Annotated in this window: 138 protein-coding genes and 3 tRNA genes (1 of these 141 running past the window's edge); 80 read left to right on the top strand and 61 right to left on the bottom strand. The window is 34.8% G+C overall.

The features are described from left to right. Positions 1-415, bottom strand: the 5' portion of a protein-coding gene (gene pckA / locus C6990_RS08115) for a phosphoenolpyruvate carboxykinase (ATP) (protein WP_182130663.1). 1,190 nt of this gene lie to the left of the window's left edge; 415 of the gene's 1,605 nt are visible here — the first part of the coding sequence; the start codon lies at positions 413-415; the stop codon falls past the left edge of the window. 148 nt (positions 416-563) lie between these two features. Between pckA and C6990_RS08110 the strand changes: the two genes are divergently transcribed. Then, positions 564-968, top strand: a complete 405-nt coding sequence (locus tag C6990_RS08110) for a 50S ribosomal protein L32e (protein ID WP_109876556.1) — start codon at positions 564-566, stop codon at positions 966-968. Beyond that, entirely contained in the window at positions 952-1,407 is a 456-nt protein-coding gene (locus C6990_RS08105) for a 50S ribosomal protein L19e (RefSeq protein WP_182130202.1), read from the top strand. The genes C6990_RS08110 and C6990_RS08105 overlap by 17 nt, the downstream gene beginning before the upstream one ends. On the opposite strand, the gene C6990_RS08100 is transcribed toward C6990_RS08105, so the two are convergent. Together C6990_RS08100 and C6990_RS08095 are read right to left on the bottom strand one after the other, a co-directional pair. Further along, positions 1,404-1,703 carry an MGMT family protein gene (locus tag C6990_RS08100; RefSeq protein WP_182130200.1) on the bottom strand — a complete coding sequence of 100 codons (300 nt, stop codon included), beginning with the start codon at positions 1,701-1,703 and terminating at the stop codon, positions 1,404-1,406. The two genes, C6990_RS08105 and C6990_RS08100, sit on opposite strands and share 4 nt — an antisense overlap. After that, a complete protein-coding gene (locus C6990_RS08095; RefSeq protein ID WP_182130197.1) occupies positions 1,700-2,476 on the bottom strand; it encodes a D-aminoacyl-tRNA deacylase in 777 nt (258 codons plus the stop codon). The genes C6990_RS08100 and C6990_RS08095 overlap by 4 nt, the downstream gene beginning before the upstream one ends. A gap of 39 nt (positions 2,477-2,515) precedes the next feature. Here C6990_RS08095 and C6990_RS08090 point away from each other — a divergent pair, with 39 nt between their 5' ends. From C6990_RS08090 to C6990_RS08065, 6 genes are all read left to right on the top strand, one after another. Next, on the top strand, positions 2,516-2,689 hold the full coding sequence (locus tag C6990_RS08090; RefSeq protein ID WP_182130196.1) for a protein translocase SEC61 complex subunit gamma: 174 nt from the start codon (positions 2,516-2,518) through the stop codon (positions 2,687-2,689). 2 nt (positions 2,690-2,691) lie between these two features. Next, entirely contained in the window at positions 2,692-3,150 is a 459-nt protein-coding gene (locus C6990_RS08085; RefSeq protein ID WP_182130194.1) for a transcription elongation factor Spt5, read from the top strand. Positions 3,151-3,185: 35 nt separating this feature from the next. Continuing rightward, the gene (locus C6990_RS08080) at positions 3,186-3,665 is read left to right on the top strand and encodes a 50S ribosomal protein L11 (protein ID WP_182130192.1); all 480 of its coding nucleotides are present in this window, start codon (positions 3,186-3,188) and stop codon (positions 3,663-3,665) included. Between the two features lie 43 nt (positions 3,666-3,708). Then, a complete protein-coding gene (locus tag C6990_RS08075; protein ID WP_182130190.1) occupies positions 3,709-4,092 on the top strand; it encodes a VOC family protein in 384 nt (127 codons plus the stop codon). A 100-nt stretch (positions 4,093-4,192) separates the two neighbouring features. Next, the gene (locus C6990_RS08070; RefSeq protein WP_182130188.1) at positions 4,193-4,432 is read left to right on the top strand and encodes a hypothetical protein; all 240 of its coding nucleotides are present in this window, start codon (positions 4,193-4,195) and stop codon (positions 4,430-4,432) included. A gap of 237 nt (positions 4,433-4,669) precedes the next feature. Next, complete coding sequence (locus tag C6990_RS08065; protein WP_182130186.1) at positions 4,670-4,852, top strand: hypothetical protein; 183 nt, start codon at positions 4,670-4,672, stop codon at positions 4,850-4,852. 46 nt (positions 4,853-4,898) lie between these two features. Here the strand turns inward: C6990_RS08065 and C6990_RS08060 are convergent, their stop codons facing one another. Both C6990_RS08060 and C6990_RS08055 read right to left on the bottom strand, forming a co-directional pair. Then, the gene (locus C6990_RS08060; RefSeq protein WP_182130184.1) at positions 4,899-6,275 is read right to left on the bottom strand and encodes a HAMP domain-containing sensor histidine kinase; all 1,377 of its coding nucleotides are present in this window, start codon (positions 6,273-6,275) and stop codon (positions 4,899-4,901) included. Position 6,276: 1 nt separating this feature from the next. Further along, positions 6,277-7,197 carry a phosphate/phosphite/phosphonate ABC transporter substrate-binding protein gene (locus C6990_RS08055; protein ID WP_182130182.1) on the bottom strand — a complete coding sequence of 307 codons (921 nt, stop codon included), beginning with the start codon at positions 7,195-7,197 and terminating at the stop codon, positions 6,277-6,279. Between the two features lie 52 nt (positions 7,198-7,249). Between C6990_RS08055 and C6990_RS08050 the strand changes: the two genes are divergently transcribed. Beyond that, the gene (locus C6990_RS08050) at positions 7,250-7,633 is read left to right on the top strand and encodes a response regulator (RefSeq protein WP_182130180.1); all 384 of its coding nucleotides are present in this window, start codon (positions 7,250-7,252) and stop codon (positions 7,631-7,633) included. 114 nt (positions 7,634-7,747) lie between these two features. Beyond that, positions 7,748-9,415: an acetolactate synthase large subunit gene (locus C6990_RS08045; protein WP_182130179.1), complete on the top strand. Its 1,668-nt coding sequence runs from the start codon at positions 7,748-7,750 to the stop codon at positions 9,413-9,415. Positions 9,416-9,670: 255 nt separating this feature from the next. On the opposite strand, the gene C6990_RS08040 is transcribed toward C6990_RS08045, so the two are convergent. The 3 genes from C6990_RS08040 to C6990_RS08030 all read right to left on the bottom strand — a co-directional run bounded on the left by C6990_RS08040 (position 9,671) and on the right by C6990_RS08030 (position 10,774). Next, the gene (locus C6990_RS08040) at positions 9,671-10,072 is read right to left on the bottom strand and encodes a hypothetical protein (RefSeq protein ID WP_255465335.1); all 402 of its coding nucleotides are present in this window, start codon (positions 10,070-10,072) and stop codon (positions 9,671-9,673) included. Then, positions 10,073-10,231 carry a hypothetical protein gene (locus C6990_RS08035; protein WP_182130178.1) on the bottom strand — a complete coding sequence of 53 codons (159 nt, stop codon included), beginning with the start codon at positions 10,229-10,231 and terminating at the stop codon, positions 10,073-10,075. It lies immediately after the preceding gene. Positions 10,232-10,336: 105 nt separating this feature from the next. Next, positions 10,337-10,774, bottom strand: coding sequence for an Lrp/AsnC family transcriptional regulator (locus C6990_RS08030; protein WP_182130176.1), 438 nt, complete (start codon positions 10,772-10,774; stop codon positions 10,337-10,339). 190 nt (positions 10,775-10,964) lie between these two features. Between C6990_RS08030 and C6990_RS08025 the strand changes: the two genes are divergently transcribed. The 4 genes from C6990_RS08025 (at position 10,965) to C6990_RS08010 (ending at position 14,594) form a co-directional block, all read left to right on the top strand. Beyond that, positions 10,965-11,627 carry a 50S ribosomal protein L1 gene (locus C6990_RS08025; RefSeq protein WP_182130174.1) on the top strand — a complete coding sequence of 221 codons (663 nt, stop codon included), beginning with the start codon at positions 10,965-10,967 and terminating at the stop codon, positions 11,625-11,627. Further along, the gene (locus tag C6990_RS08020) at positions 11,620-12,486 is read left to right on the top strand and encodes a 50S ribosomal protein L10 (RefSeq protein ID WP_182130172.1); all 867 of its coding nucleotides are present in this window, start codon (positions 11,620-11,622) and stop codon (positions 12,484-12,486) included. The genes C6990_RS08025 and C6990_RS08020 overlap by 8 nt, the downstream gene beginning before the upstream one ends. A 70-nt stretch (positions 12,487-12,556) precedes the next feature. After that, positions 12,557-14,188 carry a sensor histidine kinase gene (locus C6990_RS08015; RefSeq protein ID WP_182130170.1) on the top strand — a complete coding sequence of 544 codons (1,632 nt, stop codon included), beginning with the start codon at positions 12,557-12,559 and terminating at the stop codon, positions 14,186-14,188. 43 nt (positions 14,189-14,231) lie between these two features. Continuing rightward, the gene (locus C6990_RS08010; RefSeq protein ID WP_182130168.1) at positions 14,232-14,594 is read left to right on the top strand and encodes a response regulator; all 363 of its coding nucleotides are present in this window, start codon (positions 14,232-14,234) and stop codon (positions 14,592-14,594) included. Positions 14,595-14,598: 4 nt separating this feature from the next. Here the strand turns inward: C6990_RS08010 and C6990_RS08005 are convergent, their stop codons facing one another. Further along, positions 14,599-15,456 carry a hypothetical protein gene (locus C6990_RS08005; protein ID WP_182130166.1) on the bottom strand — a complete coding sequence of 286 codons (858 nt, stop codon included), beginning with the start codon at positions 15,454-15,456 and terminating at the stop codon, positions 14,599-14,601. A gap of 256 nt (positions 15,457-15,712) precedes the next feature. On the opposite strand from C6990_RS08005, the gene C6990_RS08000 reads away from it, so the two are divergent. The 7 genes from C6990_RS08000 (at position 15,713) to C6990_RS07970 (ending at position 19,929) form a co-directional block, all read left to right on the top strand. Further along, entirely contained in the window at positions 15,713-15,970 is a 258-nt protein-coding gene (locus C6990_RS08000; RefSeq protein ID WP_182130164.1) for a hypothetical protein, read from the top strand. Further along, entirely contained in the window at positions 15,967-16,437 is a 471-nt protein-coding gene (locus tag C6990_RS07995) for a hypothetical protein (protein ID WP_255465332.1), read from the top strand. Before C6990_RS08000 ends, C6990_RS07995 begins: the two co-directional genes overlap by 4 nt. Positions 16,438-16,550: 113 nt before the next feature. After that, positions 16,551-17,324, top strand: coding sequence for a DUF432 domain-containing protein (locus C6990_RS07990; RefSeq protein ID WP_182130162.1), 774 nt, complete (start codon positions 16,551-16,553; stop codon positions 17,322-17,324). Next, positions 17,325-18,140, top strand: a complete 816-nt coding sequence (locus C6990_RS07985) for a mechanosensitive ion channel family protein (RefSeq protein ID WP_182130160.1) — start codon at positions 17,325-17,327, stop codon at positions 18,138-18,140. Between the two features lie 116 nt (positions 18,141-18,256). Beyond that, positions 18,257-18,754, top strand: coding sequence for a DM13 domain-containing protein (locus C6990_RS07980; RefSeq protein WP_182130158.1), 498 nt, complete (start codon positions 18,257-18,259; stop codon positions 18,752-18,754). A 79-nt stretch (positions 18,755-18,833) separates the two neighbouring features. Then, positions 18,834-19,502, top strand: coding sequence for a sensor histidine kinase (locus C6990_RS07975; RefSeq protein WP_182130156.1), 669 nt, complete (start codon positions 18,834-18,836; stop codon positions 19,500-19,502). Between the two features lie 31 nt (positions 19,503-19,533). After that, on the top strand, positions 19,534-19,929 hold the full coding sequence (locus C6990_RS07970; protein WP_182130154.1) for a VOC family protein: 396 nt from the start codon (positions 19,534-19,536) through the stop codon (positions 19,927-19,929). Between the two features lie 46 nt (positions 19,930-19,975). Here the strand turns inward: C6990_RS07970 and C6990_RS07965 are convergent, their stop codons facing one another. Both C6990_RS07965 and C6990_RS07960 read right to left on the bottom strand, forming a co-directional pair. Beyond that, entirely contained in the window at positions 19,976-21,376 is a 1,401-nt protein-coding gene (locus C6990_RS07965) for an MBL fold metallo-hydrolase (protein WP_255465329.1), read from the bottom strand. 132 nt (positions 21,377-21,508) lie between these two features. Beyond that, positions 21,509-21,805, bottom strand: coding sequence for a rhodanese-like domain-containing protein (locus tag C6990_RS07960; protein WP_182130152.1), 297 nt, complete (start codon positions 21,803-21,805; stop codon positions 21,509-21,511). A gap of 205 nt (positions 21,806-22,010) precedes the next feature. Here C6990_RS07960 and C6990_RS07955 point away from each other — a divergent pair, with 205 nt between their 5' ends. Further along, on the top strand, positions 22,011-22,598 hold the full coding sequence (locus C6990_RS07955) for a hypothetical protein (protein WP_182130150.1): 588 nt from the start codon (positions 22,011-22,013) through the stop codon (positions 22,596-22,598). A gap of 90 nt (positions 22,599-22,688) precedes the next feature. On the opposite strand, the gene C6990_RS07950 is transcribed toward C6990_RS07955, so the two are convergent. Beyond that, entirely contained in the window at positions 22,689-23,204 is a 516-nt protein-coding gene (locus tag C6990_RS07950; RefSeq protein WP_182130147.1) for a hypothetical protein, read from the bottom strand. 85 nt (positions 23,205-23,289) lie between these two features. Here C6990_RS07950 and C6990_RS07945 point away from each other — a divergent pair, with 85 nt between their 5' ends. Further along, a complete protein-coding gene (locus tag C6990_RS07945; protein ID WP_182130145.1) occupies positions 23,290-23,673 on the top strand; it encodes a DUF6659 family protein in 384 nt (127 codons plus the stop codon). 202 nt (positions 23,674-23,875) lie between these two features. On the opposite strand, the gene C6990_RS07940 is transcribed toward C6990_RS07945, so the two are convergent. Continuing rightward, positions 23,876-24,457 carry a hypothetical protein gene (locus C6990_RS07940; protein WP_182130143.1) on the bottom strand — a complete coding sequence of 194 codons (582 nt, stop codon included), beginning with the start codon at positions 24,455-24,457 and terminating at the stop codon, positions 23,876-23,878. 107 nt (positions 24,458-24,564) lie between these two features. Further along, the gene (locus tag C6990_RS07935) at positions 24,565-24,924 is read right to left on the bottom strand and encodes a hypothetical protein (RefSeq protein ID WP_182130141.1); all 360 of its coding nucleotides are present in this window, start codon (positions 24,922-24,924) and stop codon (positions 24,565-24,567) included. A 129-nt stretch (positions 24,925-25,053) separates the two neighbouring features. On the opposite strand from C6990_RS07935, the gene C6990_RS07930 reads away from it, so the two are divergent. Continuing rightward, positions 25,054-25,968 carry an NAD-dependent epimerase/dehydratase family protein gene (locus C6990_RS07930; RefSeq protein ID WP_182130139.1) on the top strand — a complete coding sequence of 305 codons (915 nt, stop codon included), beginning with the start codon at positions 25,054-25,056 and terminating at the stop codon, positions 25,966-25,968. Between the two features lie 101 nt (positions 25,969-26,069). Next, entirely contained in the window at positions 26,070-27,071 is a 1,002-nt protein-coding gene (locus C6990_RS07925; protein WP_182130137.1) for a TIGR00341 family protein, read from the top strand. A 40-nt stretch (positions 27,072-27,111) separates the two neighbouring features. On the opposite strand, the gene C6990_RS07920 is transcribed toward C6990_RS07925, so the two are convergent. After that, complete coding sequence (locus tag C6990_RS07920; protein WP_255465327.1) at positions 27,112-27,552, bottom strand: universal stress protein; 441 nt, start codon at positions 27,550-27,552, stop codon at positions 27,112-27,114. Between the two features lie 173 nt (positions 27,553-27,725). Here C6990_RS07920 and pstS point away from each other — a divergent pair, with 173 nt between their 5' ends. Next, positions 27,726-28,976: a phosphate ABC transporter substrate-binding protein PstS gene (gene pstS, locus C6990_RS07915; RefSeq protein WP_182130135.1), complete on the top strand. Its 1,251-nt coding sequence runs from the start codon at positions 27,726-27,728 to the stop codon at positions 28,974-28,976. A gap of 21 nt (positions 28,977-28,997) precedes the next feature. Here pstS and C6990_RS07910 read toward each other — a convergent pair whose 3' ends face one another. Continuing rightward, positions 28,998-30,032 carry a PhoU domain-containing protein gene (locus tag C6990_RS07910; protein ID WP_255465325.1) on the bottom strand — a complete coding sequence of 345 codons (1,035 nt, stop codon included), beginning with the start codon at positions 30,030-30,032 and terminating at the stop codon, positions 28,998-29,000. A gap of 125 nt (positions 30,033-30,157) precedes the next feature. Between C6990_RS07910 and pstC the strand changes: the two genes are divergently transcribed. From pstC to C6990_RS07875, 7 genes are all read left to right on the top strand, one after another. Next, complete coding sequence (pstC, locus tag C6990_RS07905) at positions 30,158-31,135, top strand: phosphate ABC transporter permease subunit PstC (protein ID WP_182130131.1); 978 nt, start codon at positions 30,158-30,160, stop codon at positions 31,133-31,135. Beyond that, entirely contained in the window at positions 31,132-32,061 is a 930-nt protein-coding gene (gene pstA, locus C6990_RS07900; protein WP_182130129.1) for a phosphate ABC transporter permease PstA, read from the top strand. The genes pstC and pstA overlap by 4 nt, the downstream gene beginning before the upstream one ends. Before the next feature lie 89 nt (positions 32,062-32,150). Next, a complete protein-coding gene (gene pstB, locus C6990_RS07895; protein ID WP_048119474.1) occupies positions 32,151-32,897 on the top strand; it encodes a phosphate ABC transporter ATP-binding protein PstB in 747 nt (248 codons plus the stop codon). Next, on the top strand, positions 32,897-33,571 hold the full coding sequence (locus C6990_RS07890) for a phosphate signaling complex PhoU family protein (protein ID WP_182130125.1): 675 nt from the start codon (positions 32,897-32,899) through the stop codon (positions 33,569-33,571). The genes pstB and C6990_RS07890 overlap by 1 nt, the downstream gene beginning before the upstream one ends. Further along, on the top strand, positions 33,568-33,711 hold the full coding sequence (locus C6990_RS07885; protein WP_182130123.1) for a hypothetical protein: 144 nt from the start codon (positions 33,568-33,570) through the stop codon (positions 33,709-33,711). Before C6990_RS07890 ends, C6990_RS07885 begins: the two co-directional genes overlap by 4 nt. Before the next feature lie 95 nt (positions 33,712-33,806). Continuing rightward, positions 33,807-34,085 (top strand): hypothetical protein, encoded by a 279-nt coding sequence (locus tag C6990_RS07880; RefSeq protein WP_182130720.1) that lies wholly within the window; start codon positions 33,807-33,809, stop codon positions 34,083-34,085. Positions 34,086-34,409: 324 nt separating this feature from the next. Then, positions 34,410-34,808 carry a response regulator gene (locus C6990_RS07875; RefSeq protein WP_182130121.1) on the top strand — a complete coding sequence of 133 codons (399 nt, stop codon included), beginning with the start codon at positions 34,410-34,412 and terminating at the stop codon, positions 34,806-34,808. Between the two features lie 39 nt (positions 34,809-34,847). On the opposite strand, the gene C6990_RS07870 is transcribed toward C6990_RS07875, so the two are convergent. Together C6990_RS07870 and C6990_RS07865 are read right to left on the bottom strand one after the other, a co-directional pair. After that, entirely contained in the window at positions 34,848-35,222 is a 375-nt protein-coding gene (locus tag C6990_RS07870; protein WP_182130119.1) for a hypothetical protein, read from the bottom strand. Between the two features lie 74 nt (positions 35,223-35,296). Further along, positions 35,297-36,460 (bottom strand): cupredoxin domain-containing protein, encoded by a 1,164-nt coding sequence (locus tag C6990_RS07865; protein ID WP_182130117.1) that lies wholly within the window; start codon positions 36,458-36,460, stop codon positions 35,297-35,299. A gap of 133 nt (positions 36,461-36,593) precedes the next feature. Here C6990_RS07865 and C6990_RS07860 point away from each other — a divergent pair, with 133 nt between their 5' ends. After that, complete coding sequence (locus C6990_RS07860) at positions 36,594-36,869, top strand: hypothetical protein (protein ID WP_182130115.1); 276 nt, start codon at positions 36,594-36,596, stop codon at positions 36,867-36,869. A gap of 54 nt (positions 36,870-36,923) precedes the next feature. Here C6990_RS07860 and C6990_RS07855 read toward each other — a convergent pair whose 3' ends face one another. Next, the gene (locus C6990_RS07855) at positions 36,924-37,127 is read right to left on the bottom strand and encodes a hypothetical protein (RefSeq protein ID WP_182130113.1); all 204 of its coding nucleotides are present in this window, start codon (positions 37,125-37,127) and stop codon (positions 36,924-36,926) included. A 126-nt stretch (positions 37,128-37,253) separates the two neighbouring features. Between C6990_RS07855 and hsp20 the strand changes: the two genes are divergently transcribed. The 3 genes from hsp20 (at position 37,254) to C6990_RS07840 (ending at position 38,640) form a co-directional block, all read left to right on the top strand. Continuing rightward, positions 37,254-37,748: an archaeal heat shock protein Hsp20 gene (gene hsp20, locus C6990_RS07850; protein WP_342752468.1), complete on the top strand. Its 495-nt coding sequence runs from the start codon at positions 37,254-37,256 to the stop codon at positions 37,746-37,748. A gap of 148 nt (positions 37,749-37,896) precedes the next feature. Next, positions 37,897-38,079, top strand: a complete 183-nt coding sequence (locus C6990_RS07845) for a hypothetical protein (protein WP_255465393.1) — start codon at positions 37,897-37,899, stop codon at positions 38,077-38,079. Between the two features lie 144 nt (positions 38,080-38,223). After that, the gene (locus C6990_RS07840) at positions 38,224-38,640 is read left to right on the top strand and encodes a universal stress protein (RefSeq protein WP_182130108.1); all 417 of its coding nucleotides are present in this window, start codon (positions 38,224-38,226) and stop codon (positions 38,638-38,640) included. A 32-nt stretch (positions 38,641-38,672) separates the two neighbouring features. On the opposite strand, the gene C6990_RS07835 is transcribed toward C6990_RS07840, so the two are convergent. Then, entirely contained in the window at positions 38,673-38,813 is a 141-nt protein-coding gene (locus C6990_RS07835; protein ID WP_182130107.1) for a hypothetical protein, read from the bottom strand. Positions 38,814-39,532: 719 nt separating this feature from the next. Here C6990_RS07835 and C6990_RS07830 point away from each other — a divergent pair. Next, entirely contained in the window at positions 39,533-40,009 is a 477-nt protein-coding gene (locus C6990_RS07830; protein WP_182130105.1) for a universal stress protein, read from the top strand. A 40-nt stretch (positions 40,010-40,049) separates the two neighbouring features. Here C6990_RS07830 and C6990_RS07825 read toward each other — a convergent pair whose 3' ends face one another. Next, complete coding sequence (locus tag C6990_RS07825) at positions 40,050-40,190, bottom strand: hypothetical protein (RefSeq protein WP_182130103.1); 141 nt, start codon at positions 40,188-40,190, stop codon at positions 40,050-40,052. Between the two features lie 262 nt (positions 40,191-40,452). After that, on the bottom strand, positions 40,453-40,848 hold the full coding sequence (locus C6990_RS07820) for a hypothetical protein (RefSeq protein WP_255465322.1): 396 nt from the start codon (positions 40,846-40,848) through the stop codon (positions 40,453-40,455). Between the two features lie 41 nt (positions 40,849-40,889). Here C6990_RS07820 and C6990_RS07815 point away from each other — a divergent pair, with 41 nt between their 5' ends. From C6990_RS07815 to C6990_RS11055, 4 genes are all read left to right on the top strand, one after another. After that, complete coding sequence (locus tag C6990_RS07815) at positions 40,890-41,837, top strand: calcium/sodium antiporter (protein WP_182130101.1); 948 nt, start codon at positions 40,890-40,892, stop codon at positions 41,835-41,837. Between the two features lie 89 nt (positions 41,838-41,926). Continuing rightward, on the top strand, positions 41,927-42,091 hold the full coding sequence (locus tag C6990_RS07810) for a hypothetical protein (RefSeq protein ID WP_182130099.1): 165 nt from the start codon (positions 41,927-41,929) through the stop codon (positions 42,089-42,091). Between the two features lie 243 nt (positions 42,092-42,334). Then, positions 42,335-42,589 carry a hypothetical protein gene (locus C6990_RS07805; RefSeq protein WP_182130097.1) on the top strand — a complete coding sequence of 85 codons (255 nt, stop codon included), beginning with the start codon at positions 42,335-42,337 and terminating at the stop codon, positions 42,587-42,589. 44 nt (positions 42,590-42,633) lie between these two features. Next, the gene (locus C6990_RS11055; RefSeq protein ID WP_255465321.1) at positions 42,634-42,768 is read left to right on the top strand and encodes a hypothetical protein; all 135 of its coding nucleotides are present in this window, start codon (positions 42,634-42,636) and stop codon (positions 42,766-42,768) included. Between the two features lie 22 nt (positions 42,769-42,790). On the opposite strand, the gene C6990_RS07800 is transcribed toward C6990_RS11055, so the two are convergent. From C6990_RS07800 to C6990_RS07790, 3 genes are all read right to left on the bottom strand, one after another. After that, complete coding sequence (locus C6990_RS07800; RefSeq protein ID WP_182130095.1) at positions 42,791-43,423, bottom strand: trimeric intracellular cation channel family protein; 633 nt, start codon at positions 43,421-43,423, stop codon at positions 42,791-42,793. Positions 43,424-43,519: 96 nt separating this feature from the next. Further along, positions 43,520-43,825: a 50S ribosomal protein P1 gene (gene rpl12p, locus C6990_RS07795; RefSeq protein WP_182130093.1), complete on the bottom strand. Its 306-nt coding sequence runs from the start codon at positions 43,823-43,825 to the stop codon at positions 43,520-43,522. Positions 43,826-43,884: 59 nt separating this feature from the next. Then, positions 43,885-44,394, bottom strand: a complete 510-nt coding sequence (locus tag C6990_RS07790) for a hypothetical protein (RefSeq protein WP_182130091.1) — start codon at positions 44,392-44,394, stop codon at positions 43,885-43,887. A gap of 79 nt (positions 44,395-44,473) precedes the next feature. Here C6990_RS07790 and alaS point away from each other — a divergent pair, with 79 nt between their 5' ends. The 3 genes from alaS to C6990_RS07775 all read left to right on the top strand — a co-directional run bounded on the left by alaS (position 44,474) and on the right by C6990_RS07775 (position 50,717). After that, positions 44,474-47,143 carry an alanine--tRNA ligase gene (gene alaS, locus C6990_RS07785; RefSeq protein WP_182130089.1) on the top strand — a complete coding sequence of 890 codons (2,670 nt, stop codon included), beginning with the start codon at positions 44,474-44,476 and terminating at the stop codon, positions 47,141-47,143. An 8-nt stretch (positions 47,144-47,151) separates the two neighbouring features. Continuing rightward, the gene (gene leuS, locus C6990_RS07780; RefSeq protein WP_182130087.1) at positions 47,152-50,019 is read left to right on the top strand and encodes a leucine--tRNA ligase; all 2,868 of its coding nucleotides are present in this window, start codon (positions 47,152-47,154) and stop codon (positions 50,017-50,019) included. 89 nt (positions 50,020-50,108) lie between these two features. Next, the gene (locus tag C6990_RS07775) at positions 50,109-50,717 is read left to right on the top strand and encodes an HAD family hydrolase (RefSeq protein WP_182130085.1); all 609 of its coding nucleotides are present in this window, start codon (positions 50,109-50,111) and stop codon (positions 50,715-50,717) included. Between the two features lie 364 nt (positions 50,718-51,081). Here the strand turns inward: C6990_RS07775 and C6990_RS07770 are convergent, their stop codons facing one another. Together C6990_RS07770 and C6990_RS07765 are read right to left on the bottom strand one after the other, a co-directional pair. Continuing rightward, complete coding sequence (locus C6990_RS07770) at positions 51,082-51,669, bottom strand: hypothetical protein (protein ID WP_182130083.1); 588 nt, start codon at positions 51,667-51,669, stop codon at positions 51,082-51,084. Positions 51,670-51,724: 55 nt separating this feature from the next. Further along, positions 51,725-51,958, bottom strand: coding sequence for a hypothetical protein (locus C6990_RS07765; protein ID WP_182130718.1), 234 nt, complete (start codon positions 51,956-51,958; stop codon positions 51,725-51,727). A 46-nt stretch (positions 51,959-52,004) separates the two neighbouring features. Between C6990_RS07765 and C6990_RS07760 the strand changes: the two genes are divergently transcribed. Further along, positions 52,005-52,364 carry a hypothetical protein gene (locus tag C6990_RS07760; protein ID WP_255465318.1) on the top strand — a complete coding sequence of 120 codons (360 nt, stop codon included), beginning with the start codon at positions 52,005-52,007 and terminating at the stop codon, positions 52,362-52,364. A gap of 303 nt (positions 52,365-52,667) precedes the next feature. Here C6990_RS07760 and C6990_RS07755 read toward each other — a convergent pair whose 3' ends face one another. Then, a complete protein-coding gene (locus C6990_RS07755; RefSeq protein WP_182130081.1) occupies positions 52,668-53,690 on the bottom strand; it encodes a hypothetical protein in 1,023 nt (340 codons plus the stop codon). A 704-nt stretch (positions 53,691-54,394) separates the two neighbouring features. Here C6990_RS07755 and C6990_RS07750 point away from each other — a divergent pair. After that, positions 54,395-54,562 carry a hypothetical protein gene (locus C6990_RS07750; protein WP_182130079.1) on the top strand — a complete coding sequence of 56 codons (168 nt, stop codon included), beginning with the start codon at positions 54,395-54,397 and terminating at the stop codon, positions 54,560-54,562. An 18-nt stretch (positions 54,563-54,580) separates the two neighbouring features. Here C6990_RS07750 and C6990_RS07745 read toward each other — a convergent pair whose 3' ends face one another. The 4 genes from C6990_RS07745 to C6990_RS07730 form a co-directional block, all read right to left on the bottom strand. After that, positions 54,581-54,724, bottom strand: a complete 144-nt coding sequence (locus C6990_RS07745; RefSeq protein WP_182130077.1) for a hypothetical protein — start codon at positions 54,722-54,724, stop codon at positions 54,581-54,583. A 78-nt stretch (positions 54,725-54,802) separates the two neighbouring features. Then, positions 54,803-55,069 carry a hypothetical protein gene (locus C6990_RS07740; protein ID WP_255465317.1) on the bottom strand — a complete coding sequence of 89 codons (267 nt, stop codon included), beginning with the start codon at positions 55,067-55,069 and terminating at the stop codon, positions 54,803-54,805. Positions 55,070-55,133: 64 nt separating this feature from the next. Further along, positions 55,134-55,577 carry a hypothetical protein gene (locus tag C6990_RS07735; RefSeq protein ID WP_182130075.1) on the bottom strand — a complete coding sequence of 148 codons (444 nt, stop codon included), beginning with the start codon at positions 55,575-55,577 and terminating at the stop codon, positions 55,134-55,136. Positions 55,578-55,657: 80 nt separating this feature from the next. Beyond that, on the bottom strand, positions 55,658-56,257 hold the full coding sequence (locus tag C6990_RS07730; protein WP_182130073.1) for a nitroreductase family protein: 600 nt from the start codon (positions 56,255-56,257) through the stop codon (positions 55,658-55,660). 301 nt (positions 56,258-56,558) lie between these two features. Between C6990_RS07730 and C6990_RS07725 the strand changes: the two genes are divergently transcribed. After that, complete coding sequence (locus tag C6990_RS07725) at positions 56,559-57,572, top strand: NAD(P)/FAD-dependent oxidoreductase (RefSeq protein WP_182130071.1); 1,014 nt, start codon at positions 56,559-56,561, stop codon at positions 57,570-57,572. Here C6990_RS07725 and C6990_RS07720 read toward each other — a convergent pair. Continuing rightward, positions 57,569-58,273 carry a YkgJ family cysteine cluster protein gene (locus C6990_RS07720; RefSeq protein ID WP_182130069.1) on the bottom strand — a complete coding sequence of 235 codons (705 nt, stop codon included), beginning with the start codon at positions 58,271-58,273 and terminating at the stop codon, positions 57,569-57,571. The two genes, C6990_RS07725 and C6990_RS07720, sit on opposite strands and share 4 nt — an antisense overlap. Before the next feature lie 35 nt (positions 58,274-58,308). On the opposite strand from C6990_RS07720, the gene C6990_RS07715 reads away from it, so the two are divergent. After that, positions 58,309-58,629 (top strand): hypothetical protein, encoded by a 321-nt coding sequence (locus C6990_RS07715; protein WP_182130067.1) that lies wholly within the window; start codon positions 58,309-58,311, stop codon positions 58,627-58,629. A gap of 98 nt (positions 58,630-58,727) precedes the next feature. Next, positions 58,728-58,815, top strand: a tRNA-Gln gene (locus C6990_RS07710). 18 nt (positions 58,816-58,833) lie between these two features. Here C6990_RS07710 and C6990_RS07705 read toward each other — a convergent pair. The 10 genes from C6990_RS07705 to C6990_RS07660 form a co-directional block, all read right to left on the bottom strand. Then, a complete protein-coding gene (locus tag C6990_RS07705; protein ID WP_048117669.1) occupies positions 58,834-59,433 on the bottom strand; it encodes a 30S ribosomal protein S7 in 600 nt (199 codons plus the stop codon). Positions 59,434-59,435: 2 nt separating this feature from the next. After that, entirely contained in the window at positions 59,436-59,873 is a 438-nt protein-coding gene (locus C6990_RS07700; RefSeq protein WP_048117671.1) for a 30S ribosomal protein S12, read from the bottom strand. A 3-nt stretch (positions 59,874-59,876) separates the two neighbouring features. Continuing rightward, the gene (locus C6990_RS07695; RefSeq protein WP_048117681.1) at positions 59,877-60,341 is read right to left on the bottom strand and encodes a NusA-like transcription termination signal-binding factor; all 465 of its coding nucleotides are present in this window, start codon (positions 60,339-60,341) and stop codon (positions 59,877-59,879) included. A 63-nt stretch (positions 60,342-60,404) separates the two neighbouring features. After that, positions 60,405-60,728 (bottom strand): ribosomal L7Ae/L30e/S12e/Gadd45 family protein, encoded by a 324-nt coding sequence (locus C6990_RS07690; protein WP_182130065.1) that lies wholly within the window; start codon positions 60,726-60,728, stop codon positions 60,405-60,407. 76 nt (positions 60,729-60,804) lie between these two features. Next, positions 60,805-62,328, bottom strand: coding sequence for a tetratricopeptide repeat protein (locus C6990_RS07685; RefSeq protein ID WP_255465391.1), 1,524 nt, complete (start codon positions 62,326-62,328; stop codon positions 60,805-60,807). Positions 62,329-62,409: 81 nt separating this feature from the next. Next, positions 62,410-63,591, bottom strand: a complete 1,182-nt coding sequence (locus C6990_RS07680; RefSeq protein WP_255465315.1) for a hypothetical protein — start codon at positions 63,589-63,591, stop codon at positions 62,410-62,412. 44 nt (positions 63,592-63,635) lie between these two features. Continuing rightward, positions 63,636-63,866 (bottom strand): LSM domain-containing protein, encoded by a 231-nt coding sequence (locus C6990_RS07675; protein WP_048117687.1) that lies wholly within the window; start codon positions 63,864-63,866, stop codon positions 63,636-63,638. Between the two features lie 13 nt (positions 63,867-63,879). Beyond that, on the bottom strand, positions 63,880-67,671 hold the full coding sequence (locus C6990_RS07670) for a DNA-directed RNA polymerase subunit A' (RefSeq protein ID WP_182130061.1): 3,792 nt from the start codon (positions 67,669-67,671) through the stop codon (positions 63,880-63,882). Beyond that, complete coding sequence (locus C6990_RS07665; RefSeq protein WP_182130059.1) at positions 67,671-71,018, bottom strand: DNA-directed RNA polymerase subunit B; 3,348 nt, start codon at positions 71,016-71,018, stop codon at positions 67,671-67,673. The genes C6990_RS07670 and C6990_RS07665 overlap by 1 nt, the downstream gene beginning before the upstream one ends. Beyond that, positions 71,018-71,269, bottom strand: a complete 252-nt coding sequence (locus tag C6990_RS07660; protein ID WP_182130057.1) for a DNA-directed RNA polymerase subunit H — start codon at positions 71,267-71,269, stop codon at positions 71,018-71,020. The genes C6990_RS07665 and C6990_RS07660 overlap by 1 nt, the downstream gene beginning before the upstream one ends. 179 nt (positions 71,270-71,448) lie before the next feature. On the opposite strand from C6990_RS07660, the gene C6990_RS07655 reads away from it, so the two are divergent. The 4 genes from C6990_RS07655 to C6990_RS07640 all read left to right on the top strand — a co-directional run bounded on the left by C6990_RS07655 (position 71,449) and on the right by C6990_RS07640 (position 75,011). After that, positions 71,449-72,282, top strand: a complete 834-nt coding sequence (locus tag C6990_RS07655) for a PEFG-CTERM sorting domain-containing protein (protein ID WP_182130055.1) — start codon at positions 71,449-71,451, stop codon at positions 72,280-72,282. Positions 72,283-72,345: 63 nt separating this feature from the next. After that, positions 72,346-73,203 carry a PEFG-CTERM sorting domain-containing protein gene (locus tag C6990_RS07650; protein WP_182130053.1) on the top strand — a complete coding sequence of 286 codons (858 nt, stop codon included), beginning with the start codon at positions 72,346-72,348 and terminating at the stop codon, positions 73,201-73,203. Between the two features lie 122 nt (positions 73,204-73,325). Continuing rightward, positions 73,326-74,138: a PEFG-CTERM sorting domain-containing protein gene (locus tag C6990_RS07645; RefSeq protein WP_182130051.1), complete on the top strand. Its 813-nt coding sequence runs from the start codon at positions 73,326-73,328 to the stop codon at positions 74,136-74,138. Between the two features lie 72 nt (positions 74,139-74,210). Then, positions 74,211-75,011 carry a PEFG-CTERM sorting domain-containing protein gene (locus C6990_RS07640; RefSeq protein WP_182130049.1) on the top strand — a complete coding sequence of 267 codons (801 nt, stop codon included), beginning with the start codon at positions 74,211-74,213 and terminating at the stop codon, positions 75,009-75,011. On the opposite strand, the gene C6990_RS07635 is transcribed toward C6990_RS07640, so the two are convergent. From C6990_RS07635 to larC, 3 genes are read right to left on the bottom strand one after another with little or no spacing between them, the layout of a single operon-like run. Further along, positions 75,008-76,174: a cysteine desulfurase family protein gene (locus C6990_RS07635; RefSeq protein ID WP_182130047.1), complete on the bottom strand. Its 1,167-nt coding sequence runs from the start codon at positions 76,172-76,174 to the stop codon at positions 75,008-75,010. The two genes, C6990_RS07640 and C6990_RS07635, sit on opposite strands and share 4 nt — an antisense overlap. Continuing rightward, on the bottom strand, positions 76,171-76,968 hold the full coding sequence (gene larE, locus C6990_RS07630; protein ID WP_182130045.1) for an ATP-dependent sacrificial sulfur transferase LarE: 798 nt from the start codon (positions 76,966-76,968) through the stop codon (positions 76,171-76,173). The genes C6990_RS07635 and larE overlap by 4 nt, the downstream gene beginning before the upstream one ends. Next, positions 76,965-78,191 carry a nickel pincer cofactor biosynthesis protein LarC gene (gene larC, locus C6990_RS07625; RefSeq protein WP_182130043.1) on the bottom strand — a complete coding sequence of 409 codons (1,227 nt, stop codon included), beginning with the start codon at positions 78,189-78,191 and terminating at the stop codon, positions 76,965-76,967. Before larC ends, larE begins: the two co-directional genes overlap by 4 nt. An 89-nt stretch (positions 78,192-78,280) precedes the next feature. Between larC and C6990_RS07620 the strand changes: the two genes are divergently transcribed. The 3 genes from C6990_RS07620 to C6990_RS07610 all read left to right on the top strand — a co-directional run bounded on the left by C6990_RS07620 (position 78,281) and on the right by C6990_RS07610 (position 81,649). Beyond that, a complete protein-coding gene (locus C6990_RS07620) occupies positions 78,281-79,195 on the top strand; it encodes a malate dehydrogenase (RefSeq protein ID WP_182130041.1) in 915 nt (304 codons plus the stop codon). Between the two features lie 33 nt (positions 79,196-79,228). Beyond that, positions 79,229-80,005 (top strand): nickel pincer cofactor biosynthesis protein LarB, encoded by a 777-nt coding sequence (gene larB, locus C6990_RS07615; RefSeq protein WP_182130039.1) that lies wholly within the window; start codon positions 79,229-79,231, stop codon positions 80,003-80,005. Positions 80,006-80,068: 63 nt separating this feature from the next. After that, positions 80,069-81,649 carry a B12-binding domain-containing radical SAM protein gene (locus tag C6990_RS07610; protein ID WP_182130037.1) on the top strand — a complete coding sequence of 527 codons (1,581 nt, stop codon included), beginning with the start codon at positions 80,069-80,071 and terminating at the stop codon, positions 81,647-81,649. On the opposite strand, the gene C6990_RS07605 is transcribed toward C6990_RS07610, so the two are convergent. From C6990_RS07605 to C6990_RS07595, 3 genes are read right to left on the bottom strand one after another with little or no spacing between them, the layout of a single operon-like run. Continuing rightward, a complete protein-coding gene (locus C6990_RS07605; protein WP_182130645.1) occupies positions 81,644-81,967 on the bottom strand; it encodes a hypothetical protein in 324 nt (107 codons plus the stop codon). The genes C6990_RS07610 and C6990_RS07605 overlap by 6 nt on opposite strands. A 53-nt stretch (positions 81,968-82,020) precedes the next feature. Beyond that, entirely contained in the window at positions 82,021-83,004 is a 984-nt protein-coding gene (locus C6990_RS07600; protein ID WP_182130035.1) for a CFI-box-CTERM domain-containing protein, read from the bottom strand. A 55-nt stretch (positions 83,005-83,059) separates the two neighbouring features. Then, on the bottom strand, positions 83,060-86,266 hold the full coding sequence (locus C6990_RS07595) for a peptidase (protein ID WP_342752463.1): 3,207 nt from the start codon (positions 86,264-86,266) through the stop codon (positions 83,060-83,062). Positions 86,267-86,358: 92 nt separating this feature from the next. On the opposite strand from C6990_RS07595, the gene C6990_RS07590 reads away from it, so the two are divergent. Then, on the top strand, positions 86,359-87,711 hold the full coding sequence (locus C6990_RS07590) for a cation diffusion facilitator family transporter (RefSeq protein ID WP_182130033.1): 1,353 nt from the start codon (positions 86,359-86,361) through the stop codon (positions 87,709-87,711). On the opposite strand, the gene C6990_RS07585 is transcribed toward C6990_RS07590, so the two are convergent. Both C6990_RS07585 and C6990_RS07580 read right to left on the bottom strand, forming a co-directional pair. Further along, the gene (locus C6990_RS07585) at positions 87,708-88,883 is read right to left on the bottom strand and encodes a ZIP family metal transporter (protein ID WP_182130031.1); all 1,176 of its coding nucleotides are present in this window, start codon (positions 88,881-88,883) and stop codon (positions 87,708-87,710) included. The genes C6990_RS07590 and C6990_RS07585 overlap by 4 nt on opposite strands. Beyond that, positions 88,873-89,898 carry a multicopper oxidase domain-containing protein gene (locus C6990_RS07580; protein WP_182130029.1) on the bottom strand — a complete coding sequence of 342 codons (1,026 nt, stop codon included), beginning with the start codon at positions 89,896-89,898 and terminating at the stop codon, positions 88,873-88,875. Before C6990_RS07580 ends, C6990_RS07585 begins: the two co-directional genes overlap by 11 nt. A gap of 160 nt (positions 89,899-90,058) precedes the next feature. On the opposite strand from C6990_RS07580, the gene C6990_RS07575 reads away from it, so the two are divergent. Beyond that, positions 90,059-90,562 (top strand): hypothetical protein, encoded by a 504-nt coding sequence (locus tag C6990_RS07575; RefSeq protein ID WP_182130027.1) that lies wholly within the window; start codon positions 90,059-90,061, stop codon positions 90,560-90,562. Here the strand turns inward: C6990_RS07575 and C6990_RS07570 are convergent. Next, a complete protein-coding gene (locus tag C6990_RS07570; RefSeq protein WP_182130024.1) occupies positions 90,554-90,865 on the bottom strand; it encodes a hypothetical protein in 312 nt (103 codons plus the stop codon). The genes C6990_RS07575 and C6990_RS07570 overlap by 9 nt on opposite strands. 87 nt (positions 90,866-90,952) lie before the next feature. Between C6990_RS07570 and C6990_RS07565 the strand changes: the two genes are divergently transcribed. From C6990_RS07565 to glmS, 4 genes are all read left to right on the top strand, one after another. Next, positions 90,953-91,105 carry a hypothetical protein gene (locus C6990_RS07565; RefSeq protein ID WP_182130022.1) on the top strand — a complete coding sequence of 51 codons (153 nt, stop codon included), beginning with the start codon at positions 90,953-90,955 and terminating at the stop codon, positions 91,103-91,105. Between the two features lie 121 nt (positions 91,106-91,226). Further along, positions 91,227-91,775 (top strand): 30S ribosomal protein S13, encoded by a 549-nt coding sequence (locus tag C6990_RS07560; protein WP_182130020.1) that lies wholly within the window; start codon positions 91,227-91,229, stop codon positions 91,773-91,775. Positions 91,776-91,784: 9 nt separating this feature from the next. After that, positions 91,785-92,390 carry a 30S ribosomal protein S4 gene (locus C6990_RS07555; RefSeq protein WP_182130017.1) on the top strand — a complete coding sequence of 202 codons (606 nt, stop codon included), beginning with the start codon at positions 91,785-91,787 and terminating at the stop codon, positions 92,388-92,390. A gap of 50 nt (positions 92,391-92,440) precedes the next feature. After that, positions 92,441-94,201, top strand: coding sequence for a glutamine--fructose-6-phosphate transaminase (isomerizing) (gene glmS / locus C6990_RS07550; protein ID WP_182130015.1), 1,761 nt, complete (start codon positions 92,441-92,443; stop codon positions 94,199-94,201). Here glmS and cobT read toward each other — a convergent pair. The 3 genes from cobT to C6990_RS07535 are packed head-to-tail and all read right to left on the bottom strand — an operon-like array spanning position 94,188 to position 96,512. Then, positions 94,188-95,252, bottom strand: coding sequence for a nicotinate mononucleotide-dependent phosphoribosyltransferase CobT (gene cobT / locus C6990_RS07545; protein WP_182130013.1), 1,065 nt, complete (start codon positions 95,250-95,252; stop codon positions 94,188-94,190). The genes glmS and cobT overlap by 14 nt on opposite strands. A 7-nt stretch (positions 95,253-95,259) precedes the next feature. Further along, complete coding sequence (locus C6990_RS07540; protein ID WP_182130011.1) at positions 95,260-95,868, bottom strand: hydroxyacylglutathione hydrolase family protein; 609 nt, start codon at positions 95,866-95,868, stop codon at positions 95,260-95,262. Next, positions 95,865-96,512 carry an NAD(P)H-hydrate epimerase gene (locus C6990_RS07535; protein ID WP_182130009.1) on the bottom strand — a complete coding sequence of 216 codons (648 nt, stop codon included), beginning with the start codon at positions 96,510-96,512 and terminating at the stop codon, positions 95,865-95,867. Before C6990_RS07535 ends, C6990_RS07540 begins: the two co-directional genes overlap by 4 nt. 73 nt (positions 96,513-96,585) lie before the next feature. Here C6990_RS07535 and C6990_RS07530 point away from each other — a divergent pair, with 73 nt between their 5' ends. Then, positions 96,586-97,200, top strand: a complete 615-nt coding sequence (locus C6990_RS07530; RefSeq protein ID WP_182130007.1) for a translin family protein — start codon at positions 96,586-96,588, stop codon at positions 97,198-97,200. 14 nt (positions 97,201-97,214) lie between these two features. On the opposite strand, the gene C6990_RS07525 is transcribed toward C6990_RS07530, so the two are convergent. Continuing rightward, positions 97,215-97,299, bottom strand: a tRNA-Leu gene (locus C6990_RS07525). 52 nt (positions 97,300-97,351) lie between these two features. Between C6990_RS07525 and C6990_RS07520 the strand changes: the two genes are divergently transcribed. From C6990_RS07520 to C6990_RS07480, 9 genes are read left to right on the top strand one after another with little or no spacing between them, the layout of a single operon-like run. Then, positions 97,352-97,588 (top strand): DNA-directed RNA polymerase subunit N, encoded by a 237-nt coding sequence (locus tag C6990_RS07520; RefSeq protein WP_179372099.1) that lies wholly within the window; start codon positions 97,352-97,354, stop codon positions 97,586-97,588. A gap of 1 nt (position 97,589) precedes the next feature. Beyond that, the gene (locus C6990_RS07515) at positions 97,590-98,828 is read left to right on the top strand and encodes a phosphopyruvate hydratase (protein ID WP_182130005.1); all 1,239 of its coding nucleotides are present in this window, start codon (positions 97,590-97,592) and stop codon (positions 98,826-98,828) included. A 7-nt stretch (positions 98,829-98,835) separates the two neighbouring features. Beyond that, positions 98,836-99,459: a 30S ribosomal protein S2 gene (rpsB, locus tag C6990_RS07510; protein ID WP_182130003.1), complete on the top strand. Its 624-nt coding sequence runs from the start codon at positions 98,836-98,838 to the stop codon at positions 99,457-99,459. A gap of 23 nt (positions 99,460-99,482) precedes the next feature. Beyond that, positions 99,483-100,424 (top strand): mevalonate kinase, encoded by a 942-nt coding sequence (mvk, locus tag C6990_RS07505; protein WP_182130001.1) that lies wholly within the window; start codon positions 99,483-99,485, stop codon positions 100,422-100,424. Positions 100,425-100,447: 23 nt separating this feature from the next. Continuing rightward, complete coding sequence (locus C6990_RS07500) at positions 100,448-101,191, top strand: isopentenyl phosphate kinase (RefSeq protein ID WP_182129999.1); 744 nt, start codon at positions 100,448-100,450, stop codon at positions 101,189-101,191. A 1-nt stretch (position 101,192) separates the two neighbouring features. Next, positions 101,193-101,843 carry an isopentenyl-diphosphate Delta-isomerase gene (gene idi / locus C6990_RS07495; RefSeq protein WP_182129997.1) on the top strand — a complete coding sequence of 217 codons (651 nt, stop codon included), beginning with the start codon at positions 101,193-101,195 and terminating at the stop codon, positions 101,841-101,843. Next, complete coding sequence (locus C6990_RS07490) at positions 101,830-102,810, top strand: polyprenyl synthetase family protein (RefSeq protein WP_182129995.1); 981 nt, start codon at positions 101,830-101,832, stop codon at positions 102,808-102,810. Before idi ends, C6990_RS07490 begins: the two co-directional genes overlap by 14 nt. 20 nt (positions 102,811-102,830) lie before the next feature. Then, positions 102,831-104,540 carry a glutamate--tRNA ligase gene (gltX, locus tag C6990_RS07485; RefSeq protein WP_182129993.1) on the top strand — a complete coding sequence of 570 codons (1,710 nt, stop codon included), beginning with the start codon at positions 102,831-102,833 and terminating at the stop codon, positions 104,538-104,540. A 6-nt stretch (positions 104,541-104,546) separates the two neighbouring features. Next, on the top strand, positions 104,547-105,416 hold the full coding sequence (locus C6990_RS07480) for a fumarylacetoacetate hydrolase family protein (protein WP_182129991.1): 870 nt from the start codon (positions 104,547-104,549) through the stop codon (positions 105,414-105,416). Here the strand turns inward: C6990_RS07480 and C6990_RS07475 are convergent. Next, a complete protein-coding gene (locus tag C6990_RS07475; protein ID WP_182129989.1) occupies positions 105,403-106,188 on the bottom strand; it encodes a GNAT family N-acetyltransferase in 786 nt (261 codons plus the stop codon). The genes C6990_RS07480 and C6990_RS07475 overlap by 14 nt on opposite strands. A gap of 51 nt (positions 106,189-106,239) precedes the next feature. Here C6990_RS07475 and C6990_RS07470 point away from each other — a divergent pair, with 51 nt between their 5' ends. From C6990_RS07470 to C6990_RS07455, 4 genes are read left to right on the top strand one after another with little or no spacing between them, the layout of a single operon-like run. Continuing rightward, positions 106,240-106,548 (top strand): Rieske (2Fe-2S) protein, encoded by a 309-nt coding sequence (locus C6990_RS07470; protein ID WP_182129987.1) that lies wholly within the window; start codon positions 106,240-106,242, stop codon positions 106,546-106,548. 36 nt (positions 106,549-106,584) lie between these two features. Beyond that, on the top strand, positions 106,585-106,854 hold the full coding sequence (locus tag C6990_RS07465; RefSeq protein WP_182129985.1) for a UPF0147 family protein: 270 nt from the start codon (positions 106,585-106,587) through the stop codon (positions 106,852-106,854). Between the two features lie 25 nt (positions 106,855-106,879). Next, positions 106,880-107,641, top strand: coding sequence for a class I SAM-dependent methyltransferase (locus C6990_RS07460; RefSeq protein WP_182129983.1), 762 nt, complete (start codon positions 106,880-106,882; stop codon positions 107,639-107,641). A 41-nt stretch (positions 107,642-107,682) separates the two neighbouring features. Further along, complete coding sequence (locus C6990_RS07455) at positions 107,683-108,030, top strand: hypothetical protein (RefSeq protein WP_182129981.1); 348 nt, start codon at positions 107,683-107,685, stop codon at positions 108,028-108,030. A gap of 10 nt (positions 108,031-108,040) precedes the next feature. On the opposite strand, the gene C6990_RS07450 is transcribed toward C6990_RS07455, so the two are convergent. Beyond that, positions 108,041-108,112 (bottom strand) — tRNA-His (locus C6990_RS07450). A 267-nt stretch (positions 108,113-108,379) separates the two neighbouring features. Between C6990_RS07450 and C6990_RS07445 the strand changes: the two genes are divergently transcribed. Then, positions 108,380-109,405, top strand: a complete 1,026-nt coding sequence (locus C6990_RS07445; protein WP_182129979.1) for a magnesium transporter CorA family protein — start codon at positions 108,380-108,382, stop codon at positions 109,403-109,405. A gap of 135 nt (positions 109,406-109,540) precedes the next feature. Continuing rightward, complete coding sequence (locus tag C6990_RS07440; RefSeq protein ID WP_182129977.1) at positions 109,541-109,813, top strand: hypothetical protein; 273 nt, start codon at positions 109,541-109,543, stop codon at positions 109,811-109,813. A gap of 34 nt (positions 109,814-109,847) precedes the next feature. Here the strand turns inward: C6990_RS07440 and fsa are convergent, their stop codons facing one another. From fsa to C6990_RS07425, 3 genes are read right to left on the bottom strand one after another with little or no spacing between them, the layout of a single operon-like run. Beyond that, entirely contained in the window at positions 109,848-110,513 is a 666-nt protein-coding gene (gene fsa / locus C6990_RS07435; RefSeq protein WP_182129975.1) for a fructose-6-phosphate aldolase, read from the bottom strand. Then, the gene (locus C6990_RS07430; RefSeq protein WP_182129973.1) at positions 110,510-111,484 is read right to left on the bottom strand and encodes a transketolase family protein; all 975 of its coding nucleotides are present in this window, start codon (positions 111,482-111,484) and stop codon (positions 110,510-110,512) included. The genes fsa and C6990_RS07430 overlap by 4 nt, the downstream gene beginning before the upstream one ends. After that, entirely contained in the window at positions 111,481-113,148 is a 1,668-nt protein-coding gene (locus C6990_RS07425) for a ribulose-phosphate 3-epimerase (RefSeq protein ID WP_182129971.1), read from the bottom strand. Before C6990_RS07425 ends, C6990_RS07430 begins: the two co-directional genes overlap by 4 nt. Before the next feature lie 76 nt (positions 113,149-113,224). Here C6990_RS07425 and C6990_RS07420 point away from each other — a divergent pair, with 76 nt between their 5' ends. Continuing rightward, positions 113,225-113,602 carry a hypothetical protein gene (locus C6990_RS07420; protein ID WP_182129968.1) on the top strand — a complete coding sequence of 126 codons (378 nt, stop codon included), beginning with the start codon at positions 113,225-113,227 and terminating at the stop codon, positions 113,600-113,602. Positions 113,603-113,620 lie beyond the last annotated feature (18 nt).

Here is a 113,620-nt window from a genome sequence, read left to right as displayed (position 1 = left end):
TGCTTTGCCACACATGATCATTTATGACTCTAATTGGTAAACGGGTATTAGGGTCTGCCCCAACAAATCCATCAAAGACATAAAGCTCCTTGTTATCAACAAAGTTTTTCATTTTCTCTAAGAGTTTTTCAAATTTGCCAGTTGGGAACTGATGATTGATTTTGCCCCAATCAATAGTATCATGAGTTTTATCATCAAATACAATAAATCGGTCATCAGGTGAACGGCCCGTATATTTTCCAGTATTGACTGAAAGGGAGCCTGTGGAATTTACTACGCCCTCTTTTCTCTCAACTGCAATTGAGACCATCTCCTCAACACTGAGATTTCTATGTACTTTTGATGGATTGATTCCAAACTCCTTTAGCTGGGAAGAAAATTTGTCAGTTACTGAATTACCTACTACTTGGGTCAGAGGATTTGGCCTCCAAAAGTAATTTTATCAATCCCAGGCTGGTTCATGAGATATCGATCCGCCTAAAGTTTCCTTATTATCTTTTTCTTATAGGGAATTATCTTTTTGTCTAGGAACGTATTTATTCCAAAATTCAAGACTCAAATTGATGCCTATCAATAAGGACAAGATTGCAAAGAGACAGGAAGTAAAGGAACACAATCCAGACTTTGTAAGACCAGAAAGCTGGCGTTATGTTAGACTACAGACTAACTGGAGAAAACCAAAAGGTATCGATCATCATCAGAGAAAACAAAAGAGTAGAGGCCGTCCAGGACTTGTAAAAGTAGGATATGGAGGACCAAAAGAAGCAAGAGGATTGCACCCATCAGGATATACAGATAATTTAGTATTCAATTTATCAGACTTGGAAAAACTAGATCCAAAAAAAGACGGAGTTAGATTCGGACACAGTGTTGGAACTAGAAAGAGAAAGGAAATCATCGTAAAAGCAATTGAAAATAAATTTAAAATTTTTAATGCGAGAGTGAGTGCAAGTGGTAGTAAATCTTAACGCAAAGAAGAGACTCGCATCTAGAGTCACAGGAGTCGGAATTCACAGAATCAAATTCGATACTGATCATCTCGATGACATTGCAGATGCAATTACTAGAGAAAACATCCGTAGTCTTATCACTGCAAATACAATCAAGATAAAACCATTTGTCGGAACATCTAGAGGAAGAGCACAATTCAAAAAAGAACAGAGAAAGAAGAGAGGTACAACTCAAGGTTCAAAACAAGGAAGAAAAGGTGCAAGAGTTGGTAAAAAAGAAGTTTATGTTGCTAAAGTTCGTTCATTAAGAAGATTACTAAAGATTGCAAAGGACAGAAAGGACTTGACAAATCCGGAATTCTGGGAACTCTACAAAAAAGTAGGCGGTAATACTGTTAGAAATAAAGCACACCTCAGACTGCTCATGGATGAAATCAGAGAAAAGAGAAAAGACTAGAACAGATAAACTGTATTTTCTAAATTCATAATTTTACCATTTTTTATCTCAATACCTTCATCACTTAGCATCTTTGTTTTAATGTGCTCCCCATATGCATAGCCCCCAACTTTTCCTGTAGACATTACAACTCTATGACATGGAATAATTACAGGGTATGGGTTCTTGTTCATTATTCTTCCAACAACTCTCTGTCCATTTTTTAGTCCAACTGCTTTTGCCAGCTCACCATAAGTTGTGATTTGGCCTTTGGGAACCTGGAGTAATTTTTTGTAAATCTTTTGTTCGAGATTCAAAGTTTGATTACCTCAAGATCTGTTGATTCAAGTAAATCAAGTACTTTTTGTTTATCTGAACCCAAGCCTTTCCAGTCCAATAGTGCAGCAGTTGCCATTTTGTTTTGCGATAAAATATGGGAAAACAGTTCTGAATCAAGACTCTCAAGTGCATGCTTTGGAATGACAGTTCCAAGTGCATACTTTCCATCAAGGAGCTCATCTGTAAACTTTGAGGGATAGTGGGTACCACCAAAGCAGATAGCTACTGGGTTTTTAGGAATTGGATTAGACATCACATCATTTACCAATAATGCAACAGAATGGCAAAGAGATTCATCAGTCCACTGTTTTTCAGTTGTACCAATCTCTATGAAGATTGATGGTTTTTTCAATGCAGTAGGACCGTGGTGTGTGGCCTCTATGGTAATTTGAAAATCTGAAAACTTTAATTTGTTTTTCTTTAATTTTTTAAGATAAGCCTTTTGGAGATCAGGATGGGGAATTGCAACTTGTCTGTCATTTCCTCCAAACTTTGCCTCTGAGAAATTTCCCGTACTATGACATGTCAAAGCCAGCTGTCCGGACTCTGCTGCATGTTTTGAGAGAAACACAAATCCATCATAATCATATTTTTCTTCCAGCCAATCAGCTGAAATTGCAGGGGTGGGAATGATTAGCAAGTCATAATTTTTTCCACGAAAAACATCACCGTCTTTGGTCATCCTCTTTGAAAGAAATTTTGCCATATTGTGACCAGCTGGGTCATCTTGATACGCAATTAGTAGTTCCATGAGATAAGGAATATAAGGACACCATATTAATTTCCACCAATGAACCCTAGGCAGACTTTGAAGAATATGGCAAATACCATGAAAATGGCGAAAAAACCTGACAAAGATGAGTACCAGCAGCACCTTAGACTCGTATTATTGGGAATTGGAGGAGTCGGATTAGTTGGATTTACCATACAGTTTGTCTTTTCGGTAATTACATTTGGACGGTAAAATTGTCAGAGGAAATAAAATCACATTTGTTTGCAATCAGAACCACTGGGGGACAGGAAAAAGTGGTCATGAGATTATTAGAAGCAAAAGCTAACGCCAATCAAATTAACATTCAATCAGTATTACTAGTTGACAATCTCAAGGGATATGTCGTAATCGAGGCAATCAATCCTAGTGATGCATACATGGCAGTTGAAGGTGTAAGACACATTCGCGGTCAATTAAGAGGAGAATTAGAATTCAAAGATATCGAAGGATACCTAATCAAGAAATCAACAGTTTCACAATTAGCAGTAGATAATGTCGTAGAAATTACAGGAGGTCCATTCAAGGGAATGAAGGCAACAATCACAAGAATTGATGTTGACAAGGAAGAAGCAACTGTAGTTTTACTTGATGCATCATACCAATTGCCAGTAACAGTAGACGCAAACTACCTGAAACTCTCAAGTGAGGCTTAGGAAGGATTAAATTTTCATTTAGAGTTTGATTTAACATGGGAGAACAAAAAGTATCATCACTTGTAACAGGCGGAGCAGCATCAGCAGGTCCACCATTAGGTCCTGCACTGGGACCACTAGGCGTCAACATCATGGAAGTAATCAATTCAATCAATGAAAAAACCAAAGACTTTGAGGGAATGAAAGTTCCAGTTACAGTAGTTGTTGATTCTGAGACAAAAAAATATGAAATTGAAATTGGCATCCCTTCAGCTGCTGCACTAATCATGAAAGAGGCCGGAATCCAGAAAGGCTCCGGTGCATCTGGCACTGAATGGGCTGGAGATGTATCACTTGATTCTGTGATCAAAGTTGCAAACACTAAACTTGAGAAATCTTATGCCACATCATTGAAATCAGTTGCAAAGACAATCATTGGAACATGCCTTGCACTAGGAGTCAAAGTAGAGGGAAAGACACCAAAAGAGATTACTGCTGAAATCAATGAAGGCAAATGGGATTCAAAATTCCAATAATTTCTGGAAAAAATATTATCAATAATCACAGTTTTTAGAATCTATGAACAAAGTATCACACTTTGAAATTCCATATGATGATCAAGGCAGAGCGCAAAAGTTCTATCAAGACGTGTTTGGATGGCAGATAGCGCAATTTGCAGACAGGGATTATCACATGGCAATAACTACCCCTAGTGATGAGAAGATGAAACCTAATGAGGCAGGTGCAATCAATGGAGGTTTACTTCCAAAGAATCCAACAGGGAGACATCCAATGATAGTAATCGATGTACCTGATATTGAGGACCACATCAAAAAGGTGGAATCTGCTGGCGGCAAAACTGTAATGCCTGTAATGAAGATAGGTGATTTTGGAATGTATGCCAGAATTTCAGACACTGAAGGTAATGTAATTGGTATTTGGCAGACAATTGGAACCTGCTAATACTTTTTTTATTTTTGAAAAAAAAATATTCAGTAGTTGATAAAAATCAAAATTAAATTTTGAGTAAACCATCCTTATAGGGGGATTTCATATTATGTGTATGATCCGAGGAGCTCCAAAATACATCATGGTAGCATTTTTTGCATTAGGGACGTTGTTTGTTGTGTTTTCATTTTGGGCACTATATCTAACGGATATTCCACAAGAGCAATTCCTAGACGATTCTAGGTTTGAAGAAGAGTACGTAAAATATTACGAATGGAACATTCTATTTGGAACAGTACTAATAGGAATTGGTTGGATTTTTGTATTTCTTGGACGTAAAATGTCACGCAGGTAATTTTCTAAAAGTTATATTTTATTTGTAATTTTTAAGTATTGAAAGAATGGAATAGTTTGTATGAATAAAAAAATTATTTACATTATCTTAGGAATAGTAGGATTAACAGCATTTGAATTACTTTTCTATTCAGGTTTGTTTTCATTCTAGTTCTATAGAATGGGAATATTAGCTGAATCTAATTAGTCATATCTAATTTTCATAGACTTTAAATTAAAAAACTACCTACATGTTACTATGAGAATTGATTCATGTAGAAAATGTGGAATCGAATTAGAAAAAAACAAAAAGTGTGATGTTTGCAGAAAAGTAAATCAGTTTTTCTGTCACAGATGTGGCTTTACAACTGATGAACAAATTCACACAGAGTGCAGCATTCAAAGAACAAACTATAGTATTCAAAATGCAGCTGTAGTTTAATTCTCAAAAGACAAACAAAATTTCAAATAATAATTATTGAAAAAAACTACTCAACGTCTGCTTTTGGAAGTAAAATAGTAAAGATTACTCCTCCTGTTGGTAAATTTTTAACATAAATTTCACCCTTATGTGCCTCTACAGTATTCTTGCAGCTAACCAACCCCAATCCAGTTCCAGTTTGTTTGGTAGTGAATAGCGGTTCAAATATTGCATCCAAAGAATCAGCTGGAATTCCATCACCATTATCCTCTACAGTTATTTTATCAAACTTTTTTTCCTTTTGGAAATTTATAATTATTTTTCCATCTTTTTTCCCAATAGCATGAATGGAATTTGAAATTAAATTCACAATTACATTTTGAATTTGATTTTTATCGCACCAAATCATCCCATCATTTTCAGACACTGAAATTTTGATGTTTTTTGGAAATTGAAATGATTCTAATGATTTTGAGATGATTTCAGAAAATTTTACATTCGCTCTTTTAGGAGGACTTTTTTTGATAAACCCAAGGACCTCGTCAATTTGATGATTCATTCTCAGGACTGCATATTGCATCATATCAAAATATTCTTGGTTTTCTTTAATCATCTCAGGTTTTTTTGTTTTCAAGATGTCAATTGCCATTTTTAATGAATTCAATGGATTTCTCAAATCATGGGTAATTCTTGAAGACAATTCACCAATTGCGGCTAATCTTTCAGTTTTGATCATCTCTTTTTGATACTTTTCTAATTTTTCACCCATCTCAAAGATTTGTTTAGACAGTTGATCAATTTCAGAAATATTTGAAAAGACTTGAGGATTTTCTAAATTTCCATCAGAAATTCGGAATATATTTTCTTTAAGTTTTAAAATCGGTCCACTGATAGATCTACCCAATTGAAATGCTACAACTCCAGAAATTCCCAAAATGATTAACGCAGTTACAGTAATGCTTATGATTGAATTTTGTATTGTAGAATTGATTTCTTTGGTAGAATACTCTATGACTAGAATGCCAATTTTTTCAGTCAGCGTTATTGGTTTTGAGGCATGAATTACATCATCTTCCACCAACATCATCTCTTTGTCTTCTAAAATTGAGGTTTGAATGAATTCATCCTCAAGCACTCTGCCAAAATTATAGTCAGCATCACTCCCATCAGTAAATAAACGCCCGTCAGGAAACAAAACAAGAACCTGGAGAACATTTTTTTCTTTCTCCAGATTATCAATGAGTTCATTTAATGCATCAACATCCAAGTTATTCATTGGATTTCTCATTTCACTTTCAGTTAGATCACATAATGCTTTAATTTTTGAAATTGATGAATCGAATAAATCCCTAGTTGTAAACTCTGCAATAATAATCGAAGTCAAGGATGTAGCAATCAGTACAGGAATAATTGTAATGAGTACTAATTTGGAATTAAGATTCATCTTACTCTAATAATTCCATTAATTTTTCTGAAATTTTAAAATCTTCATCCCAATTTATTTCTGAAAACTTTGAAGTGTCAGATATTTTACCAAGAATTTCCAGTGTACTGGGATGATTATCCATATCTAAAAGAATCTCTTTGAGTGCATCCTTTTGTTCCACATGGTTGCCAACAAACACCATTTGTCTTGGAAGTGATTTAGTTGATTCAATTATTTTTACTCTTTCTTTGATGTTCGTTGGAATGTCTTCAAAATCTAAATTTGATGTAGTCCCCACATCACCTCTTCCCTCAAGAATCCAAATCGGAGTATTCTCATCATCTTTACTAAAGACAAACGAAAAATCATCAGTTCCATCAAGATCAATACTGTATCCAGCATTCTGAAGATGAATTACAGGTAAAAAATACCCTGATGTGGATTCCATATCCTCAAAAACCAATGTTTTATTGAATAGATTATCAAATGTGATTTCAGAGTCAATTGGTGTTATGAACACTGTATGATATTCACGATGCCCCTCCTTCCAGGATAAAAGAAAAGGCTCAATGTCGGCATCCTGCATGATTTTTATTCCAATTAAAGGACTATCAAAATACAGATCCATCTCATGATTGTTTATTGATTCAATCATTTTTTCTGGGTTTGGAAGTATTGACACTTTACCCATGAACACTTTATTTTCATCACTAATTTTCTCTGCAATATAATCAGCTAATGGCTGATATCTTTTCACCATCTTTGCAGAATCCCTATGGATTGTACCAATTGTAAAAAATTCATAATCTGAACCTACAGTACTGATATTTTCAGTATCGTTATTTTCAACAGCATTATTATCTGAATATAATGACTGATATCCAATCATTCCTGACACAATTACAATACCAATTATTCCCAAAATTATGTAAAGTTTCAACTTTTACTGCTAAACTCATAAGATATTAAAAATAGCTGTCGGTACTTGTCGTATGAGTATAAGTTGTATAATTGCAGAAGACGATCCAATTAATTTAAAATTATTCTCAGAATTACTTGAAATAAACGGAATTTCTGTTTTAGACAAAGTAACTAATGGAAAAGAGGCAGTAGCATCTTTTGAAGCATTTAATCCCGATGTAGTGTTTTTGGATGTAATGATGCCTGAAGTTGACGGGGTTTATGCATTAGAGCAAATCCGAAAGATAAATCCATCATCCAAAGTTGTAATGGTTACAGCAGATACCTCAGAGGAAACCGAGCAATTAATGGAAAAATTAAAACCATCAGCAGTTATCCACAAGCCATATGAAATAATTACACTTTTACATATTCTTGAAAATGAGCTAGAACTAAAAATTTCATCATCAGATTAAAGAAAATCAAAACAGTATTTTCATCATTGAGTTTACATAATTATTTTTTCACATAAATTGGATTTGCAATAAGAGAATTGTTTATTATCTAGAATTTGGAAATTGATTAACAGCTTGAAAGCATCCGATTTATTTGTAAAATGTCTTGAAAATGAAGGTGTCGAGTACATTTTTGGAATACCAGGAGAAGAAAATGCAGATTTTGTAATGTCATTATCTCAATCTAAAATAAAATTCATTTTGACTCGTCATGAACAGGGGGCAGCCTTTATGGCAGATGTCTACGGAAGGTTAACAGGCAAAGTTGGCGTATGCCTTGCTACCCTAGGGCCTGGTGCAACAAACCTGGTAACTGGAGTTGCAAATGCAAACATGGACAGATCCCGACTACTTGCCATTACTGGTCAGACAGATTCACATCTCTTACACAAGGAATCTCATCAAAACATGGATGCAATAACAATGTTCAAACCAATTACAAAATGGAATTGGTCAATACGCAATCCACAAAATATTCCAGAAATTGTAAGAAGGGCATTCAAAATTGCACTCGAGGAAAAGCCTGGTGCTGTACACATTGAATTGCCCCAGGACATTGCAAAAAAAGAAGCAGACATACCCCCAATAAATCCTCAGCCTGTCTTTAGATCAGGGGCAAATGAGGAATTGATAAAACAAGCTGCCAAAATTATTCTTGAAGCAAAACATCCAGTAATTTTTCTAGGAAACGGTTGTGTTAGAGAGAATGCAAGTCAACACATCAGAAAATTAGTAGAGAAAACAGGAATCATAGCGATGAATACATTTATGGGAAAAGGAGTTGTCTCAGATGATTCTCCACTCCATCTTCATACAATAGGCATCAAAGATGCAGATCATGCTTTGCTTGCAATAGAATCAGCTGATGTTGTAATTGCGGTAGGAGTTGATCTGGTAGAATACAGTCCTAAAAATTGGAATAAAAAATTAGATAAAAAAATAATCCACATTGATTTCACACCATCTGAAGTCTACACCTATTACAGACCAGAAGTGGAAATAGTTTCAGATATCGAATATGCAATTGATGCAATTCTCGACGAATTAGAACAGCAGAAAAAAACACATCCAGAATTAGACGTATTTCCAATTAAAGAGATTCCAGAATTATTTAAAAAAATTATGAAAGAAGTAGATGAAAGACGAGATTCATTTAATGATGATGAGTCATTTCCAATAAAGCCTGAAAAATTAGTAATTGATGTTCGAAATGCTTTGGGCGAAGATGATATCGTACTATCAGACGTTGGTGCCCACAAGCTTTGGATTTCTAAAATTTACAAAACATATCAACCAAATACATGCATCATCCCAAACGGATTTTGCTCAATGGGATTTGCATTTCCAGGTGCAATTGCAGCAAAGATTGTCTATCCTGAGAAAAACATAGTAGCTATGTGTGGGGATGCGGGATTTTTAATGAACATTCAAGAACTTGAGACGGCAGTCCGTCTAAAATTGGGATTCATTACAGTAGTCTGGTGTGATCTGGACTTGGGAATGATTTCAATGAAGCAAAAAAACGAATTTGGCAAAAGTGTCTTTACAAAGTTTACCAATCCTGATTTTATCAAATTGGCTGAGAGCTTTGGAGCAGTAGGGTTTGTAGTAAAATCAACAAAAGAATTTTCAAAGACTATGGAGGAGGCAAAACAAATCAAAGACAAGCCAGTAATTATTGCAATTGATGTGGATTATTCAAGAAATCATGTTTTGTTAAATGACAGCAATTATGAAATTTAAAATAAAAATCCAAACTAATTGCTTATTGGGTTTGGACATGTTTCAGGGAATTGAAATGAAGTTATCTTCTTATCATGCTCTGTTACCTTAAAGCAGACAGATACATGAAAGCGTTCATCGGTGAGCATTCCACAAATTCTACAGATAAATCGTGTAGGAGCTTTGCATTTACCGCACAAGGAATATTCAAAGAGCAATCCCCCACATTTCCTGCATGACTCATCAGGCAACGCTACACCTCAAACTATAAGGCAGTTATGCCACCTGTAGAATTTTTAATGGTGATGTGTCTTTAGTTGCAAGAAACCTGTATGCAGTTTGAATTATCGGATAGGGGTTAAATTCAGGCTGTACGGATAATAGCATTAGATCATCTCCAGATGGAATTGTAATCATTGTAGTGTTTTCCCTAAATGAAACAATAGCAGATATCTTCCCAAATGAATTGTCAAATTCTTTTCTCATTGACATGTCAAGGGTAGTCTCCATAAAGAGCATCTCTAGTTTTTTTGCATCTGTCTCCAAAGGAAATGTCTGCGATTTGCATTCAGAAACCTTTCGTCCACGATTATTAATCATCACTGCAAAATTAATTCCAGGTATTTCACACATATTTTTACAGATTTCATCATACAGACACATTTGCTTTATTTCCATTTAGTAATCCTCCTCATCCAGCAGAATCCAAGATAGGCCTGCAACATCTTCACAGCAGAATTTTTTGGCATTCTCAACTGCAGGTACTTTGGTGTGTTTTATTTTCATAGTCTGAATCTGATTTGTTTCAGATTGCTTGTGAATCAATATGGTCGACATGCAATCTTTTGAGTCGAGTATTATATGGGATTGATTATTGAATTGCGGTATGCCTTTTTGGAACTAAAGATGAATTTTTTTAATTAGTATCTAGAAAATAAAAAGCTAAACTGTTTCAGTAAGATATACCGGATCCTTGTCGGTTTTTTGTAGTTCCACAAAGGTTTCAGAGTTTTGAACGCCTGGAACTTTACCTATCTTTTCAATAACGATACTATGAAGAGCCTCAAGATTTTTTGCATAAACTTTGATGATGATATCGAATCTGCCAGTGACTTCTGAGATAGATACGACTTCAGGGATATTCATGAATGTTTTGTGTATATCGTCTTTGAGTTTTGGATCTCGATTAATTCCAACTGATGCCTTTACACCGATTCCCAAAAGAGAATCATCTATCTCTACTGTGAATTTTTTGATTAGTTTTTTCTTCATCAGTCGCTTAATTCTGCTATAGAGCACTGAGGCATTGATTCCGAGTTTTTTAGATAATGTAGGTACAGAAATTGATCCATCCTTGGTCAATTCAAATAGCAATTTCATATCTAGGTCGTCAAAACGATGCAACGTATTCGAAAAAAGATTTTCTGATTTAATATATGTAGGTTTTTACAAATAATTTGGCTAGATTTACAAGATTTAATTGAAAATCTGTAATTTTTCTAAAAATTCCGATATCAATAAACCTCAATCCCTAAACGATTTTAAGTAGGCTTTTTTGAAAATGTTCGTAATGATTACAGAGTCTCAGCTAGTAGATATGATCAAAGAGGCAAAGGCTGCCACAAAAAAGAAAAAGTTTACGCAGTCAATTGAGCTAATTGTAAATTTCAAAGATATTGATGTGAAGAAAGGATTTGCATTAAATGAAGTAGTTCAGCTTCCAAAGACCAGTTCACCAGCAACTGTTTGCGTCATGGCAACAGGTGAGATGGGCCAGAAAGCAAAAGAGGCAAAGGCCGATTCTGTAATTGGAACCGAAGAATTAAACAGATTTGGAACAAACAAAAGAGAGTCCAGAAAATTCATTAACAAATATGATTTCTTTTTGGCAGATACCAAAGTAATGCCAACAGTAGGTAAAACATTGGGTCAACTATTAGGTCCTAGAGGAAAGATGCCAACACCAGTTCCTTTTGATGCACCAATTGATTCATTTTTGTCAAGATTTAGATCATCGATTAAAGTTAGAACAAGAGCATCACTATCTGTTTCATGTAAAATTGGAGATGAAACTATGGAGGATGCAGATTTAGCAATTAACGCACATGCTGTCCTTAATGCAATAGAGAAGAAATTGCCAAACGGTGAGAAGAATATGAAAAGAATTATGATTAAAACTACAATGGGAAAGCCAGTAAAACAAGTACAAGAGGTTAGAAAGAAATTTGCATGAAAATAGAACCACCTATCCTAAAAGAAAAACTCAGATGTATCAGCAATTACAAGAGTTGCCAAAAAAATACAAAGTAGTATCAGTAATCAAATTAAACAAAGTTCGTTCTACACAGATTTTACCATTAAGAAAAGTTCTCAAAGATGAAGTAGAGTTTGTTGCAATCAAAGACAAGGTTGCACAAAAAGCACTCAATTCACTTGACATTCCAGGAATCAAAGAAATTGCAGACCAGCTTGAAGGTCAATGCATGTTCTTATTTACAAACATGTCACCATTCAAGCTCAATGTTCTTTTAGCTAAAAACAAAGTAATGATGGCAGCAAGAGGAGGCGACATTGCAAGTATCGATATTGTGGTACCAGCAAAGAACACAGGAATTGCACCAGGTCCAATGCTAACAGAATTCAAGGAAGCTGGAATTCCAACAAAGATTGATCAAGGAACAATTTGGATTGCAAAAGACAGCACACCAGTTCTCAAAGGAGAAGCCATCAATGAAAAACTAGCATCAATTTTAGGTAAACTAGACATCAAACCAGTAGAGGCAGGAATTTCATTATTCACAGCACTTGAAGAAGGCAGCACGTATGCAGCAGACGAGATGGTAATTGATGTCGAGAAGATTAGAGCAGAATTTGGACAAGCACATCAAGAAGCAGTTTCACTATCAATAGAGGCGGCATACATAACCCCAGAAAACATCTCACAGATTCTCAGCAAAGCATCACAATATGCCCGCTCACTATCAGTAGAGTCAGGATTCATGACAGATGAGACAAAGGAGCAAATCTTGCAAAAAGCAGATGCACAAGCAAGATCAGTTGCCAGCAAGGCAAAAGACTACACTCCAGCATAAACCTAATTAGTTTTAGTTTTTAATTCAGACACGAATCAGTTTTGATAAAAACAATCAAGGGGTCTAAAGCATGAATAAAAAAAAATGGGCATGGTATGCAATAATTTTTGCAGTGATCATATCACTAGTAATTGCCACCATTCAGATTTACAGCATAGAAGAGCAAAACATCAAGACATCAATTACTGAAAATCAAATAGAGATTCAGGAAGTCATTGCAAAATCAATTGCAAAAAATATCACCTCAGAAATGGAGTTGATAATTTTTGAATTGGAGAATTTGGCAAAAGCAAATGAATTGCAAAAAGACACGGGGACAGCTGAATCAAGTAAATTGATTGCACAAACATTTTTGCGAATAAACTCTATTTCTCCTACTGCTCAAATTCTTGCACTTGATGAAGAGTTCATAGTTTTATCCCAAGCAAGCAAAAATCACGAGTCATTTGTTGGCGCAAAAGTAAAGGGATTATCAGAACTAATTGATTTGGAAAAAAACAGTCTCCCCGCAGATCCTAAAATTTTATCCATCAACACCCTTCTCTTTGATGAGCCAGAAATTGCAATTACATATCCAATAATCAGCGAGGAGACAAAAGAGCAAACAGGGACACTGCTAGTTACATTCGCATCAAGTGAATTTTTCAAGAGACATGGGAATATTTACGATGTAGAATCCCAATTTCTGACAGTAACTGATGAAAATCATGTGCGATTAATTTATCCAAACAATGAAAATTTTGAAGAGAATCAGTTAGGATATGACCCTGAATATGACAATGATCCAATACTAAATACACACATGCAGCTTATTTTGGAAGGTAATCTGTCTACTGCAATTTTTTCTCTAGATGATGATATTGGGGAGAGAATAAGTACAGGGATTCCAGTTATTATTAATGACAAAATTGAGTTTTTATTTGCAGTAGTTACGCCAACACAATCAATTAACAAAGAGATTGATGATATAATTTTCGTTACTCAGGTTCAAAGTATCTTTTTGTTGTTATCTACAATAGTTGTGCTTTTAGCATTGCTAGTAAAACGCTCTCAAAGCTTCAAGAAAGAGAAACTGACAGTGATTGGACAATTATCATCAAACATAGCACATGATATACGAAATCCATTAGGTACGATAAAAAATGCCGGAGTAATAATTCAAAAAGAAAACAAGGACGGTAATGGAATCATTTCAAGGGAGATTGACAGAATCAATCTATCAGTTAGAAGAATATCTCACCAAATCGAGGAGGTGCTAAACTATGTTAGAACAACCCCTCTAATTTTGAAATTATATTCATTAAATCAAATAATTCAAGAGGCAATTGATACACTGACCGTACCTGAGAACATTACAATTGACACTCCAAAAAAGGATGCAACCATAAAAATTGATCACGAAAAAATACTAATCGTATTTGTAAATATCATACTAAATGCAATTCAATCAATTGGAGATGCAAAAGGAAAGATCAATATCAGTATTGATGAAACTGAAACTCATGTTACAATAGAGTTTGAGAATTCAGGCCCTAACATCCCATCAAAAGATCTAAAACGTGTCTTCGATACCCTATACACAACCAAACTGGAAGGAACAGGTCTTGGTCTTTCTAGCTGTAAAAACATCATAGAGCAACACAAGGGAGAGATAACAGCGCATACCAATCCTGTAAAATTCTCAATAAAGTTACCAAAATGACCATTCAAATAATATCAACGAGTAATGGAAAAAGGCGAAAAAATTGGTAAATTCCCGTATTCTTTTGGTAGATGATGATATTCAGTTCCTAGAGGCCACAGAATACATGCTAAAATATGAAAATTATGACGTAATTACGGCTAAAAACGGGGAGGAGGCCATCAAAAAATACAAGGAATCAATCCCAGATATCGTTCTAATGGACTTGAAGATGCCAGTAATGAATGGCTATGATGCGTTTTTTAAAATAAAAAAAGACAATCCTGATGCAAAAATAGTATTCACATCAGCATATACCATAAATAATGAGGAATTTGCAAAAGCAAAAAAATCTGGATTGTATGGACTGCTAACAAAGCCATTTGATCTAAATGAGTTAAACAGTTTGATTGAATCAAAAAAGTAGAATTTTATTTTGTGTCGGATTTTTTTAAAATAGTATATCTCTGCTGATAATATTTTATTGCACTTCTAAAAAAAATCAAAAACCATTTTTTTAGTTTTGCATCTTCCTCAAATACAACATCCAAACTTTTTATTCCATTTGTTTTTGAATCGGTTTGTCCAAGTGGATTGTACAACAAATTAGTGTAAAACCAATACGAAATCTGCTCTGCGAGTTCTTCTTCTGAAATTGATTCAAAGTTTCTTTGGTATTTGATGTGCACATAAGACATTAACTCATAAAATGGAATTCCTGGCTGCACTTGGATTTGCGGATTGTCTGCAAGCAATCCATTTGCCAATAATTTTATTCCGTAAATTCTGTTACCTATTTTTGATTTGAGATAATCCCATTTGCCAAAAACTTTGGGTAATACACTAGAGTATTTTTGTGCAACCTTATCAATTTCGTTATTTGAAAAATCCAACACATCAATGCAATACAAAATTCCATACAAAGATAATCTATACTTGTCAGCTATTCCTGTTTTGAGACTCTTTCCATCTTTTACTACCAACCCTAGATTTAAAATTCCATCGGAATGCTTTCCTTTGTCTCTTCTTCCAACAAGAAGTCTTCTGTAGATTTTTTCTCGTTCACGTAGTTTTGCCATGTCATTTGGAATGGATATTTTTGCCAGGTCCCATGTTGTTAGCGGTTCATTTTTTGACATTACTTTCAAAAGAGATTGAACATTTTGCTGGTGCTTTGTTAGTTTTGATTTTTTTTCACCGGGCTTTCCATAATGAAGATGTGCGTTGGGACGCAAGTACATTTTGTAGTTTTGCAAGTTGCCCAATACAGATTCTGATTCAGAAGGCATACCGTAATCCGGTATCTCTTGTTATATATAACTCAGCCTCAATGATTGCATGAAGCAGCAAACCGTACACAACTGGCAACACTCGCCTTCAAAAACTCAGGTTGCAAGTATTCCTGTAAAAGCAGTGTCAAAATCCTTGCGCCAATCCAAGACACCTACCTTCTCCAGCGAGGATTTGATGGGGCTTTCCTGGGCATTGTTTGAGGAGAGATACTAAAATGCAAGCACAATATTTTTTCCCAAATGCCAGGATTGTGTGCAGCAAAATGCCGACCCATTTTGTTGCATTGCAGAGCCAAAAATGTATGGAGGAGATGAAGAAATGAGACCAACCAACAAAATTTTCCCTAGTGGTGGATTTTCATCTTCGCTGCTGATGCACACAGAACAAATCGAAAATTCAGACAGCATAGATTCTCAATACGAGAATGAAATAATGCTAGATGAGTTTGATTTGTTTGTACGCCATCACAAACAAACAAGCCATTTTAGGAGATGTGGTGCATCAGCATGAGCATAGTTTCAGTTCAAAGCATACCGAGGAAGAGTAAGACAAGAAGTTTGGCAACATCATGTATTTTTGGAATGGTGTTGAGTCTTTCTCTTACAATGTTTGATGATTCTGTTTTTGCAGAATCGACTCAAACGTCAGTGATAAGACTTGATGATGAGACAAGTCTTGAAAAGACAACGCTCAACATGAACATCCCTGAAACAAATACACTTCCTTGGGGAACAATCAAAGGCAAAGTGAATGACCCTTCACAAGGACATCCTGTGATTATTCAAATTTTCAAATCCGATGAGTCCGTTCCTATTCATGTTGCACAGGTTAACTTGAAAGGCGATCATTCCTTTGAGTACAAGTTCCGATTGCTGTCAATAGATGATGGTAAAATCACTCCTTTTTTTGAAGGCGACTATAATGTCAAAATCTTCAAGGTGATTAACACACCAACAGATAATCTAGAATCAATCTAGATTATCTCCATCTTTTTTATTTTTTTAATTTTAATTTGAAATATGGTGTCAAATCCGTATTTTACTCCAATAGTATTATTACTAGTAGAAACGAGATATTGTTGAATCAAGTAATGAGTTCCGAAAAAGGCAATTATTCAGGATATGGTAAATACGATGTTTCAGACAAATTAGAATTGAGCCTGCCAAAAACAGAAATCAAGATAGAAAGAAAATCCAATGACACACTATCATACTATCGAAAGAATGCCGAAGACGAAGAAGTTAGAAAATCATTTCCCAATTCAAGCAAAAATGTTTCACTTGAGCTGTGTCCAGTCTTGCCACTTCATCTTCCTGCTAAAAAAACACACGATCTCATCTTTTTGCGTTTAGCAGAGTCTATCTTTCTAGAAAAAAACTCTAAGGCAAGCTTTGTAATTCAATTCCCCATGGAGATAGGAGTCTTTGTGATAAACTCAAGTGATGGCTCAAAGGAGCTCTTTGATTGTTTTACATGTGAGCCAATGCACTCAAGATTTGCATTGTATGGTACTCCGGAGAACGGAAATCTATGCATGTACTCCAAAGTCAAACTACTAGAAGAGATTGATTCAGATCCTTATGTCTTTGCTAAAATGAGAGTTACTTTGAATAACGAACTAGACCACGGAGTATTTGTAAAAAAATTAGTATTCCCAATTGCAGAGCACATAATTTACTATGCAGAAATGTCTTCTGAAGTTCACATTGATGACATTAAAGGAGTGATAAAACCGTCAGTAAATAACGAAGTAATCGAGATTAATAGAGAAGAGTATGCCAAAAAAGACAAAGATTTGAAACTAGTCTCATATTCCAGCAGCAAGGAAAACAAATCATTTACGATGGAAAAGGGGTTTGATTAGATGGTTTTTGAAATTTTAGACACTCAACTTATGGAAGGAGTTACAATTTGGAGTTTGCTAATTACTGGAATTGTAGTTTTTGTCGGAGTAATTGTTGCAAGAATAGTTCGTATGATATTTAACAAAAAATTTGCACCAAACATGCCAATTCATACTGTAAAAACTATGAACAAGTTAATCTACTATGGAATAATCGTCATCTTCCTAATGGCTGCAACTGCAAGCCAGGGAATTGATCTTGGCGGGCTAGTAGTAGGAGCAGGATTCATGGGAATCGTAATTGGTTTTGCAGCACAGTCAGTAGTATCAAACATGATATCAGGAGTATTCCTGCTAATTGAAAAGCCGGTAAAACAAGGAGACACTGTAGACGTAGTAGACTCTAATGTATTGGGCAAACTAATCGACATTAGCACATTCTCGTCTAAAATTCAGCAATTTGATGGGACAGTTGTTAGAATTCCGAACGAAAAAATGTTTACGTCAAATCTTCGTTCATTTAATTTATCAGAAGTAAGAAGAAGTGAAGTTACAGTTGGCATTGGTTATGGGGAGAATATCGACAAAGCAATCAAGGTAATTAAAAATGCAATTGAAAAAAATGTAGTCTACTCACTAATGGAGCCGGAACCACAATTTTCTATTTCAGAGCTTGGAGATAACAGTGTAAACATTCTAATTCGCGTATGGTATCCACGAGATGATCTGCTTGAAGTTATGCCCAATTTACTCAAAGTAATTAAAAATGCATTAGATGAAGAAGGCATTGAAATTCCATTCCCACAAAGAGTGGTATGGGATGGAAAAGAATCTTAGAGGTAGGATTTCAAATCTAATTTCAAATAACTCAACTACATTTTCAATTGAGTTGCCAAAACAATAGGACATAATTTGGATAATTTGTTTAATACAAAAAGCACTCAGATCAAATCGTGAAGAAAACCATCATACCAATTATTGCGATAATCATAGTCGGAATTGTATCAGCATATGCCATATCTCCATATTTTACTGAATCAACAGTAGACGAGGCAATACCTACAGGTGCCATTATTGAATCATCTATGGAAGAAACTATGATGGAAGAATCAGATATGGAAGAAACTATTCCAATTTCATATGCTGGAACATTTATCGGAGTTGGTGATGGAATCCATGATGCACAAGGTGATGCATACACAATACCATTAAAAGATGAAAGTAATGTTCTAAGACTGGAGAATTTCCAATCAACAAACGGACCTGATCTTTATGTTTACTTGGCAACAGACGATAATGCTTCAGAGTTTATCAATCTAGGAGAATTAAAGGCAAACAAGGGAAATCAGAATTATCAAATTCCAGAAGATGTAGATCTTAACAAATACAACAAAGTTTTGATTTGGTGCAAAGCATTTGGTGTCTTGTTTGGTAGTGCAGAATTAGAGTGATTTAACCAGAAACAGTTAATCTGTGTTTTTTTAAAACGAACTAACAACTGTTCATAGTTACATTATGCAGATTTTTGATATGATTACAAAAAAGGATGGCAAGCAAATCCTTGCTCAACTATCAGATACAGAAGAATTCTCATCAATAGTAGATAGTGTGGCCATCATAAAAAATACAAATTCTATGACTAGAAAATCTCTTGAATCAGTAGTAAATCAAGATGTGTTGGATAATTTCCAAAAAATTGAAGAGGCAATAATTAATTTGCAGGGTCTCTTTGAGGAAACAAAAAAACCCTTTTCAAGACCACAAAATAATCACACAGAAGAAATGTCTTATGTCTCATTATTTGAGATACTAAAGCAATCCATACCTGCAAACATTCCCTCAGAGATATTCATCAATCTTCCAAGACATGATTTTGCAATTAAAGGCATTAAAAAAAAATTAGTCATTCTATTTTCAAGTTTGATTAGAAACTCAATTCAAGCTATGGATAAGAAAGGAAAAATCACAATTAGAGCATTTGAGTCAAACAAGCAAGTAAGAATTGAGGTAGAAGACACAGGTAATGGAATACCAGAAGAGATGATGAAGCAACTTTTTGTAGCTCATACTACAACAAAGCAATTCGGTACAGGTCTTGGCACTTCACTTGCAAAATCCATCGTAGATTTACACGGAGGGACAATTTCTGCAAAGAACAATCCCACAACATTTACAATCCAATTGCCTGTCTACGAATAACAAACTAATACAAGAATCAATATTATATTGTATGAGTGATTTTTTGCATGCGACATCAATGGATCATATAAATATGAACGTCAAAGATTTAGAGAAAACTGTAGAATTTTACAAAAAACTTTTCGGATTTGAGATTAGAAAAGATGACAATTCCCCAAACAAACTAGATGCACCATCAAAAATTATTGGCAATGACTCTATCAAGCTATGTCTATATGAAGATCCTCAAACATCTACTGCTGGAGGAATATCTCACTTTGGTTTTCATGTTGCAAACTTTGATGACATAATTGACAAATGCAAGGAATTCAATGTCGAAGTTCTCTATGACGGTCCTGTAGAGTTTGAAAAATCAAGATCTGTTTACATTAAAGATCCTAGCGGGTATGACATTGAACTCAGTGAAGTATCTGGCGGCGGACTCTAGATATTTTGTGGAAATAAAATAGACATTAGAATAATTTAAGAAATCCTCAACTGGTATCTATTGCACATCTGTTTGGACCAATCTCCAAATCAGGAATCTGTGAATGCACTAGTTCTAATTCTCCTTTGTTGACGCTAATGATTTTCCTATAATTCATTGGCCGTGGACGTGTAATGGCAACTACTTTTTTGATAAACTCTTGTTTTGAGATATCTAACCATGGGAGTTTTTTTGCTTGCTGTATGGTAGAATAAAATGCATCATCTCTAGGTTCTACATCCCCATGATGAGTTGGGAATACCATAGTATCATCTGAAAGCCTGAGTAGTTTGTTATGTAGCGTATTGTGAAGATCTTCTGTGAACTCTTCTGCATTATCCCTCAAATCAGGTCTTCCAATTGACTCTACAAATAAGATATCACCAGTAAAGACATATTTTTCATCAACTACATAGCTTAGACTTCCAGGTGTGTGACCGGGAGTATGAATTACTCTGAGTTTTATTTTGCCAAATGACACTTCATCTGAATCTTCAACAAAGTTTGCATCATAATCATATCCCTCATATTTTGAAAGATGCAATTTTGCACCAGTAGCTTTTGCAAGGTCTCTTGCAGCAGAGACATGATCTGCATGCAGGTGAGTATCAAAAACCGCAGTTATTTGAAATCCTTCTTGCTTGGAGACATCAAGGTATTTTTCAAAAGGATGCAACGGATCAACTACAACAGCCTCTCCATTAGATTCTACAATATGGGAGAGACAGCCTTTTCCAACTTTTTGAATTTGGATGATTTTTATCGGTTCATTTACAACAGTTACGTCTTTGAGGAATTGGTTCCATGCTACCAATCCACCTGCAAGTGTTTGAGAATCGATTCCTGCTCTTGAGAGAGCAAAACTTGCAATCATTGCACGATTTCCATGTGGACAAATAGTTATGATTTCTTTATCTTTTGGAATATTTGAGGTAGTTTTTGCATCAAACAGTTTCTCTAAAGGAATGTTTACACTTCCAGGAATTTGAAATTCTATAAACTCGTCGCTGTTTCTAACATCTAATAGAAATACAGAGTCTAATTTTTGAGCAAGTTTATCAGGCGTTATTATTTTTCCAGTTTGACCTGAGGATATTTTTCCAGCCCATGTAGAAAATCCACCTTCAAGATAATGAGCGTTTAATCCAAATGACTTCATCATAGATGCAGTTTCTTTAGCAAAATCTTCAGGCTCAGAAATCAGTACAATTTTGATATTTTTTGGAATTTTGGGCATGATCTTTTCTTTGGCCTGTGCATCACATACTGCATGGACTGAGCCTTCAATGTGAGATTTTACAAAATTGTCTTTTTCTCGAATGTCAAACAAAAGAATTGGCTTTTGTTGAACTAAATCATCGTGTAACTCCTCTGGAGTAATTCCTAAATTTTCAATAGTTTTATTCATATGGTAATATTCTTAATTTTACTTTAAAATAAATAAGACATTTTTCATCAATGACTTTCAAACATGGCAATCGTTTTGAGGATAAAGTACTATCAAGACTCATCTGTCATAACTAGCACTAATTTCTGTCTGCTAATCGGAATTCCATGAAGGATAGCCACCATCTAGTGTTACAGCACTAAATCCCTCTTTGTTTAGCTCATCAGCTGCAATATTTCCTCGATATCCGGTACCACAGTATGTGCAAATTTTCTTACTTTTCAAATCCTCAATCTGCTTCTTTTTTGCATTTCTTATTACTAATCCAAGAGGCATGTGCCTGGATCCATCAATTTTACCTGAGGCAAGCTCATCAAGTTCCCTTACATCAACAATTACAAAATCATCTTTTTTTGATTTTAACTCATTTGCAGTAATCTTTTCGGCCATGAATTACTTGAGATGTTTTACTATTTATTCTAATTCTATTATGGAGTTTTGATATAATCAAGGCATACCGCAAGTTACAGAATATTTTGATATAACACATTTGACATATTGCATCTGGCGAAAACGTTAGAGGTTTGACATATCAAATGGATGCATCGAATCCTGATAGTTGTTTCATTACGTTTTCACCGAAAAGTGAACGAAAATGAAAAAAGTAAATTTGAAAAACAAAAGGCTAGTAGTACCTTTAGTAGCATTACTGTTTGTATCTGTTTTTTCAACAGCAGCATATGCTGTAGATGCAAAGGATGTTTACAATCAAGCAAAATTGGCTGCAGAATTAGAGTTTAGTGAAACAATTCAAAAAGCAAAAGCCGAATTAAAAGCAATATCTGAGAAACCAACCACAGATTCTGAAAGTAAAAAAATAGCTGAGGAAAATTACGACAAAATAGTTGAAGATGCAAAGAAAATACGAGATGAAAAAATTGCCCAAGCCTGGGAAACATACCAACATTCATCAACTACTCAAGTAAATGATCCAAAACAAGCAAGAGATGCATTTACCAAAAAAATCAATGATGCAAAAATAGAATATGAAAAACAGCTGCAAGATGCAAAAATTGCACATGAAAAATCTTTGTCTGATGCAACAAGCGAGCATGAAATCAAAGAATTAGAGGAAGATTATGAAAAAACACTCAATGGAATAAAACAGACATACAACGACGCAATAGATACAGCAAATGAAGAATATCGCAAAGCCAAAGAATCTCTAAAGAGAGACAAATAATTTCAGATGAGCAAATGATGCACTATCAAAAGTTGGTAGTGCATCAAAAATCATCTAGATAGCATAGTTAGTTCATCAATAATACAAGTTTTATTTTTTATTGAAATCCTGCATAATTTTTGGTAATTTGTCATCAGGGTTTTTTTGTATGTTATATTTTTTGCAAAACTCAAAATGATTTGGCCAGTTTGTTTTGGCAATTCTTCCAAAATCAGCACTGACCATTTTATCATACCAATCAATTATTATAATACCATACCCAAAGAAACGGCGAAGATACGTTCCAATCTCAGTTGGGATTTTGTTATTCAGTGTTAGAAATGCAATTTCATCAAGCGTATTCAGATAATCATTTGCATATCTTTCACAGTCCTCTGTTGTTTGTAAAACGGTATTTTTTTCTAGTCTTTTAGTCAAATCTTCATGAAATGAACGCAACAGTTGAGAATATGTTGCCCTGGTGTTTTCTTTTGTAGTCCTCCAGGTAATCCACAAAGTAATTGCAAATATTGTCATAGTTACAGAACTAATCATTACTGCCAAAACAGGAATCTCTATTGGAATCGAGATGAATTGGAGATATGTATTATTCAAAATATCAAACATGTTTCTTAATTGATATCTGTCTATTTGTATGAATATGTTATGATATGGGGAACTGTTTTTATCTGCTACTTGTATAATGAGGTAAATGGATTCAGATGAAAAGCAAAATCTAGAGCAAGCTTGTAAAAAAGTTTTGAAATTACCAAAAATTCGATTTGTAGGAGTTCTAAACCCAATGGGCAAAAAAATTGCAGGTGGCTTCAAAGATGGTGTCAAGTCTTTTCTTCAAGACAAAGACAATCAGAGGATGTATGTTCAATTAATGTTGGAATACATGATGAGAAAAGACTTTGACAAACAATTAGGCAAAATAGATTATATCGTCTCTAGGAGAAGTAACTTAACAATGATTAGCATTCCAACTAAAGAATATCTGGTCTTAATTTCTTCTGAAAGAGATGCTAACGCTCAAGAAATCATCAATCATGTCAATTCAGCTTTCACTACACTTCCAGACATTAAACCATAGGATTATTCTTCAGTGAATATCCAAGTTAAACCTCTAACTTCTTCCCAAGATAGATTTGAATCAATATTATTTTCTTTCATGATACATGTTACGCAATAATTGTTTATAATATTCATGAATCATTTGTTCAGATCATTGATCCATAGATTGATTGTAGAATATCAAAGAATCATAAATGTTAGAATTATTCTATATGAAAAAACTATTTTTCAAGTTCAAAAAAATCAATGTGCGTCATCAATGATTCGTTAATCTTTTCAATTACTTTTTTAATTATGTCCTGTTTTGATGTAAAAAATCCCCTAAAGTGATCTCCTTTTTGAACACCGCCAACATCTTCGGCAACTAAACCAAACAAGCCGTCTGGTCCTTTGGAGATAACTATCCACATATTTTGAAGATTTGTGCCTGCACAAGTAAGAACTTCTGCTTTTTCAGGAGGTGTTTGTGGTGCAAAGAACGGATTGTCAAATCCCCCAATTACCCAAGTCATTGGAATATTTTTCATTAGTTCAAGGTAATGTTTTTCTACATATTTGTAAAGGTGCTCAGCTTCAAATGTTGCAATTAGCGGCTCATATGCACGTTGGGCATGGTCTTCAATTAATTTACTTAGTCTGTAAAGGTCAGGTCTCTTTACATTATCAAACGTAATGAGTTTGGCTTTGATGTGATCTTCTAAGGTTGCAAATTTATTTTGAACAGTAATGTCAGTTTGTTCAGTTTTTTGTATTACGTCAAACTCTTGATAAATTGAATCAAGGAATTTTTCACTGACTTGCATAATTTTGTTAAGACCTTACTGTATTTAGAGGATGTTATCATTTTTGGAAAAAATAAAAATCAAAATTAAAAGAACATATTTGAAAAAAAGAAAATTAGTTGTGATAATTAATTGTGTCTTGGAGTTGCTTTTCCAGTAATCCTAACGATGTCAGGATCAGACGCAATCTTTTCAACATGTCTGACACCCATAAGACCAGAAAATATTACGGCATCACCCCATTTGTTGGTAGTAATTTCAATAGGATACTTGTCTCTGCCCTCTTCTTGCTTCTTGTGAATGTCAACTCCATCTTTGTATGTAACATCTAGATGCACATGAGGAATATCTGGACCAACATATCGTTTGAGATTTAATTCAAAGAGCATAATTCTAACGATAAGCTCAGGATCAATTGTTGGATGCGAGTTCATTACATTATTTAGAAATAATCTAAAGTGTCCCTCAATTGTGGATTGTTGACTCATAATGAAAATAGAGTAAAACTGTATTTAAAGAAAGATTATTCTGCAAGCTAATGCCAACAATTTTGAGTGGATTGGCACCATGGAATCATTTTTTGAAACATTAAATGCAGTTATGTTGTTCATACAGTTATGAAATCAGTTCTTGTCACAGGTGCAACTGGTTTTATTGGTTCTAGACTTGTTTCAGCATTGCTTGAAAAAAATTATTCTGTATCCACTCTTATCAGACCAGGGAAAAATACAGATGCAAAAGCCGATAAAATAACAGGCGATCTTACCGATTCAGATTTGGATTTTGAAGGAAAAAGCTTTGACTGTGTCTTTCATTTGGCATCTTGCACACCGCTAGAAAAAAACTCTAAAGTTTTAGAAAAGGTCAATCTTACTGGAACCAAAAATCTTTTTGAGGCAATTAATGGAAAGACAAAGTCAATCATATACATTTCAGGGTTAGGAGTGTTTGGTGAACCCGGAGACAAGGTAATTGACGAATCGGCTCCACGTAATCCAAATACAAAATTTGTCAGTATCAGATTAGAGGCTGAAAAATATCTTGGAAAAAAATGTCGCGAGAATGGAATTGATTTTTCCGTGGTATATTTTGGAGATGTATATGGCTCAAAGGGCTGGTTTTATGATATTCTAGTTAAAAGATTGGAAAAAAAATCATTCAGGCTCCCAAATGGAGGCAAGTACTTCAAGGGATTTGTCAATGTAGATGATGCAGTAGGAAGTATGATTGCAGTTTTAGAAAAGCAGGTATTTGGAGAGTCCTTCATTGTTGCAGATTCAGAGCCTGCTCTTTTCAAAGACTTTGTGAACTTTACTGCAGACCAAATCGGGGTAAAGCATCCAGGAAATGTTCCAACATTTCTTGCAAAAGCAGTTTTAGGTTCTGATTTAGTAAAACTGCTAACAACATCAATGAAAGTATCAAACAAGAAGATTTCAGAGATATATTCATTCAAGTATCCTAGTTACAAAGAAGGGATTCCCAAAGTAATTTCCGAGATTAAAGAAAACGATTCTTTGTTGCAAAAATAATTTTCATTAAACACATTGTTCTAATTTTGTATATTTCATATTTGAGAATCTTGATTCAATGAATAAATAGGTCAAATTAACAAAATCAGATTAATAGGACATTGAGAAAAATTGAGGTTATCTGCTATGAGCAGCAAAGTAAAAGCATAGAATATTCATTCAAGAAATACAAGATTCCTTTTCACTCAGAATTAACTATGGCAGACGACCAGAAACTGCTCAGATACACAGGAATATGTCCTGATTCATTAGCAAATGCACTATCAAATGAATTAAACAAAATCATTGACACTAGAACAAAAGAGCTGTATGTGACTAGTTTTGCAATTGAGGCCACATTATCAGATTACTTGTCAAACTATGTCAAAGAGCTTGAATCAAAACAAGTCAAAGTAAAAAAGAAAAAACTAATCGAAGAGTACGATTCCATAATAAGCCCCAATGTAAATTTCAACAAGAATCTCCTTTTCATGATTGTAATAGCTGCAGGAGTTGCAGCAGTTGGGCTGTTTGCAAACAATGCGTCTTTGGTAATTGGTGCTATGTTGATATCGCCATTGCTAGGACCGATTTCTGCATTTTCATTCAATACCGCAGTTGGTAAAACCGAAAAAATGTACAAATCACTTATTTCAGGTTCCATTCTATTAGTATCAGTTATTCTTACAGGTGCTCTTTTGACATTTATCGGAGCTCAATTCATGGAGTTACCATTAACAAATGAGATTTTATCAAGAACTGAAATATCTCCCGTGTTTTTGGGAGTGGCAATTGCGCTGGGATTTGCAGGAGGAATTGCAATGTCAACCAACATTCCAGGAATTTTAGTAGGAGTGGCAATTGCAGCAGCGTTAGTCCCACCAGCAACTGTTGCAGGCATTGGAATTGCATTATGGGATTTTGAGATTTTTTCAAGCGCTTTGACACTCACTGCGGCAAACATCATAGGATTGGTTCTTGGAATGATGATAGTATTTTTCATAGGAGGAGTATCTCCAAGAAAGTTTTACGAAAAAGAAAAAGCTCAGCGACACATGATTATCACAATATCAGTGTTCATTGGTTTGAGTATTCTATTAGGATTTTTATTGTTCAAACCTTAGTACATTTTCAGGAACAAATTTTTTGTCAGAATAAATTAATTTATGATTTTGGAGGCTTGACTATCATCACAGGACATTGGGCTTTTGCCACAACATTTGATGCCACACTGCCCAGTACCACTTTTTTAAAACCAGACCTACCATGAGAACCCATTACAATCAAATCTGTATTGTGCTTCTCTGCAAATAAAAGAATTCCATCAGAACTTGAAGAATTGTGAACTATTTCAACTGAGATTGGCACATTTTCAACAATGTTTGAATTTTTTAGTTTATTCAAATCTTCTTTTGCTTTATTCTCAGATTCATCATGTGCCTCCTCAGCACGAGACAAGGACATTCCAGATGTATCAATATCACTTCCAATAACTGAAATCAGAGTTAGTTTTGAATCAAATTTTTTTGCAATCTCCATTGCTTTTTCAAATGCAAGATCACCAAAATTTGTAAAATCATAAGGAACTAGGATGTTATTTATCATACTAGACACATAATTTTTTCAGATATTAAGATATGCCATAATGTATGTTTGTCAAATATTATGGGCGATTTTAATCAAGACATACTCGATCAGAATGATTTCTATATAGAATATGGAACTATCATAATCTATGCCTAGTATTTGTAAATAGAATTTTCAAACCAATTTTATCAATGAAGACAACAACATCGTTACTGATTTTATTGACTGCACTTGGAGCTATAATCACTCCAATGTACGCAGACGCAGCAACATCACCTGATGTACCTGATCCAAACCAAGAGTTTACCTTGACAGGAGCAGGAGCAACATTCCCATATCCACTAATTGATTTATGGAGAGTTGAATACAATAAGGAATTCAACAATGTAAATCTAAATTACCAATCAATTGGAAGTGGTGGCGGAATTAAACAGCACATAGAAAAAACTGTGAATTTTGCAGCATCAGATAAACCCATGAGTCAAAAAGAAAGAGACATTGCAGTAGGAACGCTACACATTCCAGAATCAATCGGGGGCGTAACTGTAGTATACAATGTCCCAGAAATTCCAAACAAAGGTCTAAAATTAACAGGCGAAACTGTTTCAAAGATTTTCTTAGGGGAAATTACGAGATGGGATGATCCTTTAATTGCCAAAGACAATCCAGGATTGAATCTTCCTGATCATGAAATTGTCACAGCACATAGATCAGATGGATCTGGAACCACTTTCATATTTACAGACTATTTAGCTACTGTTAGTCCAACATGGGATGAGCAGATAGGTAAAGGAAAATCTGTGCCATGGCCTTCAGGTCTTGCAGCTGCAGGAAATGAAGGAGTTGCAGGCATTGTAAAATCTACTGAATACTCTATTGGCTACATTGAACTTGCATATGCATTTCAAACTGGAATGACTTTTGCATCAATTCAAAATGGAGACAAAACTGCATTTATCGAGCCTACATTAGACAGTATTTCTGCTGCATCTAGTGGAGTAGCAGATACGTTACCTGCAGCCGAAGAGAGCTGGGTTGATGTATCACTAGTCAATGCACCAGGACCGGATTCATATCCCATAGCTAGTTTTACTTACTTGCTATTGTATGATGATCTAAAATCAGTAACTGATAACAAAGAACAAGCAAAAGCCGTAATCCATATGATTTATTGGATGATTACTGATGGTCAACAACACTCTGCAAGTTTACTATATGTCCCACTAGCCGATAAAGTGGTAGAACTTGGTAAACAAGGTTTATCAAAAATAACCTATGATGGAGAAACTATTTGGAATTATGAGGCAGAAGCTGCTGTAGATTTGGGAATCCCACAATGGATTAAAGATAATGCAAAGTGGTGGTCTGAAGGAATGATATCCGATCAAGACTATATTAACGGATTACAATATCTAATCCAACAAGGCATTCTCAAAGTATAATTTTTTTCTTTTTTTATTTTTTTAAGACTCTGCAATGACACTTTGCACTGTTTCATCTATTGCAATTTCAGATATATCTCTGGAATATTCTGCAGTTCTTCGGATATCTTCTAAAATTAGTTTGATAATTGCAGTGTTGTTGTTTTGTTTGAGTGAATCCATTAATTTTTTCTCTTTTTCAATTACTTTGGTAACACTTGTCGCAACCTTTTCTGCCATCTCATAATCTCTTTCAGATAGGGCAGTTATGGAATTTTCAAAAACAGTAAGGGAATCTTTGCTTATTTGCTCTATTTCTTTGAGGACTTTTTTCTCGATTGCAGAATCCAGATATTTTATTTTTTTTGCAATCAGTCCTGCATGATCGGCAATTCTTTCTACACATTTTACTACAGTTCTATAACCTAGACAATCAGATGGTTTTTCGAGGCCAGAATCAATCAAAACTTGCACATTTTCTAGCGACAAATTCAGATTTCTCAATAAATATAGACTGAATCTGTCCACCTCATCATCCATTTTGAGTACTTCTTCGGCAAACTCTGAATCCAGTTCCTTTAATGCCTCAATTGCGTCCTGATGCATGTTTGTGGCAGTAATGTACATTCTTTTTAGCGCAACATCAAATGACAATTGTGCGAGTTGTGTAAGAACTTGAAGGACAATTCTCTCAGAGCTTGTCTCAATTATTTCAGTTCCCATAAGTGTGGTTCTAACCAAATCCCTAATTGCCCCTCTATGCATACTAGGAATTTCCATTCCTTTTGTTTTGATCTCTATGGTTTTGTAACCTGATAGATACATTGCAATAATCTTTCTTCTTATGGATTCTTTTAAATCACTTTTTCCAATAAATGCAATAGCGTTGGTTTTTTTATTTTGTTCTTCTTGAAATAATGTAATTGAATTATTACGATTTTTTATTAGTGTGATATTGGAATTTTTCTGTAGTTTTAATTCATCAATCCATGTTTTTGGTAATGAAACAGTATATGTTGAGCCGCCGGTAACCTGTAAGCGTCTAATCTGTTTAATGTCAGTCAATCTATCTAACAATACCATGTCTTTATTTTTTAGTCATATACTGCTAATGATCATATTCTATATAGATCTAAATCCATATCATACTCTACATATTTTATGATCATTTTTTAGATATCATAACTTTATCATCAAAATTTATGGCCAGGCCAAAACTTGAACCAAAAAAACACAGAAGACTTCCAATTTCAGACAAAGTTTTCAAAATCGGTGCAACTCTTGCTGGGGTCTATGTTCTATTAATGATAGCATTGCTTGTCTTTCAATTAGTTTCTGAATCTTATCCAATTTGGGAAGAAGAAGGTCTTTCCTTTATTGTTGGTACTGACTGGAACGCTGTTGAGGATCGTGAGTCCTTTGGTGCTTTGCCCTACATCTTGGGAACTTTAGTTACTGCAGCACTTGCCATGGCAATTGGCGTTCCCCTTAGCCTCGGAATTGCAATGTTTATCTCAGATGCCCCTGCAAAGATTGGCGGACCGCTAGGATTTTTAGTGGAATTGTTGGCCGCAGTTCCAAGTGTGATTTATGGGCTTTGGGGTCTTTTTGTTTTTAGGATTTATTTCAAAGATTGGATTGAAATCCCACTACACAATACCTTTGGGGATTCCATATGGTTATTTTCTGGAAAGCCATTTGGATTAGACATTATCACTGCAAGTGTAATATTGGCAATTATGATCATCCCAACAGTTTCAGCTGTTTCTCGCGAAGTAATGAAGGCAGTTCCTCAACAACAAAAAGAAGCAGCATATATGCTGGGTGCAACAAAATGGGAAATGTTCAGACTTGCGGTATTTCCATATTCCAAAACGGGTTTGATTGGTGCATCAATACTTGGATTGGGAAGAGCAGTTGGCGAAACCATGGCAGTAACAATGTTAATTGGAAATGCAACAGGAATTGCAGCAATTCCTTCTTCGTTTTTCAAACCAAGTCAAACAATGTCAAGCATTATTGCAAATGAGTTTGTAGAAGCTTCTCCTGCATCACTGCATCTTCCGGCATTAATTGGAGTTGCACTGGTCTTGTTGTTAGTTGCAATTGTGATTAATGTTATTGCACATATTCTTGTAACTAGAATGCTCAAAGTTAAGGAAGGTGCAATTAACAATTGACAACTACTCTAGAACGAAGACAAGAGTATCGTGCCTTATTCAAGTCAAATGTAGCAAAGAGACTTGTAGTCGATAAAGTTGTAAGAATAATTGTTTTTGCATGTGTAATCATTGCAATTATTCCACTTGGAAGTATCCTAGTCGAAGTTTTCAAAAATGGAATAGCTGCAATAAGTTTTGAGTTTTTGACTGAAACTCCAGGTGCAATTGGTTCTGGTGAGGGAGGGATTGGTCCTGCAATTCAAGGTACTCTGATAATTATCGGACTTGCAAGTCTGATTGGAGTCCCGATTGGTGTGATGTCAGGTATCTATTTGGCAGAATATGGGGATAACAAACTTGCCCGTTCCATTAGATTCTTCAATGATGTCTTTATGGAATTCCCATCAATCGTACTTGGAATATTTGCATTTTTAGTAATTGTTTTAATTCTTGGACATTTCTCAGTATGGGCAGGAGCTTTTGCGTTATCTTTGATAATGTTTCCAATTGTAGCTAGAACCACAGAAGAATCCTTGAAGATGGTCCCAATAACTTATCGTGAAGCAGGAACTGCTCTAGGCTTGAAAAAATGGATTATTACATTTAGAATAGTAATATCTGCTGCAAAAAGTGGCATGATTACAGGGATTTTACTTTCTATCTCCAGAATTGGTGGTGAAACTGCGCCATTAATCATGACAATTCTTGGAAGTAGTCAATTCTTCAGCAGCATGGATGTTCCAATGGACGCATTACCCTTGAGAATCTGGAGACTATCTTTACTTCCATATGATAGTGCACAGCTTCAGGGTTGGGGATCAGCTCTAGTTTTGATAATAATTATTTTGGGAATCAATTTGGGAGTGAGATACTATTTTGCAAATAAAAAAGGAAACGGGATCATCGGGAGATTAATTAAAGCAGGAGTTACAAGACAAAAATGACTGCATTGAGCATACCTACACCAAAAATTACAAGTTCTTTAGATTCTGATAATTCATCGTCTCCTCCCGAAGTAGAGAAGAAATACAAAATGATTGCTGAAGATGTTACAATTCGCTACGGGGATTTTATTGGAGTAAAAAACATCACAATGAAATTCCCAGAAAAATCAGTCACTGCATTAATTGGTCCTTCTGGATGTGGCAAGACTACTTTTCTTAGATGTCTAAACAGAATGCACGATATGACAAAAAATGCAAAAGTTGAAGGAAGAGTAATGATTGACGAGATTGATCTTTATGACAAGTCAATTGATCCTATTTATCACAGAAGAAAAGTTGGAATGGTTTTCCAAAAACCCAATCCATTTCCAACAATGTCGATTTATGACAATGTAACTGCTGGACTAAAACTTAACGGAGTTAGAGATAAGAAAATTCTTGATGAAATCGTAGAGGACTCTCTGAAGATGGCATATCTTTGGGATGAAGTCAAAAGTGATTTGAAAAAATCTGCAATCGAGTTATCTGGAGGTCAGCAGCAAAGACTCTGTATTGCAAGAGCCTTGGCAATACAACCAGAAGTGCTACTCATGGACGAGCCGGCATCAGCACTTGATCCAATAGCAACACAAAAAATCGAAGAAACCATCACTGAGCTAAAAAAAGAATACACAATCATCATAGTTACCCACAACATGCAGCAGGCAGTTCGAGTTTCAGATTATACTGGATTTATGTATCTTGGAGAACTAATTGAGTTTAGAGAAACAAAGAAACTATTTACTGACCCAAAAAATGAGCTTACTGCAAAATATGTACAAGGACAATTCGGATAATGACCAGATTAATTGATCCATCACTAGAGAAACTCTCTCGGATAATGTCTGAGATGGGGGATATGGCCATAGAATGCGTATCGCTAGCAGTTGACTCATATCTTGAAGGAAAAAACACCAATGACCAAGTTTATGATTTATCAGATTCAATTCGCAACAAGTATTTCGAAGTTGAGGATTTGATTTTTGACATGTTGCTAAAGTATCAACCAGTTGCAGATGACTTTAGAATGATTCGCTCTTCAACTGAAATATCATATGCGTTCTCAAGATTTGGTAGATACGCATATGACATTACTCAAGTCAGGGATTTGTTTGGAGATATTTCAGAGTGCACAAATGCATCATTACTTGAAATTACAAAAAAAGTAAAACATATGATAAAAGAGGCAGTCATGTCATTTGCAGAACTAGATGTTAGAAAGGCTGTAAAAATTCAAGAAGATGAAGCATTCATTGATAAAATGTACAAAGAGAGACTACCAAAACTAATCGAATCAAATAATACCAAATGCGCTTTAGCTGAAGCATTACTATTACGATATCTTGAAAGAATCGGAGACCATGCAGTATTCATGAGCGATGCCATCAACTATATCGTTACAGGAAAACACAAACCAAGTGAAAAGAGAATTGCTGATCACACAAAATCCCCATCAACTGAGACATCATGACCAAAAGAATAACAATAGTTATCGAGGATAATCTCATAAAGAAATTACGAGAGAGGCAGGCAAAAATGATCAAAGAGACTTCAGGATCTGTAAGTTTCTCCAGAGTGATAAGTGAAGTACTAACTGATATTTTGAAATAATTTTATTTTTAATTCAAGATGCAAATCATCATCTCAATACTAGGAAATCAGACAAAAGATAGAATATATTCAGGTTCAGATGATTCCGAGTAACTATGAAATGCAAATACTGTGGAAAAAACATCACTGCAAAAAATGCTATCTTTTGTTCTAAAAACTGCCACACATATTATTCCACTGAACTAGAAAGAAAGGACATGTCAAACTATACCAGAGTAACCATAACGCTGGATAAAGACATGTCAAAAAGTCTCAGAGCAATCCAGTCAAAACTGATTCAAAACACCAATGAGAGCATATCCTTTTCGCAAGTTGTGAATATAGTATTAGAAGAGGGAGTCAAAGTAAAAAAGACAATCCTAAATGACATCTAAAGATAGGATTTGAAACACTAGGGATAATTTTTGACCAAAAATGTTGTAATAATTGAACACAATATCTCTTATGAAGTTACTCTAGTATGAAAAAGCATGCCAAAATGCAGAAACTGTGATGATGACTTTGTTGCAAACAATTCAAGTTTTTGCTCAGGAGATTGTCTAAATAATCACTCTAAGAAGTATTTTCTTTTCTGACTAACAGATATCCCATCTTTGTGACTAATTTTTATCGATTTTACATAGATACTGCTCATATGTGAGGTGTTGTAAAATAATTACAAACAATCTGTAATGTAATGTGATTGTCTTCATAAAGCAATGAATATCGTCCCCAGGGTAATCGTTGTAGATGATGTCCAATCACATTTGGATGTTGTTTGCGAATTTTTGCGTTTGAAAAACATTGATGTTGTAGAGACTGGAAGTAACGGCATAGAGGCAGTTGAGCTCTATGAGAGATTTGATCCAGATATAATATTGATAGATTTGGCAATGCCTACCTATGATGGCTATTATGCCCTAAACAAAATTTTGTCATTAAACAAAAATGCCAAAGTAATCATAATGACTGCAATTGAAGATGTAAAAAACAAGAAAAAATTATCAGATCTTGGAGCAATCGATGTTCTCCAGAAACCATTTGAGTTAAATCGGGTAGTGGAAGTAATCAACAATGCATTCAATGATCAGAAAATGATTTCTAAAACATCTGACTAAGAAATTATCTTGCCAATGTCACATGTCCTTTAACTGATTTTATTTTAGACGTTTATAGATCTCTTTGAATTCTGCTGAAAGATTGTAAGAAATGTTTAGCATGTGAGTTAGCTTGTTCATCGAATTCATTCCAGTACCAACCTGTCGTAAAATGGTAAGAGCTTTTTGTGGAGAAGTTGCAGAAGGTGGCTTTTGACCTGTCCATGTTTTAAATGAATCACCTACATCCAAACAAAAATTTAAAATAAATTCTTTCCAATTTGGTGTTTCACTTAATTTCTTTTTTCCTAGAAAAACTTGAGATAACTCATGAAATTCATTTTTTCTATCAATGTATAATATTTTTAGTGCTTCTTGGATCTTTTCTTCGGTATATTCTGGACTGTTTAGCATGTACATTCCTTTGACACTCATATTTTGGACTTTGTTGGTTTGGTAGTTAAACCAATTCTAGGTTCTCAAAGATGAAAATCATATTTCTGGATTAATTAGAAATAATCTGCCCAGCCTCTTTTCATCAAGATTTCTGCAGTAGTCGGAGTAACACAGATTGCTTTGCCGTTACTATTTTTCATTAGCAATTCTAGTCCTTCATTGCAAGTAACATCTACAGGCTCAATTTCAGTCATCTGTTTTTTGGGGGATGGGTATTTAGATTCAAAATCAAAATAAATGGGCGAGCTATTGATATCCTTTCCTTTAATGTCAATTTGATACTCTCCAAATTCCATTAAGACATCAGTGCTTACATCTATAGTAAATCTAGAATCTTTCAACAATATGTTTTCAGAATATATTGTAATTCCACTTGGAGAGATAATTTCAGATAAGATTTTGTCTAGTTGACTAGGGTTTTTAATTTCCCCCGAAATTGTAATAATATCTCCTGGAAGGTATGTTTGTTTATCAGTTATGGTAATAATTTGGTTAATCAAAACAAATGGTTTTTGTGAAAATTCACCTATCACATCTGTTCCAACAACTTTAACCTGTGATGTATGTCCCTCTAAAGGAATAGTTAGTGTTGTCCCACTTTTAGTAGGTTCTGAATTATAATTCATTATTTGGTTATCACCTACCCAAACAGATTGTGGATTCTTAATCAATTCTTGAGGAAGATACACTACAAATACATCGTTATCGATTTTTCCAACAAAATCAAAAATTAGCATGTTTCGTGTATTGTCTATTTTGATATCAGTAAGGTTTCTTTTCACTTTGTAGGGAATATCAAATGTAACATCAGATATTTCTGAACCAACATTATGTATTACCTGAAAATCTTCTGGAAGATCAACGACATTGATAATTCCTGTCATCCACGGATGAATTGTACAAAAATATTTGAATTCTCCAAGTTCGTCTTGAGTAAATAATCTAACAAATTTTTTTCCTTCATCTAGAATACTGGTAAACTTTCCATCTATTCCAGTTTCTAAAGAGCCTGAAGTAACTGTATGTGTTTCCCTATCTGAATTTCCCCATTCAACAAGGTCTCCCGGTTTAATGGATATCTCTTGAGGAATAAAGTGATTTGAAGAGCTAATTTCAGAAGCTCCCGGTGGGATTTGAATATTCCAAACATCTGCAAATGAATCGCTAATGGGAATTAACAAGAGAGAAAGAAATAGAAGATAGAAGATCCTATTCATGCGATTACTTGATTTATGACTATATCAAAAACTCATATGATTATCAATTTTGAGAACACGGATTCTTTTAAGATCTATCAGATAAAGCAAAAATGAAAATTGTATATATCATAAAATTGCAATAAATGTCAATATGAATAATGATGAAACAAAATACCACATGATAATCAGAGCTACTAATTCAGACAACCTACCAGATGTTGAAAATTATATTAGAACATTACATGAGAAAGGATTCTTTGCACAACTGATTAAGGAAGGCAAATTTACAGTTGAAGAGGTAAAGAAATTACCATTTGGTAAATTGTGCGATATCTTCTTTCGAGAGGAAGGTCAAAAAATTAAAAATGGTGATATTAGAATTTTCAAAGATACAGGAGATTATACAATCAATGTGCATACAGGATGAAGGTAATTTCACAAATCTACAAAAAATACAGATTCAGAAAGTTTCAGTTTTGATTTATTTTGATTCAATGAAAATTACGTCTACAAGATCATTGTTGCTTCGTTTGGTAACAGTATCCCTATTTGCGTTATGGAAATTCTGCAGATGTGACTTTCTAGTTTTGATTCCATATCCTCTGCACAATCTGCAAAAATAGGTTACCTGTCTTTCTGATCTTGGCTGTACATGATTTTCAAATTCTAAAACCGTACTTGACATTTTCAATATTATTGAACCACTAGTATTTTAATGTTGTAATATATATGACATATTGTCAGTTATGGATGATTTATGCAAAAAATTTATATTTTGTAATAACTATTACACTAATTCAGTGATTAAAAGATGTTTGATGAACAATTCGAAAGAGCATTTCGAAGATTGTCGAATCCCTTTTTTTCAATGGGCGATGTCTTCGATAGTCCAAAAGGAGGCACAACCCAAACTTTTGGCCCATACTACTACGGTTACGTAAAGACTGTAGGCGAAGATGGTGTTCCTCATGTAACTGAATGGGGAAACGCAAAACCTGGAAGTTATCTCTCTGATTCTTCAGTAAGAGATCCATATGTCGACGTGTCAGTTGACGAAAAAGACCGTACTCTCAAGATAGTATCTGAGATGCCAGGTATTGAAAAATCTGATATCAAATTAAACGTATCAGACAAGCAGGTCTTACTCTCAGCAGAGCGTAATGACAGAAAGTACGAAAAGAAGATTCCACTGCCATCAAAAGTAGATGAAAACTCTGCCAAAGCTAAGTACACAAACGGAGTATTGGAGCTGACATTGTCACTTGCCGAAGAAAAACCACAAGGCAAGCTAGTGTCAGTAGAATAATAGGAAGTGAAGAAAATGGATGCAAATTCATCACTCAAGCATATAAAAAATTCTGCCAAGACTTGCATGGAAAAAATTTCTTCAGAATATGAGGAGGTTGTTTCCAAATGGAAGTTTGGTAGGAGAAATTTCCCTTGAGGTGGAAAATATGCCCGACACATTATGTAGACAATGTGGAGGCGAGTTGGATGTAGCAAAGAAATGTCTTCATTGCACTCATCCAATTCAAATGATTTGTACACAATGCACAGAACTAACCGAGATTAGATTCCACAGTCAATGCATGTATCAAGAAGAATTTTTATCTCACACAGTGGCAGCTCTGGCATAGTCATATATCACCCGATTCAACCATGTGGGGAGAATCATTCTCCTCACATGTCAAATTTTAAAAAATCTTGATTTTGTAAAGTATCAATATCTTCATTGAGAATCAAATTTACGCTTAATATGGGATGATTTGAGGTTTTTTTCAATGGATCTTAATAAAATTCTAGTACCAATTGATGGTTCAAAAAAATCCTTTGAAGCCTTAGACAGAGCACTAACACTGGCAGGATTTACACATGGCCACGTAACTGGCATTTACGTAATCCCTCACGTAGTTGATGGAGGTCCAAGAACAAAGGCATTTGACAAGCAGTTAGAAGAAGAAGGTAAAATTATTTTAAAAAAGGCAGCAAAACGAGCAGGCAACAAAAATGTCAAATTCTCAACTAAAATTCTAAGAGGTTCCCCGGGACATGTTACACTTCACACTGCAAAAACAGGCAAGTTTGATCATATTGTAATGAGTACAACAGGATCTGGTTCTGCCACTAAAGACATGATAGGCAGTGTATCAAACCACATCCTTCAAAAATCAAAGATTCCAGTATACCTGATAAAGTAACTTTTTGTGGAATTACTGACTTGATGAAATGATTAGAGGATTTTTCTTAGTGATTCATTTAGCGCCTGAGAGTAGCTATATGAGCTCTGATTTTTTTGGATTGTTTTTGCCTGATAAACTCTAAGTTTCTTGTCTAAATCTTCATCAATCATTATAGTGATTCGTTTCTTCATATAGTAGAGTATGATTTTAAGCATATAAGATATATGCAAATGTTCCAAAATTGGAATCGATATTTTTCTGATTAACATAGGAATTTTGGTAATTTCTTTATCAGGCTTGTAAGAGATATTCTTCCAGGACCTGCAACAATTATTGTCAACACCGCAGCTAGCATTACAAGATCCCATTCCCAACGGTCTTTTGATACAAAGAATCAATTCTCCCATGAGGATTAAAGAGATTCTTAAAAACATTACCGAAATTTTAGATAATTTTTGATCGATCAGATGGAACATACTATTTTTTATGTTCACTGTGTGACAATAATACCTTATGATAAAGAGAGGAATATCCTAATGTTGGCGGAATGCGTAAAATGCAAAGAAAAGTACGAAGTCTCATCTGCCATGGAGTATTTACTCAAAATGGGATTGGTACCTGAATCTCAGAGATTTTGTTGTGAGTGGTGCAGATAATTAGAATTTATGAAAGCAGACCTGTACTGGTATAGAATGTGCAGCTGTCTTATCATCAATTCTATACAAGATAATGAATGATCATCTATTAAGAGAAAGGCTTTTTGATTTAATCTGGCACAAAGTCAATTCATTATTGCACACATGGAAAATAAAACTAACGTACCAAATTGGAGTTTTGATGGTGCAAGACTCAAAAATCCATTTTGAGAAACACTAGACACTTTATTTACAAGATATTGTAAATTTTTGATATGTACAAAACAATTCTCGTACCACATGGCGGTACAGAGGGAGGAGATTTAGCTTTAGAGCATGCCATATTTGCAGCAAGAGAAGATTCTAAAATTATCATATTTCATATTGTAGAGGCAATACAAGCCCCACCATCATTTGCATTATCTTCTTCTGAACGAGAAGACTTGCTAAAGAGCATTGATGAGGCAAATGAAGAGATGAGAAAAGACATGGAAAAGAGAATGAAGAAGGCAGCTGAGAAATGCAAAGATGGCGGCATTAAAGTTGAAATCAAAGTAGAGATCGGAGATGCAGCTGAGCGAATTTTAGATTTTGTTGAAAAAAACAAAGTGGATCTGATTGTAATGTCAAAACGAAGAAAGCTCAAAGGAATGAAGAGACTGCTTTCCCTTGGCAGTGTTTCAAGAAAGGTTGTTGAAAATATTACCTGTCCTGTCACATTAATTGATGCAGAGAAGGCTGGAAAAAAATAGAGACAGATATTTCATCTGTCACAGAAAATAGGTATGAAAACTAAATACTGGTTGCAATAAAGGCACCAATACCCATACCCATGACAACACCAATTCCCATACAAATTAGGTCAAATTTTACGACCTTTCTGAATGGTGCATGTACCATTTTGTCCCATGTGCTGATTTTCTGAGTTTGCATATTTTTCACCTCGGAACCATACTCAACATGATCGTATAATTAAACAACTAAAGAGTTGATTAGAGTCAGAATCAAATCAAAAGACTAGCAGTTTATGAGTTCGATTAGCATACTGTATTCTGAGTGAATCGTGATAAGACAGCTGCTCTAAATTGTTGTTTTACATCATTTTCAAAAGCGGGTCTGCCTTCATTTGTATTCACTCTACAGATTGTTGGAATTGACAGTCAATAACAAATTCAAGACTTGTATTAGTCATGAATTATTTTGATTTTTTTAATTTCTGAATTATCTTAAAGACTGATTTTCCTACTTTGATCTGCTTTAGGATTTTCAAGCTTAGTTTCAGTATTTTAAAACCAGCAAATACAGGCATAAAGACAAGCAGTATTATTTCTAGCCAGTATTTTTTTACAAAAGTTTTGGCATCTCGAACTTTAAGATATGCAATGAATAGTTCTACTGTCAAAAGAGAGACTATAATCCAAAATACTAAATCAAATAGTACAACAAATTCTTTTGTAATTTCAAATAATGGTTCTGAGATTCCCAATGAAGAGTATTCGATATTTATCAATCCAAAAACATAGACTACCATTAGTGCAAACGTAGTATAGCTGAGTCCTTTTTTGAAAGATGAGGAAAATATCAATTTCATAAATTAAAACAATTAAAGTACATTATATCAAAATAGTTCTCGTGGAGTTAATTTTCAACTTTTTACTTGTAGGGGCAGGATTAGCCATGCTTTACTTTGGAGCAGAATGGCTAGTTAAAGGATCAATTGCAATATCAAACAGACTGGGAGTGAGTCAGCTAGTAATCGGATTGACAGTAGTGGCTTTTGGCACATCAACTCCTGAGCTTGCAGTGAGCATTTCATCTGCAATGCAAGGACTATCAGATGTAGCTTTGGGTAACGTGGTTGGCAGCAACATTGTCAATATCGGTGCAATTCTAGGACTTTCTGCAATTGTTAGTCCCATAATTGTTTCAAAATCTTCCATAAGAAAAGAAGTGCCGATTATGATTGGTATATCACTATTACTCTTGGCAATAATCATTGATGGGAAAATTGATTTTGTTGATGGTGCTTTACTTGTTGCAGGAATTTTTGTTTTTACCTGGTATGGTTATCGCAGCTCAAAAAAAGACACAGACATTCAAACTGTACCAGCATACCAGATTTTAGAAAAAAATGTTTTTTCAAAATCAATTATTTTCATGATTATGGGGCTGGGGTTACTTACAGGTGGTTCGTTTCTTACAGTAGATAATGCAGTGATTATTGGTGCTAGTTTTGGAATATCAGAGCTATTCATGGGATTGACACTAGTCGCAATTGGAACTTCACTGCCAGAGTTAATCACATCCATTGTTGCTGCAAGAAAAGGCCATGCAGATCTTAGTGTCGGAAATATTGTAGGAAGTAATATCTTCAACATCTTGGCAATACTTGGAATTTCATCGTTAATCTCAGGAATTACAGTTAGTGAAAAGGTGCTAATCGATGTTGGGATTATGATTGGATTCAGTCTGGTATTAATTCCAATTATGCGCAGTGGCTTTGTTATATCTAGAAAAGAAGGTGTGCTGTTAGTTGCAGGGTATGTGGATTATGTGATATTTTTGTTGTACAGGCAATAGATGAATCCTAGATGAAGAATTCTAGGAAACTAATATTCAATGTTGGATTTTTGCAATATGTAAAATAAGCAGAATGTGCAATTACAAACATGGCAACATTAGATGAACTTAGAGTTTGCAAGTCTTGTGGCAATGTGTTTTCTAAAAAGGCAGGAGTCACAAACATTACAGAATGTCCACAATGCAAGGGCACTAGCTTTGAGCAGATTACAGCAACCCCAGTTGAGGGAGAATATTTAGACGAAATAGATTGATTCTAGAAACATTCTAAAAAGTTGTAGCAATCATACAAGCAGATCCACTGACCTTTCCCACAACGATACTCTGATTTCTATCGATGTTTTCTTTGATGATTACTACAAGAGTGGTATGGTTTTGAGAAATAAAAGTATGGTACTAGAAATTATTTACATTTGTTTATTTTTTTTCGATATTTTTTACATCAATAAAGAAATCAAATAATCAAAGTTATCTTTAATATTATTACTAGAAAATTAATGCCCTCAGAGATTAACAATGAGATAAAAAAACTGCAGGAAAATATCTTAAGAATTGAGGAGAGAATTGCAGAGTATTTGAGGATGAAATATTATGAAGGGGTTAAAAAATCACTTCGTGTACTAGAATCAGATTTAAAATATCTGAGCATCCTTGCAAACGGCGCACCCATTGACAAAGAGGAAGACAGAAGACTAATGGAGTTTTTGAGAACCCATTATGACTATTTGCAAAAAATATCCGTTCCAGCATAAGTTTTCAAAACATTCCTTTTATTTTATGCAGACATACACATATCGTGGCAGAGATTAGATGCAAAAAGTATGGTTTTGGATGCAACTATGTCCTTAAAGGAAACCCAGAGAAAATTGTTTTTGATTATTGGGAACATATGAACAAAGAGCACAAAAGTAATCACTCAGATACTAAATGAGAAAAACTGCAAGGTAACAAATTCAAGATTCTCTAACCTTTGGCAAATTCCAGTTTAGCTTCATTGCCAATAGCCGGATTCCCGTAGCTGTAACAATTCCAATTATTGATGCTATCTGAATCTCAACTCCAGAGGATAGCGTAACATAGAATATCACAATTCCAATAATTGATGCAATTGCATACACTTCTTTTACAAACACAATAGGAATCTCGCGAACAAAGACGTCTCTGAGAATTCCACCCCCAATGGCTGTGATCATTCCACCAAACAGCATTGGCAGGAAATTCAGTCCAACTATCTGGTATGCGATTGATGCGCCCAAGATTGAAAAGACTCCCAATCCGACTGCATCAAAGACCAGCCAGACATTCATCTGTTTTTTCATTTTTGTAAACAAGAAAAACATCACAACCCCTGCAATTACAGTCAGAGATACATAGATAGGATCAGAGAACGCAGTTGGGAATCTTCCAAATATTACATCACGTGTGACACCGCCTCCAACTCCAACTACAGTTGCCAAGACAATAATTCCAAAAATGTCAGCTTTGTGAGAGATTGCCTTGGAAGCTCCAGTTACAGCAAATGCAATTGTACCCAAGTAATCTAAAATGCTGATAAAGCCATCAATTGGAAAAGAAAAATCTACCAAACAATACTGTGGCACAAAGATTACTAATTAAGATTAATGAAAAAGATCGGATCTAATTTTAGAAATTAAAAATTAAATTGAAAAAAGTAAAGTTGCTTAGCCAAATAGTGAGGATAATCCTTCCATGGCTGCTTCTTCGGTCTTGCCTTCTTCTTTTGGTGCTTCTTCTTTCTTTGCTTCACCACCGGCTGCTGCCTCTGCTGGGGCGGCTGCTGCTGCAACTGCTACAGGTGCGGCTTTGACTGCCTCATCGATGTTAACATCGGCTAGGGCTGCTACCAGTGCTTTAACTTGAGCATCATTAACTTCTGCACCAGATGCTTTGACAACTGATGTGAGGTTTGCTTCGTTGACTTCTTTGTCTAGTTTGTGAAGAAGTAAAGCAGCGTAAACATATTCCATTGTATCGAGATTTTCTTGGGGCATAATATAAAACTATGGAGAAATTACGCCTAGAAAACTCAGTTTAGAATCTTTAGACTCCGGCAGACAGCATAAAGTGTTCTTTTGAGATTTTTGTCAATCAGAGTATCCTTTCTATTTCGAAGTACTCGCTTTGCCTCATCACGTTCTGCACCTGGTGGCAGTGACAAAACTGCATTGATTAATTCAGGCAATGAATGTCGAATCCATCCATCTAGCATGTCGTAAATTTTTGGTGGCAAGATATCACACTTGTCAACATCTAGATCTAAAACTGCAGTGTAATTTTCATGCTCCACTCTATACACCAATGCAAGAACTACATTGTCTGGAGTCGGATGTTCTAGAATTTCACGGGAGCGCTCACCTGTTTTTCCTTGTGCAATCTTGTTTTTGAGACCAATTGGATTTACAATGACTCCGTTGATTCCTACTTTTCGTCCATCAACTCCGGTAACTACACCAAAGATAAAGTCGTTGAATTCACCATTCTTTTTGACTGAAAATATGTGAACCCCTTCTTTGAGAGTAGGTTTCTTGCCAAACATGAAAAGAGTGACCCAAGTATTCTATTTAATGTATTATTAATCGACAATTCTTAATATCGGGATAGGGCAGGCTTCATCGTTGGATAAAAAAGAGATTCTAAAAGAATTTTCAGCAGATCCTGACAGATATTATAATGTCAAGCTATTTGCAGAACAAGGATTTGTCAGAAAGTCATGCACAAAATGCCACAGATTCTTTTGGACTCTTGATTCAGGACGAGATTTGTGTCCTGATGATGGAGCTGACACTTATTCATTTATTGGAAATCCCCCAACTACAAAGAGATTTGATTACACTCAAGCTTGGAGACAAGTCGAAGAGTTTTTTGTAAAAAACAATCACAAGTCAGTGAGCAGATATCCTGTAGTGTGCAGATGGCGAGACGACTTGTTCTTTACTATTGCATCAGTTGTTGACTTTCAAAGAGTAATGGGTTCAAAGGTAGTCTTTGAGTTTCCTGCAAACCCATTGGTAGTTCCGCAGACTTGTTTGAGATTCAAGGATTTAGAGAATGTCGGAGTTACAGGACGACACTTTTCGAGTTTCTGTATGATTGGACAGCATAGTATTCCAGAGGGAGACGGATACTGGAAAGACGAGTGCGTTGATTTGGATTATAGATTATTGACTGATCAGTTTGGAATAAAGAGAGAAGAAGTTGTCTTTGTTGAAGATGTTTGGGCAGGCGGCGGCTCTTTTGGTCCGTCACTAGAATATTTTGTAAATGGATTGGAGCTTGGCAATGCAGTCTTTACTGAATTTCAAGGAGAGTTAGGACAGCATACAACACTTGACCAGAGAGTAATTGACATGGGTGCAGGCCTTGAGAGATTTGCGTGGATTACCATGGGAACACCTACTGCATATGACTGCTGCTTTGGTCCAATTAATCAGAAATTATTCAATAGAATTGGAATTGATTCGGATTCTGAAATTCTAAGAAAATACTTTACAGAGATTGCAAAGGCACTTGATGACTTTGAGGATCTAAATGATGTAAGAAGACATGCAATAAAGAAAGCAGGACTTACAGACGACCAGCTAAACAAAATGATTACACCGCTTGAAGGAATTTATCTTATTGCAGACCATCTTAGAACTTTGATATTTGCAATTACTGATGGTGCACTGCCAAGCAATGTCGGCGGCGGATACAATCTCAGAATGATGCTGAGAAGAATCAATGCAACAATTAGCAAATTAAATCTAAAACTTGACATTGATGACTTGATTGATACTCATATTGACTATCTCAAGGACACGTATCCAGAACTTGATGAGAAAAGAGAAGATGTCAAGAAAATTCTAAAGATTGAAGCTGGACGATACGAGGATTCCAAAGTCCATATGAAGAAAAAGGCAGAAAAGATTCGAGAGAAAGGTGTGCCATCAGTTGATGAGCTGATAACTTTGTACGAATCAGACGGAATCACGCCTGAATATCTCAAGGAAGTCAATGCAATTGACGAGATTCCATCTTCATTTTACTCCAAGCTCTCAGATTTGCACCAGTCTGAAAAGAAAAAGGCAATTGCAGAACTGCCACTTGATGATTTGCCAGAAACTGAAACCCTGTTTTACAAAGACGACCCAATGGAGTTTGATGCAAAGGTAATCAAAGTGTTCGATGATCATGTGGTACTAGATAGAACTTCATTTTATGCAAGAGGTGGAGGACAAGAGCCAGACCATGGAACCATTGCAGGATTCAAAGTTACTAATGTAGACAAACATGCACACGTTATTGTTCACAAGTTACAAGGCGGAGTACCAAAAGAAGGAGAGACTGTAAAGTGTATAGTAGACCAAACAAGACGTGCAAACATTACAAAGAACCACACAAGTACTCACATAATCAATGCATCATCACGTGGAGTTTTGGGTTCATGGATTTGGCAGCACTCTGCATTCAAAGACGATGATCATGCCAGACTGGATATAACTCACCATTCATCATTAACTGATGAACAAGTAAAGCAAATCGAAAATGCTGCAAACAAGATGGTAAAAGAAAACCTTACAGTAAATATTGATTATTTTGATAGAGGAACTGCAGAGCAGACATATGGATTTAGAATTTACCAGGGCGGCGTAGTTCCAGTAAAGTCAGTTAGAATTGTATCAATTGAAGACAAAGATGTTGAAGCTTGTGGTGGAACACATGTAAAGAAAACTGGCGACATTGAACTAATCAAAATTACAAAGACCAAAAGAATTCAAGACGGTGTGGTAAGACTAGAGTTTGTCTCAGGTCCTAACGCATTTGAATATGTAAAGAATCAAGAGATTGTTCTAAAACAAAAAGAGCAAGAAGCAAAAGACAAAGCAGAATTAGAGAAGAGAAGAGAAGAAAACAAGCAAAAGGCAAGAGAGCAGATTCCTATTTTGTTAGAAAAGATTCTAGCTGGAGAATCAGGAGATATGGATGGCATCAGTATCAAAAACAAATTGTGCTTTACATCTAGTGAGAATTATGACGAATATTTTCATCTCAACTTTGGCAAAAAGCTAGTGGCAAAAGACAACACATCTGCATTTTGCGGCATATTCGAGGCAGGCCCAACTGTTAGAATTATGGTGTATGCAGGTGAGCAATCAGGCGTCAATGCAGGCGTGATTGCAAAGGAGATTGCTGCCATTCTAGGAGGTTCTGGCGGTGGGGATGCCAAATTTGCCCAAGGCGGAGGAAAAGACACATCTAAAATGGAGCAGGCAATAGCCAAAGCAAAATCAATGATTTTAGGATGAATGAAAACATGGAAATTAACTGGAATGAAATTGAAAGTAAATGGAGAAACAAGTGGATTGAAAACAAAGACTTTGAGACAGAGCCAAACGACAAACCAAAAAAATTCATCACAGTTGCATACCCGTATCCAAACTCACCTCAACACATAGGACACGGAAGAACATACACACTAGCTGACGTTCATGCTAGGTTTTATCGAATGAAAGGATACAATGTACTGTTCCCAATGGGTTTCCATTACACTGGAACACCAGTACTCGGCATGGCAAAGAGAATTGAATCAGGTGAGAAAGAGATTCTTGATGGGTTGAGAAACATTTACCATGTTCCAGAAGAAGACATTAAAACATTTGTTGAACCAATAAAGATTGCAGACTATTTTCATGAAGAGATAAAGTCTGGCATGATAGAGATGGGCTATTCCATTGATTGGAGACGAGAGTTTACTACTATAGTTCCAGGTTATCAAAAATTTATCGAGTGGCAAATCACTACACTCAAAGAGAATGGCAAAATAATTCAGGGCAGTCATCCAGTTGGATGGTGTCCAAAAGACAACAATCCAGTATCACAACATGATACAATGGGCGATGTGGAACCAAAGATTGATGACAAAAACTATCTAGTAAAGTTCCAGTTCGGTGACTTGGTATTTCCAATTACAACTCTACGTCCTGAAACAATTTTTGGAATAACAAATTTCTGGGTCAATCCAAATGTTACTTACAAAAAAGTTACAGTTGATGGAGAAAAGTGGATAGTCTCTGAAGAATGTGCACACAAGCTAAAGTTTTTCGAAAAAGAGGTTTCAGTTGATGGTGATATTCCAGGAAGTCAGCTAATTGACAGATTTGTCACATCGCACAATGGAAATGAAATTCCAATATTGCCAGCTGACTTTGTAGAGTCGGGGATGGGAACAGGACTAGTAATGTCAGTGCCAGCTCATGCTCCAAAAGACTACCAGGCATTGACGGATCTCAAGGCCAAAAAGCACAAATTAGCCTCAAAAATTGACCCTATTCCAATAATTACTACAGAAGGATACGGAGTAATTCCTGCAAAAGAGATTTGCGAAAAGATGGGAGTTGCAAACCAGATAGACCAAAAGCTAGACGAGGCAACAAACGAGCTATACAACAAAGAGTTTACCACAGGGAAACTCAATGAGAGATGCGGAGAATTTCAAGGAATTAAGGTAGAGTTTGGACGAGACAAGGTAAGGGAATGGCTGGAAAGTAATGAACACCTAGAAAAATTTCCAGTACTAGAGAATGGTCCTGTTCGTTGTCGTTGTGGAGCTGAATGTGTTGTAAAGATTCTATCAAATCAGTGGTTTCTCAATTACGGAGATGAGGATTGGAAAGCATTGGCAAGAAAATGTTTTGATGAGATGAACATTCTACCTAACAAAATAAAGACAGAGTTTCATGATGTGGTTAGTTGGTTGCATGAGCGAGCATGTGCAAGACAACAAGGACTTGGAACTAAACTACCATGGGACAAGGACTGGATTGTAGAGTCATTGTCAGACAGTGTAATCTACATGGCATACTATACCATTTCACGATTTGTAAATGAGGGTAAGGTAAATCCCGAGAATCTAACAAGGGAACTCTTTGATTTTATTTTACTTGACATTGGAGATTTGGACTCTGCTGCTAAATCATCGCAGCTTTCAGAAAACCTAGTCAGTGCAATGAAAAAAGAGTTTACATACTTTTATCCAGTGGACTCACGTCATTCAGGTCGTGATTTGGTTCAGAATCACTTGACATTTTTTGTACTAAATCATGTTGCAATATTTGAGAAAAAATATTGGCCGCAAGAAATTGTAGTTAATGGCAGTGTCATGATGGATGGCGCTAAAATGTCAAAGAGTATGGGAAATATCATTCCACTGCGTACTGCAATAAGAGAGCATGGTGCAGATCCGATTAGACTGGCAATTATTTCATCAGCTGAGCTACTCCAAGATGCTGACTTTAACATGGAGTCAGTTTCAGGAATTCAGGGAAAATTGCAGTCACTATTGGATGATTGCAGTAAGGTAAAGCAAGGCGAAATTGGTAATTTGGAGCCTGAGGATAGGTGGATTTTATCAAAAACCCAGAATTTGATTGGACAAGTAACTGATGCTGTAGAAAAAATGAGATTAAGAGAGGCACTGCATGATATCTTGTTCTCATTTGAGTCAGACTTGAGCTGGTACAACAAAAGAGTGCAAGCTAAAGGCAGGGAGAACAATTCAGCAATACTGTACAAAATAAATTCAGACAGAGTTGCAATGTTGTCTCCATTTGCACCACATGTAGCTGAAGAGATGTGGGTAGCTTTAGGAAATAATGAACTTGTATCAAAGTCAGCATGGCCTGAATTCTCAAAAGGATTAGTTGATGCTACTGCAATTCAATCAGAAGAGTTACTGAAATCAACGATTGATGATATTGCAAACATTCTCAAAGTTACAAAAATTACTCCGAAAAAAATTGTAATCTATGTAAACTCAGATGAGATGAAGTCCAAAGTGTATCGCAAGGTTTTGGGAATTATGGTTGGGGGCCAGAACAACATGGGAGTGGTTATGAAAGAACTTATTGCAGATCCAGAAACAACTGCTGCCAAAAAGATGCCTGATTTTATTCAAAAGGTAATCAAGGATTTACATTCAGAGTCTGAGGAAATTAAACAGATGAAGCTAGAGTCTGATTCATTTGATGAAAAGGAATTTTTAAAATCAGAGTTATCTAGTATCGGTAAAAAGGAATTTGGTGTAGAGATTTTGGTATATTCAGAATCAGATAGTGACATTTATGATCCTAAAGGTAAAGCTAGACATGCAAGGCCTTTCAAGCCTGCAATTTTGATTGAATAGTTTTTTAAAAAAATTATTTTGTACCATTTAATCCCATTTAATTTCCCCAATACAGAAACAAATTATATTCAAAAATTCAAAATTAATTCATGACAATATCATGTGTTCTCTTTGATCTCGGAGGAGTGATTATAAACTGGCACAACAGATGGTTCATTGAAGAGATTAGCCAGCAGTTTAATCTAAAACAAGAAGAACTAAATCAACAATTCAACGCAAACCTCAAAGACATCTCAACTGGAGTGATAGCTGAAAAAGAGTTTTGGCAAAGAATTGGAGAGCAATTAAAATCAGAAGAACTCAGAGACACACAAGAATCACTGCTAGACAAAGTGTTTCGAAAGCACATGTCATTTAATGATAAAATGTTTGAACTATCAAAAAATTTAGAAAAAAACGGAATCACTGTAGGCACCTTATCAAACACAGAACACGTAACATATTCAGTGGTAGAAGATCTATCATCACTAAATCATTTCAAGCACAAGTTCCTATCATACAAGATTGGCCACCTAAAACCTGAACCGCAAATCTACGAGCACGTAATTGAAAACATTCCATTCCAAAAGGAAGAACTCTTCTTCATTGATGATCTAAAATCAAACGTAGAGTCTGCAAAAAAATCAGGCATTGATGCAGTCCAGTATACAGATTTTGATAAACTATTAGAGCAATGCAAGAACAGAGATCTAGTCTAGCTTGAACCAGGAACCATCGCACTGGCCGCACTTTGATTTCTCGCTCCATTTCTCAAATGACTTGCCAGATGGAATCTTGACTACGGTAATTCTCTGACATCCAGAACACTGAACCTTTACAGAGTAATTGCCGCCCTTGTCATCTACAAACCAGTCCTTGAATCCCATAAAATCAGTAAAACATTACAGTATAAAATTGAGACTAGCGTTTCTTTTTCTTGTTTTGCTGCTCTCGCTTGTATTTTGCAACCCGCTGTTTTGCCTCAGCTGCCTTTTGCCCTTTCTGCATTCTGTTGTCTTTTTTCTTTGATTTTGCCACAATACCATTCAACAGCACAGCAATAAAAAGAAAAAAAGAGGTTTACTATCCTCGTAGTGATTTTAGCTCGACTCTAAGATCTTTTGCCAAGGAATATTCCCCGTTACTTGTTGCATCTCGAAGCTGCATCAAGACATCAAGGAATTCGGTTTTTTTCTCATTAGGATTCTCAGCTAATCGCTCAGTAATTCTGTCAATTTTCTGGTCTAGTCTATCCAAGACTCTCTGAATTCTATCAGTGTTGTCAATCTCTACTGTTACTGTTGCAGTGTTGGCAATGTCTGATGCATCAACTACATGAAAGTACTTCACTCCAGTTAGTGTATCACGGTTATAGTCTCGCTCAACTACTATCCATGCCAGGAATTTATCATCATTTTCATTTACCACCACACCGATTCTTGCTCTATTAGAATCAAGAAATAGTGCAGATGCTTCACTAAGAGTAACTGTTACTTGCTCTCGAAGTTCTGCTCGTTTGGTATCCTCTGTAATTTGGATTCCCCCAACAAAGTCAGCAACCTCTATGTGTCTTTTCTTGAATTGGTCAGAGTCTGCCATTGCAGAAGGCAGCCCAACTGCGATGAGTGCTGCCATTGCAATCAGTGATGTCATTGCTAGTTTTGATTTCATTATTCCATTCATTGAAAAATTGCATATAACGCTCACGTAGAACTTATCAGTTCTACTATACCCCAAAGGTCTTGTTGCATTTGGGGCACATCATGCCACCAGTCTCAGTTCCGCACTTTTTGCATCGCATATCCATGCCGGCAATCTCGCGCGGATTGGTCTTTGTTGCTTTTACTATCAAAATGGCTACAAGCAAGATCCCAACTGCAATTGCAATCCATACCAGTACCATGTATCCAGTATGCATCTTCAGCATAAAAACCAAAAGAATAGCACACCATTTAGTCAAGAAAAATTTTTTCACAGCCTCTAATTTTTCAAAATAAATCAAAACAGTGCAAGTACAAAGACTAGAAAACAGACTATGCAGTGAATTTCTAAGCATTGATGATTCCATCAGGTTTGTTGGGATTCTCTGCAAGTGTGGCAGACTAAAAGCATATGACAGAAAGAAAGGAATCATTCCCCAGTTGACAGTTCCAGAGACAAAGCTGGTCCACAGAGAGGCGCTACTGAAAGCAAAGATGAACAAAGTTTTTGATGGCAAGCTTGGCAAGACAAACTGGTCAGTTGAATCAAGGGGTAATGTAAAGTGGATTACCGTTTATCATGGCAAAGACCTCGTACTCTTATCAACTGAGATTTCATCAGATCATGACACCATAGTAAGTAGAGTCCAAAGTATTCTGGATTAATCTGACTTTTTTGGAGGCGTAATGCCAAGAATTCTTTCATGGAATTCGTAGATGAACTCATCTACTTCCTCAATGTCCATAATTTTTCAAAAATCATTTTACTATATAGCAAATATTCTGTTCAAATTTTACATACTATTTTGTAGCATTCTTGATATACTGTAAAATGAATAATGATTTGATGGATGAGCAGGTTTTTTCTTGCGGACATAAACCAATTGTATTTACACGGCAATCAAAACAGTTTCCACAAATCACAATGAGATTGTGTCAGGATTGCCTTGACATGGATTGTGAAAACGATTAGATGCAAAGCGATGCTGCCTGCAGTTGTACAGTCTTTGTAGATAACAAAGAATACTGGTTTGACATTACAATGTAGTAATCCCCAGAGTCCAGCACCAAATCAAATTGGCCGGACCTTACCTTGCCGCTGTCATAAAAGGACAATGCGCTTTGGTTGTTTTCAAATTTATCAAAATTATAGTTATCCATTAGAATTACAATAATGTCATCACCTAAAATATCACTTGCAATAAATCCGCCTTGCACTTGGGCATCACAGGGAAGAGTAAATGCAACATAGGTGTAAGCCCCTGGACCCACCTCATACATAGAGTCTGCAAACTTTTGGCCAGACAAATCCAAGTCCAATTTCTCACCGCCAAAGATCTCATTTACAATGCTGCCAAGTGCGCTCTCAATTGATTTTCCAACTGAGGATATCACAGAGTTTTGCATCTTGTTTTTTTGAATCTCCTCATTGATTCTGTTTCTCACCTCGTCATAGATTGAGATGGTCTTGTACGACTCAAATGGAACAGGAATACCAAGGCCAAAGAACTGGAAATATGCGATTCCTTTTACTCTAATTTCCATGACTCCCTTGCTCTCAATTACAGAAGATATCGCAGGCATCATGCTTTCTTTTGCAATATTTTGAAATGAGGAAATGACTTTGATTTGTCCGGGATTAATTACAAGATCAACATCACTATTTCCCTTGCCAATTGAAATTCCATTAATCAAGACATCATAGGACAAGTCAGGGATGTACACTGGTAAGAGCCCGTTATTTGCAATTCCAAAATACAAGTTCAGATTAATTCCTTCTATTATCTCAAAAGCTGCACCAAACCACTCACCAGTTAGAGTGGACAGGCCAAGATTGAGCAGTTTATCCCATGTCAAAGTAGCCCAATCAATGCTGTGAAATTTTACATCATTGAGATTAACTGAGAGCTGGGTATACGAATAGACAAACAGTCCAACTATAATCAAAAACACTACAAGAAGAACAATACCTATTGCAACTAGTTTGCCCATGATATCATGAAATAATTCTCAAATTAAGTATGTTGATAGTGTCATCTCCGACTAAGTGACAGTTTGCTTTTGAGTTTCCTAGCTCGGGGCTTTGTTCTCAATAATCTCCCACAGCAAGGACACCAGAGTCCCTCCCATAAAATAAAGACCTCACATTCAGGGCATCGCTTTTGACCTTGCTCGTATCTGCCACCTTCTGCAGAGTTGCTCTTTGCGATGTATTCTTTGCAAGCACTGTTACAATGCACATAAAGTTCACACATGTCTCATAGAAAATATTGTCGGTTAAAGTCAGAATAATTTCTGATTCTCCAGCTTTGCTCTGTTTCTATATGTGATTAGATGATAGCGAATGATGTTTTTTAGCTTCTCCTCAACTGATAGTTCCTCTTCGATGCAGATGCTCAAAAAGTCCAGATAGTCCCGGTCTTTTACATCAAGATTTATTTTTCTCAATTCATAACTTGAACCCGAATTATGCTGTAATCTCGTGAAATCAGTTTAGCGTGAATAATACAAAACCTCATGATCTGCTTACAGTATGGTTTTCGACTCCCCTCTTCGAAATGGTAAAACATCACTTGGGCATATGCCTCAGTGTCGCACCTCAACATATTGCAAATCATGAGAGAGTATCTAGGAAGAATCGAGCCTAAAAGGGCAGGTTATATTGATAACAAAAAACAAAGACAGACCATTAACTAATGGTGTACAGATTTTGCAAAGTCAACATTATCAGAATTCAAATTACATCAAACAATATGAAAACTGCAAAAGAGATCTATGAATTTAAAAAAGAGTTGATAAAAAAATTAGAGACTGGAGACAAACAATACTATGGATTATCGCTTGAGAGCCTAGTTAAGAATTAATTTTCATAAGAATTGTAATTATTTGAGTAGTCTTTTGAGTTCAGTGTTAATTACGTTTGAAAAACTTACAGCGCTTGCAGTTTTTGTAATCTTTTTTGCTTGAATGACCCTTAATTTTTTTACAATTTCATCATCGAGGACAATTGTAAGTCTTTTACCCATAAAAAATCGGGTTTCCTAGCAGTATATAATCTAATTTGGTATGAATGCAAATTCATACTTGCATCAAAGATGAATAAATTAAAATTTAGAATTAGAATTAATTGCTTTGATTATTCCATCACGTTTTTTGTACTCAATTTGTAAATTATGATCAATTCGCTTCATGGTTTCATCAGATGTTGGATTTTTCAATTCTGCCTCCTTGTGTTTTAGAAGCTTGCTGATTCTTCTATCATTGACTTTTTTTTCTTCACTTAGCAAGTCTAGCTGAGCCTTGCAGTCAGGACAAATCAGTTTTCTATCAGTATGAACTGAAAATTCAGAAGCGCATCTCTCACAAATCAATTACAAATCATATCAATGTATAATGAAAATTAAGCGTATTGGAGTTTGGTTTAGTTTTTTCAAACTAAGGGAATTGTAAATTAACATTATCAATGCATTCATTGATTTTTTGAGTTTGGTTTGACCATTGTTCATTGCATTCTTGGATTTGAGCGCTTTTTAGTTGTGCATCAATCTCTAAACGTAGAGGGTGTTGTTGTTTTTCTAATTCCCAATTTTCTTGTTGGTTCAGAGTACCATATACTGTAACTGCATTATTTACGCAATATTCCCAATTAATTGCAGCAAGCAACACTTCATCATCATAAAGGGTAGCATCCTCTAACAAAGCAATATCATCCTGAATAATCAGATTACACTGACTCAATGCCAATTCAAGATTTTCTTGTTTTTCAAGAACGGTAGGATCAATGTTTTTAATAATATCTAGACTGTATTGCGTAATTGCTGCTGAAATAGCAATAATTCCAACCACTATTGCAACGATAATAACGACAAGTAATTTCATGGAATTTCTCTATGAATTAGGAACTTAAGCGTTATTGAAATTATATAAAATGCAATTTGGTTTTTTAAAATTCAGATATATCAGAATGAATTCTCAAAGACTACATCAGATAGAGGTAATTGTCCACCACGGGGAGCAGGATCCTTTGCAGATTTTCCAATAACTACCATCATTGTAACTATGTGATCATCAGGAAGATTGATCAATTTCCCAACCTTGTCATAATCAAAGCCCTCCATAGGACAGCTGTCATACCCAATAGATTTTGCTGCAAGCATAATGGTTTGAGCTGCAATACCACAAGAGCGAATTGCCTGATCTTTTTCAAGCTCAGAATTTCCTGAGTATGCCTGCTTGATTCCGTTGACTAGATAATTTCGAGATTCTTCTGGAACGTTTTTCCAGTAGCGCTCAGGATTTTTCTCCCAGGCCTTCAAGTCAGCACACAGTACAATGACTAGAGATGCTTCTGCAACTTGTTTTTGCCCATAGGATAGATGAGACATTTCATCTTTGAGTTTCTGTTCTGTAACAATTACGAATCTCCAGTTTTGAATATTGTACGAAGTTGGAGACAAAATTGCACATTCTAGAATCTGATTAATTTCATCTTTAGTGATTTGGTGATTTTTAAAACTCTTAATTGAACGGCGAGATTTTATTGCGTCAATTGTATCCATGGTAATACGACCAGTGTTACCAAATTTAACTTTATGAAAAGGTGAATGAGCTTAAGATCAACTCCCGAAAGGATGTTGATGACAGCTCGTCGCTTAAGATCAGAAACATCTGTTACCTGATGACAGCGATTGTCTTTAGGCCTGAAACTATTGTAATCAGACGAAAGACTTACCTTTCAAACTCAATATGAGAATTTGATATTTAACCAGTACTACTTTTTCCTACTAGTGGTAATCAGCTTAACACCAGCAAAAATTCCAGATAGTGTATTTATTAGGCAAAAGGAAATTTCAAGACATCTTGAAGATTGCAGTAATGGGAATGGGGGTTGCAGGATCTTATCTCATGGCCAGACTAAAGGACTCAGAGCACGAGGTTGTAGGTTATGAAAGAAATGTTGAGGAAAAACATGATTCAATTTGTGCATGGGGAACAATAAAACCAGTGCTGACAGATTTTTGCAAAAAAACTGGAAGAGACTTTAATGACTTTTTGATTCATGACGGAAAAAACATGCATGTCAAAATGAACAATGATGTAAAGTTTGACATTGGATTAAAAGGGCTGTGTACATATAACAAATTAGGATTAATCAAAGATTTCATCAAAGATTCAAAGATAATTTATGGTCAAGCACCAAAGCTTGAAGATTTAGAAAAAGAGTATGATATGATAGTTGACTGTACTGGATTTAACAGAGTCTATCTGCCAAAGTTAAAGGAGGATTTCTTTTTGCCAACATACGAGTACAAGGTAGAATATGAGAATGGAGTTCCCTATGATGACTTTTACATAGAGCCATTTCCAGGAATGTCTGGATACTTTTGGTATTTCCCACTAGGTGAGAAATGGGCACATATTGGAGCAGGAGATTACAACAAACAACACATCAAGGCAACTGATGAATTTTTGCAAAAGCACGGAGGCAAAGTAATTGCAACAAAGGGCAGACCAATCAGACTTGCAACACCAGACAGATGTAAGCCATACTATTCAGGTAAAGTAGTTGGAGTTGGAGAATCAATTGGAACAGTTTACGCATTGTTAGGTGAGGGAATTATTCCATCAATGCAATGCGTCGAGATATTCCTAGAGAACATGAATGATTTCAAAGCTTATGAGAAAGCAGTAGAGGAGCACTACAAAGTGTATGCTAAAGTGTTTAATTTTGTCAGAGCAAAAATTCACAAGGACTTTAGTTTCTTCAAGGCATTACCAGATTTCATTGCAATATTTCGTTACATGAAAAAGCACGAAGACCGATTTGGAATGAATATCAAAATTGCAGATTTGATGAAAGTAGCTAAAGCCTAGCTAAAACTAACAGACCCGAACCCCTCTCTATTAGTTCTATTTGATGCCATGTTGTAATCGTAAATTGTTTTGGAATAATCTTTGAATTCATCTTTCATCGGATCCAAAGTATCTGCCAGATAAAATCCGGGGCAATCTCCTGTAAACTGATAGGTGGCATGAACACGTGCAATTCCTTTTTCATTTTCAAGCCAGCTAGAAAAGGGGTAAAGATAGCAAACCCCAGGTCTGTCGGGATGCATGCTACACCCACCTTTTTCATCTAAGAATCTACAAGAGATGTGCGTTCCATCATCAGATGCTGTCTCATCTTTTTTTCTTTTCAGATTAATGGTAGTCATTGTAGTTAGTTGTCCTGAGGGTCCTGGTTCCTGATACGTTACAGTAAGAGTTTCATTTTTTATAAAATCAGAAGGTTTTTGATATTTCAAGCCTTTTCCAATAATTATCAAATCATCAGAAGTAAGTGGAAGTCTTCCTTGTCTATCACAGCAGTTGTGGCAGTCAGGCCAAAAGCACTTCCATAGAATGAATTTTTTTTCAGAATTAAGATAAGGTACATGAAATACCACATCTTTAACTTTGACTGGATAGTCAGACACATCAGTAATTTTACCAAGCATGAATTTACGTAAAATTGGATCAACATCCCAATCTTTTTCTAACAAGTTTAATGATTCTTCAATTTCGTTTTGAGACAACTATTAAGATATAACATCTGGAAGTCATGTTATTAATGTTGAGTGAAAAAGGAAAGCATGCCTCAGCTACTCAAAACAGAAGATGGGTATGGAGTGAAATAATTTGGCCTCTAGTTTTAGAAGTCAATGACGTATCATTTACACTAAAACAATTTCAAAATAAACGTCAAAAAATATGTCAAGAGCAAAATGTTTCAATCAATGTTCCATCAAGGGGACTAGTATCATTGATGCAGAAAGGAATTTTGTTAAAAGAAGGGGAAATTTACTCGATTCATTATAGACTAATTCCATACATGCGATTGAAAGCAAAATGTGATTATTCAACTGCAATTCATGAAGTTAGAATAAAGTAATCAAAGCATTTCAAAAAAATCACAAAAATAATTCATTATAAAAATTTCAATCTTGACAACAAATGATTATATTCTTAAACAGAAAAATTTCTTCAAGTAGCCCGATAGTCTAGCGGTCAAGGATTCTGCCCTCTGGATCTCAAGAGTGGATAGGCGGAGACGGCAGTTCGAATCTGCCTCGGGCTACTGAAAATTCTAAAGAATCTATCTTGATGCTTGTGCTATTCTTTCTAGTTCATTTTTCTTCTTTACAGAAGGAGCATTTGGATCATTTACTGCGGCTAGCATTATTTGCTCTGCCATATGTTCTTCAATGGGTTTTGGATTGGAAAATGTTGCCTCTTTGATTGCATCAGCTATGAATTTTAGTGCCAAGTCAACTCTTCTGATTGGTGCAACATCAACTGATACGTGATAAACAGTACCACCATAAACGATTCTTGTAGTGTCTTCGTTTGGTGCAGAAAATTCAATTGCTCGAACTAGTACTTCAACTGGGTTTTGTCCAGTTTTTAGTGCAATAATATCAAAAGAAGTTTTTACAGTGTTTAGAAGTTTGGTTTTCTTTCCAGTCATTCTTCCAGTGTTCTTTGCATATTTCTTTCCAAAGTGCATTGTTTTGTTGATTAATCTCTCAACAATGTTAACATCTGCTTTATTGAATCGCTTTAATGCAGAGCGACCATATGTGTAAGGTAAAATTTGCTTTCTCAAAGAGATGGCAGTTTTTAGTCCGGGATCTTTGATTTCAATATCAGATAAATCCCATTTTCTAAATAATAACAAGTTTTTAGTTTGTGCCATTTCTATCTCCTTGGTTTCTCTTTCTTTCCTATTACTAGTTCATGAAGTGATGTACCGTTAACTTTGAAAACTTTGAATCTAACACCAGGAATATCTCCCATTGCACCACCTTGTGTTGCACCCATTCCTTGAATGTGGACTTCGTCGTGTTCATCAATAAAGTTCATTGCACCGTCTCTTGGTAAGAATGCAGTAACTGTTTTACCATTTTTAATTAATTGAACTCTAACACATTTTCTAATAGCAGAGTTTGGCTGTTTTGCAGCAATTCCTACTTTTTCTAAAACTATGCCGCGTCCTTGTGGAGCTCCTCCAAGTGGATCGGCTTTTTTATCAATTCCAAGCTTTCTTCTCTTGTATGTTGAGATTGCCCATCTCTGTTTTTTCTTTTTAGTAGTTAAAACTCTGCCAGCAAATAATCCAAGTGGTGATTTTCTCATATCTTACATCTCCATAGTAGCACGTTCAGGACTGTTAATCAGTACGCTGGTAATATCAAAATATCGTTTTGCAAGTAGTCTTGCTTTCTCAGCATTTCTGCCTTCTCTTCCAACTACGATTCCTTTCTTTCTTGGGTCTACCATAACAATTGCCTGTTTTGTCCCATCTGCTCGTGTATTTATTTTTACTTCAGAAATTAGTTTTGAATTTAGCAAAGAAGACAAGAATTTTGCAGGATCCTCATCATATTCTACTAATTCCACATTTCTTTTAACAATATTTTGTAATGATTTGATATGAACACCACCTTTGCCAATTGCCAATCCCATTTTACCAGTATTAACTACAAAAATTACTCTATCTTGCTTTTCATCTTCAACACAATCGCGTGCAGTTGCACCAGTTACATTTTGGAAAAGTGACATCATACGCATTTGATCTGTTGAGAGTTTAATTGACTGTGTCATTAGAAATCCTATTTATCTCCGACCTGAATTGTCTCATTTAAACTTTCATTAAATAAAATATAGCTAATCATTTTTTTCCTCAGCTTCTGTATCTTTTAAAATTGATTTTATGTTTGCATCTGTTATTGATGTGAATGAAATTGTTGAAATTCTAAATTGCAAGCCGCACAATCTTCCTAGTGCGACTGAAGTCCCTTGAAAGTTGACTAGAGGTACTTTTTCTTTTTTTGCATCTGACTCAATTTTCTCAACCATTTCTTTACTCACTGATTGAGATAATACAATTAGCTTGGAATTTTTTAAAGAGTTTAAAACTTGTTTTGTACCGAAAGTTAGTTGATCTTCTTTTCGGGCATCCTTTAATGATTTTTCAAGTAGTTTACTCATGTATGTTTCCTTAAATCGATCGGCGCCACAGGGCTTTATAGGTTTATTGAAAAACCACGCACGGTATTAGAAAAAATTAGTTCAGAAAATTAAACACTGAACCCAAAGAAGAAAACACTAAACCAATTTCATCAAAAAAAGAAATCGTATTTTCTTTTTCATGATTTGTAGTACTAGAAACTTTTGGTGAATCTGATTCAGAGTAATCTATTTTTTTGATAATTGGTTGTATTGGCTCATCTACTAAAGTTACAATAGGAGCATTCAAGGATGATGCAATTTCAAGATTTTTTCTAGCAGAAATATAGTTGGGATTTTTCTTTAAAATTTCTTCATAAATAGAAATAGCATTATCATAATCTTTCAAATTTGCAAGGGCATTTGCTTTGTTATTTTTAGCAGGTAAAAATTCAGGATTGATTTTGATTGCATGATCATAATAGACTATGGCCTCAGTAAAATATCCTAATTTTCCCAAGGCAGATCCTTTGTTTACTAGAATTTCAACATCGTTTGGATTATCAGATAGAGACTCGTTAAAAAATGTCAAAGAACCATCAAAATCACATAATCTGTACAATGCAGGTCCCATTCCATCATAATATGATATGGTATCAGTAAACACACTTTTGTCACATTCCAGATTTATTTGATTTAGAATTAGGCCTAACTCAATATCTTCAACAGTAAGATTTGTTTGTTTTTTTATTTCAGTTGGAATAATTTTTTCTTGAATAGTTTTTTTTATTTCAGGAGTCATATCAGATTTTGGTTTGATGGTTTGAACAGTTTCTTTAATTGCAGATACTGTAATAGAATTCGAGTTATCAATTGTTTCTTCAATTGTTTCTTCAATTGTTTCTTCAATTGTTTCTTCAATTGTTTCTTCAATTGTTTCTTCAATTGTTTCTTCAATTGTTTCTTCAATTGTTTCTTCAGTTACAATTTGAGGTTCTTTGAAATAATCAAAAAAGGATATGGCTTCAGATTCTCCATAGTGAGCTTTAATTGAATAAGTTCCTTCGGTTCTAAAATTAACACCATCTTTTACAAGAAAGCTTGTTGAGAATTCCAAATCAGAGTTTATTGTTCCAAAATAAAAGCCTGCAGGCATTCCAAACGGATCATAAACTCCGATTAACGAAGTGGGAGAACCCAATGAAGAAACAATACCGGTGATGTAAATTACATCATTATCAGCATATTGATTTTTGTCAGTGTAAAGAAGAAAAATTTCAGGTTCCTCAATAATCTGAGCAGTTTTTTCAGATTCCGAATCCCCTATTGTAAAATAATGATTCTCAGAGATTTGTCCATAGTCTAGTTTTATTCTGTATTCCCCAATTTTTTCATAAAATGGAGAGTCAAGTGGGATGGTCTTTGTGAATGTTTTTTCAGACGAAATTTCCAAATTGTTGGCAGACAATATTTTTCCATCAGGATCATAGATGCTCATGGCAATTACGGGCATACCAAAATCAAGAATTTCACCTGAAACAGTCAGAGAATCACCGATGTTATAGGATTGTTTGTCGGTACTTACAAGAAATGTTTCTGCAAATACTTCAGATATTACTAAAGGAGATAATACGGTTAACACTAAGGTCAATCCAAGCAAATATCCTAACACAAGAAAAATTTTGTAATTTTCTATTTAATTATCACGTAGGAATGATACTTTTCATTCTACGGTAATTAAACTCGACATTATTGGTGCCAAAACAGTCGGATCACCAAGAGAATTCCAGACAAATGTCTCAATCTCATAATTTCCAGATCTTTGTGGTATCCATGATTGTGAAATATCAAGACTTTGTCCGGATGATAATTCACCTTGAATCCATGAGATGGATTCTACAATATTATTTTCATTTTTTACTTGAAACAAGTAAACAAATTTCTGATCAAATTCATTTGGGTTAATGATAGTACCAACTATTTGCAAAGGATTGTCGGGCGAAAAAGATTCTAATGAATTTCCAAGTGCATCAGAGAATCGAATTGGAAGATTATCAATTCTATCTATTGGAGAAATAGAAGAATCAATCAAGGCAAAAGTTTCAATTGCTAAATTATCGGAGATAGAATATGGTTTGGGTAAAGTATAATCAACATATTTTGCAAAAATTTTATCTCCAGGAATTGAATAGAGTCGACTTCCACTAGTAGTTGAACTCTGAGATAAAGAGAATGTTGCTACAAACATTCCAGAGCTTTCAGATGTCTCAATTCCATCAACTTCAAATCCTGCAATGTCAGAATCAGATGATACTTGAATCGGAATATGATCCAGTGCTTCAGGATTGAGATTCATATCTGAATCAATTATGCGTACAGTAACAGTGTCACCTAAGAGAAAAACTTCTTGTGTAAATTGAATGGTACCGACATTCCAGCGTACAGGTGCTGATTCAGTTAAGATTACACCGTCTGCAAATTCAAAGGATATGGTAACTGCAGAATCCCTATCAACTTCTAAAAATCCACTAGTTGGACCAGTACCCATGGTTCTTGGAGTGGTGTCTACGTTACCATCACCGTTGGCATCATGTGAAAATCCTGTAAGTATTACTTCAGCTGTAAAGATTCCAGAATTCACATCAGTCTCTGTGAATCTATAAGGCTCAAGTGAGTGCTCTCTTGTTGAAATTTTAATGGGGTGGTCTTGTGTATCTCCAATTGAATCAATCAAGTCTTTATCAGTATTCCAACTGGGAGCAATGATTGTCATCTTTATTTTGTCAGTCCAAGAGTACGATGGTTTATCCGTAAATATTGGAGAGTATGGTTTATCATAATCAGGAATCGATTCACCAAATGCCGGAAAAAAAATCAATGAAGCAATCATGAAAAAAAGATACATATCATAAATTATTAAATATCGAATTTAATGTTTGATGGAATAATTTAAGATTCGTCTTCAGGAAGAGAGACTAGTAAAATATTATCTCCACGTAATAGGGTCTTGCCAATCTTTTCATGCTTTTCTTCAGTCACATCCTCAGCATCCTCTAATGTCAAATTCATGTGAATATCAAAGTCTTTTAGAATCCCCTGAATGGTCCGGGTATTTCTTAATCGAAGTAAGACAAGCTTATCTTTGCTGTTATTCATTAGATTTGTAATTTCATCGGCCATAATTGTTACCAGTTTATTTCTTCTTGCTTACTTGCATGTACAAGTCAACAGTTCCACTTCCAATTGGAATGTTACTACCGACAATTACATTTTCAGTGATGCCTTTGAGTTGTTCCACTTCTCCTCCAAGTGCTGCATGAGCAATGGTTGGAACTGTAATTTCGAATGCAGCTCTTGCAAGAACACTATCTTTAGTACCGGCAATTCCGTGTCTACCAATTTGTTGCATGTATCCTCTTGAGCACATCAAATCAGACACTAGCATAATATACCTATTATCTACCTCTAATCCTTGGTCTCCTAGAGTATGATTGAGTTCATCAATCAATGCATTTCTTGCAGCCTCAATTCCTAGAGTGCCTGCAATTTCAAAGACATTGTTTGTTCTGACATTTGTTTTGTCAATACCCTTTACTTCAAGAACTTTGGCAATGTTTGAACCGGTTGTTTGAATAACCCATTCATCATCTTTTTGAACTAGGGTCACACGTTCAACATCTGGAACTCCCTTTACGGTAGTGTTTAGAACTTTATTTCTAATTGCAATTACTGTAGCAGTGTCAGACTCTTCAACAAGTTTGAGAGTGATTAGTTCACCAACAGTCTCCATTTTGAATTTCTTGTTTGATGCAAGTGATGCTTCAACTTCAGCAATTGAGCATCCTCTCTCCTTTAGTCTATTTTCACTAAGGATTAATTTGATTTCAGTAGAATAATCAGTTTCACTGTTTGCAATTAATGCACTGATTTTGGTTTGTAATACATTTCTTGCAACTTCGATTGCCTTTTCTCGAGATTTCTTTGATTCGTTGTCAAGATAGATATCCATAGTTGGAGTAACTGGTTTCTTTCTTGCATCAACTAGTTCAATTAATCTTGGAAGACCCAAGGTAACATTTCTTTCTTTAATTCCTGCAAAGTGGAATGTTCTCAAAGTCATCTGAGTACCAGGCTCACCAATTGATTGGGCAGTAATGATTCCTACTGCTTGACCAGGTTCTACCTTGGCTTTGTTGTATAATGATAATCCTTTCTTACAAACTGCTTCTACACCGTCTTTACTTAGTGTGGATTCATGCAAGGCTTCTGAAACAAGTGATGTAAGTCTTGGATTGAATGTCTTTGTGTATTTTTTAATAATAGTATCAATCTCATCTTTTGTTGCCTTTTTACCAGAATCAATCATGGTTTGAGATTCAGCTAACCTACTAGCGTTGAATGCTTCACCATGATCACTTTTTGCAACATCAATTCCATCTTCACCGTAAAGGAATTGTACGATGTGTCCGTGTGGATCTCTTACTGTTCCATCGTATTCTAGTCTAATGTGTTCTAATGCGTTGATCAATCTACGTTGCATGTAACCACTTTGTTGTGTTCTAACTGCAGTATCTACAAGTCCTTCACGACCACCCATAGCGTGGAAAAAGAATTCTAATGCAGAGAGACCTTCCCTATAATTGGATTTTACAAATCCATGTGCGTCTGGATTATTATCATGTTCTTGGAAGTGTGTCAATGCTCGATTATGATAACCATCATTCATTCTATTTCCTCTTCTTGACTGTTGTCCTAATGCACCTGCCATCTGACCTACGTTCAGTGATGAACCTCTAGCGCCTGTTGTTGCCATAATTTTTCCAGCATTAGCATCATCAAGGGAGTTATTTGCAGTAGAACCAGCTTTGTCTCTTGCTTTACCCAATTCATTTACGATGTATGCTTCAAGTGCCTCTTCTGCTCTCATTCCCCTTGTGAGTTTCAGAGTTCCTTTTTCATATTGATGGGTTAAATCAGATACAATATCATAAGTTCCTTGAATATCATCTAGAATCTGTTGTTTTTCTTTTTCTGGCACTTCAAGATCACCAAACCCATAACTGAAACCATAACTTGTGATGAATTGTTTTACCATGATTAGAATAGAGTTTAAGAAATTCTTTCCAACTGCATTTCCATAGTCTTTTGTAATTCTGTGTAAGACACTTTCTGGTTCTTCTGCACCAATTGATGTTTTATCAATGACACCACTGATGAGTTCACCTTTTTTAATTACAACATCTTTTGCGGCACCATTTGTTCCCTTTGACCATTTTGAAGTAAGTACATAGTTGAAGTCTTTTGGAAGGAATAGTGAAAATAGTTGTTTTCCAGTATATGCAGGTCCATCTTTAGTTTTAGTAGCAGGTTTAGGAAGTGCGTCTTTGTAACCACCTAGCATTGCTAGATTTGAAAATTCTTGAACAGATAGAGTTGTTCCGTCTTTTGTTAGAAGATATGCACCAGTAACAAAGTCTCTCAGTGCACCAATGATTGGTCCACCATATCTAGGAGAAATTAATTGATCTTGAACTCTCATCAAAAGGATTGCTTCTGCTCGTGCTTCTTCACTTTGAGGAACGTGAAGATTCATCTCATCACCATCAAAGTCTGCGTTGTATGGAGGACATACAGAAGGATGCAATCTGAAAGTCTTACCAGGAAGTACCCTTACATAATGAGCCATGATAGACATCTGGTGAAGTGAAGGTTGTCTGTTAAACATGACAATATCCCCATCTGCAAGATGTCTTTCAATTAGATAACCAATCTCAAGTGTTTCTGCAATAGTAGAACGGTCTTCAACAAAATCTAATCGAATCTTTACACCATCAGGTCTAACAATATAATTAACACCTGGGAATTTTTCAGGTCCATTAATAACGAGTTTTCGCATTCTCTCAATGTTCCATTCAGTAACAATTTCAGGAATTGTTAGTTTCATGGCTACTTGTTCTGGAACTCCAACTTCAGACAAATCCAAGTTAGGATCAGGTGAAATTACAGTTCTGCTTGAAAAGTCAACTCTCTTTCCAGACAGTGAACCTCTAAATCGTCCCTCTTTTCCTTTTAGTCTTTGAGTTAGTGTTTTGAGTGGACGTCCAGAACGATGATGAGCTTGTGGAATTCCTGAAACTTCATTATCAAAGTATGTTGTAGAGTGATACTGTAATAGGTCAACTAGGTCTTGTACGATGAGTGGAGGTGTTCCTGCCTCTTTACTTTCTTTTAGTCTTTGATTAACTCTGATGATATCTACCATTTTGTGTGTTAAGTCATCCTCAGATCTAATTCCGGTCTCAAGAATTATTGATGGTCTTACAGTTACTGGTGGCACAGGTAATGCCTGAAGAATAAACCACTCAGGTCTAGCAGTAATAGGATCATAGGATAAAAGTTGCAAGTCATCATCAAGAATTTGTGAAAATCTTTCTCGGATTGTAATTGGAAGTAATCTATGTTCACCAATCTCTGTTTTCTCAACAAAGATAGTTGGTTTTGTAAAGACTAGTTCATACTGGGTCTTTCCACAGTGTGGACATTCTTTTGCTTTCTTTGCTTTTTCTATAATTTGTTCAGGAATACGTTTTTGAGAAATTACAGTATATGCAGCATGCTTGTCTTTGATTTTTTTGAATTCATTCAAATCTTCTTGTGGGACTTTGAGTCTTGCACATGAGCGACAGGTTGATTGTAATAGTTTGTAAATATTATCAATAAATGCAATATGCAAAATTGGTTCTGCAAGTTCAATGTGTCCAAAATGTCCGGGACATCTAGCAGCGGTATTTCCACAGGTTAGACATTTTTGTCCAGGTTCAAGAGTTCCAAGTCGTCCATCCATAAGACCTCCCTGAACTGGCATCCCATCTTCATCATATGTTTCAGGTGCAGTTATTTCTGCAACTGAATATTTTCTAACTTCAGTTGGAGACCATACTGAAAAACGAATTCCATCAATTGATTTGATTGCTTGAAGTGACATTAGATTTTCTCCTTGATTAAGAGACGTGGTGCAACATTAAGGCTCTGCATCTCTTGTAATAGTAGTTTGAATGCATATGCTACGGATACTGATGAGACTTTGGCTTTATCACCACATACTCTGCATACATATTTTCTTTGTTTAACATCATGATAAGCAACTAATCCACATCTTTCACATACAAAGATATCAGATTTATCAGATTCATCTAGCAATCTATCTTTTAGAATCATTGAAGCACCATAAGCAATCAAGCAATCTCTCTCCATCTCACCAAATCTTAATCCACCACCTCTTGCTCTACCTTCAGTTGGTTGTTTAGTTAACATCTGAACTTGTCCACGTGCTCTTGCATGGATTTTATCTGCAACCATATGATGAAGTTTTTGATAGTATACAACCCCAATAAAGACGTCAACTGGGAATGGTTTTCCAGTTCTTCCGTCATACATTACTTCTTTGCCAGAATATTTGAAACCATGTGCATCCATTACTTCTTTGACCTCATCCATTTTTTCTCCAACAAATGCTGAACCATCAAATCGCTTTCCACGAAATGCAGCAGCTTTTCCACAGATTGATTCCATCATCATTCCAACAGTCATTCTTGATGGGAATGCATGAGGGTTAATCAAAACATCAGGAGACATTCCTTCTGCAGTATACGGCAAGTCTTCTGCTTTAGCTAAAATTCCCAGTACACCTTTTTGTCCGTGTCTTGATGCAAACTTGTCACCAATTTCAGGGATTCTCATGTCTCTTGCTCTAATCTTGTACATTTTTCCACCTTCATTTGATTGGGTCATAACTACAGTGTCAACAACACCAGTTTCAGAGGGTCTTACACCAATAGAAGTATCACGTCTGTATGGACCTGAAGATTCAAACTCTCGATATTCTTCCATAAATCTTGGAGGACTAGTTTTTCCAATTAAAATATCTCCGCCTTTTACTGGAGCTTCGGAGGCAACAACACCATCTTCTTCTAGTAATCTATATGCACGCTCTCCCTTGTAACCTCTAATATTATCTTCAGCGTTAGGAATTTCAAAAGTATCACGCATTCCACCAGGATATTGTTTTGCCTCTGCATCGTAAATTCTAAAAAAGAAAGTTCTCCCCAAACCCCTATCAACAGAGGCTTTGCTAAGAACAATTGCATCTTCAATATTGTAACCATCAAATGGCAATACTGCAACTATACAGTTTTGACCTGCTGGCCTATCTTCCAATCCCAAAAGTTTCATTGCTTTTGTATTTACAATTGGAACTTGTGGGTATAGCATAAAGTGTTGTCTTACGTAAGTACTGGTATTCATCATAGGTGTTGAGAATCCTAAACTTTGTTTGGCCATTGCAGACTCGTATGTATTTCTTGGAGATTGGTTATGTTCAGGGTATGGTATGATAGAAGCTCCTGCACCCAAGATTGCTGGTGGGAATACTTCTAGATGAGTATGTTTCTTTGTATCTTTATCATCCAAAGTGACATAGCAATTTTCTTCTTCATTAGCATCTATCATTTCTAAAACACCCATTCTCAAAAGATCAGTCCAAGAAAGTAATTTCTTTGAAATTTTATCCAAAAGATCTTGGGTCAGTAATGATTTATTATCTTTGATAATTATCAGTGGTCTCAAAACACGTCCAGCATTGCAGTTTACATAAAGTCTTCTTGTCGAACCTTCAATGTCAGATTTATGAAATGAAACTCCAACATGAGGATGAATCTTTGAATTTCGTCTAAGGTCTCTTAAAGATTCAGCCAGTTCTTGACCATCTTTGAAATATCCAATTAGACGACCATCAACAAATACTCGAGTTCCATCTTTCTTCAAATCTTCTTTTGCATCAAAGAAATGTACTGTTCCAAGATCATAGAGTTTTTCTACAATCTCTTCAGATGGAACATTTACTGAGATAATTCCAGATAGTGCAAGGTTTTTCACTAAACCACAGTTTGAGCCTTCAGGAGTTTCACTAGGACAAATTCTTCCAAAGTGGGTAGCATGTAAATCTCTTGCCTCAAAGTTTGGCTGGGTTCTACTGAGAGGAGATTGAATTCTTCTAAGATGGCTAATTGTTGAGAGATAGTTTGTTCTATCAAGTAATTGGGTAACACCTACACGTCCTCGTCCCCAGTTTCCTGTTGCAATAGCGTTGTTTAGTTTATCTGTAATTATTCCCGGACGAATTGCAGCAGCTACTGCGTTAATTCCTCTTTTTTGACCTGATCTTTCTAATTGGTATTTCATGTCTCGGACCAAATTTCTAAATGCAGTTCTAAATAGATCTGCCAACATTTGTCCTGCAAATTTGATTACTTTGTTTCCATAATGATCCTTGTCATCAGGAGTAATCCAACCAAGTTTTAATTCTAATAATTTACAAGCTGCCTCACCTAAGAATTGTGCTTTCTCTTTTCTGTTCTCTGGATGTTTACCTAAGTGTGGCAATAATCCCCAATCAAGTAAAGTCTCTGCACGTTTGATTTGGAATTCCTCTAACATTCCAGGTGCGATTCTTTTACTGATGTAAACAATAGCATCTTTAGATGTTGGGACATCACCTGCTTTTTCAAAAGAGCCTTCTAATTCATCTTGCAAGTCATCTACCAATGAAACCACTGCTGCAATTTCTCTATCAGATTCCAATCCAAGTGCTCTCATTAATGTGACAACTGGAATATCAACTGGAGAGCCAGGAATTCTAGCTACAATCAAACCATCATTTTTCATAACAAGTTCTAGTTTTGCACGATAACCAACGATTGATGAATATACTTTAGCTTTGAAAACAATGTTTCCGCCAACAGTTTCTCTATCAACAATAATTTTATTGTAAGAAAGATCTTCTAACCCTACAATGACTCTTTCAGAACCATTAATGATAAAGTAACCACCAGGATCATTTGGATCTTCACCGTGTTCAATTAATTTTTGAGTAGAGAAGTTATGCAAGATACATGCATTAGATTTTGCCATTACTGGTACGTCTCCAATATGAACAAATCTTGACTCTAAAATTTTACCATCCTCTACAACACTTGCCTCCATCATTACAGGTGCAGAGTATGAAACATTTCTCAGTCTTGCCTCAGCTGGAGTAATATGAGTAATAGAACCATCAAGCTCCATCATTCTTGGTTGTTGAAGTTTAACTTTTCCTAGTTGAATTTTGTAAGGGTATTCAGCATTTTCAATATCAATTTGCCCTACCTCATTGATGATACTTTGTAATCCCCTTTCTAGGAATTCATCAAATGAGTTGAGATGTTGACGTGCAATACCTTCACGTTTTAAAATATCTTGAATTACTGGCCAACGTTTTGTAGAAGAATCTGCCATTATACTTCCACCACGTATCTGTAATAGAGGCTCTCTCCTGCAGTTGGGCTTTTTCTAGTGATCTTTATCATATCACCAGGTTTTATTCCAAGTCCTAAAATTGCAGGATCGTTTACAAAGATTAAGGGTAATTCTGTGGGTTTACAGTTGTATTTTTTCAAAACTTCTTCAGCTTCTTGTTTTGAGATGATCTCATGTTTTGGTACATAGACATGATCAGGTACTAGAACTTGATTTTTTTTAGTTGCCATCTACAAAACCTCCACGTAGAACATTAAATGTAACGGAAAATAATACACACAAACTGTCAAAATCTCACGCTCGGGTTAATATATATCTAATCTGAAATTCGGCATAGAATTGTGTTTTTTCTTTTTAGTCAATAAATTTTATCGCAACCTTAAATAGCATAATTTTTCGCCTAAAATTGATGAAAGCTCATCTAACGGTGTTTACCCTATCTGCAATTTTAATTGTAAGTATTGGTATGGCACCAGCATTTGGACAAATACAAAACTCGATTGTTGTTACTACGGACAAGTCATCATATTCAGAAGGTGAAACAATTCTAGTAACAGGCGAAGTGAAAGATCTGTATTCTGGCACTCCAGTAAGTGTAATTGTCAAGGCTCCTAATGGAAACTTGGTATCAATTGCTCAAGTAACAGTTGGTGTTGATAAAAAATTCAGTACCGAAATTACTGCCGGAGGAGCATTAATGAAAGCAGAAGGATCATACACGATAACAGTTCAGTATGGAACTGAAAATCGATCAGCTGAGGCAACATTTGAATTTGGAGGATCAACAATGACACCACCAACAACTGGAGGTTCTGTAACTGACAAAACAGTTGCAATTGAAGGTTCTACAGATTTGATTGGATACATGATCACAGGCGGAAAATTACTAAGTATCATGCCTGATTTCGAAGCAAATTCACTCATTGTATCTATTGATGCAACAAGTGATGGTTCACTAACCTTGACAATCCCAAGATCTGTGTTGGATGCAACAATGAATGGTGAAGATGACGATTTCTTTGTCTTAATTGATGGAGAAGAAGTAGACTTTGAGGAAACAACATCAGCAACGAATAGAGTTCTTACCATAGCATTCCCAGCAGGAGCTGAAGAGATCGAAATAATCGGTACATTTGTAGTTCCAGAATTTGGTACAATTGCAGCCATGATTCTAGCAGTAGCAATTATCTCAATAATTGCAGTATCTGCAAAGTCAAGACTTAGCATTATGCCAAGATACTAAATTTCATCTTTTTTTCTATTTTTAAATATACATAAATAACAAGATATCTGAACTTGAATTAGTATGAATTTTAAACGTTCTACAACATCAATGGCGATAGCCCTCATGGCATTGTCATTAATTTCAATGACTTCAATTCAACAAGATGCTTTTGCTCAAAGTCAAGGAATGAGTCTTACAGCCATGGCTGACAGAAACTCAGACACGATTACGGTAACAGGCAAGACAATTTCAAAAATTACAGATGTCACATTTAGAGTAACATCTCCAAGTGGGAATAATGTAGTAGGAATTGGTCAAGTTTCACCAGATGTCAATGGAGAATTTACAACCGAATTCAAAATAGGCCCAACATGGACTGAAAATGGATTCTATACTGTAACGGCAATGCAAAGCCCACAGCAAAGTTCATTGTACACACTAAAGGTGCTTGTTGAAGTAGCAAACGGAATGGCAAAAAAAACTCTTGTAACTGAGACCAATATGGAATCAGGATTAGTTTACACCACTCCAAATGTTGCAACAGATAAAGGAATTGAAATTTATGCAGATGCTGTTATAGGATCTACAACAATCAACATAGAAGGTACAACAGACAGAGTAAGTCAAGATGTTACTTTAACCATAACGGCACCAAATGGAAATGTAGTATCTGTTGCTCAAGTATCACCAATGCTTAATGGAGAATTTACCAAGGAAATAACCATAGGCGGACCACTATGGAAGCAAAATGGATTCTATACTGTAAGTGCAAAACAATTTGACGATCCAAAATATACCGCTTCAACTGAAGTCGATATCAAAGATGGAGTCGTAGTACCAGAATTTGGTACAATTGCAGCCATGATTCTAGCAGTAGCAATTATCTCAATAATTGCAGTATCTGCAAAGTCAAGACTTAGCATTATGCCAAGATACTAAGTTCACAACTTTTTTCTCTTTTTAAATATACATAAATAGAGACAGGTTCAATTCGCAACAAGATGAACAGTCGTACGTCGTTCGCGCTACTAGCCGTTTTGACTGCAGTCGGTACCTTAACTATGTCATCAGCATATGCGGTAGAACTTCCACCAGCATGTGTAGGATGTGCTCAGGATGAGGCTAAAGCATCAGCAAAGAATTCATTGATGCAAGCACTCCCAATATCTGTATGGACAGATAAAGAGCAGTACATGCATAATGAGATAATTACGGTAACAGGCCAAGTAGCAAACATAGCATCTGGATATCCAGTCACAGTAACTGTTGTGAATCCACTCAACTCCATTGTTACAATTAATCAAATAGTTGTAGCAGATGACAAGAGTTTTGAGACTACATTAAACACAGCAGGTGCATTGTGGAAATACGATGGTACTTACACCATTAAAGTAAACTATGGCAGTGTTGAAAAAAGCAGCAAAGCACAAGTTGAACTAATTGGTGGAGAAGCAACTTCAAAGCCTACAACTCCAAGTAAATGTGGCCCAGGTCAGATTACTGCAAGTGGTCAATGTATACCATTTACCATTAATGGTGGAGTAGTGAAAAGTGCAACTCTCAATACTGATGACAAATCAATTGTCATTAACATCGACGCTAAAAGTGATGGAACGTTAACAGTAACCCCAACCAAAAAAGTTCAGGACGGTATCTTCATGGTACTAGTTGATGGACAAGAATGGGATGATGTTGAAATTGATGGAAATAAAGTAACAGTCATGTTCCTTGCAGGCGCCGAAAAGATTGAAATTATAGGTACCTTTGTGATACCAGAATTTGGTACAATCGCAGCCATGATTCTAGCAGTAGCAATTATCTCAATAATTGCAGTATCTGCAAAGTCAAGACTTAGCATTATGCCAAGATACTAAAATCACACAACTTTTTTCATTTTTTCATTTTTTAGTAGTAAAGAAAATATACAAACGAGTCATCCAAACGTTGTGGAATTTAAAATATTTTTTACATTATTATCGTTATTAGTAATTACCACAGGGACTGCTTTTGCTCAAGAATCCCTACTATCAGTTGAGACTGATGATAATAATTATGATGAAGGAGACACGATTGTAATTTTTGGAAATGTGAATACAGTGATTGGAGATACACCAGTTTTGATACAAATTGTCAATGAAGGTGCAATAGTAGAAATTGCACAAATTACAGTGGGTCAAGATGGAACATTTACAAAATTAATTATCGCCGAAGGAGGAGTATGGAAAAAAGGCGGCGATTATACAATTAGAGCATTCTATCAAGAACATATTGCAGAAACTGAATTTACATTCACTCCAAAATCACAGGCAACTGAAACTAGTACCAATTTTGAGGTAGATGCTGGAAGCAAAGGAACATTCGATGTAGAATATACAATCAGGGGCGGAACAGTAAAAAATATCGTAGTAGATTCTGAAATTTTTGCTTTGATTGTGCAAATTGATGCAATAGACGAGGGAACAATCACATTAGATTTACCCAGGGAATTCATAGGAGCAGAAAAGCAAGATGGAAAGGATGATACTTTTATCATTCTAATAGACGGTATAGAAGTACCATATCAAGAATCAGTAGTAGGTACAGACTCTAGAGTAATAACAATTAATTTTGAACAGGGAGACTCAGACATAGAGATTATTGGAACATATGTAGTGCCAGAATTTAGTACGATTGCAATAATGATTCTCATCATAGGGATCATGACAACAATTGCAATGACTAGAAATAAAATTCAAATAAAAATTTAGGTTAAACCAAAAGAATATTTTTCTTTGAATGGTGAAACTGAACGAAGTTCTTTGACAACTTTCTTGAGTACCTCAACGGTTTCATCAATTTCATCTTTATTATTAAAAATCCCAAGTGTTAATCGCAATGAACCAGTAATTTGTTCTAGTGAAAACCCCATAGATTCTAAAACATGTGAAGCTTTTTGGGTATTTACAGAACATGCTGACCCAGTGGATGCTGCAATTCCAAATTCATCAAGTTTTATGATCAAGTCTTCTCCATTAACACCAAGAAATGTAAAATGAATATTATTGGGCAATCTTGATTCAGAATGTCCATTTAGAGTTACTTGAGGTATGTCATCTAACACTTTTTTAATCATATAATCTCGCAGTTTTTTCATATTGAACATATTTTCATCTAAATGGGATTGTGCAATTTCACATGCTTTTCCAAATCCAACAATATTTGCAACATTTTCAGTTCCAGAGCGCAAACCATTTTCTTGTCCACCGCCTAAAATAACAGGATCAATGGAAATCCCATTCTTGATAAATAACGCTCCTATTCCTTTAGGTCCATAGAGTTTATGAGATGAAATCGACAGTAAATCTATACCTAATTTTTTGACATCAATTGGAATTTTACCAACTGCCTGAACAGCATCAGTATGAAATGGGATTTTTTTTTCATTACAAATTTTTGCAATTTCGGAGATTTGTTGAATAGTTCCCACCTCATTGTTTCCAAACATAATGGAAACAAGACAAGTTTTATCAGAAATGTGATTTTTAAGTTCCAAGATATCTACCATCCCAAATGAATCAACTGGAAGATAATCAATATCAAATCCACTTTGAGATAATTTTTTGCAAGGCTCTAAAATTGCATCATGTTCAATTGAAGATGTGATAATCTGAGATGATGGGTTTTTCATCGCCACCCCCCTTAGTGCAGTATTATTGGATTCGGTACCTCCTGAAGTAATAAGGATTTCAGAAGGTTCAGCATTTATTAAAAAGGCAATCTGTTTTCTTGCCTTTTCTATTGCTTTGTGTGATAATCGCCCGTAACGATGAATAGATGATGGATTACCATATTGTTCTTTGAGGTAAGGAAGCATCGTTTCTAAAACATCCTCATGAATTTTAGTGGATGCAGCATTGTCAAGATAAATCAATCTGCAATCACATTGATTTTTCCTGGTTTATATCCTTCCGGATCAATTTCAACTGTACTAAATCCAATTAGTTTGAGTTTTTCAGAAATTTGCTTGAAAACAGATTCATCAAAAACAGATATCATTTCTTTGTCAACTTCAATTTTGGCCGAACCATTTAGATCTCGAACTCGAACTTGTTTTAATTTTGTTAGTTGTTTGACGATTGTTTCACCAAATTCTATCCTAGTGAGTTTTTCTGCTGTTACTCTTTGCCCCCAAGGAATCCTAGAGGCAAGACAAGAATTTGATGGTCTATCAAATACAGATAGTCCAATAAATTTTGCAGTTTCTCTAACTTTAGATTTAGTGAATCCTGTTTCCACAAGGGGGCTCCTTATTCCATATTGTTTTAACGCCTCAATTCCAGGTCGATAATCACCCAAATCATCAAGATTTGTACCATCTACAATAGTCTGGACATTATGTTCTTTTGCCAATTCAATTAGATGATCGCCCAGTTCCATTCTACAGTGAAAGCATCGATTGGAATCATTTTTTGTAAAATCTTCATTCTCTAATTCATCATAATCCAAAAAGAGTTGCTCAATTCCTATCTCAGAGCAGACATCTCTAGATGTTTGTAGTTCTTCCTCAGACAATGTTTTGTAATCAGCAGTAACAGCAATTGCAGATTTTCCTAATTTTTGAAAAGCAGCAAAAGCCACAAGTGCGCTATCAACACCACCAGAAAGTGCTACCATCACCTTATTTTTCTCATCAAACCAATTGACGAGTTCATCAAGATCTGTCATGTGGAATTCCCAAGTCTCTCAATTTCTTTTCTAAGTAATGATTCTATTTCTTTAATTGGTTTATCAAGAATTTCTGATATTTTCTTCAGGTCATCAAATTCTATTTTAAAATCAGTTTTTCCTTTAAAGGTAGATTTTTTGTAATTTACTTTGAAAGAGTGACCATCCAAAATTAATGAGAGTTCATGAATTGTTCTGGGAACAATGAATCTATTGGAATCTGAGATTCTAACCCCCAAAGTTCCTGTTTCTAACACCAAGGTGTCAACAATAGTATCTACATTTTCATCATTACATATGACAGATACAAGATTTGTTGGTCTTCCTTTTTTTGTAATTCCATGATATATTGAAACATCTTTTGCACCTTTAGTCATAATTTTTTCAATGAGATTTCCAAGTATCTCACCAGACACATCATCCACGTTTGTTTCAAGTATCTTTACAGAATCAACATCAAAATTATTGTTTGAGCCACGAATAATTTTCAAAGAATTTGAAAAAGTTTCAAAATTTTTTTGACCTGCACCATAACCAATTGAATCGATTTTCATAGAAGGGTAATACTCCATAGCAATATCAGTCATATTTACTAAAATACATGCTCCCGTAGGAGTGGTAAGTTCTTCTTTAGCATTATTTCCTTTGACTATTAAATTTGATTTTTTAAAGATCTCAAGAATAGCACTTGCTGGATTAGACATAGTTCCATGTGAAAAAGTCACGGTTCCGCCGCCAACAGAAACAGGCAGACATATTATTTTCTCATCAAACAAACCCAAATCTTCCAAGGCAATTGAAACACCTACAATGTCAACAAGGGTATCAATACTTGAGGCTTCATGAAAATGAACCGAGTCTTCAGGAATTCCATGAATTTTAGATTCAGAGGAGATAAGAGTATTGATACAAGATTCTGCAAAAACTTGGGATTTATCGGATAAGCCCAATGCTTTAGTTGAATCAGAAATAGCCTTTTTAATTTCTGATCCTTTTCGTTCATGAGGTTCTTCATTAATTTCTAAAATCAATTGTTGACAATTTATCCCATGTTTCTGAATTGTTTGAAAATCAATTTTATTAATTGTAGAATTTGAAAGGAATTTTTCAGAGTCCTTTATTCCGTTGATTATTCTTGTTTTATCAGCACCTAAATCAACTAATGAGGATAAAAGCATGTCACCAGAGATTCCAGCAACCTGAGGATCAATCACAACAACCATGATTAAAAATTATTGAAAATGCTTATAAATTCGTCTAAAAGTTCAGGAATTTCATTAGATTTAATTATTGAAAATCAACGATGATTTTTATGATTACGATTATTGGTTCGGGTAAAGTAGGTGGAGATGCAGCATTATTCTCAGCACTAAAAAGATTAGATGATCAGATATTGTTACTTGATGTTGCCAAAGGACTTCCACAAGGCGAAGCAATGGACATCAACCACATGTTATCAGAACAAGGAATCGATGTGGAAGTAAAAGGATCAAATGACTTTGCAGACATGAAGGGCTCAGATGTTGTTGTAGTTGTGGCAGGCTCTGGAAGAAAACCAGGAATGACAAGAATGGATCTTTTGAAAATTAATGCATCAATTGTAAAAAGTGTTGTAGAAAATGTCAAAAAATATGCAGATAATTCAATGATAATTCCAGTGACAAATCCGCTTGACCCAATGGCCTACATCACATACAAGGTTTCAGGATTCGATAGGAGTAGAGTATTTGGCATGGGTGGTATGCTGGATTTGTCAAGATTTAGACAATTTATTCACGAAGCAACAGGACATTCTCGTGATTCAATCAGAGCATTAGTGATTGGAGAGCATGGGGAGAATATGTTACCTCTACCAAGATTTTCATCAGTATCAGGAATTCCATTATCAACATTTCTTCCAAAAGAAAAATTAGATGAGCTAATTCAAAACACAAAACAAGTGGCAGCAAAAGTAATTGAATTGAAAGGAGCTACTGTACACGCACCAGGAAATGCAATTTCTGCAATTGTAGAATCTGTTGTAAGAGACAGAAAACAAGTTATTCCTGTTGCAACATATCTTGATGGCGAATATGGTCATTCGGATGTTACAATTGGAGTTCCAGCAATAATTGGAAGAAAAGGTGTTGAAAAAATTATCGAATTAGATCTAAATGATGAAGAAAAGCAAGTTTTTGATAAAGCTGTTGAGAGTGTTAAAAGCGCCATTTCAGGTATAGAAATCTAAGCATTTTTTTATACTTAGAAATACAAATCATTATTGGAAATTGATAAAATTCTAGAATCACTTAGTGTTGGGAAAATATCAATTAGTAATGCAAAAAAACTTCTATCATTATATTCAGTTGAAGAAGTAGAAGGGTTTGCAAAAATCGATATCAATAGGAGTAAAAGACGTGGAATTCCTGAAGTAATTTTTGCTGAAACAAAAGAAATCGAAGAGATTAAAAAAATTGTAAAAAAAACTTTAGAAAAATCAAATTCAGTATTAATTTCAAGAATCAAAAAAAAAGATTATCCAAAAATTTTAGCATTTGCTAAAAGATTGAAAATTACAATTAAAACTGGAAAAAACTCATCCACATTATTACTATTTAAAAAACCAATTTTTTTCTATGGAGGCAAAGTAGGAATTCTTACTGCAGGAACTTCAGATATTGGAGTTGCCGAGGAATCGAGATTAATGTGTGAAGCAATGAATTGTAAATGCATAACAGGTTATGATGTAGGTGTTGCAGGAATTCAAAGAATTTTTCCAATTTTAAAAAAAATGATTAAAGAAGATGTAGATTGCATAATAGTTGCTGCAGGAATGGAAGGAGCTTTGGCCACACTTGTTTCGTCTATGGTAGACATCCCAATAATTGGAATTCCAACATCTGTAGGATATGGGTATGGGGAGAAAGGAATTGCCGCATTAGCATCAATGCTTCAAAGCTGCTCATTGGGATTATCAGTAGTCAACATAGATAACGGAATAGCAGCAGGAGGAATTGCTGCAAATATTGCAAATAGAACAATTAGAAAAAAGGATTAATTTCCAATCAGTAATAATCTGCCTCGTAAATGATATATAACATACTTTGTCGAAGTCTGGTAGTTGGCTGGCAAACGTGTTGTTCTTACTGCTGATCGTAGCTTAATGACAAATTATAGAGGAAATTTTCTTTACGGATTTATCGCATGTGGACCTTACGAGGTTCTTCCTGAATGGGTATTTGACAAAGTTTTTTGTCCCTCAGTTGAAACCGACCCAATCACAGGAGAAGTAAAAGTTGCTCAAGTTGGACTAAGAAGAATTGAAAGCTCATTGATTCAAGGTGGATATAAAAGAGAAGATGTGTTTATGGCTCATCCAGAAATGCTTCATAAATCAATTGGGCCAGATACCAAAGTTGTAGGAATTAATGTGATGGATCCATTAGGAATGGCTCCAGTAACCACAACTATGTCACCTGAAAAATTATCATATGTTGCAATGAAATTTAAAAAAATGTGTGCCAGCATTATACAACTCAAAAAGAAATATGATTTTAAAGTTGTAGTAGGTGGAAACGGGGCATGGGAATTAGCAAAATCAGATAGAATGAAAATTCATGGAATTGATACAGTTGTCGTAGGAGAAGCAGACGAGTTAGCAGTAGATTTATTTCAAGATCTAGAAAAAAATGATGCCCCAGAACTAATGCATTGTTTTGTCAGAAATCTCGAAAACATTCCTGTAATAGAAGGACCCACAATCAACTCATTGATTGAAGCAATGAGAGGTTGTGGAAGAGGATGTGATTTTTGTGATGTAAATAAAAGATCAAAGAAAGACTTGCCATTAGAGAGATTACAACATGAGGCAAAAACAAACTTAGATTATGGATTTGATTCAATTTGGCTACATTCAGATGAAATGCTTCTATATGGATGTGACAATAGAGATTTCATCCCAAACAGAGATGCCATTGTAGATTTGTGGAAGGGACTCAAAGGGCTAGGAGCAAATTTTGTTGGCACCACACATATGACATTTTCGGCAGTTGCTGCTGATCCTACATTAATGAAGCAAATTTCACAAATCAATGAACAGGATAAAACAGGTAGATGGCTTGCAACCAATTTAGGAATTGAAACTGTTGCACCTGCAATGGTAAAGAAACACCTAGGTGTTAAAACAAAACCATTTTCACCTGAAGAATGGGGAAGTGTAGTTAGAGAAGGAGCAAAAATACTAAATGAAAACCACTGGTTCCCAGCTGCTACAATCATAATTGGGTGGCCTGATGAAACTCCAGACGACATTCAATATACCATTGATATGATGAGTGATTTTAGAGAGATGGACTTTAGAGGGCTAGTAGCACCATTACTATATCAAGACTTTAGTGAGAAAAATTCAATGCATTTTGGAAACTTGAATGAAGCTCAGTTTACACTGTTTTGGAAATGTTGGGAAAACAATCTACGAGTAATTAATGATATCATTCCAATCATTCTCAGAAATAAGACATATGGACCACCAATGAAGATATTCATGTATGGAATACTCAAAGCCGGAACATGGGCAATTATGAGATATCTAAGAGGATTGTGCAAAGATCTTTTCAATGGAAGAACACCTGATGAAATAATTGACAAATATGCACGAAGTAGATCCGTATCTGCGCCAAAAATTCAAACTAAGAAATTATAGAGTATCAATAGCAGAATCTGCCAGAGTATTTCTTTTTGGTGTTAAACAAATAAAGTAAACTTTGTCTGCTCTTTCAATCCCGTCTACTTTTTTGTAAGATTTTGATGAAACATCAAATTCATAAATTCCTGGTTCAAGTGAACCACTTGCATAAATCATTAGATATGTTTCGCCAGTTGCAGGACTGAGTGGAATAAATGCCATCACATATCCTTTGTAGGAATTAATTGGCATTGTATTTTTCATTGGAGGAGCTGCAGATGCCATATACATGAACATATCTTCAATATTTTCAAATTCTTCATATTCAGTATGCATCATAATTCATAATCTCTCTCAATATAATAAGTTACTAGAAGAGAATCAGGAAATTATTTTCTAGATTTATAGTACTTGTGAACTTTAAATCCAATTAATGCTGGTGCTGCAATATACATTCCCAAGTTAAGTGCAATCACAGAAATTCCAAGACCTAAAACTTCAGCTTCTGAACCATTATCTGCCAACGTCATAATGGATAGAGTAGAAATCATCGGAGTGATAAATGCTCTAACTGCTTCTTGGAACATTGGGTTTTCTCTTTCCATGTCGGCAATTGTTGGTGAGAATGAATAGTACAATTGGTTAAATCCAGTCATGAAAGCCATTCCAGATGAAGTGCTCATAACGGTATTATCTCTAATTTCTCTTAAGAATTGAACTTGTGGTGCCAATTCTGTGCCATATGCGGCTGTTGCAATTAAGCATCCACCACCTTTAGCTTCTGTTTCGGGTGTTTTTATTACCTGACAAATTCCATCAACAAGTTCAGTTCCTGCCCCACACGTTGGTTCTGGCTCAGGTTCTGGCTCAGGTTCTGGCTCAGGTTCTGGCTCAGGTTCTGGCTCAGGTTCAGGTTCTGGCTCAGGTTCTGGCTCAGGTTCTGGCTCAGGTTCTGGTGTATTAACCACTAATTCTCCACCTACATAATCAAGAATAAGTTCACTAGTGTTTCCACCATATTTTGTTTCAACAATATAATCTCCACTTAATTTCCATAGTTGACCACCTGCAATAAATGAAAATTCAAAAGTACCATCAGAGTCCGGAATTAATTGTCCAATAGTTACAAGGTTATTTTCAGGAGATTTTACAACATATGTAACTGCACCTGCAGATGGAGATAAAGGATCATAATCTTTTAGATTTCCAGAAATTACAACATTTGCACCATTTGCAACAATGTCAATATTTGAAGAAGTGTTTACTGGCAAAAGATTATGGTTGTCAGCAAAGACAGAGCCATTTACGCCATAGGATAAAATTGATACAGATAATAATGCAAATGCTAAGAATGCAGTTACCCTCATTTTCATTTTGATTCATGAGTTGAGAGTATTTATGTTTTCAACGAAACAAAAATTGACCAGATTATACTCTAATGATACCTTTTTTGATCAAGAATTGCAGTGATTTAACAAATTCATCATCAGATATTTTTCCATCAGCCCACCATGAAGCATTTTTTTTGATCCATTCAGGAATTATTTGATTGGTGGTAGATGTACTGCCAATGGAAGGTACAGAAATAATGCCTTTTTCAATTAGATGCTCAATTCCATCAACAAATTCAGAATTTGTGATTGCAGCTGATGCCCAGGATTTTGCATTGTTTTTTACCCAACTAGGGATTTTTGGTGAAACCACTTCAAAAGATATTGAACCCAAATCAATGTTATTGTGAGACAATCGAATTTCATAAAATCCCGATAAAGAATTTTCATTAATTGAAATTATGGATCTATAACTGCCCCCACTAGAAAGAGTTGCTCCAAAGTTTTGGGATTTTCCATCAGGGGAAACAATATTGACTTCCAAAGGAATTCCACGTCTATGATTATTTACACTACCAAAGAGAGTAATTTCCTCAATATTTCCTGAAAGAGGTTTCACAATTTTATATGAACTTAGTTGTGGTGAGCTAGAAAAAGATGAAGAGGATTTGCTTCTCAACAGACTAAAGGTATTTTCATTACCAGAACTATCTCGTGAATCATAATACTTTGCATCAAGACTACCTCCAGCTGATGAAATTAAAGCAGTTCCAGATTTGTTGCAAATTTGTGAGGGCATTTTGAATACACCCTCAAATACTCCAGTGCTGGGTCCTGTTTCAACAAGAGTGAATCCCGTTGCACCTAAACCACCATATTCAACATTATCAATAGTACAACGCTTGAAACGAATATCTTTAATCAAAACTTCAAGTAAAATTACTCCATCCTTTCCAACGGTATCAACATCATCAGAATTTGGATCGTTATTTACAAAATAAATGTCAACTAAATCTTTTTTCAAGTTTAGATCAGGATCATTAAGTGTAATGGTCACAGGTTGCCCAAAACGAAATGATTGTGAAGAAGCAAAAACATTACCAGAATGAGTTTTAAAATCTGATTGTGATGTGATAGTAGTTGCAACACCAGTCACATCAAGATCAGAATAAGATATAGTGATTCCAGTTTCATCAATCAATCTATTTGTAACAATAACTTTTACCTCATCACCAATTGTTTGAATGGTTTGAATAAAAATAGGATCTAGTATATTCAATTGATTTGTTACAGCGTATTCCAAAGTACCCTCAAAAATTGAAGTGTTGTCACCTGTCTCTTCTAACTCAAAACGGTAAATAGAATTGTTTATACTTTTATCATTTTTTAATCCAAAAGAAAATACATCAAAGACAATGGGTTGTTTTTTGGTTTCACTAGAAATATCAATTACACCAGCATCATTATTAGATGAGTCAAAATCAATTACAAGAAATACATTTCCACTTTCAGCTAAGATGGAAGCAATATCAGAATTATCAATTTGTATAAATCCTTGTGATGATGAAAGGTCACCTGCATCAACAATAGTAATTGGTGAAGAACCAAGTGTTCCAAAAGTTAAAGTGAATGAGGTATCACTAAAGTCAGAAACACCTAACTCTTTTTCAAATGATCTTAAATCATAATTTATCCAGTTTGTACCACTTGTGTTAGATGTAGAATCATCAAGTAAAATTGAAGTAAAAGTAGAGGCAGAAACTCCCAAGTTTACAGAAAGCATGTCATATGAAGCAATTCCTAATGTTGTTGTATCAATCAATAATCTATCAGAATTAGAGTCAGGCACAGAGGAAGTGACACTAGTACCACCTGTCAGAGTGGGTGAAGTTAAATGAAATTTGACATTATTTGCATTTTCCAGAGTAATCGGATTTCCAATTGTTATAGTAGGAATTATTGCAGTTTCCCTAAAGATGTCCAAATCATCATTAGCACCAGTGTTTAAATTTTGATCTGGATCTTTTAAAATCACTGGATATTCAGTTCCAGGACGTAGAGCATTATTATTCCCAATAGTCAGAGTGGGGGCATTATCAAGTAAAACAGATGCAGTTGAAGAACCTGTCAAAACTGAAAGGGATTCATCATTATAGCTTATTTTTCCAGTTTGTCCACGAGGAGCATTAGCAAGAATTCCGATTACAGATTGATCATTTGAATCAAAGCTCTCAAAAACTCCAGAATTGGGTTGTTGTTCAACTAATGTCACTATCTCTGAAAAAGTATTTGCAGCCCCATCACTTACAGAAGAAGAAGGTTGATCACTGTTTGTTCTTAATTCCAAAATATTGCCAAGATCTAGTGAAAGTTTACCATTGTTTTCAAATCCCAAAGAATGGAGATGGGGTACCAAATCAACTAAACCTAGACCCCCATTTGCAGAATTAGTTCCAGAATTATCAAATGCTTGATAAAATGTTGATGGGCTAGATCCAATATCAAATGTCCATGAATCTTCATCTGTAGGATCCTGATTTAATTGGAAATCATTGACAGTTAGAAATACTTCAGCATTATTAGGATATAGAGTTCTATCAACATTCAAAGAAATGTTTTCCATTTCATCATATTCAAGTGATACTTTCTGTGTTGGACCACCGGGATTATATTGAATTACTACATCATCAAATGAATAAAGTTGAATCAATGGCCACGCATTAGAATTCAAACCTATTTGTCCAACTGGAATATTGGAATTAGTGTTGATTGATTTTGCTTTTCTAACTACATTATTCAAATTTGCAGAAGAGCTTGGCGTACCACCACATGCATTAAATGAAGAATCACCATTTGTGGTACCAGTCAAAGATCCTAAACGTGGCACTGCAAAACCATCTGTTTCAGAAAGGGAGATTCCAAAAATCGAAGTAGAAGTATCCCTACTACAAAAAATACCAAAATCCAAACCTTCTCCGGATAATCCAACTGTTGCATCTGCAGATTTTGCCATATCAACATTGGCAAAATACGCATACCAATTTCCATCAGTTGCTTGAACCATCCGTAATGATTTTCCATTAATTGTAACATCAGGTTCACCCTTTCCTTGGCCTGTATCCTTTAGATTAGGATCATTTACTACAACTTCAATTACCATGGAACCTGAAAAATGATTTTTAGATTGTGAGTTTTCAGATGATACAAACAGGTTAGGATTACTAGCAGATTCTACTTCCAAAACTGGAATTAGAGATATCAGTGAAAGAAGTACTGGAATGTAGAAGAATTTCATGCCCAACATTGCAAAAAATCACTTTATCACAAATAATGTTGTCGTATCTTTTATTCTTAGAAACTTGTAATACATGATTAGAATTATTAAAAAATAAGAAAATGTTTGTGCAAAGGACCAAAGTATTACAAATTTCATTGTTAGCTATATTTTCGGCATTTTTAGTAGAATTGATTTTTGGTTTAATCTCAAATAGTCTAGCCCTAATTACAGATGGCATTCATGCATTATTGGATAGTGTGGTAACCTTGGTCTTACTTTTAGCTGCAAGAATGGCAATGAAGCCAGCTGATGCAGAGCACACCTATGGACATGGAAAAATCGAATCGTTGGGAGGCATGATTGGAGGAATAGCAATTTTTTTGATTGCGTGTTTTTTTATTTACGAATCAATTCATAGATTACAAAGTCCACCCCCAACAATATTACCAGGATTATTTGCAATCACTGCGGGGTTATACACAATTGGTATTGATATTTTCAGAATTGGTCTTTTAAGGAAATCAATTAAAAAAATTGGCGGGGCTACTCTCAAAGCAGATTTCTATCACGCCTTTATGGATCTTGGGTCTACTCTAGTTGCAATAATTGGAATAGTTCTTGTTTCATACGGATTATATTTCGGAGACTTTGTGGCAGCGCTAATACTTGGTGGATTGTTAGCCATACTCAGCATCAAATTAGTCTACAAAACTGCACTTGATTTAACTGACATTATTTCACCAGAACTTGTAAAGAATGTAAAAGAAATTGCAATGTCTACGGATGGCGTAATTAATGCAGATCCAATTTTGATGAGAAGATCAGGTGAGACAATTTTTGCAGATATTACAATCTCATTGAGAGGAGATACAAGTTTTGATAAAGCGCATGAAATAAGCAACAATGTTGAGGCCAACATAAAAAATAAAATATCAAATTCAACAATTACTATACATTTTGAACCTAATTGGCAAGATGTTCCCCTAGATGCAAAAATTCAAGAAATTGCAAAAGGAGTTGAAGGAGTAGAAGAAGTTCACAATGTAAGCACACATAAATCCAAAGGAAAAACATTTTCAAATTTACATGTAATGGTAGACAGAGAAATGAATCTTTTATCTGCTCATAAAATTTCTGAAATTATTGAAGAAGAGATTCAAAAAAATATTCCAGAGATAGTGCACGCTACAATTCATCTAGAGCCTTTTGTTAAAATACCAGAAAATTTGAACTTGGAGGATAAAATTACTGAAAATCAAATTAAAAGAATACTAGAGAAATATTCAGAAATTAAAAAAATCGGAAGGATAGTCTCTTTAAATTTTGAGAATATTCTAAAAATTGATATCGATTGTTCCTTTGATAGAAAACTATCAATTGAAAAAGTTCATGATTTGATTTCAGAGATAGAGCATGAAATCAGGACAAAAATAAAGAATTCAGTAATTACAATACATCCAGAACCTGTCTAAACCAGAATACCAGTTAGATACATGACTATCATTCCCATGGCAATCCCAGACACAACTGAAAAACTAGACATATTATTCTCATTTTCTTCTCGAATCCATTTCATGATGACAAAAATTACCTGAAATATTGCACCAGCCCCAATTGCCAGAAATATTACAGATGAAAATGGGGAGTATGCAAATCCTCCAACCCAGGCACCAAAAATTGCAGGAGATCCAGCGATAATACCCAATGCAGCAAGCTTGCCAATCATCAATTTTCCTTTTGACATAGGAGCTGCAATTGCAATCCCTTCAGTAGTATTATGCAAGGCAAAACCTACAATCAAAAATGTACTAAAAGCAATAGAACCTAAGCCAACTGAGGCCCCTATGGCAAGGCCTTCACCAAAATTGTGCAATCCAATTCCAATAGAAATCATTAATGCAATTGCAACTGGTTTAGCAAGTTTGGACGAATCAGCTTTTTTGACAAGTTTATTTCCAGAATAATACAATCCAAGAAAAGATAAGACCACAACAGTTGCAACAAGTAATGAACCATTGAAGCTTTTAGCCAGATTCTCATTTGAAACTTCCAATGCTTCTTCAATCGAATCAATTGCCAAGAAGAGCAGCAATCCAATAGTTAAAGCCAAAAAGAAATAATATTTTTGCTTGCTAATTTTTTTAATGAATGGAAGCCAGAGTAGACCTATCATTACAGGAATAATTCCAACATATGTTCCAATTATTGCAAAAAATACAACAAGATCAATAGAGGGTTCAAGTGCAAATGCAGCAGCTTCGATTTTTTTCTCAAATCTTGTTCCATCCTCGATGGTTATTCCAATAATGTATGGTTCTGCTTCATTCCATTCAAAAGGAATTCGTACTAGTGTGGTTTCATATCTTTCAAGAAATCTATCAGGCTCTACTGCAGCAGGTTGAATTCTATCATTAACATCAGCCATTACTATTTCAACTGGAATTGGGCCAGTATTCCTAACCGTAGCTTGGATTTCAGAATCAATGAAACTTACTCGTTCAATAGTAATTTCGGGTAAAGGAATTCCAAGATCAAGTAAACTTGCGCCTGGCCCAAAAATATACAGTATTAAGATAATTAGAAAGGCAAATGGAATAACTCCACTAGCAACAACTTTCAATTTTGAATAATTTTCAACTTCCATAATTTACTTCCTGAGTATCCAGATTCTCTTTAGCCAAAAAAATTCCAACCCAACCCTTTTCAGAGAATTCAACTTTATGAGCATGGAATAGATATTTTCCAGGATATTGATATTCAAATTCCATAATTCCACGCTCAGTTTGGGACAGAGTAATCATATCAGTGTAAAATGAAGGTACAAGATCAGTTCCTGTTGGATAATACTTATACAAATTTCCATGCAGATGGAAATTATTTATTGGATCAAATTCAACCATGTTGACTACATAGATTCGAATTAATTCATTTGTGTTAATTTGAATAGGGTGATGCTGATAATAAAATGGAATAGTATTTGCAGCATAGAAATTATTTTCAGTATCAAAGTCAGTATCCAATCCATTAAGAACCATAACCATTTCATCTGCTGGTTGTCGTTCTTCTTTAGGATCAACAATAAACACACCATAAAGCCCATGCACTATGTGCTCTTCTAAAGGCATTACGTGGCAATGATACGGGTGAACTCCTACAGGACCTGCAGTAAACTCATAAACAAACTGTCCCCCATTTCCACCTACAGGTTCAAAGACACCATCCATTCCTGCAGGATGAATTCCATGGAAGTGGATTGTATGTTCTTTTTGACCATTGTTGATGAATTTTATTTTAAGAAGATCCCCTTCAGTAGCCCTAATTGTAGGGCCAGGGACAGTTCCATTAAAAGTCCAAACATTATAGAATACTCCTGAGGAGACCTCCATTATTTTGTCATCTTCTGCAATTATTGTGTATTCTCTCAAGGTTGTACCATCAGATAATTCTGAAACTCGACCATAATTGAAATCACGTAAATAGTTCATTGGATCAAATTCAACAGTAGATACAACGTAAAGAGGATCAATTATCTCTCCAGAAGTTTTTACTACAGCACCAGTATGTGTGACAAAAGTTTTTTCCTCAGATTGAGCTTGAGACATAATTGGGAAGATCATGATTATAGAGATCCCAATGAAGAAGGTAATTGCTAAAAACATAGTTTGAGAACGAGTGATATTCAGGATGAGTTGATTTATTAAATTCTTTATTTAAATTTAACCTGAGCTAACTTTTTTAGTCTAGTCTAACTTTTTATGCTCAATTCATCCAGATTTGTAGAAAAATTAGGTTTAAACTAAAGAAAACCAAATAGGTTTTGTGCAGAAATCGGGAATGATAGTAATTGGTTCCGGAGTTCTAATCATCATAGGGTTATTTCTACTAGTATTAGGAAATCAAGCCATTCTTGAAGGGATTATTCAAAATAATGGCAAAGTTAGTTCTGAACAAGTACTTTCAATTTCCAATAATTTTGATTCACAGACAACTCCCATCGGTGTTTTCGCAGTTCAGATAATAGATTTTCAAGAAAATACATTTTCTGTAAAAATATTGGATCCATTGGATATTGGAATAGTTTCACACCAAATTAATGATGAAACTATTGAAGAAGAATTTGAAGTTTTAGAGACAGGAATTTACAAATTGATTATTCAAAGCAATAGTAATGAAGAATCTCAAGTTTTTGGAGCAATTGGACCGTTACCGGATTCGGGAAAGAAAGTTCTTGGTTTTATTCCAGTATATGTGATTGTTGCTGGAATGATTGGATTAGCAGTAGTTGGAATTCTAGGTATTAGAAACAGAAAAAGATCAGTTTAGGTAACTATCCATTTTTTCAAGACCGCTAATTGTAGCATCAAAATTATCACCATTTTCAATTATGCCATTGAGTTTCTCAGAATTAGCTGAAAGTAAGTAATTTCCATCATTTGGATTTTTGAAAATAAATTCATGCTCAATTAAATATGAAAGCCTATCAAGGACGTCATTTTCAGAAATAGAAGATTTTTGTGCCAAAAATGAACATTCTTTGGGACCATCTTCAAGCTCTGCCAATATTGAAGAAGTGACAGGATCAAACATACAATCCACAACTTTTTCTTTATCAAAAGAATTACTCATTTGCATAAATATGGAAATTAGAAATTATTAACTTTTGGAATTTCTATTCCAATAAGATAATTAAGAAAAAGGGGTTTTCATAATATTATGCAGAGGTTATGTAGTCAAGATCCATCAGGCAAAGGTGAGCATTGTTTTTGTATAGATATTGACGCTCAGCGAGGAATCAAAAAATGCTGTAAATGTAATTTATGGAATGTTCAGGGTAATGATTGGACAGAGGATGAAGACTTTAGATAATTTGTGTAAAAAATTTACCAAAAAAGGTCTTGAAATTTAGATTCACCTGAAAATATTCAAAAATCATTCAATTTGGTGCCTAGCATGGTTTTTATCGGGGTTTCTTTGAATTTTTGAATACTTGAGTACTCAAGAATATAGACACATTGTAAGGATTGTGGGTAATGATATCCCAGGAGAGCGAAAAATGCTTGTAGGGTTGACTCAGATTAAAGGAATTGGGTATAATTTTGCCACAGCAATTCTAGACACATTAAAGATCGACACAAATTCTAACATCGGAAATCTCACTGAAGAAAATGTTCAAGCAATTGAAAAATTGATCACAGATCCTATTGGAGGAAATTTCCCAACATGGTTCCTCAATAGAAGAAAAGACATTGAGACAGGAGCTGATTTGCATTTACTTACATCAGATATTCCATTTACATTAAGAAACGATATTGAAAGAGAAAGAATAACTGCAAGCTGGAGAGGTTATCGTCACCTTAGTGGCCTAAAAGTAAGAGGTCAAAGAACTAGAACATCAGGTAGAAAAGGTGGAGCTGTGGGAGTTGCAAAAGGAGGAATGGCAGCACCAGTAAAGAAGGGAAGTGCAGGAGCTCCGGCAGCAGAAGCAGCAGCTCCGGCAGCAGAAGCAGCAGTTCCGGCAGCGGAGAAAAAAGAGTAGGTGTTTTGAATGGGAGATCCAAAATACCCACGTAGAGTTTGGAGAAAACCAAAAAGACCACTTAATTATGAATTAAAAATGGAAGAGCTCAAAACTCTTGGTACATTTGGATTAAGAACAAAAAGAGAACTATGGAAAGCACATACAGAATTATCACGTGTAAGACATCAAGCAAGATCGTTGCTTGCATTAAGACAAGAGATTAGGGAAGAAAAAGAACCAATTTTGATGCAATCACTTGCAAGGATTGGGTTAGTTAGCAGTGGTGCTACATTAGACGATGTACTCAATCTGAACGCTAATGATTTACTTTCACGTAGATTACAAACCATTGTAACAAAAAAATTTGGATTTAAAACACCATATCAAGCAAGACAGGCAGTTATTCACGGACACATTATGATTGGAGAAAGAAAGGTAGACATCCCATCATACACAGTAACAGTTGCTGAGGAAGACAGTATTCATTTCACACCAGAATCAAAGATTCCAGAAATGTTAGAGAATACAAAATCTAAAGAACCTTCTGAAGAAACTGTAGAGGCTGCTTCTGAAGAAACTGTAGAGGCTGCTTCTGAAGAAACACCAAAAGATGAAAGTTCTTCAACAGAATAATCAAAAAAATAGGCTTATCAGTAAATAACCCCAATATCTGAGAGAATAACATGTGTTCAATTATAGGATATTATGGAAAGATTAGCGCTGCCCCTATTCTCGTAAAGGGATTAAAAAGAATGGAATATCGTGGATACGATAGTGTTGGAGTTGCAACAGAATCAGAGAACAAAATTGAATTAAAGAAGGGCATTGGAAAAGTCGATGAGGTAAATTCAAAAATTCAATTAGACATATTGCCAGGAAAAATTGGCATTGGCCATACTAGGTGGGCAACACATGGCAAAGTAACAGATACAAATGCTCACCCTCATCCAAGTAATTCTGGAAAAATTGCAATAGTACATAATGGAATTATAGAAAATTTTGAGGAATTAAAACTGCAATTAGAAAAGGATGGATATAGTTTCAAAAGTGAAACAGATAGTGAAATAATTGCTAACTTGCTTCAAAAAAATTATGAGTTAACAGGAGATGTCAAAGAAACGATTGTTAAAACAGTTTCAGAAATTAAAGGGCATTATGCTTTTGTTGCAATGTTTGAAAACGGTCAGCTTGCAGCAGCAAGATATCATGAACCGTTAATAATCGGAGTTGGAAAAGATGATTTCTTTTTATCAAGTGACGTTCTAGGATTTATTGAATATACAGATGATGCCATTTACATGGAAAATGGAAATTTTGTAATTTTAGACAAGGATAAATTTCAAATTTTAGATTTTGAGGGAAATCATGCAAAATATGGAATTACCAAAGTATCAAAAGAATTTGGAGATGCGTATAAAGGAGATTATGCACACTTTACGTTAAAAGAAATTTATGAACAACCTGAAACAATTTTGAAGGCAGGAGAAAAAACTGCTGATGCAATTGAAAAAACTGCAGATTATCTAAGACATTCAAAAAATATCTACATTACAGGTAGCGGTACAAGTTACAATTCAGCATTAATTGCAAAACAAATGTTCTCAAAATATGCCAAAATCAAAGTAGAACCAATCATGTCAAGTGAACTTCAGTTTTCACCAGACAGTATTGAGGAAAATTCAATATTAATTGCAATTTCTCAGAGTGGAGAGAGTGCAGACGTATTAGAAGCAGTGAAGATTGCTAAAAAAGCAAAGTGTAAAATCATATCTATTGTAAATCTGCTAACATCATCGCTTGCTAGAGAAGCAGATGTAGTTATTGGAATGAATTGTGGACCAGAAATAGGAGTTGCAGCGACAAAGAGTTTCACAGCACAACTCGTAATAATTTACAAAATAGTAGAGAAACTAACTAATGATGAAATAAAGATAGATTTTAACAAGATTTCAGAATCGGTTTCAAAAACATTGGACAAGCCAATAAGAATTCAGATAGTGGCCCAAAAATTAAAAAATATTTCAGACATTTATGTTCTGGGAAGAGGAGTACATTATCCAATTGCCATAGAAGCAGCATTGAAATTAAAAGAGCTTACATACATTCATGCAGAAGGAATTCCTGGAGGGGAATTAAAACACGGGCCGCTTGCACTTATGGATGAAAGTGTTTTTGTTTTAATCATCAATCCAAATGACTCAACATATTCGGATACCCTAACTAGTGCAAGGGAAATTAAGGCTAGAGGAGCAAAAATTATCGGGATTTCAGATGTAGAAAGCGACGTATATGATTATTGGATAGAGATTTCCAAAGTAGAAGAATCAATGTATCCAATTTCAGAAATAATTCCCATCCAACTGCTATCATATTATGCAGCACTCGAAAAGGACACAGATCCAGATTATCCTAGAAATTTGGCAAAATCAGTTACAGTGAAGTAAATAATCGATGATACTCTTTTTCTGCTAAATCCAAATATTTTGTAGAATCATTTCCAGTTTTAATCATGGAGGAAATAATACTTCCCCCAGCTCCAACACCTTCTTTTGCAAAACCTTCTGAAAATGCCCTAAGACCAGAATATCGGGAATTTTCTAAACCAGGATTGACAGAGATTGAAGCAATGTTTGCAATTTTTTCAACTAAACTAGTAAAATTTGCACTTTTGTCATTTGTTATGTATGAAGTGGTCCCAATTACAGTATTTTCTTCATTGAATCCAATTTTTGATGCAAATGCCAATACTGCTAGCATCTGTGTTCCTCCAGCAAGCATTACCTTTGAAACATCAGCTGCAGAACTTAACATCCCAGCAACAAAAGGAATCATAGGATCACCTACTTTTGCAACAATACTGTAGGGATGTTCAGAATCAATTCTTTCAAGTGCAGAATTAGCAATTTGATTTTTCAAATCTACAGGATTGTTTGGGATGCTAGAGCTTACTTTAGCATCAAAACCTAATCCTCTCAACACTGCCAATGCAGTTGTAGTTCCTCCAGGAATACTCTCACCAATCACAAGGCAATCTGAAAGTGATGCCAAACTCCTACCAACAATTCTACCATAATCCACAGCATGAGTTACTTGGGAATCAGTCATAGCATCACTTACAGAAATATTTTTTCCAAATGACAAGCCAGACTCAATAAAAGGCAATTGGGGCAAAACCTTACTTCCAGCATTAATTGTCAAATGTGGAATGCTAGAAGATTCTAATGCAGTTTTGGTAAGTAATCCAGGTGTAGGTTTTCCATCTGGAGTCATAGGGATTTTATCAATAGTTTTACAATATCCATAATGAAGGTATTCAGCATCAGCTGGTGGAGTAAATTGGATAGAATTCATATCAGCCCCAGCAAAAGTAATTCCTGGAATTTCACAAGTTTCAGTATAGGATAAAACGAATGAAAAAAGAAATCTACCTGATTTCATAGTGTCAATAAAATCATTGGCTTGATCTATATTCCCATGCAGTTCAAAATTTTCCAAGAAATCACTATCCCATCATTTCAACAAATTGTTGTTCAGTGCGTTTTTGCATTACATGATTTGTGATCTTCTCTTGTCCAAGAGTTGATACTTCAGAAGGACCATAATTATGACCCGAATACATCACCAAGTTATCATCTAATGAATACAAAACGTCAAACAGACTATGATACAGATCCTTTGCACTCCCTCCGGGTAAATCAATTCGTCCACAATTTCCAACAAATAATGTATCACCTGAAAAAATTTTGCCATCACCTACAAGACAGATACTATCTTTAGAATGACCAGGGGTATGAAGTACTTTTAATTTTGAATTGCCAAATTCTATAAAATCACCATCTTTTACAGCAATGTCATGCTTTAATTCTGAATATTCATGTTGGATTATTGGGGCTTTGGTTGATGCAGATATTGCTTCATTTCCCAAAGTATGATCAAAATGATGATGAGTATTTACAATGTATTTTATTTTTAGATCATTTTTTTTTATGATCATTTCTAATTCCATTAGTTCCCAAGAGGGATCAATAATTATTGCTTCACTTGTATCTTCATCTTCTACAATGTAAGTAAAATTTTGCATATTTCCAACTTGGATTTGGTGGACTTTCATAAGATACCCTCTTCAGCTTCTGGCGGAATTCCAATTTTTTCTACAAACAATTCACCTGTCAAATCTTTTCTCTTTGGAATCCCTTGCTTCATTTTATGAAAGGTAACTGTCATGTTACATTTGGTACAAATGTTTGCAGTCTCACCTGTTTGAGGATCTAATCCAGATGGGACATCAACTGCAAATTTGTAACAGTCTGTTTCATTGATATAATTTATTGCAGATGCATATGGTTCTCTAATTTCTCCTATAATACCAGTTCCCAAAATTCCATCTACTATCACGTCTGGTTTGAAATCAAAATTCAAAGAATCTCCGGTCATTAGTTTCACAGATGGCATTTTTTGTAATATGGACCAGTTCCAGTTGCTTTCTTCAGTTTTGATTTTCTCAGGAGTACCAAGAAGCATTACAGTTACTTTAACATTGTAACCTGCCAAGTGTCTTGCCATCACCAAGCCATCACCACCATTATTTCCCAATCCTACAAAAATCAAAATATTTTTAGATTCTACATTCCCGAGTTTCTCAACCAGTCTACGTACAGAAGCAGCACCGGCATTTTCCATCATGAATTTTTTTAAAAAGCCCATATCATGACCTTTGTTTTCAATTTGATACATTTGGTCCACAGTAATTTCCATACAGTAAATGAAAATTATATCCAAAATAAGAGTTTAGCAAACGGCTTTATCCTAGTTTTAAGATATTTTCACCATGACTTTAAAGAATGTAAAAACATCACTAAACAAAATTTCAAAATCCTTAGGTGTAATTCAGGATTCAAGAGAATTTTTGTTAAAAAATACAAGAGAGATTATTATTCTCTGTAGCAAATCAATTATCGCGGTTCACAAAGGAGATCTTAAGACAGGGAAAAATAATCTAAAACAGGCAGATATTCTCTTAAAAAAATACAAGAAAAAAGCAACCAGTGGACTTGAAAGATATCTAATTACACCAGAGCAAGAATTTGTAGAAGCAGCAAGTCTAATTGCGATTGTTGAGAAAAAAGAGATTCCTTCTGATAAGAAATTATCAGTAATGCCAGAATCATATGTTCTTGGATTGCTTGATTGTGTTGGAGAACTAAAAAGAATGGTATTTGACAAGATTCGAATTGGAGAAATAGATGACGCCACTAGAATTTTTGATGTTATGGAGAATTTGTATCTGAATTTGTACACTTTTTCGTTGTATGATAAAGTAGTCAAAGAGGCTAGAAGAAAAATAGACGTCAATAGAATTCTAGTTGATGATGTCAGATCTGCAATTACAGAAGAAAAAAGGCGTAGTGAATTAATCAAAACTTTACAAAAACTAGAAAAATAATTTTAAAATTCTAGTGCGGGCGATGGGATTTGAACCCACGAACTCCTGAGAGACTAGCCCCTCAAGCTAGCGCCTTTGGCCAGGCTGGGCGACGCCCGCAAAGGAAGTGCCTTGCATGGTTTTTATAATCCTTGATTACTTTTTCGTTCGTATGTTAATACCTGTTAGATGTTTTACTTGCGGAAATTTAGTTGCAGACAAGTTTGAAGATTATCAAAATAAAATTAAAGCAGGAGAAGATCCAGTGAAAACTCTGGATTCTTTAGGAATTGAACGATATTGTTGCAGAAGAATGCTTTTGACAACTGTAGAAACAATTCAACAAGTAATTCCATTTTATGAAGCAATTCAGAGAAGAAAACAAGAAGTTCAATCTGAGTTAGAATAACTTGGCCAAAATATCCTCAATTGAAGGACGTATTCTATACAACAGTAGAGGTACAAAAACTATTGAAGTTGACGTAGAATCTGAAGGAAAGTTTCTAGGTAGAGTATGTGCACCTTCAGGTGCAAGTGTAGGAAAATATGAAGCAGTAAGTTTTCCTAATGGAAAACCAGAAGAAAGTCTAAAAATTCTAAAAGAAAATGCTAAAAAATTCATTGGGTTAGAATCATCAGATCTAAAAGAAATTCACAATACGCTGAAAAGTTTGGATGATTCTACGAATTATGCAAACATAGGTGGAGCATTAGCTTTTGCAGTAACAATTGCATCAATGGAATCAGCATCAAAAGCCTCTGGTCAGGAATTGTTTCAGATATTATCATCAGAATCATCATTCAAATTTCCATTTCCAATAGGTAATATTTTAGGAGGTGGAGCACATGCAGGTCCTGGAACACCAGATATTCAAGAGATTTTAATTTGTGCTAACGGTTCAAAAACAATTGAAGATGCAATTGAAACAAATTTGTTAGTTCATAAAGAATTACGTAGTGTTTTAGAAAAAGAAGATCCTCATTTTACAAATGGACGAGGAGATGAAGGAGGATGGGCACCAAAACTAGAAAATATAAAAGCATTAGAAGTTTCTGCAAAAGCTTGTGAAAATTTAGGATTCACATTAGGAAAAGAAATATCATTAGGAGTAGATTTTGCATCATCTACCCAATGGAATGAAGAAAAAGGAAAATATGTTTATGATAGAGCAGGGTTTGAAAATTCTTCAGGAGAACAGATAGATTTTGCAGCAGGTATTATTGAGAAGTTCAAATTAATTTATGCAGAAGATGCAGTGCATGAAGAAGCATTTGAAGACATGGCAGAATTAACAGCAAAGTTCCCAGACACATTAGTTACAGGTGATGATTTGACAGTAACTAACAAAGACATTCTAACAAAAGCAATTGGCTTAAAATCATGTAATGCTGCTATCCTAAAAGTCAATCAAGCAGGTAGCCTTTATGATGCATTTGAATTTGCCAGTGTTGCAAATCAAAATAATATCAAACTAATCACATCTCATAGATCGGGTGAATCTACTGACTCACAAATTTCCCACATCGGTCTTGCTACAAAGTCAAAAATGCTCAAAGTAGGGGTAGTAGGTGGAGAAAGAGTGGCAAAATTAAATGAATTATTACGCCTCTCAGAGCATGATTTAATACGCGGTATGGTAGAGATTTAAAATCGTCATGAGCCAACAAGCAGAAACAACTGACATTAAGAAGAAGATCCTAGCTACTGGAATCAGGGTAGGAACTCAAGTAAAGACAAAATTCATGAGACCATTTATCACCAAAGCCAGTCCTGAAGGACTTTACATGCTTGATTTAGACATCACATTAGAGAAAATCAAAACTGCAGCCAAATTCATCAATAGATTAGGAGCAGATAATCTCATAGTATGTTCAGGCAGACAATATGCAGAAACGCCAATTGAAAAATTCTGTGAGATGTTAAATTCAAAGAAGCTCCTTGGAAGATTTATGCCAGGAACATTGACAAATCCCTCATTACCATATTACATTGAGCCAAAATTAGTGTTAATTTCAGATCCTCAAGTTGATGAGCAAGCTATCATTGAAGCAACCAATGCAGGAATTCCAATCATAGGAATTGCAAATACGGATAACATTACATCTAATCTGGACGTAATAATTCCTGCAAATAATAGAGGAAGAAAAGCTCTTGCCACAGTTTACTGGTTACTTGTACGTCAGGTACTAATTGAAAGAGGAGAGCTCAAAGAAGATGAATCAATGAAATATGAAATTGATGATTTTGAAACAAAGATTACCGAAGAGGAAATCGAGTAATTCAATCAGAATTTAGAATTCACTTGAAATCTAGAGCTTCTGTACCAGGAAAAGTTATTCTTTTTGGAGAGCATTTTGTAGTATATGGAGTCAAATCTATTCTGTGTGCAATTGATAAAAGAATTACAGTTACTGCAGAAAAAACTAAAGAGAAAAAAATTTCCATTAAATCCAACATTGGCAATCTAGAGCTAGAAAAAAATATACCACTTTCAGAAATTAACTCCCCACTAAAACCATTTTATTTTTTAGCAAATAAAATAATAAAAAATCACGATACAGGAATTAAAATCATAGTAGAATCAAATATTCCATTAGGAGTAGGTTTGGGTTCATCATCTGCTTGTTGTGTTGCAGGAGCTGCGGCAATTTCCAGACTATTTTCAAATGCAAGCAAAGAAGAAATTTTAAAACTTGCGATTGAAGCTGAAAAAACAATTTTTCAGGATACATCAGGTGCAGATTGTACTGTATGCACATATGGTGGGATAATGGAATATGATAAAGAAAAAGGATTCATCAAGATTGAATCTAAACCTAATTTTCATTTAGTCATTGCAAATTCAAACATCGAGCATTCAACGAAATCTGTAGTTGCAAAAGTAAATGAATTTAAAGAAAAAAACGAGGTGGAATTTGCCACATTATGTAACAATGAATCAAAATTAGTCGGAGAGGCCTTAAAAGAAATTAAAGAAAACAACATCAAAGAAATTGGAAACAAAGTAATTCAAAATCAAGCATATCTTGAAAAAATAGGAGTATCAAACGACAAATTAAGAGACATGATCAAAACAGGAAATAGTGTTTCTTATGGGGCAAAAATCACAGGTGCAGGTGGAGGAGGCTGTATTTTTGCATTAGCAGATGAATCGAATTTAGATAAAACCATTAAACAATTCGAAGAGAAAAAGTATGATTGTTTTTCAGTAAAAATCGATTTCGTAGGACTGCATACTTTTTAATTGACTAAATAATTTCGAACATCATGATTCTAATAAAATTAGGAGGTTCCATCATCACAAACAAGGAAAAACCGTTATCACCTAGGAAAAAAACAATCGATAATCTTACAAAGAGTTTAAAGAAGATCAGCGAACCAATAGTAATTGTTCATGGGGGTGGCTCTTATGGACATTATTGGTCTGTTAAATATGATATGCATACCAAAGAGAAAAAGTATGATCCAAAAGGTGTTGCAATTGTTAAAAATTCAATGATAGAATTAAACAAAATAATTTTAGATTCAATGTTAGAAAATAAACTAAATCCATATTGTTTGCCACCAACTGATTTCATGTCAGGAAACAAACCAATAATTAAAAAAATCAAAGAGATTGAAAAAATTTCTAAATCAAAATTAATTCCAGTGACATATGGAGATGCTCTATGGTACGGACAGGGTAAAACTTTCATTTTATCAGGAGATAAAATTATGACTCATCTAGCAAAAATACTAAAGCCTCGACTCTGTATTTTTGCATTAAACGAAGATGGGTTGTATTCAGATCTAAAATCTAAAAAATTAATTTATGAATTAAAGGGAGAACATCCGTCAATTTCAGAAAACAAGATGGATGTAACTGGCGGGATGACAAGAAAAGTTGAGGAAGCAACAAAAATTTCGAGAATGGGAGTGAATGTATTCTTTGTGAATGGAAACAATCCTGAAAGAATTGTAAAAGCGGTTAAAAATAGGAAATTTGAAGGTACATTGTTTAGGAGTAAATGAAATGTCTGAAGAATTAGTGATTTTAGTAGATGAAAAAGACAACCCAATAGGTACTGAAGAGAAAGTAAAGTGTCACTTGCCAAACGGAAAACTTCACAGAGCATTTACAGCATTATTATTCGATAAAGATGGAAGGCTTGTTCTTACAAGACGTGCAAAAGAAAAGATGCTCTGGCCAAATGATTGGGACGGAACATTTGCAAGTCATCCAAGAGAATCAGAGACATATGTCTCATCTGGGGAAAGGAGAATGCCTGAAGAATTAGGAATTACTGGAAAGCTAGACTATCTTCATAAATTTGAGTATCATGTTCCATACAAAGATGTAGGCTCAGAAAATGAAATTTGTGGGACATTAGTTGGGATAATTGACAAATCGACAGAGTTAAAAGAAATTGATGGTGAAATAGATGAAATAAAATGGATTTCAGCAAGAGAACTTATCTCAGAACTAAACACAAACCCACAAAATTATTGTCCATGGATGCTAATAGCATTAGAATTACTTGAGAAATCCGAACAACCTATGCTTGAAAAGTATTCAGATATTTTATCAACATGGATGAGTAATGAAATCCATGAAGGATTGCAAAAAGCAATCAAGGTTCATTTACCAAAGGAAAAATGGAGATTAGTAAATGAAAAAAACTAAACAAATTGAAAAAAATGCCATCACAGTTAACAAATATCTTAAATCAAAACTAAAAGGAAATCCAAAAAAACTCTATGATGCAGCAGGACATCTAATTGTAAATGGAGGAAAAAGACTTAGACCTTACATGGTAATTAGAAGTTGTCAGATTTTAGGGGGGAAAAGTTCCAATGCAATGCCGGCTGCCAGTGCAGTAGAAATGGTTCACAACTTTACATTAGTTCACGATGATATCATGGACAATGATGAAATGCGTCACGGTGTCCCTACAGTACACAAAAAATTTGGAATGCCAATTGCAATTCTTGCAGGAGATGTCTTATTTTCAAAAGCATTCCAAGTTATTTCAGATTCCAAATTATCACCTATTGCCATTACCCAGTTAGTTTCGAGACTTGCAAAAGGATGTGTAGATGTCTGTGAGGGGCAATTACTTGATGTTAAAATGGCAGAAGAGGGAAGAATTCCAACACAGGCAGATTATATTACAATGGTCAGCAAAAAAACAGCAGCATTGTTTGATGTTTCATGTGCAATGGGGGCAATATGTGCAACAAACAAAGCTAGTGACATATCAAATCTGTCCTCATTTGGAAGAAATTTAGGGATAGCATTTCAAATAACAGATGATCTAATCGGAGTGATGGGAGATCCAAAGATTACAAAAAAACCTGTAGGGAATGATCTCAGAGAAGGTAAGAAATCACTTCCAATTTTAATGGCAATAAAGTCAGCAAAAGGAAAAGACAAAAAAATAATTTTAAAAGCATTTGGAAATTCTAAAGTTTCAAAAAATGATCTAAATAAGGCGGTAGAGGTAATTCGTTCGCTAAATATCGAAGAAAATGTAAGAAAACAGGCACTAAAATATGCAGATAAAGCTGAAAAATCACTATCAAGATACTCAGGACCTGCCAAAATAGAACTCATATCATTGTTGGATTTTGTAGTTAAAAGAAGTGTATAGTTGCAAAAAGGAAAACTGTCATGGATGAAGAATTAAGAAAAGAAGTTAGAAAATTATCACTTCAAAACGCATTTGAGCACGGAGGGAAAACTCAGGACAAAATAATTTTAGGAAAAATTCTTGGAACAAAGCCAGAATATCGAACCAAAGTAAAAGAGATTGCAAAAGATATCTCGGAAATTGTCAATTTAATTAATCAGTTATCACCTGAAGAGCAAGAAAAAGAAATCAATGAAAATTTTCCAGAACTTTTAGTCCCAAAAGAAAAAATTGAGGGAAGAGAAGGATTGCCAGAATTAAAAGATGCAATTCAGGGCAAAGTTATCACAAGATTCCCACCAGAACCTAATGGATATCCACATATAGGACATGCAAAAGCTGCAATAATTAATTCTGAATATGCAAAGATGTATGGTGGAAAATTCATTCTAAGAATGGATGACACCAATCCTGAAGCAGAGAGAATGGAATATCATGCAGCTATAAAAGTTGGGTTGGAATGGTTAGGTATTGAATTTGATTTGGTAAAAAATACTTCAGATGATATGGAAATATTTTATGAAAAAGGTTTGGAATTAATAAATTTGGGAAAAGCCTACATTTGTACCTGCAAAAGAGAAGACATCAGTAAGAATCGAAGAGAAAGAAAATCCTGTAAATGCAGTATGAGTGACATTGGTAAAAATCATAAGAATTGGGAAAAAATGAATTCAAAATACAAAGCAGGTGAAGCCATTGTTAGATTCAGAGGGGATATGAAAGCAGATAATGCAGTAATGAGAGATCCAGTATTATTCAGGATCATCGATGAGAAACATTACACATTAGGCGAAAAATTTAGAGTTTGGCCTAGCTATGATATGGCAGTAGCAATCGAAGACAGTATTGATGGTGTTACCCATGCATTTCGTTCAAAAGAATTTGAACTTAGAAAGGAATTGATTGATGAGATATTAGATACACTAAAAATGCGTAAACCCCAGCAAGGCTTTTTCTCAAGATTAGAGTTCAAAGGGATGCCTATTTCAAAAAGAATCATCAAGCCATTGATTGAAGAAGGCAAGGTTTCATGGTATGACGATCCAAGATTACCAACTCTTGAGGCACTAAGAAGAAGAGGAATAAAACCTGAAGCAATTAGAAAATTCATCATGTCATTGGGATTAACAAAAGCAAATACTCTTGCTCCTTTTGATTCTCTTGAAGCATTTAATCGAAAATTTGTAGATGCCCAAAGTATTAGACTATTCATGGTAAGTGATGCAAAAAAACTGCTAGTAAGAAACCTATCAATTTCATCAGTAGAAATTCCAAATCATCCAATTAATGACAAGGGAAAAAGAAAAATTGAGATAGATGAAAAATTCTATATTTCTGGAGAGGATGCTAAGGATTTCAAAGAAGGAGCAAGAGTAAGACTATTAGGATTAGGCAACATACTAATTAAAAAAATCGGGGATGAATTTGAAGGAGAGTTAACCAATGATGAAGATACAAAAGAAATTGCAAAAATTCAATGGGTTCCACAAAAAACCGCTCATCAAATTAAAATGATCATACCAAAGATGTTGTTTATTGAAGAAGAATTTAATGAAGATAGTTTAGAGGAAATAGATGTCTACACAGAACCATATTATCTACAATTAAAAGAAGGTGAAGAAATTCAATTTGTTAGATTTGGATATTGTAGGAAAGATTCACAGAATCAAGCAATCTTTACACACAAGTGATGAGTTATGAAAATAGCACGATTATCTTATGGAAACAATGAAACATATGGTTTTGTAAAGGGAGATAAAGTATCAACTAAAGATGAAATAACATACCTAACAGGAGTTCCAATCCCACAAAATGTGAAAGATTTTCTTTTTGACGGTTGGTTTGATGAAATTAAAAATAAAATTAAGGATTTACCATATGATGAAAACATTTCAAAATTCAAAATATTACCTCCAATACCAAATCCGAATAAAATTATCTGTTTGGCGTTTAACTATGTGGATCATGCAAAAGAACAGGGATTAGAAGCACCAGAGGATCCAGCAATTGTAATTAAACCAAGAACTGCACTAAACAGCACTGAATCAGATATAGTATGCCCAGATTTTGTAAAACAACTAGACTATGAAATAGAACTAGCTTTGATAATTGGAAAAAACTGTAAAAATATTAGCATAGAAGAAGCTTCAAGTGCAATTTTTGGATATATGATTTTCAATGATGTATCAGCAAGAGACATTCAATTCAAAGATAAACAATTCACAAGAGGGAAAAGTTTTGATTCGTTTGCACCATGTGGCCCATGGATTACAACATATGATGAAATCCAAGATGCACAAAATCTAAAGCTAACCACTAAAATTAATGGTGAAATTAGACAGAATTCCTCTACAAGTAATATGTTCATTAAAATCCCAGAAATCATTTCAAAAATTTCTAAGGTAATGACGTTAGAAAAAGGAGATATTATTTCCACAGGTACTCCAGCTGGAGTAATGCTAAACAAACCTAATGCAATATTTTTAAAAGATGGGGATAAAGTCGAGATGGAAATTGAAGGTTTAGGTAAATTAAACAATACAATAAAATTTGTTAATTTAGATTAATCAACGATTTTTTCATCAAATAAAATGAAAGTTTATGTTCTAACGAATCAAATGTTGGCAAAAGATCTTTTGTTAAAATTTGTATCCTTTCATATTTTTTTTTAATTGCATAGTTTTGTAAAAATGAAAAAATTTCCAATACAGAGTTTTTCGAACCTGGAAATAATGTGACAATTAAAGTATTATCAAAATGTTCTGAATCAGTAAAGATTGCAATTGAATCAGTATCAAAACCTGAAGATTGGATAATTTTTTTGTTCTCACATAATTGAGAAAGAGTAGAATCATCAATAGGAAGCCATCTCCATGATTTTACATAATGGGTGAAAAATTTGGGACAAATTGATTCTGCGTATTTTATTTTATGGTTTAGGTTTATTCTCGGAAGTAGTGAGTAAAAATTCCAGGTTTGAAAAATTTCATAGTTTAAAGATTGTGCCATTTCTATAGATGATGAGTTTTGAGTATCAATTAACATATGGGAAAAAGAAGCATTCTTTTTTTGACCGATTGATTCAGCGTGCATTACAAGTTTTGAAGCAATTTTTTGTCTCCTGAAATTAGGATCTATTCTAATTCCTTCAATCCATACCTGATCCTTTGAGTAAAAAGCATGACAAATTCCTACAGGGGACTTTTTGTCAAATACAAAAAGATAATCTTCAGATAGCCAAAAATCCCAAACATATTCAATATAATCTCCCCAAGAAAAAGTATTTTTACAAAAGTTTAAAATTTTAATTTTATCTTTATTTTTAGCAACTCTAATCATCATTTTCACCGTATACGAAAAAATATTAAGAATAGTCAGATAATAACTGCAATGGGGAAAATCATAGTAGGAAAAACATCTGATATTCCTCCAGGAAAAATGATTAAAGTCTCCATTGACGGAAGAGACGTTTTAGTTGCTAATATCGATGGGAAGTTTTATGCTACAGATGATTCTTGTACTCATTCTGGCTCAAGTTTATCTGAAGGAAAATTAGATGGGTGTACTATAACATGCGGATGGCACGGAGCACAATTTGATTGTAAAACAGGAAAACTGGAAAAATTCCCAGCAAAAATAAGAGATTTAACATCATACAATGTTGTTGTTGAATCAGATAGTGTATTTGTAGAGATGTAACTATATACCTCCTAATTTTTAATAAAATGTAATAATATGGCTGATAACGCTCAGAATAAAGAATCCATGAAAGAAGCAATAGACACACTGAATCAGATTGCTGCTAGCAATTCAACACCAAAGACAATCAAAAAATCAATTACAGATTTAATTGCAGATTTGAATAACGAGGAATATTCTTTATCAGTAAGAGCTGCAAATACAATTAGTCTTTTAGATGATGTTACACAAGATCCCAACATGCCATCATATGTAAGAACACAGTTATGGCAAGCAGTTTCAAAGTTAGAAAGCATAAGAGAATAAATTCCTGTTTACGTTAGACTGAATATTGAAAATCGAAGAGTATCTAGAAACACTTCCTGAAAACTTACTTAGCGGTGAAGATGTTCAGCTTCCAGAGAAATCATTTAGAGAGATTTTCAAATTTGCAGATTTAGGAGAAAACGATATTTTTTATCATTTAGGTTGTGGAGATGAAAAAGGAATTGAGATTGCAATTAATGAATTCAAAGTAAAAAAAGCAGTTGGAATAGACAATAATTCTGAAAAAATTCAAAAATCAAAGGACAAGCTAAAAGAAAAAAATCTCCAAGGAGAATTCATTTGTAGTAGTGTAGATGATTCAGATATCTCAGATGCAACAGTTATTTTATTTTGGTTTACAGAAGAGAATGTCATTGCAAACATGATGGAAAAGTTTGAGAATCTTAAACCAGAAACAAAAATAATTACAATTTGGGGGCCTCTTCCAGATTGCCTTCCAGATAAAGTTAATTTTCCATACATTATCAATAAGACACCATTCAAAAAAGCTGAAAATATGCAAGAGCAATTATTATCAATTTTTGGGGTAAAGTGTATAGATTTCGTAACTGCTTGGGAATTTGCTGAAAGATATACCAAATCTATTGGAATGCCTGAAATTCAAAATGATCGTTTTTTGACAATAATTCAAACTTTGATGATTTGGATAAATGCAAAAAAATTAGGAGTTGCATGTGGAGAGGAAATTCCAGAATCTATTCGAACATACATAAAATTAATGAAAATGAATTTTGATATCGATTTTGAACATCTATTAAATGAATAATTCGTGTAATCCTTTTATTTTGTTTTGAAATTAACTAAGTATTGGAAGGCAAAATAAACATCAACGTTTCTGCTGTAGATTATGATAAAACTAGTAAAGCATTGACTCATCAATTATCACTATTAGAAGAGATGGTTCATGGTGAAGAGGATTTTGTAATGACAGATTCAGAATTTGCTTTTGGATGGCATTTTTTCGTACTTAGTGTGAATAGATCACTAGTGCAAAAATTAGCAGAGATGATGGGATCTGATTTTGAGCGATTAAAAGGAAAAGGAATGGAAAAAAAGTTTCTTACGTGGTTAACTAAGAATCTAGATAATAAATCACCCAGATTCAAAATTGCCATTAAAGAAGAGATGGAATCTAGCAAATTTGGAATATTCTAAAAGTATGATGGGCCCTCGAGGGGAATCGAACTCCTGTCCGAGGATCCACAATCCTCTATACTAACCACTGTACTACGAAGGCCACAAGGAAGAAACTTTGTTTATCCTGTAATAATCTTTTAGCTGGTAATTAGACTGTAGATTTATTATTGACTAGGTGAAATTTGTAATATGAGATTATGGTGGGTAGCAATGGCAATTGCAATTGGATTAACATGGGTTGGAATGAACTATTTGCTTCCATTCAAGTAGGCTCAATTTCAAAACATGTTTAATTTTCAGTAATAGTGATTTTTCAATAAAATAAAGCCGATCGCTTTAAATTTGTTGTATCAGGGTATTTTTCAACTTGAAAAAAGGATTCATTACTAAAAAATTGCGATCAGGAAAAAGAGCCCAAGAAGAAGATGTCAATGCAGGTAAAACAGAAAAAATCCAAGGAGAGAAATTTACTTGGTTAGATCTTCAGAATCCAGACAGAGGTCTAATGGAACAAATTGCTAAAGATTACAATCTCAATACACTTAACCTAGAAGACTGTTTGACAAAATTTGAACTTCCAAAACTTGATAGTTATGATGATCATTTCTTTGTAATTTTGCATTTTCCACCACTTTCACAAAAAGTAGGAATATCCAAAAATAGTCAATTATCTATTTTTGTTGGTAAAGATTTTCTAATCACTATACATCAAGGAGATCTAAATCCATTAGTAGAATTAGTTGAATTATGCCTTAATGACTCAGATCAGGAAAGAAAAAAGAGACTATTAGAAAAATCCCCAGGACATTTACTGCATGAAATAATAGATGTGTTAGTAGATGATCTTTTGCACACATCTAGAAAAATTATTGCAAATCTAGATGAGATGGAAGACAGAGTATTTGATGAAAGAAAATCTGTTGCAAGAAGCATTTCACTTTTAAGAAGGGAAATTAACAGATTAAGAAGAATTGCAAACCCATTAAAGAAATTTGTATTAGAAATTGCAAAAAATATTGACAGATATTCAGATAGAGAACTTGACGAACTTACATTGTATTTTGATGATGTAATTGATCACATCGATAAGGTGATTGAAACATTAGAAGAATCAAGGGAAACTATGGAAATTTACAAAGATACAGACTTTGTGTTAAGTACAGAAAAAACAAACAAAGTTTTAGGAGTATTAACAATTATCTTCACATTAGCAATACCAGCAACTGTTATTGGTACATTTTATGGAATGAATGTTAATCTTCCAGGTGGAATGGGTGAAGATTTGATGTTTCTAGGTCCATTTACATCATTTATCATCATAATCCTTGCATCAGCAATTCCGGCAATTCTGATGTTTGCTTACTTTAGAAAATTAGGCTGGATTAGTAGTTAGGAAAATAATTTTAAATTTTATATGGATTTACTTTGATCTGTAACAAAAATAGATTATGTTTTTAATCCATTTTGAAAAATACCGTAGATCTAAAAAAAGAAGCTTAGATAAATATGAGATATTTTAATCTAAAATATGGGGAAAATCAGAATACGAACCGGTAGAGGTACAGGAACTATTGAAGTTGACGATGATCCTACTAAATGGTCAGGAGATGAATATAGAAAAATCCAAGAAGCTAGGAAGAAAGCAGCAGCAAACAGAATGGTTCACACCGGAAGAGGAACAGGTTCAAGAAAATTGGGCGACATGCCTGAACCAAAAGCAAGACCTTCTACAGAAGGAATGACTCGAAGCACAGGTAGAGGAACTAGTTCAAGAAAGAGTAGAAACAAAGGTTCAGGATAGAAAATCCTCAAATTTTATTTTTGATATTTTTAGTTTAGATGTTGATATCAGGATTACCAGCTTTTAGTTTTTCCCAATCTGCAAGAAAGTTATCCAAGCCAATTTTTGTTAAAGGATGTTGTAACATCTTATCAAGAACAGCTGGAGGTAAAGTCACTACATCTGCTCCAATTTTTGCAGCATCTACAACATGTACTGGATGACGAACACTTGCAACAAGGATTTGAGTTTCAAAATGATAATTTGAGAAAATTTCTTTAATTTCTTTAATTAGATTCATACCATCCTGACCGACATCATCTAATCGTCCAATAAATGGACTGACATATTTTGCACCAGACTTTGCCGCAAGTAAAGCTTGGTTGGCAGAAAAAATCAGTGTAACATTTACAGGGATTTTTTCAGATGAAAGTGTTTTACAGGCTTTGAGTCCATCAGGAGTCATAGGAACTTTAACCACAACATTATCTCCATATTCACGAAGTCGTTTACCTTCTTCAATCATTCCAGAATGATTGGTACTTACAACTTCTAAACTTACATCACCTTTGATAATTTTTGTGATTTCTTCCATTGCATTTTTAGGATTTCCACCTTCCTTAGACATAAGAGATGGATTCGTTGTGATTCCATCAAGCAATCCCATATCATTGAATTTTTTAATTGATTCTAGATTAGCAGTGTCAAGAAAAATTTTCATAGTTTTTTGCTCCTAATTTCTTTGACTTGTTTTGCTATATTAAAAGATGTTATTCCATGTTTTTCCAAGAGTAATGGAACCTCATTGTCTCGTGCAGATTCGCCAAACATATCTTGGGCACCAATTCTCTTTATTGGGACAGGATATGATTCAGAAACAGATTCTGAAACTGCAGAGCCCATTCCTCCAAAAATGTTATGTTCTTCAGTAGTTACAATAAATCCTGTTTCACGTGCAGCTTTTTCTAAAAGTTCATTATCAATTGGTTTAATTGAAAACATATCTAAAACTCTACACGAAATACCTTCTTGTTGTAAAGAATCAGCTGCCTCTAAGGCCATACGGACTGTTATTCCACAAGCTGCAATAGTGCAGTCAGAGCCATCTCTTAGTGTAATACCTTTTCCAATTTGAAATTCTTGAGAATCTGAATGAACTAATGGAGTTTTAGATCTTGCCATCCTCATGTAAAATGGACCATATTCTTTTGCCATCAATAGAGTTAATTTAGAAACTGCAATAGTATCAGCTGGAATTAAAACTCTAAAATTTGGAATTACTCTCATTATTGCAATATCTTCTATTTGTTGATGAGAACCTCCATCAGGTCCAACAGATAAACCACCATGTGATGAAACTAATTTTACATTTAGCCCCTTTTTATTAGGAGGTGAAGGGTATGCAACATTATTTCGAATTTGATCAACTGCCCTTCCCGGTAAAAAAATAGCATATGTACTTGCAAAAGAAATCTTTCCAGAAGCTGCCAGACCTGCAGAAATTGTAACTAAATTTGCTTCAGCAATTCCAACATTGAAAAACCTATCAGGAAATTCCCTACCAAAATCAGAAGTCTTGAGAGAATCAGTTGTATCTGCACCTAAAACTACAACATTAGGATTTTCTTTTCCAATTTGTACAAGAGATTTGGAATATGCTGAACGCATATCAGTCATTACAGGATCATTCAAAGATATCCTACCTCCTGTGCAATTTTTTTAATTTGATCTTGTTTTTCTCCTACAACATGTAAACCAATCCATTTCTTCACCAAGTCAATACCACCTAACTCATTTGCTTTGTCTAGTAAAATACGTCGTCTAGATTTTAAAACTTCATTCCTAAAATCCCTAATTGCAGATCTTACATCTTGTTGTCCGATAATTGCTCCACCTCCAACAAATACACGGGCCCCATCAGCAAAAATTGAACCTATATTTTCTAGATTTACGCCTCCATCAGCCTCAATATAACCTGAGAAATGGTGTTCTTTGAGAATAGAATTTATTCTAGTCATCTTTGAGTGTGTTTCTTCAATGTATTTTTGTCCAGATTTTCCAGGTACAACAGACATTACAATTAGTTGATCAAGTGATGGTAAGAATTTGTATGACCATTCAGGTATTTCAGTATCAGGATTTATTGCAAATCCCACACCAACTTGATTTTGTTTTAGTAAATCATGAATTTCTCCAAAACTAGATTCATCAGTTACTTCTGCATGTACTGTAATTATGTCACTACCTGCATCAATGTAATCCTGAACGTGTTTTACGGGTTCGTTAATCATCAAGTGAGAATCAAATGGAATCACAGTAAGAGGTCTTAATTCTTTGATTTTATTATGATCAAAAGTTTTTGTTGATACAAATTGTCCATCCATTACATCAAGATGAATATAGTCTGCCCTCCCAGAGACACATCTTTTAATTTCATTTTCTAAATTTGTCATATCTCCTGCAATTATTGATGGTGCAATCATGAATTGTGAATCCAATTCAGAATTAATTATAGGAACCACATCAGAGTCAGGAGCTTTGCCATGCCATTGAGGATTATCTTCCATGTGTTCAACAGATTTACCCTTTATTGTTCTAGAGATTATCATTGTAGGTACACCTTTTGTTGCATTTGCTTTTGTAATTGCAGCACTAATTTGTTCAACTCTATGACCATCAATTTCAATAACATTCCAACCAAAAGATCTCCATTTATCACCGGTCTTCCAACGTGATGCATCTTTCCACATCTCAGAAAGATCGTCACCCTCTAATTTTTCATCAAGTGGCATAATTTTTTCAGTGTAAGAATCTTGTTGGATAAAATTCCTATCAAGAAAAGCAGTAAGATTATCAACTTTATATTTTGCAGCAGTCATTGCAGCCTCCCAAACTTGCCCCTCATCAGATTCCCCATCACCAATAATTGTGTAGACATGATGATTTTTAGAATCAATTTTTGCTGCAAGAGCAATCCCAATAGAGTAAGATAATCCAGTTCCCAGTGAACCACCACAAAATTCTACACCGGGACATTTAAGATCAGGATGACCCTGTAATTTACTACCAAATTTTCTCAATGTTTCAAGTTCAGATTCAGGGAAATATCCAGCAACTGCCATGTTTGAAAACAATCCCGGAGATGCATGACCTTTAGAAAGAACTAGACGATCTCGATCTTCCCATTGAGGGTTTTGAGGATCAAATTTCAAATATTTACCAAATAAACACCCCATAATTTCTGCCATTGAAAAAGAACCTCCAGGATGTCCAGAGCCAGCAGCATTAGTCCCTTTAATCACTAATTTTCGGGCTCTTAGAATATTTTTCTTTATTTGATAATAATTGAGTCCCATCTCGAACGTTATCTTTGTAAATTGAATAAAAATCTACTTCTGCAATATTTTAATTTGATCGGGATTATCTAATAATATGGAAATTGAAGATCATACTCCAATTGTAGTTTTTGATAATCAATGTTACTTGTGTATGAAATTTGTAAAAATTGTTAAATTTTTTGCAAGAGGTAAAATCACAATCATAGGTCATTATTCAGAGTTTGGAAAAAAGATACGAGATGAAATTTTAGACGAGTCTGCTTTGGATATGTTTTGGTTTATTGATAAGAAAAGAGCATATGGCGGAAGAGCAGCATTACTTCCATTATTAAAATCATTTTTTTCTAAAAAAACAAAAAAATTTACTTCAATTGATATTGATGATTCGTGTGAGCAAGATTGTAAAACAGCCAAAGCAGTTTTTGTTAGATCAGCTAGTTTACTAACGAATAGCAAAAAAATTAATTTTTAGTAAATCTAAATAATGCTT

This window comes from Nitrosopumilus sp. b3, assembly GCF_014078525.1.
Taxonomy (GTDB): domain Archaea; phylum Thermoproteota; class Nitrososphaeria; order Nitrososphaerales; family Nitrosopumilaceae; genus Nitrosopumilus.
This window is presented reverse-complemented; position numbering and strand designations above follow the sequence as displayed.

Bases quoted from the DNA above. Each gene is read 5' to 3' on its own strand.
- C6990_RS08110 (WP_109876556.1), top strand. From the start codon at position 564: ATGCCTATCAATAAGGACAAGATTGCAAAGAGACAGGAAGTAAAGGAA.
- C6990_RS08095 (WP_182130197.1), bottom strand. From the start codon at position 2,476: ATGGAACTACTAATTGCGTATCAAGATGACCCAGCTGGTCACAATATG.
- C6990_RS08090 (WP_182130196.1), top strand. From the start codon at position 2,516: ATGAACCCTAGGCAGACTTTGAAGAATATGGCAAATACCATGAAAATG.
- C6990_RS08080 (WP_182130192.1), top strand. From the start codon at position 3,186: ATGGGAGAACAAAAAGTATCATCACTTGTAACAGGCGGAGCAGCATCA.
- C6990_RS08075 (WP_182130190.1), top strand. From the start codon at position 3,709: ATGAACAAAGTATCACACTTTGAAATTCCATATGATGATCAAGGCAGA.
- C6990_RS08070 (WP_182130188.1), top strand. From the start codon at position 4,193: ATGATCCGAGGAGCTCCAAAATACATCATGGTAGCATTTTTTGCATTA.
- C6990_RS08065 (WP_182130186.1), top strand. From the start codon at position 4,670: ATGAGAATTGATTCATGTAGAAAATGTGGAATCGAATTAGAAAAAAAC.
- C6990_RS08060 (WP_182130184.1), bottom strand. From the start codon at position 6,275: ATGAATCTTAATTCCAAATTAGTACTCATTACAATTATTCCTGTACTG.
- C6990_RS08050 (WP_182130180.1), top strand. From the start codon at position 7,250: ATGAGTATAAGTTGTATAATTGCAGAAGACGATCCAATTAATTTAAAA.
- C6990_RS08040 (WP_255465335.1), bottom strand. From the start codon at position 10,072: ATGGAAATAAAGCAAATGTGTCTGTATGATGAAATCTGTAAAAATATG.
- C6990_RS08035 (WP_182130178.1), bottom strand. From the start codon at position 10,231: ATGTCGACCATATTGATTCACAAGCAATCTGAAACAAATCAGATTCAG.
- C6990_RS08030 (WP_182130176.1), bottom strand. From the start codon at position 10,774: ATGAAATTGCTATTTGAATTGACCAAGGATGGATCAATTTCTGTACCT.
- C6990_RS08025 (WP_182130174.1), top strand. From the start codon at position 10,965: ATGATTACAGAGTCTCAGCTAGTAGATATGATCAAAGAGGCAAAGGCT.
- C6990_RS08015 (WP_182130170.1), top strand. From the start codon at position 12,557: ATGAATAAAAAAAAATGGGCATGGTATGCAATAATTTTTGCAGTGATC.
- C6990_RS08005 (WP_182130166.1), bottom strand. From the start codon at position 15,456: ATGCCTTCTGAATCAGAATCTGTATTGGGCAACTTGCAAAACTACAAA.
- C6990_RS07995 (WP_255465332.1), top strand. From the start codon at position 15,967: ATGAGCATAGTTTCAGTTCAAAGCATACCGAGGAAGAGTAAGACAAGA.
- C6990_RS07990 (WP_182130162.1), top strand. From the start codon at position 16,551: ATGAGTTCCGAAAAAGGCAATTATTCAGGATATGGTAAATACGATGTT.
- C6990_RS07985 (WP_182130160.1), top strand. From the start codon at position 17,325: ATGGTTTTTGAAATTTTAGACACTCAACTTATGGAAGGAGTTACAATT.
- C6990_RS07975 (WP_182130156.1), top strand. From the start codon at position 18,834: ATGATTACAAAAAAGGATGGCAAGCAAATCCTTGCTCAACTATCAGAT.
- C6990_RS07970 (WP_182130154.1), top strand. From the start codon at position 19,534: ATGAGTGATTTTTTGCATGCGACATCAATGGATCATATAAATATGAAC.
- C6990_RS07965 (WP_255465329.1), bottom strand. From the start codon at position 21,376: ATGAATAAAACTATTGAAAATTTAGGAATTACTCCAGAGGAGTTACAC.
- C6990_RS07960 (WP_182130152.1), bottom strand. From the start codon at position 21,805: ATGGCCGAAAAGATTACTGCAAATGAGTTAAAATCAAAAAAAGATGAT.
- C6990_RS07955 (WP_182130150.1), top strand. From the start codon at position 22,011: ATGAAAAAAGTAAATTTGAAAAACAAAAGGCTAGTAGTACCTTTAGTA.
- C6990_RS07950 (WP_182130147.1), bottom strand. From the start codon at position 23,204: ATGTTTGATATTTTGAATAATACATATCTCCAATTCATCTCGATTCCA.
- C6990_RS07945 (WP_182130145.1), top strand. From the start codon at position 23,290: ATGGATTCAGATGAAAAGCAAAATCTAGAGCAAGCTTGTAAAAAAGTT.
- C6990_RS07940 (WP_182130143.1), bottom strand. From the start codon at position 24,457: ATGCAAGTCAGTGAAAAATTCCTTGATTCAATTTATCAAGAGTTTGAC.
- C6990_RS07935 (WP_182130141.1), bottom strand. From the start codon at position 24,924: ATGAGTCAACAATCCACAATTGAGGGACACTTTAGATTATTTCTAAAT.
- C6990_RS07930 (WP_182130139.1), top strand. From the start codon at position 25,054: ATGAAATCAGTTCTTGTCACAGGTGCAACTGGTTTTATTGGTTCTAGA.
- C6990_RS07920 (WP_255465327.1), bottom strand. From the start codon at position 27,552: ATGATAAATAACATCCTAGTTCCTTATGATTTTACAAATTTTGGTGAT.
- pstS (WP_182130135.1), top strand. From the start codon at position 27,726: ATGAAGACAACAACATCGTTACTGATTTTATTGACTGCACTTGGAGCT.
- pstC (WP_182130131.1), top strand. From the start codon at position 30,158: ATGGCCAGGCCAAAACTTGAACCAAAAAAACACAGAAGACTTCCAATT.
- pstB (WP_048119474.1), top strand. From the start codon at position 32,151: ATGATTGCTGAAGATGTTACAATTCGCTACGGGGATTTTATTGGAGTA.
- C6990_RS07890 (WP_182130125.1), top strand. From the start codon at position 32,897: ATGACCAGATTAATTGATCCATCACTAGAGAAACTCTCTCGGATAATG.
- C6990_RS07885 (WP_182130123.1), top strand. From the start codon at position 33,568: ATGACCAAAAGAATAACAATAGTTATCGAGGATAATCTCATAAAGAAA.
- C6990_RS07880 (WP_182130720.1), top strand. From the start codon at position 33,807: ATGAAATGCAAATACTGTGGAAAAAACATCACTGCAAAAAATGCTATC.
- C6990_RS07875 (WP_182130121.1), top strand. From the start codon at position 34,410: ATGAATATCGTCCCCAGGGTAATCGTTGTAGATGATGTCCAATCACAT.
- C6990_RS07870 (WP_182130119.1), bottom strand. From the start codon at position 35,222: ATGAGTGTCAAAGGAATGTACATGCTAAACAGTCCAGAATATACCGAA.
- C6990_RS07865 (WP_182130117.1), bottom strand. From the start codon at position 36,460: ATGAATAGGATCTTCTATCTTCTATTTCTTTCTCTCTTGTTAATTCCC.
- C6990_RS07860 (WP_182130115.1), top strand. From the start codon at position 36,594: ATGAATAATGATGAAACAAAATACCACATGATAATCAGAGCTACTAAT.
- C6990_RS07855 (WP_182130113.1), bottom strand. From the start codon at position 37,127: ATGTCAAGTACGGTTTTAGAATTTGAAAATCATGTACAGCCAAGATCA.
- hsp20 (WP_342752468.1), top strand. From the start codon at position 37,254: ATGTTTGATGAACAATTCGAAAGAGCATTTCGAAGATTGTCGAATCCC.
- C6990_RS07845 (WP_255465393.1), top strand. From the start codon at position 37,897: ATGCCCGACACATTATGTAGACAATGTGGAGGCGAGTTGGATGTAGCA.
- C6990_RS07840 (WP_182130108.1), top strand. From the start codon at position 38,224: ATGGATCTTAATAAAATTCTAGTACCAATTGATGGTTCAAAAAAATCC.
- C6990_RS07835 (WP_182130107.1), bottom strand. From the start codon at position 38,813: ATGAAGAAACGAATCACTATAATGATTGATGAAGATTTAGACAAGAAA.
- C6990_RS07830 (WP_182130105.1), top strand. From the start codon at position 39,533: ATGTACAAAACAATTCTCGTACCACATGGCGGTACAGAGGGAGGAGAT.
- C6990_RS07825 (WP_182130103.1), bottom strand. From the start codon at position 40,190: ATGCAAACTCAGAAAATCAGCACATGGGACAAAATGGTACATGCACCA.
- C6990_RS07820 (WP_255465322.1), bottom strand. From the start codon at position 40,848: ATGAAATTGATATTTTCCTCATCTTTCAAAAAAGGACTCAGCTATACT.
- C6990_RS07810 (WP_182130099.1), top strand. From the start codon at position 41,927: ATGGCAACATTAGATGAACTTAGAGTTTGCAAGTCTTGTGGCAATGTG.
- C6990_RS07805 (WP_182130097.1), top strand. From the start codon at position 42,335: ATGCCCTCAGAGATTAACAATGAGATAAAAAAACTGCAGGAAAATATC.
- rpl12p (WP_182130093.1), bottom strand. From the start codon at position 43,825: ATGGAATATGTTTACGCTGCTTTACTTCTTCACAAACTAGACAAAGAA.
- C6990_RS07790 (WP_182130091.1), bottom strand. From the start codon at position 44,394: ATGTTTGGCAAGAAACCTACTCTCAAAGAAGGGGTTCACATATTTTCA.
- leuS (WP_182130087.1), top strand. From the start codon at position 47,152: ATGGAAATTAACTGGAATGAAATTGAAAGTAAATGGAGAAACAAGTGG.
- C6990_RS07775 (WP_182130085.1), top strand. From the start codon at position 50,109: ATGACAATATCATGTGTTCTCTTTGATCTCGGAGGAGTGATTATAAAC.
- C6990_RS07770 (WP_182130083.1), bottom strand. From the start codon at position 51,669: ATGAAATCAAAACTAGCAATGACATCACTGATTGCAATGGCAGCACTC.
- C6990_RS07755 (WP_182130081.1), bottom strand. From the start codon at position 53,690: ATGGGCAAACTAGTTGCAATAGGTATTGTTCTTCTTGTAGTGTTTTTG.
- C6990_RS07750 (WP_182130079.1), top strand. From the start codon at position 54,395: ATGGTGTACAGATTTTGCAAAGTCAACATTATCAGAATTCAAATTACA.
- C6990_RS07745 (WP_182130077.1), bottom strand. From the start codon at position 54,724: ATGGGTAAAAGACTTACAATTGTCCTCGATGATGAAATTGTAAAAAAA.
- C6990_RS07735 (WP_182130075.1), bottom strand. From the start codon at position 55,577: ATGAAATTACTTGTCGTTATTATCGTTGCAATAGTGGTTGGAATTATT.
- C6990_RS07730 (WP_182130073.1), bottom strand. From the start codon at position 56,257: ATGGATACAATTGACGCAATAAAATCTCGCCGTTCAATTAAGAGTTTT.
- C6990_RS07715 (WP_182130067.1), top strand. From the start codon at position 58,309: ATGTTGAGTGAAAAAGGAAAGCATGCCTCAGCTACTCAAAACAGAAGA.
- C6990_RS07705 (WP_048117669.1), bottom strand. From the start codon at position 59,433: ATGGCACAAACTAAAAACTTGTTATTATTTAGAAAATGGGATTTATCT.
- C6990_RS07700 (WP_048117671.1), bottom strand. From the start codon at position 59,873: ATGAGAAAATCACCACTTGGATTATTTGCTGGCAGAGTTTTAACTACT.
- C6990_RS07695 (WP_048117681.1), bottom strand. From the start codon at position 60,341: ATGACACAGTCAATTAAACTCTCAACAGATCAAATGCGTATGATGTCA.
- C6990_RS07690 (WP_182130065.1), bottom strand. From the start codon at position 60,728: ATGAGTAAACTACTTGAAAAATCATTAAAGGATGCCCGAAAAGAAGAT.
- C6990_RS07680 (WP_255465315.1), bottom strand. From the start codon at position 63,591: ATGTATCTTTTTTTCATGATTGCTTCATTGATTTTTTTTCCGGCATTT.
- C6990_RS07675 (WP_048117687.1), bottom strand. From the start codon at position 63,866: ATGGCCGATGAAATTACAAATCTAATGAATAACAGCAAAGATAAGCTT.
- C6990_RS07670 (WP_182130061.1), bottom strand. From the start codon at position 67,671: ATGTCACTTCAAGCAATCAAATCAATTGATGGAATTCGTTTTTCAGTA.
- C6990_RS07665 (WP_182130059.1), bottom strand. From the start codon at position 71,018: ATGGCAGATTCTTCTACAAAACGTTGGCCAGTAATTCAAGATATTTTA.
- C6990_RS07660 (WP_182130057.1), bottom strand. From the start codon at position 71,269: ATGGCAACTAAAAAAAATCAAGTTCTAGTACCTGATCATGTCTATGTA.
- C6990_RS07655 (WP_182130055.1), top strand. From the start codon at position 71,449: ATGAAAGCTCATCTAACGGTGTTTACCCTATCTGCAATTTTAATTGTA.
- C6990_RS07650 (WP_182130053.1), top strand. From the start codon at position 72,346: ATGAATTTTAAACGTTCTACAACATCAATGGCGATAGCCCTCATGGCA.
- C6990_RS07645 (WP_182130051.1), top strand. From the start codon at position 73,326: ATGTCATCAGCATATGCGGTAGAACTTCCACCAGCATGTGTAGGATGT.
- larE (WP_182130045.1), bottom strand. From the start codon at position 76,968: ATGACAGATCTTGATGAACTCGTCAATTGGTTTGATGAGAAAAATAAG.
- larC (WP_182130043.1), bottom strand. From the start codon at position 78,191: ATGGTTGTTGTGATTGATCCTCAGGTTGCTGGAATCTCTGGTGACATG.
- C6990_RS07620 (WP_182130041.1), top strand. From the start codon at position 78,281: ATGATTACGATTATTGGTTCGGGTAAAGTAGGTGGAGATGCAGCATTA.
- C6990_RS07605 (WP_182130645.1), bottom strand. From the start codon at position 81,967: ATGCATACTGAATATGAAGAATTTGAAAATATTGAAGATATGTTCATG.
- C6990_RS07600 (WP_182130035.1), bottom strand. From the start codon at position 83,004: ATGAAAATGAGGGTAACTGCATTCTTAGCATTTGCATTATTATCTGTA.
- C6990_RS07595 (WP_342752463.1), bottom strand. From the start codon at position 86,266: ATGTTGGGCATGAAATTCTTCTACATTCCAGTACTTCTTTCACTGATA.
- C6990_RS07590 (WP_182130033.1), top strand. From the start codon at position 86,359: ATGTTTGTGCAAAGGACCAAAGTATTACAAATTTCATTGTTAGCTATA.
- C6990_RS07585 (WP_182130031.1), bottom strand. From the start codon at position 88,883: ATGGAAGTTGAAAATTATTCAAAATTGAAAGTTGTTGCTAGTGGAGTT.
- C6990_RS07580 (WP_182130029.1), bottom strand. From the start codon at position 89,898: ATGTTTTTAGCAATTACCTTCTTCATTGGGATCTCTATAATCATGATC.
- C6990_RS07570 (WP_182130024.1), bottom strand. From the start codon at position 90,865: ATGAGTAATTCTTTTGATAAAGAAAAAGTTGTGGATTGTATGTTTGAT.
- C6990_RS07565 (WP_182130022.1), top strand. From the start codon at position 90,953: ATGCAGAGGTTATGTAGTCAAGATCCATCAGGCAAAGGTGAGCATTGT.
- C6990_RS07555 (WP_182130017.1), top strand. From the start codon at position 91,785: ATGGGAGATCCAAAATACCCACGTAGAGTTTGGAGAAAACCAAAAAGA.
- glmS (WP_182130015.1), top strand. From the start codon at position 92,441: ATGTGTTCAATTATAGGATATTATGGAAAGATTAGCGCTGCCCCTATT.
- C6990_RS07540 (WP_182130011.1), bottom strand. From the start codon at position 95,868: ATGAAAGTCCACCAAATCCAAGTTGGAAATATGCAAAATTTTACTTAC.
- C6990_RS07535 (WP_182130009.1), bottom strand. From the start codon at position 96,512: ATGGAAATTACTGTGGACCAAATGTATCAAATTGAAAACAAAGGTCAT.
- C6990_RS07530 (WP_182130007.1), top strand. From the start codon at position 96,586: ATGACTTTAAAGAATGTAAAAACATCACTAAACAAAATTTCAAAATCC.
- C6990_RS07520 (WP_179372099.1), top strand. From the start codon at position 97,352: ATGTTAATACCTGTTAGATGTTTTACTTGCGGAAATTTAGTTGCAGAC.
- rpsB (WP_182130003.1), top strand. From the start codon at position 98,836: ATGAGCCAACAAGCAGAAACAACTGACATTAAGAAGAAGATCCTAGCT.
- C6990_RS07500 (WP_182129999.1), top strand. From the start codon at position 100,448: ATGATTCTAATAAAATTAGGAGGTTCCATCATCACAAACAAGGAAAAA.
- idi (WP_182129997.1), top strand. From the start codon at position 101,193: ATGTCTGAAGAATTAGTGATTTTAGTAGATGAAAAAGACAACCCAATA.
- C6990_RS07490 (WP_182129995.1), top strand. From the start codon at position 101,830: ATGAAAAAAACTAAACAAATTGAAAAAAATGCCATCACAGTTAACAAA.
- gltX (WP_182129993.1), top strand. From the start codon at position 102,831: ATGGATGAAGAATTAAGAAAAGAAGTTAGAAAATTATCACTTCAAAAC.
- C6990_RS07480 (WP_182129991.1), top strand. From the start codon at position 104,547: ATGAAAATAGCACGATTATCTTATGGAAACAATGAAACATATGGTTTT.
- C6990_RS07475 (WP_182129989.1), bottom strand. From the start codon at position 106,188: ATGATTAGAGTTGCTAAAAATAAAGATAAAATTAAAATTTTAAACTTT.
- C6990_RS07470 (WP_182129987.1), top strand. From the start codon at position 106,240: ATGGGGAAAATCATAGTAGGAAAAACATCTGATATTCCTCCAGGAAAA.
- C6990_RS07465 (WP_182129985.1), top strand. From the start codon at position 106,585: ATGGCTGATAACGCTCAGAATAAAGAATCCATGAAAGAAGCAATAGAC.
- C6990_RS07440 (WP_182129977.1), top strand. From the start codon at position 109,541: ATGGGGAAAATCAGAATACGAACCGGTAGAGGTACAGGAACTATTGAA.
- fsa (WP_182129975.1), bottom strand. From the start codon at position 110,513: ATGAAAATTTTTCTTGACACTGCTAATCTAGAATCAATTAAAAAATTC.
- C6990_RS07425 (WP_182129971.1), bottom strand. From the start codon at position 113,148: ATGGGACTCAATTATTATCAAATAAAGAAAAATATTCTAAGAGCCCGA.
- C6990_RS07420 (WP_182129968.1), top strand. From the start codon at position 113,225: ATGGAAATTGAAGATCATACTCCAATTGTAGTTTTTGATAATCAATGT.